We start from the raw sequence: 113,226 nt of genomic DNA on the forward strand, positions 1-113,226 counted from the left end.
CGCTATATCCTCGATCATCCGGAAACGGTCGCGGGCAAAAGTGTGCTCGATTTCGCCAGCGGCTCCGGCCTGGTAGCGATTGCCGCCCGGCTCGCCGGCGCCGCCGAGGTGCTGGCCGCGGATATCGATCCCTGGGCCGCGAGCGCCATAGCGCTGAATGCTGCGGAGAACGGGGTGGCGATGCGCTCGACCGCCGCCGACCAGATCGGCAAGGCTGTCGAGGCGGATGTCATTCTTGCCGGCGATGTCTTCTACGACCGCGATTTCGCGGCTGCCTTGATCCCCTGGTTGACGCGGCTTGCGAGCGAGGGAAAGCTGGTTCTGGTCGGCGATCCCGGCCGCAGCTACCTTCCGAAGGACAGGCTCAAGTCGCTGGCGGTCTATCAGGTGCCGGTCACCCGGGCGCTGGAAGACAGCGAGGTGAAGGAAACGACCGTCTGGCGGTTTGGGTAGTTGGTGCGGAGCTTGTGCTGCCGATTTGCTTTATCGCCGGGTGATCAGGCCAATCCCTCCTCGGCGAACGCCTGGATCACGGAGGGGCGCACCTTCATATGCGCGAAGCAGTTGCGCAGGCGAGCCGGCAGTTCGACGCCGCTCCTGGGCGCAACCATCAGAACCCAGAACAAATAGCAGTCGGCAATCGTCATCTCGTCGCTGATCAGGAATTTCCTGTCGCCCATCTGGTCGGCAAGGATGGTGAAGGCTTTCGCAAGCTTTTCGCGGGCACGCACCTTCTCCGGTTCCGGGAAGTCCTTGAAGAAGGGGACATAGTTCGCATGGATTTCGGACGACATGAAGGCGAGTGCCTCCAGCGTCCGCCACCGGGCAATGCCGCCCTCCGGCAGAAGCTTGCCGCTCCGTTCGGCAATATAGTTCAGGATGACCTGGTTTTCCGTCAGGATCGTTCCGTCATCGAGCTCAAGGGTCGGGATGTAGCCCTTCGGGTTGATCGACAAGAAATCTCGGCCGTCCTCGGTCTTCTTTTCACGGTTTATGCTGAGGAGCTTGTAGGCAGTTCCGGTCTCGATGAGGGCGATATGATCGGCCAGGCTGCAGGCCGCAGGGTAGTAGAAAAGGTTCATGGTGGTCTCCTTGCGATAGGCCTGCCTCAGCAATGATTTAGCGAGGAAGGTCTACAATGTTGACCACCGCCATTTATGGGACCAAATAATACCCGTCAAAAGCATATTTTTAGGAGCTGGTCAGATGGATGTGACCACCAAGCCGGCAGGAGCCGACTGCAAAGCTGTCAGCGAGATTCTAAGCCGGGTGGGTGACAAATGGACGATCCAGGTCGTCGTTGCATTGATGTCGGGTTCACGACGTTTCAACGGGATCAAGCGGTATGTCAGCGGTATTTCACAGCAGATGCTGACGCGGACACTCAAGACGCTCGAGCGCGACGGTATGGTCGAACGTACCGTTCACCACAGCACTCCGCCGCAGGTCGAATACACTTTGACGCCGCTCGGGCACTCGCTGGCGGAGACCGCGCATCAGCTTGCCCATTGGGCGGCAGCCCATCAGCTGGAAATCGAAGGCAATCGCCTTCAATATGACGTCCGTACATCGTGAAACGATTTGTGGTGGCTCATGCTGCGATGACGCCGCTGAACTCGTCTCAGCCCCTCAGTTTCCGCCACGGATGACGCAGACGCCGGCTTCGTAGGAGCAGGCGTTTCCGAAGCCCCGCAGACCGCTGTCGACATCGATGATCTTGGCCTTGGGCGCGAGCACCACGCGGCCTTGCTGCGCCCACCAGTAGTCTTCCGAAAAATAGCGCGCAAAATGGACGCCGAAGTCGGGGATCGGGGGAGCCTGCAGCGGTCCGCTGAAAATGCCGAGCCGGCGGACGAAGGATGCCGTGCCGGTATAGAAGACGCGGAAGCTTTCCACGTCCGACGCGCGGTCCTCCCGCTCCGTCCAGCGATTGCTTGCCAGGCGGTAGACGCTGCCGTCGGGATCGCTCCGGCCGTCGCGGGCGTTCGTGGCGGATGCGAGCGACGCAAAAAGGGCCGCGGCGACCAGGACAGGCTTGATGCGATTCGCGATCATGGCGAAACTCCGGAGGATATGATTAACGAAACGTTATCATAAATCGGCTCCTCCCGTCCCGACGGCAACGAAATCTTTCGAAATCCTGGTTAATGTGACAGCCGGGTTTGCACCGCGCCAGCCCCGAGAAAGCCACAATCGATTAAATTGGAAATCCGTTTGAATTGTTCTTGTCGTCCGACATTCGTACGATTAAACCACGCCAATGATGCAATGCACATTTCTTCGGCATCGCGTGCATTGCCGGGCACCCGCTCTTGATACCGCATACGACGCCGCGAGGTTCTGATGGCGAATGTGACAAATAACCGGCCCCTGTCGCCGCATCTTCAAATCTACAAATTTATTCCCACCATGGCGATGTCGATCGTTCACCGCATTACCGGTGCGGCGCTCTACTTCGGCACGCTGCTGGTCGCCGCCTGGCTGATCGCGGCCGCGTCCGGCGAGGAATATTTCAACCAGGTCAACTGGCTGTTCGGCTCGATCATCGGCCAGATCGTCCTGTTCGGTTATACCTGGGCCCTTCTTCACCATCTGCTCGGCGGTCTGCGCCACATCATGTGGGATATCGGCTACGGGTTTGAGAAGGAATTCTCGACCATGCTCGCCAAGGCCAATCTCGTGGCATCCATCGCGCTGACCGTTCTGGTCTGGGCGATCGTGCTCATCGTTCGCTGAGAGGATCGATCATGGATATGCGCACTCCTCTCGGAAAAGTTCGCGGCCTCGGCTCGGCCAAGAGCGGCACGGAGCATTTCTGGCGTGTTCGGACCACGTCGCTCGCCCTCGTCCCGCTTCTCCTCTTCTATGTCGTCTTCCTGATCGCCTATGGCGGCAGGCCTTATGCCGAAGTGGTCGGCGCGCTCGCCAATCCCTTCGTCGCGACGATCAACGGGCTGACCGTCATCGCCAGCATCATCCACATGCGTCTCGGCATGGAAGAGATCATCCAGGACTATATCCATTCCGAAATCACGAAGATCGTTCTTCTGATCCTCAACGCCTTCTTTTCCCTCGCGGTGGGCGGCCTCTGTCTTTTCGCCGTCCTGAAAATCGCATTTGCAGGATAACCCCGTCATGGCATCCGTCACACCCATCGCCCAGAACGGCAAGGCCTATACCTATGTCGACCATTCCTATGACGTGATCGTCGTCGGCGCCGGCGGTGCTGGCCTGCGCGCCACGCTCGGCATGGCCGAACAGGGTTTCAAGACCGCCTGCATCACCAAGGTCTTCCCGACCCGCTCGCACACCGTGGCCGCCCAGGGCGGCATCGCCGCCTCGCTGCAGAACATGACGCCGGATAGCTGGCAGTGGCACCTTTACGACACCGTCAAGGGTTCCGACTGGCTCGGCGACGTCGATGCCATGCAGTACATGGTCATGGAAGCGCCGAAGGCCGTCTACGAACTCGAGCATTACGGCGTGCCTTTCTCCCGTAACGAAGAAGGCAAGATCTACCAGCGCCCGTTCGGCGGCCACATGCAGAACTTTGGCGCCGGCCCTCCGGTGCAGCGCACCTGCGCCGCGGCGGACCGTACCGGCCACGCCATCCTGCACACGCTTTACGGCCAGTCGCTGAAGAACAACGCGGAATTCTTCATCGAATATTTCGCGCTCGACCTGATCATGTCGGATGACGGCCGCTGCACCGGCGTCGTCGCCTGGAACCTCGACGACGGCACCATCCATCGCTTCGCTGCCAAGATGGTGGTGCTGGCGACCGGCGGTTACGGCCGCGCCTATTTCTCGGCGACATCAGCCCATACCTGCACCGGCGACGGCGGCGGCATGGTGGCTCGCGCCGGCCTGCCTCTGCAGGACATGGAATTCGTGCAGTTCCACCCGACCGGCATCTATGGCTCCGGCTGTCTGATCACCGAAGGCGCACGCGGCGAAGGCGGTTACCTCGTCAATTCCGAGGGCGAGCGCTTCATGGAGCGTTACGCGCCGTCGGCGAAGGACCTCGCTTCCCGCGACGTCGTCTCGCGCTGCATGACGCTGGAAATCCGCGAAGGCCGCGGCGTCGGCAAGAACAAGGACCACATCTTCCTGCATCTCGACCATCTCGATCCGGCCGTTCTGCACGAACGTCTGCCGGGCATTTCCGAGAGCGCCAAGATTTTCGCAGGCGTGGATGTGACCCGCGAGCCGATCCCGGTTCTTCCGACCGTCCACTACAACATGGGCGGCATCCCGACCAATTTCTGGGGTGAAGTGCTCAACGCCGACAGCAACAATCCGGAGCGCCTGCTGCCGGGCCTGATGGCCGTCGGCGAAGCGGGCTGCGCCTCGGTTCACGGCGCCAACCGCCTCGGCTCCAACTCGCTGATCGACCTCGTGGTCTTCGGCCGCGCTGCGGCGATCCGCGCCGGCGAGGTGATCAACAAGGCCGAGCCGATCCCGGCGCTCAACATCGCCGCCTGCGACAAGATCATGGAGCGTTTCGACCGCCTGCGGAACGCCAATGGCGGCACGCCGACCGCGGTGCTGCGCGACAAGATGCAGCGCACCATGCAGGACGACGCCGCCGTGTTCCGCACGCAGGAATCGCTGGAATCGGGCTGCAAGCGCATGTCGGCGATCTGGGGCGAGCTGAAGGACATCAAGGTCACCGACCGTTCGATGATCTGGAATTCGGACCTGGTCGAGACGCTGGAACTCGAAAACCTGATGGCGAACGCGATCGCCACGGTGGTCGGCGCGGAAGCCCGCAAGGAAAGCCGCGGCTCCCACGCCCGCGAGGACTACACATCCGGCCCGTTCGGCGGCCGCGACGACGAGAACTGGCGCAAGCACACGCTCGCCTGGGTCAGCGACAACGGCGACGTCAAGCTCGACTATCGCCCGGTTCACACCGAGCTCATCGCCGAAGGCATCGATCCACACAAGATCGAGCCGAAAGCGCGAGTGTACTAGAATGAAAAAAACGGTCTTTCTGTCGGTCGTCGCGATTACTCTAACGGTGGCGTCTTCTGCCCTGACGGCCGATCGCTACAAGTTGCGCGCTCCGGGTAGCACCACGGCGGCCAGTTTCAACGATGTTGGAGTTTGGAATTCGGCCAAGGCGGCCAAAGCCGCGCATAGTTCCCTGGCTGTTGGCAATCAGTTCATGTCCAAGGACCTCGCTTGCATAGTCGATCCGGGCACTCGGGCGGAAGTACTGGAGCGATCTGGAGCAGTGGCTTTCGTCCGCGCGAGCAACGCTCTGTTCGGTGGTTGCAAGGGTTATGTGAAGACAGAATTCCTGTCGGCAAACTAGGATCTTACCATGGTTGAACTCGCTCTTCCCAAGAACTCTCAGATGACCGAAGGCAAGACCTGGCCGAAGCCGGCCGGCGCCAAGAACGTCCGGGAATTCCGCATCTACCGCTGGAACCCGGATGACGGCCAGAACCCGCGCATCGACACCTATTACATCGATGTCGACGATTGCGGCCCGATGGTTCTCGACGGTCTGCTCTACATCAAGAACAATATCGATCCGACGCTGACGCTGCGCCGCTCCTGTCGCGAGGGCATCTGCGGCTCCTGCGCCATGAACATCGACGGCACCAACACGCTCGCCTGCACCAAGGGCATGGACGACGTGAAGGGCACCGTGAAGGTCTATCCGCTGCCGCATATGCCTGTGGTCAAGGACCTGGTTCCGGACCTCACCAACTTCTACGCCCAGCACCGCTCGATCGAGCCCTGGCTGAAGACGGTTTCGCCGCCGCCGGCCAAGGAATGGAAGCAGAGCCACGAAGACCGCCAGAAGCTCGACGGCCTCTACGAGTGCATCCTGTGCGCCTGCTGCTCGACCTCCTGTCCGAGCTACTGGTGGAACGGCGACCGTTATCTCGGCCCGGCCACCCTGCTGCAGGCCTATCGCTGGCTGATCGATAGCCGCGACGAAGCCAAGGGCGAGCGCCTCGACAATCTTGAGGATCCGTTCCGGCTCTATCGCTGCCACACGATCATGAACTGCGCCCAGACCTGCCCCAAGGGCCTGAACCCGGCCAAGGCGATCGCCGAAATCAAGAAGATGATGGTCGAGCGTCGCGTCTGAGGCGTTCTCGACATTTGATGCCTCATCCGGTCCCCGCGTCGGCGGGACCGGATGCATTGCAGCATTCTTCTTGATCAGCCATGCCGAATTGTTCCAATACGACTTGATTAACCAAGGTGGTTTACGATAATTCGGTCTCAATTCAGTGGCATCGGTGGCGGGTCAAGCTGAAAGCAGGAGTTAGATGATGCAGTTCAGATACGTGGCGACGGGACTTGTTCTTGCCTTGGCACTGGCCGGTTGCCAGCGCACATCCTATAGCCCTTATAGCGATCTGCCCGCCCAACCCTCTCAGCCAGCGCCGCTTCAGGCGCAGCCCGTGCCGTCCGTTCAGGGCGGGCAGCTGCCGCCGCCTCCCGGCACTGCCGGTTCCTCCCAGTTCCCGAGCGCGCCCGGCGCAAATCCTGCCATGGCGTCGGCCAATGCAGCACCGCCTGCGACTGCGCTCGACATCAAGAAGGAAGCGATGGTCGGCAATTGGCGTGTGTCCAATTCCGGTTCGTCCTGCGACATGTTCCTGACACTCACCAATCTCGGCGGCGGTTCGCGCGGCGGTACCCGCGGCTGTGCCGGCGAACTGACGGCGATGGGTTCCTGGGACGTGTCGGGCAAGATGGTTCAGTTCAAGAACCGGGCCGGCGACGTGATCGGACGCGTCTACAAGAGCGCCGAGAACCGCTTCGACGGTACGATGAACTCCGGCCAGCCGGTCAGCCTCAGCCGCTAAGCGGTTCCCCGCAGTATCGAGGGCGTCCGGTTGGAACCCATTCCCGAATACACGACGAGCGTCGGCGAGGAGCTGAAGGCTTTGACTGTGTCGGGTGTGCTGACCGCTGACGCAGCCCAGCTGGCGGTTGCCGCCAAGCTCGACCATCTGCTGACCTGCCTTCGCGAGACGGGACCTGCGAAGAAGAAGAGTGCGCTCGGCTGGCTTTTCGCCAAGGGCGGCGGGCGGCCGCGCGAAATCCGCGGGCTTTACGTGCATGGCAGCGTCGGGCGCGGCAAGACCATGCTGATGGACATGTTCTTCAAGAAGGCGCCGACGACAAAGAAGCGCCGGGCGCATTTCCACGAGTTCATGGCGGATGTGCATAATCGCATTCACGACCATCGCCAGAAGCTGAAGCGCGGCGAGACCAAGCAGGCCGATCCGGTGCCGCCGGTCGCTGCCGCTCTCTTTGCGGAAGCCGAGCTTCTCTGCTTCGACGAATTCTCGGTCACCGACATCACCGATGCGATGATCCTGGCGCGGCTGTTCACGGAGCTGTTCGGGCTCGGCTGCGTGCTGGTCGCGACCTCCAACGTGGCCCCCGGCGATCTCTACAGGGACGGGCTGAACCGCGGGCTGTTCCTGCCGTTCATCGCGCTTCTCAACCGCTACGTGGACGTGGTCACCCTCGACTCGCCCAACGACTACCGCATGCAGAAGCAAGCAAGCCTGCCGGTCTACGTGACGCCGCTTGATGCGCGCGCCGACGCCGCGATGGAATCCGCCTGGCACCAGGTGACTGAAGGCAAGAAGGCGGCGCCTGCCGAGATCCCCATGAAGGGCCGCAGCATCCACGTGCCCTCCGCCGTCGGACGGGCGGCGCGCTTCGATTTCAAGGACATCTGCGGCAAGCCGCTTGGGGCGTCGGACTATCTGGCGCTCGCCGATCGCTTCGACGCGATCTTCGTCGAGCGCGTTCCGCAACTCGGGCCGGAGAAGCGCAATGAAACCAAGCGGCTGATCAACCTCGTCGATGCGCTCTACGACCACGCGGTCCGGCTCTATATTTCCGCCGCGACCGCGCCGGAACATATCCTCCTGGAGCGAAAAGGCACAGAAGGCTTCGAGTTCGACCGCACCGTCTCGCGTCTTTTTGAGATGCGCAGCCCGGGCTATCTTGCACTGCACCAGGAAAAGCGCCGCCGACTTTAACGGTTTGGTGACAGAAACTCTTACGTTTACGTAAGAGTTTTAACATCTAACCGATTGAAAAAGTTGGGCCGGAAATAATCGATTGCCATTTCGGGCGGATGGCGGTATGCGGTCTGGCACGTTGGTAGGCGAGCCGTAGTCTGCCATGGATTCGGATCTCGAAAGGAAGCTTTTCGATGGCGCGCAAGAAGATCGCACTTATTGGTTCTGGCATGATCGGTGGAACGCTGGCACATCTCGCCAGCCTGAAGGAATTGGGCGACATCGTCCTCTTCGACATCGCTGACGGCATCCCGCAGGGCAAGGGCCTCGATATCGCCCAGTCCGGCCCGGTCGAGGGCTTCAATGCCAAGCTTTCCGGCGCCAGCGACTATGCGGCTATCGAAGGCGCCGATGTCTGCATCGTCACCGCCGGCGTCGCCCGCAAGCCGGGCATGAGCCGCGACGACCTGCTCGGCATCAACTTGAAGGTCATGGAACAGGTCGGCGCCGGCATCAAGAAATATGCCCCGAACGCCTTCGTGATCTGCATCACCAACCCGCTCGACGCGATGGTCTGGGCTCTTCAGAAGTTCTCGGGCCTGCCGAAGAACATGGTCGTCGGCATGGCCGGCGTGCTCGACAGCGCCCGCTTCCGCCTCTTCCTTTCCGAAGAATTCAACGTTTCCGTCCAGGACGTCACCGCCTTCGTTCTCGGCGGTCATGGCGACACGATGGTGCCGCTCGCCCGTTACTCGACCGTCGGCGGCGTGCCGCTCACCGACCTCGTCAAGATGGGCTGGGTCACCAAGGAACGTCTCGAAGAAATCATCCAGCGCACCCGTGACGGCGGCGCCGAAATCGTCGGCCTGCTGAAGACCGGTTCGGCCTATTACGCGCCGGCCGCCTCGGCGATCGAAATGGCCGAATCCTTCCTCAAGGACAAGAAGCGCGTTCTGCCGGCTGCCGCCTATCTCTCCGGCCAGTACGGCGTGAAGGACATGTATGTCGGCGTTCCGACGATCATCGGCGCCGGTGGTGTCGAGCGCATCATCGAGGTCGAGTTCAACAAGGACGAAGAAGCTGCCTTCCAGAAGTCCGTCGGCGCCGTTGCCGGCCTCTGCGAAGCCTGCATCAACATCGCCCCGGCTCTCAAGTAATTGACGCGCTGAAGTCATCGAAACAGGGACAAACCCATGAACATTCATGAATATCAGGCCAAGGCTCTGCTGAAGGGCTATGGCGCGCCGGTTGCGGAAGGTGTTGCGATCCTCAAGGCTGACGAGGCCGAGGCTGCTGCGAAGTCGCTGCCGGGTCCGCTTTACGTCGTCAAGAGCCAGATCCATGCGGGCGGCCGCGGCAAGGGCAAGTTCAAGGAACTCGGCCCCGACGCCAAGGGCGGCGTTCGCCTGGCCTTCTCGATCGAGGAAGCCAAGGCGCATGCCAAGGAAATGCTCGGCAACACGCTGGTGACCGCGCAGACCGGCGAAGCAGGCAAGCAGGTCAACCGCCTCTATATCGAAGACGGCGCCGACATTGCCCGCGAACTCTATTGCTCGCTGCTGGTGGACCGCTCGGTCGGCCGCGTCGCATTCGTGGTTTCGACCGAAGGCGGCATGGACATCGAAGCCGTTGCCCACGACACGCCTGAAAAGATCCAGACGATCGCCATCGACCCGGAAGCCGGCGTGACGGCTGCGGATATCGCCGCGATCTCCAAGGCTCTGGAACTCGACGGCGCTGCCGGCGAAGATGCCAAGTCGCTCTTCCCGCTGCTCTACAAGGCCTTCAACGAGAAGGACATGGCCCTTCTCGAGATCAATCCGCTGATCGTCATGAAGAACGGCCACCTGCGCGTTCTCGACGCGAAGATGTCGTTCGACGGCAACGCGCTCTTCCGCCACGACGACGTCAAGGCGCTGCGCGACGAGACCGAAGAAGACGCCAAGGAAATCGAAGCCTCCAAGTGGGACCTCGCCTATGTCGCGCTCGACGGCAATATCGGCTGCATGGTCAACGGTGCCGGTCTCGCCATGGCGACGATGGACATCATCAAGCTCTACGGCAAGGAGCCTGCCAACTTCTGCGACGTCGGCGGCGGCGCCGGCAAGGAGAAGGTGGCTGCGGCCTTCAAGATCATCACCGCGGACCCGAAGGTCGAGGGCATCCTCGTCAACATCTTCGGCGGCATCATGCGCTGCGACGTCATCGCCGAAGGCGTTGTCGCTGCGGTTCAGGAAGTCGGCTTGAAGGTTCCGCTGGTGGTGCGCCTCGAAGGCACCAATGTCGAACTCGGCAAGAAAATCCTCAACGAGTCCGGTCTCGCGATCACTGCGGCTGACGATCTTGACGACGCGGCGAAGAAGATCGTCGCGGCGATCGAAGCCTAACCTGGAAGGACCGGAATCAATGTCTATTCTCGTTAACAAAGACACGAAGGTCATCGTCCAGGGCCTGACCGGGAAGACCGGCACCTTCCACACGGAACAGGCGCTCGGCTACTACGGCACCAAGATGGTGGGCGGCGTTCATCCCAAGAAGGGTGGCGAATCGTGGTCGTCCGGCGTCGACGGTACGGCGCTGCCGATCTTCACCTCGGTTGCTGAAGCCAGAGAACGGACCGGCGCCGACGCGACCGTGATCTACGTTCCGCCGGCAGGCGCCGCGGACGCGATCATCGAAGCGATCGAAGCCGAAGTTCCCTTCATCACCTGCATCACCGAAGGCATCCCGGTCATGGACATGGTCCGCGTCAAGGCTCGCCTCGACCGCTCCAAGTCGCGACTGCTCGGCCCCAACTGCCCGGGCATCCTGACCCCGGAAGAATGCAAGATCGGCATCATGCCGGGCTCGATCTTCCGCAAGGGCTCGGTCGGCATCGTTTCCCGCTCGGGCACGCTGACCTATGAAGCCGTGTTCCAGACCTCGAACGAAGGCCTCGGCCAGACCACCGCTGTCGGCATCGGCGGCGACCCGGTCAAGGGCACAGAGTTCATTGACGTGCTGGAAATGTTCCTCGCTGACGAAGCCACGACCTCGATCATCATGATCGGCGAAATCGGCGGTTCGGCGGAAGAAGACGCGGCGCAGTTCCTGAAGGACGAAGCCAAGAAGGGCCGCAGCAAGCCGATGGCCGGCTTCATCGCGGGCCGCACCGCTCCGAAGGGCCGCACGATGGGCCATGCCGGTGCAGTGGTTTCCGGCGGCAAGGGCGACGCAGAATCGAAGATCGCGGCAATGGAATCGGCAGGCATCAAGGTGTCGCCGTCCCCGGCCCGTCTCGGCAAGACCTTGGTTGAAGTCCTCAAGGGCTGACGCCACATAAAGGACACTCGCCGCCTAGATAGATAGGTGGCGATTGATCCGACAAGCTTCGGACAGGCGAAGCGCCACATTGTTTCGCCTGTCCATGTTTTGCGTGTCTCAATTTCTGGAGACGCGTGACCGCCAAGCGCGGTTCGGTACCAAGACGAAGACCAAGAAAATGCGGAGGCCGGAGATATATTTCGGTTCCGATTACGTCAGGAGGCGGGCGCGGCGCCCGCAGATAACCATGGCACGGCAAGAAGCCAACGAGCAGTTCCTCATCACCTCTTTCCTCGACGGACAGAACGCGGCCTATATCGAGCAGCTTCATGCTCGTTACGAGGACGACCCGACATCCGTCGCGCCGGAATGGCAGGCCTTCTTCAAGGCACTCGCCGACAATCCGGACGATGTGAAGGCGGCGGCGAAGGGTGCCTCCTGGCAGCGCAAGAACTGGCCGATCACGGCCAACGGTGAGCTGGTCTCGGCGCTCGACGGCAACTGGCCGATCGTCGAAAAGGCGATCGAAACCAAGGTGAAGGCAAAGGCGGAAGCGACTGCCGCCGCGACCGGCAAGCCGGTCAACGAAACCGATGTGCTGCAGGCGACGCGGGATTCCGTGCGCGCTATCATGATGATCCGCGCCTATCGCATGCGGGGTCACCTGCATGCCAAGCTCGATCCGCTCGGCATTGCCAGCGCGGTCGAGGATTATAACGAGCTTTCGCCGACGGCTTACGGCTTCACGGAAGCGGACTACGACCGCAAGATCTTCATCGACAACGTGCTCGGCCTCGAATACGCGACGCTCCGCGAGATGATCGAGATCCTCGAGCGCACCTATTGCTCGACGCTCGGCGTCGAATTCATGCATATCTCCAATCCGGAAGAGAAATCCTGGATCCAGGAGCGCATCGAGGGTCCCGGCAAGGGCGTCGAATTCACCGCCAACGGCAAGAAGGCGATCCTTCAGAAGCTGGTGGAAGCGGAAGGTTACGAACAGTTCCTGGACGTACGCTTCAAGGGCACCAAGCGCTTCGGCCTTGACGGCGGCGAATCGCTGATCCCGGCGCTCGAACAGATCATCAAGCGCGGCGGCCAGGACGGTCTGGAAGAAGTCATCGTCGGCATGGCCCACCGCGGCCGCCTGAACGTTCTGACCAACGTCATGGGCAAGCCGCACCGCGCAGTGTTCCACGAGTTCAAGGGCGGTTCGTTCAAGCCCGACGAAGTCGAAGGCTCGGGCGACGTGAAGTACCATCTCGGCGCTTCTTCTGACCGCGAATTCGACGGCAACACCGTGCACCTGTCGCTTACGGCCAACCCTTCGCATCTGGAAATCGTCAACCCGGTCGTCATGGGCAAGGCGCGCGCCAAGCAGGACATGCGTGCCAAGGTCTGGGAAGGCGACATCATCCCCCTCAAGGAGCGTTCCAAGGTTCTGCCGCTGCTGTTGCACGGCGATGCGGCCTTCGCCGGCCAGGGCGTTGTGGCTGAAATCCTCGGCCTTTCGGGCCTGCGCGGTCATCGCGTCGCCGGCACGATGCACGTCATCATCAACAACCAGATCGGTTTCACCACCAATCCGGCCTTCTCGCGTTCGTCGCCCTACCCGTCCGACGTCGCCAAGATGATCGAGGCGCCGATCTTCCACGTCAACGGCGACGATCCGGAAGCGGTCGTCTATGCCGCCAAGATCGCGACCGAATACCGGATGAAGTTCCACAAGCCGGTGGTCATCGACATGTTCTGCTACCGCCGCTTCGGCCATAACGAAGGCGACGAGCCGGCGTTCACGCAGCCGAAGATGTACAAGGTCATCCGCGCCCACAAGACGGTCGCGCAGATCTATGCCGACCGCCTGATCGCCGAAGGTCTCCTCACCGACGGCGAGTTCGAGAAGATGAAGGCCGACTGGCGCGCCAATCTCGAAACCGAGTTCGAGGCCGGCCAGAGCTACAAGCCGAACAAGGCCGACTGGCTGGACGGCCAGTGGTCGGGCCTGCGTTCGGCCGACAACGCCGACGAACAGCGCCGCGGTAAGACCGCGATGCCGATGAAGGAACTGCGCGAGATCGGCCGCAAGCTGTCGACTATTCCGGAAGGCTTCAACGCGCACCGCACCATCAAGCGGTTCATGGAAAATCGCGCTCAGATGGTTGAGACCGGCGAAGGCATCGACTGGGCCATGGCGGAAGCCCTGGCATTCGGTTCGCTCGCCGTCGAAGGCACCAAGATCCGCCTGTCGGGCCAGGATTGCGAACGCGGCACGTTCTCGCAGCGCCACTCGGTTCTCTACGATCAGGATACCGAAGAGCGCTACATTCCGCTCGCCAACCTGGCGCCGACCCAGGCCCGTTACGAAGTCATTAACTCGATGCTTTCGGAAGAGGCGGTCCTCGGCTTCGAATACGGCTATTCGCTTGCCCGCCCGAATGCGCTGACCCTCTGGGAAGCCCAGTTCGGCGACTTTGCCAACGGTGCGCAGGTCGTGTTCGACCAGTTCATCTCGTCGGGCGAACGCAAGTGGCTGCGCATGTCCGGCCTCGTCTGCCTGCTGCCGCACGGTTATGAAGGACAGGGTCCGGAACACTCCTCGGCACGCTTGGAGCGCTGGCTGCAGATGTGCGCCGAAGACAACATGCAGGTGGCCAACGTCACGACGCCGGCCAACTATTTCCACATCCTGCGCCGGCAGACGAAGCGCGACTTCCGCAAGCCGCTGATCCTGATGACGCCGAAGTCCCTGCTGCGCCACAAGCGGGCTACCTCGACGCTTGCCGAAATGGCCGGCGAATCCTCGTTCCATCGCCTGCTCTGGGACGATGCGGAGGTCATCAAGGACGGCCCGATCAAGCTGCAGAAGGATGCCAAGATCCGTCGCGTCGTGCTCTGCACCGGCAAGGTCTATTACGACCTTCTCGAGGAGCGCGAAAAGCGCGGCATCGACGACATCTACCTGCTGCGCATCGAACAGCTTTATCCGTTCCCGGCCAAGGCCCTGATCAACGAGCTCTCCCGCTTCCGCAACGCGGAAATGGTCTGGTGCCAGGAAGAGCCGAAGAACATGGGTGCGTGGTCGTTCATCGACCCGTATCTGGAATGGGTTCTGGCGCATATCGATGCGAAGTATCAGCGCGTTCGTTACACGGGCCGGCCGGCAGCGGCTTCGCCTGCGACGGGCCAGATGTCGAAGCATCTCGCACAGCTGGAAGCCTTCCTCGAAGACGCGCTCGGCGGCTGATTCCCAGCCGCTTCTCCACTTTTCACAGACACAACCTGACAAACACGGAAACAGATCATGGCCACCGAAATCCGCGTCCCCACTCTGGGAGAATCCGTCAGCGAGGCAACCGTCGGCACCTGGTTCAAGAAGGTCGGCGATACGGTCAAGGCCGACGAGCCGCTCCTCGAGCTCGAAACGGACAAGGTGACCGTTGAGGTTCCGTCGCCGGCTGCAGGCGTTCTCACCGAAATCGTCGCCGCCAACGGCGAGACCGTCGGCCTCGGCGCCCTGCTCGGCCAGATCGATGCGGCTGCTGCCGGCACCGCGACCGCCGCTCCGGCTGCAAAGCCCGCCGAAGCCGCACCGGCCAAGGCTGCCGAGCCGGCTGCTCCGGCTCCGGTCGCTGCCGCCGCCACCGCCTCTGCTGCCGCCACCTCGATGCCGCCGGCTCCGGCTGCCGCAAAGATCGCTGCCGACAACAACATCTCGACGGCCGATATCGATGGTTCGGGCAAGCGTGGCCAGGTTCTGAAGGGCGACGTGATCGCCGCCGTCGCCAAGGGCATTTCCGCTCCGGCCCAGGCGCCTGCTGCTCCGGCGGCACCGCGTCCGGTTTCCTCGGCCGACGACGCATCCCGCGAAGAGCGCGTGAAGATGACGCGCCTGCGCCAGACGATCGCCCGCCGCCTCAAGGACGCGCAGAACACCGCCGCCATGCTGACCACCTATAACGAGGTGGACATGAAGGCGGTGATGGACCTGCGCAACCGCTACAAGGACGTGTTCGAGAAGAAGCATGGCGTCAAGCTCGGCTTCATGGGCTTCTTCACCAAGGCCGTGACCCACGCGCTGAAGGAACTGCCGGCCGTCAACGCCGAGATCGACGGCACCGACATCATCTACAAGCAGTATTGCCATGTCGGCGTCGCCGTCGGCACCGACAAGGGCCTGGTGGTTCCGGTCGTGCGCAATGCCGACCAGATGTCGATCGCCGAAATCGAGAAGGATATCGGCCGCCTCGGCAAGCTCGCCCGCGACGGCCAGCTCTCCATGGCAGACATGCAGGGCGGCACGTTCACCATCTCCAACGGCGGCGTCTACGGTTCGCTGATGTCCTCGCCGATCCTCAACGCTCCGCAGTCCGGCATTCTCGGCATGCACAAGATCCAGGACCGCCCGGTCGTCGTCGGCGGCCAGATCGTCATCCGCCCGATGATGTATCTCGCGCTCTCCTACGACCACCGCATGGTGGACGGCAAGGAAGCCGTGACCTTCCTCGTGCGCGTCAAGGAAAGCCTCGAGGATCCGGAACGCCTGGTTCTCGATCTCTAAGACGGGAATGGACCCATGGAAACGCTCGGGGTTACCGCAACGCCATACATGACGCTGCTGGCCTTGAGCGTTGTCCTTCTGGTGTTCCACATTCTGCTGCAGGGTACGCTTTCCACCCGCGAACTTGGTAGTGAATGGAACGCCGGCCCGCGGGACCAGGGACTGGCGCCGAGGGGCCGGTTCGCGGGGCGTGCCGAACGCTCCTCGAAGAATTTCCAGGAGACCTATCCGGCGTTCGTCGGCCTGCTGCTCGGCGTTGCCTTTGCGGGTGATGACGCATCCGGCTGGGGGCTGATTGGCGGCTGGATCTGGCTGGTCTCCCGGGTCGTCTATATCCCGCTCTACATGGGCGGCGTGCCCTATATCCGGTCCCTCGTCTGGACGGTGAGCCTGATCGGGCTTCTGGCCATGACCATCGCGCTCTTCCGGTGACGCCATGATCGCATCCTTGAAAACATGGCTTCCGATACTGTGCCTGGTGCCGGGCGTGGCAGCGGCTGCCGAGCGGTGCGCGATAGAGAAGGCGGTGTTCGTCGAGGCGACTGCCGGAACCGTGCTTGCGTTCAAGTCGGTCGGTTCGGACGCTGCGGTGGTCAGCCATCTCTTCACCATCACCGGGGGCAAGCTGAAACTCGACGGCAACGTCATGTATGACGACGAGTCCAAGCGTCCCGGCGGCATGGTGACGAACAACTGCCCGCAGGGCGATGCGACGGGCGCGGAACTCCGGGCCTGCACCGTCTGGACCGGCGTGCCCTATGCCCTTGATGTGGCGACTGGCCATATCGACATATTGGGCGCGGCCGATGCCCAGGCGCCGGACGCGATCCTGATGCCGGGCTTCGGCCCGGCGGTCCGCCATTCGACGCTATGGGGCAAGAGCGGCCTGAAACAGGTCCCCTGGGACCTGTACGAGTTCAAGGAATGCAAGGCATGAGCGAAAACCCTGTTCTCCTGGTGACCGGCGGAAGCCGCGGCATCGGTGCGGCGGTCTCGCTCATGGCCGCCAGCCGTGGCTGGCGCGTAGCGGTGAACTACGCCTCCAATCAGGAGGCTGCAGAAAAGGTGGTTTCGGAAATCGAGGCAGCCGGCGGCGAGGCGATCGCGGTCCAGGCGGATGTCGGCAATGCGGCCGAGATCGTCGCGATGTTTCAGGCGGTCGACCGACATTTCGGGCGGCTGGACGGGCTGGTCAACAATGCCGGGATCGTCGACATGCCGCAGCGCATCGACGAGATGAGCGCGGAACGCATCGAGCGGATGATGCGGATCAATGTCACCGGTTCGATCCTCTGTGCCGGGGAAGCGGTGCGCCGCATGTCGACGAGACATGGCGGCAAGGGTGGCGCAATCGTCAATATCTCGTCGATGGCCGCCAAGCTTGGTTCTCCGGGGCAATATGTCGATTACGCTGCTTCGAAGGCGGCGATCGATACGCTGACCATCGGCCTGGCGCGCGAAGTCGCGATGGAAGGCGTGCGCGTCAACGCGATCCGCCCGGGTATTATCGACACGGATATCCACGCGTCCGGCGGCCTGCCGGACCGGGCGCGCGATATGGCGCCCAGCGTTCCCATGCAACGGCCGGGCAGGGCGGAAGAGGTGGCGGGTGCCGTCCTCTATTTTCTGTCGCCAGCGGCTTCCTACGTAACCGGCGCCATACTCGACGTGAGCGGCGGGCGCTAAGAGATGAAGAGAAGGAAAAAGTACTATGGCATATGATCTCGTCGTCATCGGAAGCGGCCCCGGCGGTTACGTCTGCGCGGTGAAGGCTGCCCAGCTCGGCCTCAAGGTCGCGGTCGTGGAAAAGCGTGCCACCTATGGCGGGACCTGCCTCAACATCGGCTGCATCCCTTCCAAGGCGCTGCTGCACGCTTCCGAAATGTTCGCCCACGCCGCCCATGGCATGGATGCGCTCGGCGTCGAGGTCTCGGCTCCGAAACTCAATCTTGAAAAGATGATGGCCCACAAGGACGCGACCGTTAAGTCGAACGTCGACGGCGTCTCCTTTCTCTTCAAGAAGAACAAGATCGACGGCTTGATCGGCACCGGCAAGATCGTCTCGGCCGGCAAGGTCTCCGTGACCGGCGACGACGGCAAGGTGCAGGAACTGGAAACCAAGAACATCGTCATCGCCACCGGCTCCGACGTTGCCGGCATTCCGGGCGTCAATGTCGAGATCGACGAGAAGGTGATCATCTCGTCGACCGGCGGCATCGCGCTCGAAAAGGTGCCGGCGCACCTGATCGTGGTCGGCGGCGGCGTCATCGGCATGGAGCTCGGTTCGGTCTGGTCGCGCCTCGGTGCCAAGGTGACCGTCGTCGAATATCTCGACAAGCTGCTCGGCGGCATGGACGGCGACGTTTCCAAGCAGTTCCAGCGCATGATGGCGAAGCAGGGCATGGACATCCGTACGGATGCCAAGGTCACCGGTGTCGAAAAGACCGCCAATGGCGCCAAGGTCACCTATGAGCCGGTCAAGGGCGGCGACGCCCAGACGCTCGAAGCCGACGTCGTGCTGATCGCCACCGGCCGCAAGCCCTACACGGCGGGTCTCGGTCTGGAAGAAGCGGGCGTCAAGCTCGACAACCGCGGCCGCGTCGAGATCGACGGCCACTTCAAGACCAATGTCGAAGGCATCTACGCGATCGGCGACGTCGTTCGCGGCCCGATGCTCGCCCACAAGGCGGAAGACGAAGGCGTTGCGATCGCCGAGATCATCGCCGGCCAGCATGGCCATGTGAACTACGACGTCATCCCCGGCGTCGTCTACACCCAGCCGGAAGTGGCCTCCGTCGGCAAGACTGAGGAAGAGCTGAAGGCTGCGGGCATCGCCTACAAGGTCGGCAAGTTCCCGTTCACCGCCAACGGCCGCGCCCGCGCGATGCTGGCGACGGACGGCTTCGTGAAGATCCTCGCCGACAAGGATACCGACCGGGTTCTCGGCGGCCATATCGTCGGTTTCGGCGCCGGCGAAATGATCCACGAGATCGCCGTGCTGATGGAATTCGGCGGTTCGTCGGAAGACCTCGGCCGCACCTGCCATGCCCACCCGACCATGTCGGAAGCGGTCAAGGAAGCCGCGCTCGCGACCTTCTTCAAGCCGATCCATATGTGAGCGCGTCCAGCGCTTCCATGCCGGTACGATCAGAAAGGGTGGGACATTGTCCTGCCCTTTTCACTGTCTGCGCTCCCTATCCCTCGAAGCGACCCGTGGCGTCGCGGTCGCGCTCGTATCGTCTCGCGAGCGGAAACGGCGGCAACCAGGACTCGCGGCGGATGATCCAGCTTTCGTAGGTCGGCGTCAGCTGGTCTGGTGCATCCAGGGATCCGAGGTTGACTTCGATCTCGTCCGCCGTGCGTGCGAAAACCGAGGAACCACAGCGGGGACAGAAAAACCGCCCGGCGTACTCGCGTGTCTCACCATCGACCGTCACCGCATCCTGCGGAAATATCGCGGAAGCGTGGAAAAGCGCTCCATGGTGCTTGCGGCAGTCGAGACAGTGACAGAGGCCGACCCGGTACGGCAGTCCCGACGCCACAAATCGCACGTTGCCGCACAGGCAACCGCCGGTAAATCGATCCATGTTGCATCTCCTCCAAGGTCAAACGGCCGGAATTTTTACACCGATCAGCGCCTTCGGCGCAATTGTCCCCAGCGGACGATAGTGGTCATCGCTACCAGCCGAACACATGGTTTGGAATTACGATTGGTCAATTCCAGGATTAAATCTTGGACAGGCTTGCCGCTTTCGCTTGAGCCTCCGGGAAACGGCCATAGACTGGATTCCATTGTTCCAACGTTCTGAAAAGGCCGAGAAATGGCTCTCTCGTTCACCTTGCCGCAGCGTATCCTGCATTGGCTGATGGCGGCGCTGATCCTCTTCAACCTGCTTTTCACCGATGCGATGGAGACTGCCGCGCGGCTGATGTTCCGCGGCCAGACGCTGACGCCGGAACAGGTGAGTGCGGCCAACATCCACGCCTATGTCGGTATCAGCGTGCTGGTTCTCGGCCTGATCCGGCTCTGTCTGCGGCTGGTGCAAGGCGTGCCGCCGGAGCCGAGGCAAGAGCCGCCGTTTCTGCGGGTGGTGGCGAAGATCAGCCACTGGGCTTTTTACGCGCTTTTTGTCGCCATGCCGCTCGCCGGCATCAGCGCCTGGTTCTTCGCCAACGCGACAGCCGGCTTCGCCCATGCGGGACCGCTGAAACTTTTGATGTGGGCGTTGATCGTCGCCCATATCGGCGGCGCTCTGGTGCATCAGTTCTACTGGAAGACCGATGTGCTGAAGCGGATGACGAGTGGTCGATGAAGGATGGGCGGCGTCAATTGACCGCCGTCACCTTGAAGCCCTTCTTCCGGAAGAGCTCGACAAGGCCTTCCTCGCCCGGCAGGTGAAGGGCGCCAACAGCCATGAAGGCACCGCCCTGATCGAGGATCGGAGCTGCCCGATCGGCCATGACATGGTTGCGCTTGCTGACCACCAGGTTTTCGAAGTCGCCATAACCGGCCTCGTCCTCGGTTCCGTCGGGTGCCACGGCTTTCAGCATCGGCATGGCAAGGCCGATCTCACCGGAAAGATAGACTTCCGTCAGCGTCTCAAAGACATCGTCGACGCGCTTGCCGAGCTTGATGGTTTCGATCAGCGACTTGAGGTGCAGATCGATCGGGATGGCATTCAGCGCCGCCGCCTGCTCTTCGAGCGTTTCCAGGCCCTTGACGGGCTTGCCCTCGGCGGTTGCCTGTTCGGCGATCTTCTTGTCGAGGAAGGCGACGTTCTGGGCCTTGCGGGCAAGCTCGCAGGCCGGCACGGAAACGAGCGCCATCAGCATCCAGGGCCGCATGCGCGAGACGGCCGAGAGCGGCACTCCGCGGGCCTTCAGGCCGGTTTCGAGCAGCACCACATCGTCCTTCGGCAAGAGCGAATCGATCGTGCTGCCGTCCGTCAGCATCATCAGTTCCGGTTTGGCGAGCATCTTGGCCATCGCCTTCTTCTCGTCGATGACCTCGTCGGATTCGATGATGATGGTCTTCGCCTTGGAATGGGCTTCGGCGGCGCCGAGCGGCATTTTCAGAACCCGCGGATCGGACACATGCATGGTGCCGAGCAGATAGGATGGTGCCAGCCCGCCCTTCTCGATCTTCCAGAAAATGCCCTTGCCGTTCGGCACTTTGGCGGCTTCAGTGACGATCTGGTCGTAGAGCGCCGACTTTTCGGCCTTCATCTCTTCGAGAAGGTTCCGGCCGTCGCAGGCGGGCGTTTCCGCCCGTGCCGGGGACAGCGAGCCGAGGACGAGAAGGAGAGAGGCAAGCGCCACGACGTGGGCAGCCGCGATCAGCCACAGCACGAAACCTTGGGCGCGCTTGATCAAAGCGCCGGTGGGGGAGGCAAAGGCGGGAGTCATCATGTCATCCGTCTGAAAGTTGCCGGCATGTTAGCGATGGCGGCTGCACAAGCGCTTAACGCAGTTGGTTAAAACTTCGTTCAGGCAGATTTAGGGGCTAAGCACGGGGGTGGGCGCGGTCGTAAACTTCCAGCAGCCTTGAGGAATCGACGCCGGTATAGACCTGGGTCGTCGAAAGGCTGGCATGGCCGAGCAGTTCCTGGATGGTGCGCAGGTCGCCGCCGCCGGCGAGCAGATGGGTGGCGAAGGAATGCCGCAGCGCATGCGGGGTTGCCGTCTCCGGCAGCCCGAAGGCGCTTCTTAGTTTCTGCATTTCTCGCTGGATGATCGCCGGCTGCAGCGGCCCGCCGCGGGCGCCGCGAAACAGCGGCTTTTCGGCTTCCAGATGGTAGGGGCAAAGTTTCCTGTAGGTGGCGACGGCATCGAACACGGCCTGCAGCAGCGGTACGAGGCGGGTCTTGCCGCCCTTGCCGGTGATCCGCAGGGTTGTCGCGCCCGGCGTCAGATCCGTTGGTCTGAGACCCAGGGCCTCGGAGATGCGCAGGCCGCAGCCGTAGAGCAGCGCCAGCACGGCGGCATCCCGCGCGGCGATCCACGGCTCTTCCTGCAGCTGGGCACCTGTCGTGACGAGGTTGAGCGCCTGACGGTCGGTCAGCGGTTTCGGCAGGGACTTCGGCTGCTTCGGCGCCCGGATGGCGCCGGCGGCTGCAGCGTTCACCAAGCCCTTTCGCTCGAGATAACGAAGAAATGAACGGAGCCCCGCAAGATGCCGGCCGAGCGACCTTGCTCCGGAACCGTCTCGGCGGCGGGCAGCCAGGAAAGCACGCAGGTCGGCCGGGCGCAGGGTGTGGATATCGGAAATTTTCGCCGGACCTGCCAGATGTCGGGTCAGAAACGTCAAAAACTGCCGCGTATCGCGTTCATAGGCATCGAGCGTGTTGTCCGAAAGCCGGCGTTCGTTTGCCAGGCTCTCCAGCCATTCGCGACGTTTTTCCATAAGATCGGGTGCGGCGATAATCAGCAGCTCATTCACTGTCGGCCCCGTTGAATTTGGATTGGTTGCGCCCCAGATTGCTCTGGACGGCGTTACAAAATCCCTAAGACTGCCTTAGTCGTGGGTAACGATGTCATCGTTCGATCATACGGGGCTGCCATACCAAGCAGGTCCTGCCTGCGGGAGTTTCTATGGCGCGCCGTGATTCTACGACCACTTTTGGACAGTTCGCGGAAACAATCGCCCTCGTTTCACAAGGCAGACCCGGTCACATCGTCGACACATTGATTGCCGAGCGCGGCCAGCGGATCGTCCAGAATCCGCTCTGGCCGGTGATGCGGCCATTTCTCTACACGCTGCTGCGTTATGGACGGGCGATCAGGTTCGCCAACGACATCTCGACGCTCAGCGGCTTCCAGTGCTTCGAATACATGAGCGACCTCCTGAAGCTGGACGTGACGGTCGCCAATGCCGAGCGCATTCCCGAAAAGGGCGGCTTCATTCTCGTCAGCAACCATCCGACCGGGATCGCCGACGGGGTTGCCGTGTTCGACCTCCTGAAGTCGCGCCGTCCGGACATGATGGTGTTCGCCAACCGTGACGCGGTGCGCGTCAATCCCTGTTTTTCCGAGATGATCATCCCCGTCGAATGGCGGGAGGAATACAAGACCAAGCTGAAGGCGCGCGAGACGCTGGTTCTGACCAACAAGACCATCGAGGACGGCAAGGTCATGGTGCTGTTTCCCTCGGGGCGCATCGCCTACTGGGCGGAGGGCAAGCTCAACGAACGGCCGTGGAAAACTTCCGCCGTCAGTCTCGCCCGCAAGTACAATCTGCCGATCCTGCCGATCCACATGCGGGCGCGCAATTCCGGCCTGTTCTACTGGTTCGCCAAATGGTCGACGGAACTGCGCGACATGACGGTGTTCTACGAGCTCCTGAACAAGAAGGGCGACCATTTCGATTTCACCGTCGGCCAGATGATCCCGCCGAGCGCGCTGGATGGCGATATGACGGAGGTCACCAAGGCACTGGAACAGCACACGGTGTTCGAACTTGCCGCGGATGGCGATGCGACGTTCAAGGCCGTGGAGAAATCACAGACAGCTTCGGCGGCGTGAAAGAGATGCGTCCCGTGGATATAGCCCCCTTCGGTATGGGTGTGGTGATTGCTCCGCTCGGGGACCCGCTGGCCGGGGGCGTCATGCTGCTCGCCGAGGCCGCCAAGCAGGAAGGTTATAGTCACATCCTGCGCATCGCCGAGGAATGGTCTTCCGGAATCAATCGCTTCGAGCGACGCGGCGAAAGCCTGCTCGGCGCCCATGATCAGGGACAGTTGATCGCCGTCGGTGGGATGACGCTCGAGCCAACGCGGCCCGACTGGCTGCGGATGCGTCGCTTTTATGTATCGCGGCAATACCGAGGTAGGGGCATCGGCAGGCGCCTTGCCGAACACCTGCTCGAACACGCCCGCTCTTGCACATCGGTCGTCACGGTCCATGCCGGCAGCGACGATGCCATCAGTTTCTGGCAGGCCATGGGCTTTCAGCCGCTGACGGGCGAGAGTTATACGCATACTTTGCGCCTGACCTGAGCAGCATTTTTTTCATCCCGTTGTTCGGCTAGGAATGGAAAATGCTGCTTCGCTCGATGTTTGCCGCCAATTATCGCTCGCTGCGCTCGATCCGCATGGATCTGGCCGGTGTTAACCTGTTCATCGGCGAGAACGGTGTCGGAAAGTCCAACCTTTACCGCGCCCTGCAGCTGGTGCAGGCGGCGGTTCGCGGCAATCTGGCCTATGAGATCGCGGCCGAAGGCGGGATGGCCTCGGCGCTCTGGTCCGGCCAGCGCCGGCAGGAGAAGAATTTCCGCATCAAGCTCGAGGTCGAGGTTCTTGATGAAGAGCGGGCGGTGACGTTCCGCTACCGCGTCGAGGCGGGGCTTCGTCCGCCTATCGATGCGGCGGGCTTTGCCTTCGAGCCGCAGGTGAAGGAGGAGGAGCTTGTCGTTGAAACCGGTTCGCGGCCCGTGACAATGATAAAACGCACCGGGCCTGGGATCATGGTGCGCGGGACAAGCGGTCGCATGGAGGAGTATCCCGAAAAGGCGATGACCTCGGAAACGGCAATCGCGCTGCTCGGCGATGCCGGCCACTACCCGGAAGCCGGGGCTTTTCGACGATTGATCGATGGCTGGCGGTTCTTCCATGGTTTTCGAACGGATCGGGATTCCACCCTGCGGCAGCCCTGCCTTGCCGTTACCTCGCCGCTGCTGGATCAGGACGGCGGTAACATGGCGGCGGTGTTCGCGACGCTCGTCCACACCCGCGGGGATACGGTGGAGCTCGACCGGGCCGTTGCTGCGGCCCTTGGCGGGGCGAAACTGCATGTGCCTGAGCCCGGCGAATATGCGGAATTCGGCCTGACCTTCCCGGATTTTCCCAAACGGGTGTTTCAGCCGCGTGAGCTTTCCGATGGGCAGATCCGCTTCCTGGGGCTCGCTGCGGCGCTGTTGTCCTATCGCCAGCCGCCGCTGATCGCGCTCAACGAGCCGGAGGCGAGCCTGCATCCGGATATGCTGGCGCCGCTGGCAGACATGATCGCCCAGGCCGCTCGCCACAGCCAGATCTGGATCGTTACCCATTCGGAACCGCTTGCTTCCGCTGTCGAGGAGCGTTGCGGCACGCGGCCGCGGCGGGTGATACGAAAGGAGGGCGCGACCTGGATCCAGGGCATGCGGCTGACCGGCGCCATCGATGACGAAGATGACTAATCCTGTTTAGGGTTCACTTTTGTTCCGCGTTTGGGCATGGTCCCGCCCATGGGCATAGATTCGTCCGATCTCTTCGGTTCACTGTTTGAAGCGCCGTCATTGGCAAGGGTGGTGCCGGTCCTGGTGCCGCTGCCGGTGCCGGGCGCGTATAGCTATGCCGTGCCGGAAGGGGTGCATGTGGAACCCGGTTCGGTGGTCCAGGTGCCGGTCGGTCCGCGGCAGCTGATCGGCGTCGTCTGGGACGGGGACAACGACGACAAGCTCGATCCCAAGAAGCTGAGGCCGATCAAGCTGGTCTTCGATTGCCCGCCGCTTTCCAAGGAGATGCGCGATTTCGTCGACTGGGTGGCGAGCTATACGCTGTCGCCGCCGGGCCTCGTGGCGCGCATGGCGATCCGCGCGCCGGCAGCGCTCGATCCCGAGCCGATGGTCGAGGGATTGCGGTATCTCGGCGGCCAGCCGGAGCGGCTGACGCCGGCGCGCGCCCGGGTGCTCGATCTCGCCGGCGAGGAGGAAATCCCGTGGACGCGCAGCGGGCTGGCGCATGCCGCCGGCGTCTCGATGAGCGTTGTCGACGGGCTGACGGCGCAAGGGATTTTCGAGACAGTCTTCCTGCCTCCGCCGCCGGTCGTCGCCCGGCCCGATCCGGATTATATCAGCCCGCGCATCGAGGGGCCGCAGAACCAGGCGTCAGTGGACATCCTGGAATCGATCCGGGCCGGCGGGTTCTCCGCCTCGCTGATCGACGGCGTCACCGGTTCGGGCAAGACGGAAGTCTATTTCGAGGCGATCGCCGAAACCCTGAGGCGCGGAAAGCAGGTGCTGATCCTGCTACCCGAAATCGCGCTGACCTCGAGCTTCCTCGAGCGCTTTCAGGAGCGGTTCGGCGCCAAGCCCGGCGAATGGCATTCGGATCTAGCCCCCCGCATGCGCGAAAAGGTCTGGCGCGGCGTGGTGACCGGCGAGGTGAAGGTGGTCGCCGGCGCGCGCTCGGCGCTGTTCCTGCCCTTCGAAGACCTCGGCCTGATCATCGTCGACGAAGAGCACGACCCGGCTTACAAGCAGGAAGACCGGGTCTTCTACAATGCCCGCGACATGGCGGTTGTGCGGGCCCGGATCGGCGATTTCCCGATCGTGCTCGTTTCCGCGACCCCCTCGGTGGAGAGCCAGGTCAACGGCTTGGCTGGCCGCTACAACACCGTGCACCTGCCGACCCGTTTCGGCGATGCGGCGATGCCGGACCTGCACCTGATCGACATGCGGCGCCACCCGCCGGAGCGCGGCGGCTTCCTGTCGCCGGTGCTTTTGCGCGCCATGAAGAAAACCCTTGAACGGAAGGAGCAGTCGCTGCTGTTCCTCAACCGGCGTGGGTATGCGCCGCTGACGCTCTGCCGCGTCTGCGGCCACCGGTTCCAATGCCCGCAATGTTCGAGCTGGCTGGTGGAGCACCGGTTCAAGAGCCAGATCCAGTGCCATCAATGCGGCTATTCGGAGCGCACCCCGGAAGCGTGTCCCGAATGCGGCACGTTCGACCACCTCGTCGCCTGCGGGCCGGGGGTGGAGCGGATCGCCGAAGAGGTCGAAAAACATTTTCCGGAGGCGCGGACGATCGTGATGTCGTCGGACCTGCTCGGCGGCGTCAAGCGCATGCGGCTGGAGCTTGAGGCGATCGCCAAGGGCGAGGCGGATATCGTCATCGGCACGCAGTTGGTCGCCAAGGGCCATAACTTTCCGCTGATGACGCTGGTCGGCATCGTCGATTCCGACCTCGGGCTTTCGAATGGCGATCCGCGCGCCGCCGAGCGCACCTTCCAGCTTCTGAGCCAGGTCACCGGCCGCGCCGGACGAACCGGCCTCAAGAGTCACGGCCTGCTGCAGACCTTCCAGCCGCAACATCCGGTGATGCAGGCGATCGTCTCCGGTGATGCCGGCGCTTTCTACGAGCGGGAGATCGCCGAGCGCGAAAAGGCGATCCTTCCGCCATTCGGCCGGCTGGCCTCGCTGATCGTCTCCGCCGATACCCGGGCGGACGCGGAAACCCATGCACGAGGCCTCAGGGCCGCCGCGCCGAAAGTCACCGGCATTTCTGTGCTGGGTCCCGCGGAAGCGCCGCTGGCTCTGGTACGCGGCAGGCATCGCTTCCGGCTGCTGGTACATGGACGGCGTAATTCCGACATGCAGGCGTTTCTGCGGGCGATGATGGAGAACGGCCCGAAACAGCGCGGCTCGGTGCAGATCCAGCTCGACATCGACCCGCAGAGCTTTCTTTGATCGCCGTTCTTTGCGACTTGTTTACCGCTTGCGTTAGAATCTTGCGATTCGAACGATGCGAGGCGACATGGAACTCTATTTTCCCACTGAACTCGGCGAGCAGGTGGCTTTCGTCTGTGCGGCGGCAACGGCTGCGCTCGGTCTCCTCGTCTTCCTGTTTCCCGCCGTCGTCCTGCGCCTGACCGCATTCCAGATCGGCGAGGTGCGGCCGGAAGGATATGCCGCGGTCCGCTCCGCCGGTGCCCATCATCTCGGCTTCGGTCTGGCGGCGATCATGCTGGCCCAGGACTGGATCTACATGACGCTCAGCATCGCGCTCGGATTTGCCGCTCTGGGCCGGCTGCTGTCCTGTGCCCTCGACCGAGGCTTCACTCCCAGAAACATGGCATTTTCCCTACTTCAGGTTGTGCTTGCCGGCGGGCCGCTCGCCTATGTCTTCGGCTATATCTGACGCATAATTCGAAGATTGCAGGCGGTTGCCTGCCGAAAATCCTTCCGCTTCCGGTATAAAATCGCTCTCAGCCCTTGCGTGTCCGGCTTTTTCCGTTATCAGGCGTGTTGCGAGTCCTTACAGCCTATGCTAGACGGACCGCGAAAGTCGGAAAGGGTAGGGCGCAAGCTCTGCAGGTTCTGAGAAAAAATCAAACGATTTCAAGCTCTTGCTTCACCTCTCCCGTAGGGTCTGGCGCTTGGATGGCAATACAGGGAAACTGTGCCCGTGGCTGACACGTCCCAGCTTATTTCCGGTGTAGCGGAGCGTTATGCTTCCTCGCTTTTCGAACTGTCCGTCGAGGCTGGTTCGATCGACAAGGTCGGTGCCGATCTTGATCGTTTTCAGGCGCTGCTGGATGAGAGTGAAGACCTGCGACGCCTGGTCGCAAGCCCGGTATTTTCCGCCGAAGATCAGCAGAAGGCCGTGCTCGCCGTTGCCGAGCGAGCTGGCATTTCCGGTCTCGTCGCCAATTTCCTGAAGGTGGTCGCCGGCAATCGTCGTCTTTTCGCGATGCCCGGCATGATCCGCGCCTTCCGCCAGATCGCCGCAGAGCATCGCGGTGAAATCACTGCCGAGGTCACCTCGGCGCATGCGCTTTCCCAGGCGCAGGAAAACGAACTCAAGTCGGCGCTGAAGGGCGTAACCGGCAAGGACGTGACAATCGCCGTGACCATCGACCCGTCGATCCTCGGCGGCCTGATCGTCAAGGTCGGTTCTCGTCAGATCGATACTTCCCTTCGCACCAAACTTTCCACCCTTAAGCTTGCACTGAAAGAGGTTGGCTGATGGATATCCGCGCCGCGGAAATTTCCGCAATTCTGAAAGACCAGATCAAGAACTTCGGCCAGGAGGCTGAGGTTTCCGAAGTCGGACAGGTTCTGTCCGTCGGCGACGGCATTGCCCGCGTCTACGGTCTGGACAACGTCCAGGCCGGTGAGATGGTCGAATTCCCGGGCGGCATCCGTGGTATGGCGCTGAACCTCGAAGCCGACAATGTCGGCGTCGTCATCTTCGGTTCCGACCGTGCGATCAAGGAAGGCGACACCGTCAAGCGGACCGGCGCCATCGTCGACGTTCCGGTTGGTCCGGAACTGCTCGGCCGCGTCGTCGACGCGCTCGGCAACCCGATCGACGGCAAGGGCCCGATCAATGCGACCCGCCGTTCGCGCGTCGACGTCAAGGCTCCGGGCATCATTCCGCGCAAGTCGGTTCATGAGCCGATGTCGACCGGCCTCAAGGCCATCGATGCGCTCATCCCGGTCGGCCGCGGCCAGCGCGAGCTGGTCATCGGCGACCGCCAGACCGGCAAGACCGCGATCATTCTCGACACGATCCTCAACCAGAAGGCCATTCACGACAACGGCCCGGAGTCGGAAAAGCTGTTCTGCGTCTACGTCGCTATCGGCCAGAAGCGTTCGACAGTTGCCCAGTTCGTGAAGGTTCTCGAAGAGCGCGGCGCCCTGCCGTACTCGATCATCGTTGCTGCGACCGCTTCCGATCCGGCTCCGATGCAGTATCTCGCACCGTTCGCCGGTTGCGCCATGGGCGAATACTTCCGCGATAACGGCATGCATGCCCTGATCGGTTACGACGACCTTTCCAAGCAGGCCGTCGCCTACCGCCAGATGTCGCTTCTGCTGCGCCGCCCGCCGGGCCGCGAAGCCTATCCGGGCGACGTTTTCTACCTGCATTCCCGTCTTCTGGAGCGCGCTGCAAAGCTCTCCGACGAGCGCGGCAATGGTTCGCTGACGGCTCTGCCGGTCATCGAAACCCAGGGCAACGACGTTTCGGCCTTCATTCCGACCAACGTGATCTCGATCACCGACGGCCAGATCTTCCTTGAAACCGACCTGTTCTACCAGGGTATCCGCCCGGCCGTTAACGTCGGTCTGTCGGTTTCCCGCGTCGGCTCGGCCGCGCAGGTCAAGGCGATGAAGCAGGTTGCCGGCTCGATCAAGGGCGAACTCGCCCAGTATCGCGAAATGGCCGCCTTCGCCCAGTTCGGCTCCGACCTCGACGCCTCGACGCAGCGCCTTTTGAACCGTGGTGCACGCCTGACGGAACTCCTGAAGCAGCCGCAGTTCGCGCCGCTGAAGACGGAAGAGCAGGTTGCTGTGATCTTCGCCGGCGTCAACGGCTACCTCGACAGAATAGCGGTTGCCCAGGTCGGCAAGTTCGAGCAGGGCTTCCTGTCGTACCTCCGCTCCGAAGGCAAGGCTATCCTCGATGCGATCCGCACCGACAAGCAGCTTTCCGACGACACCCGCGCGAAGCTCAAGGCCGCTCTCGACAGCTACGCCAAGTCTTTCGCCTGAGAACGGATCAATCTCGAGGACCGATAACGGATGCCTTCACTTAAGGATCTGAAAAACCGGATCGCCTCCGTCAAGGCGACGCAGAAGATCACCAAGGCGATGAAAATGGTCGCCGCGGCGAAGCTGCGCCGTGCTCAGGAGGCGGCCGAGGCCGCCCGTCCTTACGCGGAACGCATGACCAAGGTGCTGGCAGGGCTTTCGGCCGCCAATGCCGGGAACGCCGAAGCGCCGCTCCTGCTTTCGGGCACGGGCAAGGATCAGGTTCATCTCTTGATCGTCGCGACCGGCGAACGCGGTCTGGCCGGGGGCTTCAATTCCTCGATCATCCGTCTCGCCCGCGATCACGCGCTGAAGCTGCTTGCCCAGGGCAAGACGGTGAAGATCCTCACCGTCGGCCGCAAGGGCAACGACATCCTGCGCCGCACGTTCCGCGAAAACATCGTCGACTACGTGACGTTCCGCGAAGTCAAGCAACTTGGTTTCGCCCAGGCGGACGAGGTGGCACACAAGGTGCTCGCGCTCTACAATGCCGGCGAATTCGACATCGCGACGCTGTTCTACGCACGCTTCCAGTCGGTGATCTCGCAGGTGGCGACCGCCTCGCAGATCATCCCGGCCAAGTTCGATGCGACGCAGGCTGCGGATGCCTCCTCGGCGCTCTACGAATACGAGCCGAGCGAAGAGGAAATCCTCGAAGACCTGCTGCCGAAGAACGTCGCTGTGCAGATCTTCCGGGCGCTGCTCGAAAACAACGCTTCCTTCTATGGCGCGCAGATGTCCGCAATGGACAACGCGACGCGCAATGCCGGTGACATGATCAACAAGCTGACGCTCTCCTACAACCGTCAGCGTCAGGCGCAGATCACCAAGGAACTCATCGAAATCATTTCGGGCGCGGAAGCGCTCTGAGGTAAAGAAAGAGGGTAAGAATCATGGCTACCGCAACGGGCACGTCCCTCGGCAAGGTGACCCAGGTTATCGGCGCTGTCGTCGACGTCGCTTTCGACGGCGAACTGCCGGCGATTTTGAACGCGCTTGAAACCGACAACAACGGCAACCGCCTCGTTCTCGAAGTCGCGCAGCACCTCGGCGAAAGCGCCGTCCGCACCATCGCGATGGACTCGACCGAAGGTCTGGTTCGTGGTCAGCGGGTCACCGATACCGGCGCTCCGATCACCGTTCCGGTCGGTCCGGAAACGCTCGGCCGCATCATGAACGTCATCGGCGAGCCGGTCGACGAAGCAGGTCCGCTCGTCACCTCCGGCAAGCGCGCCATCCACCAGGAAGCACCAGCCTATGTCGAGCAGTCGACAGAAGGCCAGATCCTGGTCACCGGCATCAAGGTCGTCGACCTTCTCGCGCCTTACGCAAAGGGCGGCAAGATCGGCCTCTTCGGCGGTGCAGGCGTCGGCAAGACGGTTCTGATCATGGAACTCATCAACAACGTCGCGAAGGCACACGGCGGTTATTCCGTGTTCGCAGGCGTCGGTGAGCGTACCCGCGAAGGTAACGACCTTTACCACGAAATGATCGAATCGGGCGTCAACAAGCATGGCGGCGGCGAAGGCTCCAAGGCCGCGCTCGTCTACGGCCAGATGAACGAACCGCCGGGCGCCCGCGCTCGCGTCGCTCTGACCGGTCTCACCATCGCTGAAGACTTCCGCGACAAGGGCCAGGACGTTCTGTTCTTCGTCGACAACATCTTCCGCTTTACCCAGGCAGGTTCGGAAGTGTCGGCTCTGCTCGGCCGTATTCCTTCGGCCGTGGGCTATCAGCCGACGCTCGCCACCGACATGGGCCAGATGCAGGAACGCATCACCACCACGACCAAGGGCTCGATCACCTCGGTTCAGGCCATCTACGTTCCCGCCGACGACTTGACCGACCCGGCACCGGCTACCTCGTTCGCCCACTTGGACGCAACGACGGTTCTGTCGCGTTCGATCGCCGAAAAGGGCATCTACCCGGCCGTCGACCCGCTCGACTCCACCTCGCGCATGCTCGACCCGCTGGTCGTCGGCGAAGAGCACTATGATATCGCCCGCAAGGTGCAGACGACCCTGCAGCGCTACAAGTCTCTCCAGGACATCATCGCCATCCTCGGCATGGACGAACTGTCCGAAGAGGACAAGATGACCGTCCAGCGCGCCCGCAAGATCGAGCGCTTCCTGTCCCAGCCGTTCTTCGTCGCAGAAGTCTTCACCGGTTCGCCGGGTAAGCTGGTTGCACTCGAAGACACGATCAAGGGCTTCAAGGGCCTCGTCAACGGCGACTACGACCATCTTCCGGAAGCTGCCTTCTACATGGTCGGCTCGATCGAAGAAGCCGTCGAAAAGGCCAAGAAGCTGGCCGAAGCCGCCTGATCCTGAACGAGATGGCGCGCGGGAACTTATCCAGCGCGCCTTTCCCGCATAAAACACGCGGGCTTTTCGGCAAGGAATTGCCTCGATGCCCTGGTGATTTAGTTTTTCGCAATCCCGGACGCAAAACCGCTCTGCACTTTTGCTGGAATTGCTTTGAGGAAGTGGACCTTCATGGCCGAGGCTTTCAACTTTGAACTGGTTTCGCCCGAGCGCCTGCTCGTCTCGGAAAAGGTCACCGAAGTGGTGATCCCGGCGACGCTTGGCGAAATGACGGTGCTTGCCAATCACGCGCCGACGATGACGACCATCAAGCCGGGTGTGGTTTCGGTGAAGCTTGCCTCGGGCCAGGTCACCAAATACGTGGTTTTCGGTGGCTTCGCCGACATCCTGCCGACCGGCTGCACGCTGCTTGCCGAATCTGCGGTTCCGGCGAGCGAGCTGACCCACGCGACGCTGCAGAAGCGGATCGAGACGACGCAGGCCGAGATCAACCATGCGCAGAACGACGAGCACAAGACCAAGCTCGAGCAGTTCCTGGCGGAATTGACCCATCTCAACGGCGTCGTCAATCCGGCCTGACACTTCAAAATTCTCTGCGAAAAGATCGAGGCGGTCCGAAAGGCCGCCTTTTTCTTTGGGCGATGGTCGGCTCACCGTCGCGGCTATCGTCGTGACCGGATGCCGGCTTGTATGTGCCGCGCCATCTTGTTAGCCCTTGTCGGCGGAGGAACGCGATGATCGACAAGCTGGAATTTTTCATTGCCCTGGCGCGAGAAGGCCACTTCGGCCGGGCGGCGGAGGAATGCGGCATCTCGCAGCCATCGCTTTCGGCCGCCATCCGCCAGCTCGAGGAGAGCCTCGGCGTGCAACTGGTGGTGCGCGGCTCGCGCTACCAGGGCCTGACGCCGGAGGGCCAGCGGGTGCTGGAATGGGCAAAACGCATCGTCGGCGATGCGCGCACCATGCGCGAGGAAATGCGCGCCGCTCGCAAGGGTCTTGTCGGCCATATCCGGCTGGCGTCGATCCCGACGGCGCTGGCGATGATCCCCAGGCTGACGGAACCCTTCCAGGCGAAGCATCCGGAAGTCACCTTTTCCGTTGTTTCCCGCAATTCGCTGCAGGTGCTTTCGCAGCTCGACAATTTCGAAATCGACGCCGGCATCACCTATCTCGACAACGAGCCGCTGGGGCGGGTGACGAGCGTGCCGCTGTATGCGGAGCGCTACAATCTGGTGACCGCCGAAGGGGCGCCCTATGCGGATCGGGAAAGCGTCACATGGAAGGAGATGGCCGATCTTAGGCTCTGCCTATTGACGCCGGACATGCAGAATCGCCGAATCATCAACCAGCACCTCGCGGAAGCGGGGGTGACGGTGAAGCCGATGCTCGAATCGAACTCCATGGTGGTGCTTCTCTCGCATGTGGGGACAGGGCGCTGGGCGAGCATCATGCCGCGCAACGTGGCGCGTTCATTCGGCTTTACAAAGGAAATCAGGACGATCCCGATCGTTGATCCGGAAGCCACACATATCGTCGGGCTTGTTGCGACACACCGCGAGCCGTTTACGCCGCTGGTGTCGGCCCTGCTGCACGAGGCTCGCAGCCTCACTCCCGCTGCCATGGCTTGATAGCTTTTTTCTATCGCGTAACCGATCTCCTTTATTGACGGTTGCGGCACCGGTTGCGACATTCCATTCCCAGTAGGCGAAGTACGATTGTCGGACAACTTCGTCGGCTTTCTGATCCCAATACGGCCGTAGCGGCGTCGATGCCCCGAAAACGGAAACGGATCAGCTGGGAGGCTACAGACTATGAATATGCGAATTTCCGCCGGTGAGCTCACCGAGCGGTCGCTTCAGATCATCAGGGATCTGAAGCATCTGGAAGGCCCGATGCTGCCGATCCTGCATGCGATCCAGGCGGAGTTCGGTTATGTGCCGGAAGAGGTGAAGCCGGTCATCGCCAGCGAACTCAACCTGTCGCGCGCCGAAGTGCATGGCGTCGTCACCTTCTATCACGAATTCCGCGACCACCCGGCCGGCCGGCATGTGCTAAAACTCTGTCGCGCCGAAGCCTGCCAGTCGATGGGCAGCGACCGCATTGCGGATCGCGCCCGGCAGCTTCTCGGGATCGACTTCCACCAGACGACGCTCGATGGTTCGGTGACGCTGGAAGCCGTGTACTGTCTCGGGCTCTGTGCCTGCGCGCCTGCCGCGATGGTTGACGGCGAAGTCTACGGCCGCGTCGACGAACACTGTCTTTCCGAAATCGTTGCGGGGCTAAGCCGATGACGGTGACGATCTACGTGCCGCGCGATGCCGCAGCGCTCGCTCTCGGAGCCGAAAAGGTGGCAAACGCGATTACCCAGGAGATCGCAGCCCGCGGCCTCGATGCGAAAGTCGTGCGCAACGGCTCGCGCGGCATGTTCTGGCTGGAGCCATTGGTCGAGGTGAGTACCGAACACGGGCGTATCGCCTATGGGCCGGTCAAGGCCGGCGACGTGAAGGGATTGTTCGATGCCGGCTTTGTAGACGGTGGACAGCATGCTTTGCATCTCGGGCCGACCGAGGACATTCCATTCCTGCGCCAGCAGACGCGGCTGACCTTCTCCCGTTGCGGCGTCACCGATCCGCTGTCGCTCGACGACTATCGCCACCATCAGGGTCTGAAGGGTCTTGAGAACGCGATCGCCATGAGCCGGGCCGAGATCGTCGCTCAGGTCACCGACAGTGGTCTTCGCGGCCGCGGCGGCGCCGGCTTCCCGACCGGCATCAAGTGGAAGACGGTGATGGATGCGGCGGGGCCGCAGAAATACATCGTCTGCAATGCGGATGAGGGCGACAGCGCCACCTTCGCAGACCGGATGATCATGGAGGGCGATCCCTTCGTGCTGATCGAAGGCATGATCATTGCCGGCATCGCGACGGGCGCCACCAAGGGTTATGTCTATACCCGCTCGGAATATCCGCACGCCATCGCGACGATGAGGGAAGCCGTCGAGATCGCCCGCGCCGCCGGCATCCTCGGGCCGTCGGTGTTGGGCTCGGCGCATGCCTTCGACATGGAGATTCGCTCCGGCGCCGGCGCCTATGTCTGCGGCGAGGAGACCTCGCTGCTGAATTCGCTCGAAGGCAAGCGCGGCATCGTGCGCGCCAAGCCGCCGCTGCCGGCGCTGCAGGGTTTTCTCGGCCGCCCGACGGTCGTCAACAACGTCATCTCGCTTGCATCCGTGCCTGTGATCATGGATCGCGGCGCCGAGTTCTACAAAAACTTCGGCATGGGCCGGTCGCGGGGGACGATCCCGATCCAGATCGCCGGCAATGTCAAATACGGCGGGCTGTACGAGACGGCCTTCGGCCTGTCGCTCGGCGTGATCGTCGACGAAATCGGCGGCGGCACGGCAACCGGCCGGCCGGTGAAGGCGGTTCAGGTGGGCGGGCCGCTCGGCGCCTATTTCCCGCGCGCGCTGTTCGATACGCCGTTCGACTACGAAGCCTTCGCGGCCCGGGACGGTCTGATCGGCCATGCTGGCATCACCGTGTTCGACGATAGCGCCGACATGCTGAAGCAGGCGCGGTTCGCGATGGAATTCTGCGCCATCGAGAGCTGCGGCAAGTGCACGCCGTGCCGCATCGGCTCGACGCGCGGCGTCGAAACGGCCGACAAGATCTTGGCTGGGATCGAGCCGGAAAAGAACAAGGCGCTGCTCGCCGACCTCTGCAACACGATGAAGTTCGGCTCCCTCTGTGCGCTCGGCGGGTTCACGCCCTATCCGGTGATGAGCGCGATGAACCACTTTCCGGAGGACTTCTCTCCGGCACCCCTTATCGAAGCGGCGGAGTAACATCATGTCCCTCGTTCATGAACTCGACTACGGCACGCTGGCCTCGCGCTCCGAAGCCCAGGTGACACTCACCATCGACGGTCGCGCGATCACCGTGCCGGAAGGCACCTCGATCATGCGCGCCTCGATGGAGGCCGGCATCAAGGTTCCGAAACTCTGCGCCACCGACATGGTCGACGCCTTCGGCTCCTGCCGCCTGTGTCTCGTGGAGATCGAAGGTCGCAATGGAACGCCTGCCTCGTGCACCACGCCGGTCATGCCGGGCATGGTCGTGCACACGCAGACCGGCCGGCTGAAGGACATCCGCCGCGGCGTTATGGAGCTCTATATTTCCGACCACCCGCTCGACTGTCTCACCTGCGCCGCCAACGGGGACTGCGAATTGCAGGACATGGCCGGCGCGGTCGGCCTTCGCGATGTGCGTTACGGCTACGAGGGCGACAATCACGTCAAGGCTCGCAATGACGGTGCGATCAACGCCAAGTGGATGCCGAAGGACGAGTCGAACCCCTATTTCACCTACGACCCGTCGAAATGCATCGTCTGCTCGCGCTGCGTCCGTGCCTGCGAAGAAGTGCAGGGCACGTTCGCGCTGACGATCGAGGGCCGCGGGTTCGAAAGCCGCGTTTCGCCCGGTGCCCATGAACTTTTCCTCGATTCCGAATGCGTTTCCTGCGGCGCCTGCGTGCAGGCCTGCCCGACGGCGACGCTCACCGAAAAGTCGGTGATCGCGATCGGCCAGCCGGAACATTCGGAAGTCACCACCTGCGCCTATTGCGGCGTCGGCTGCTCCTTCAAGGCGGAAATGCGCGGCGAAGAGCTTGTCCGCATGGTGCCATGGAAGGATGGTCAGGCGAACCGTGGCCATTCCTGCGTCAAGGGCCGCTTTGCCTATGGTTATGCGACCCACAAGGACCGCATCCTCAACCCGATGATCCGGGAGAATATCTCCGATCCGTGGCGGGAGGTGACCTGGGAAGAAGCCTTTTCGTACGTTGCTTCCGAGTTCCGCCGCATCCAGTATCAGTACGGCCGGGAATCGATCGGCGGCATCACCTCGTCGCGCTGCACCAATGAAGAAACATTCCTGGTCCAGAAGCTGATCCGCGCCGGTTTCGGCAACAACAATGTCGATACCTGCGCCCGCGTCTGCCACTCGCCGACCGGTTACGGCCTCGGCCAGGCCTTCGGCACCTCGGCCGGCACCCAGAATTTCGACTCGGTCGAGCATACGGATGTTGTCATCGTCATCGGCGCCAACCCGACCGACGGCCATCCGGTGTTCGGTTCGCGCTTGAAGAAGCGCTTGCGCCAGGGTGCAAAACTGATCGTCATCGATCCGCGCCGTATCGATCTGGTGCGCACGCCGCATGTGGAGGCCGATTATCACCTGCCGCTGCAGCCAGGCACCAACGTGGCCGTGCTGACGGCGCTCGCCCATGTCATCGTCACCGAAGGCCTGTTCGACGAAAAGTTCATCCGCGAGCGCTGCGACTGGTCCGAATTCGAGGACTGGGCCGGTTTCGTTTCGGAAAACGCACACAGCCCCGAGGCGACCGAGAAATATACCGGCGTGCCGGCGGATCTCGTGCGCGGTGCTGCCCGGCTTTACGCCAAGGGTGGCAACGGGGCGATCTATTACGGTCTCGGCGTCACCGAGCACAGCCAGGGTTCGACCACGGTCATGGCGATCGCCAACCTTGCGATGGTGACCGGCAATCTCGGTCGTCCGGGCGTTGGCGTGAACCCGCTGCGCGGTCAGAACAATGTCCAGGGCGCCTGCGACATGGGTTCGTTCCCGCACGAACTGCCGGGCTATCGCCATATCTCGGACGATGCGACCCGCGACACGTTCGAAAAACTGTGGGGTGTGACGCTCAACAACGAACCGGGCCTGCGCATCCCGAACATGCTGGATGCGGCCGTCGAGGGCACGTTCAAGGGCATCTACATCCAGGGCGAGGATATTCTCCAGTCCGACCCGGACACCAAGCATGTTTCTGCCGGCCTCGCTGCGATGGAATGCGTCGTCGTCCACGATCTCTTCCTGAACGAAACTGCCAATTACGCGCATGTCTTCCTGCCGGGTTCGACTTTCCTCGAAAAGGACGGCACGTTCACCAATGCCGAGCGCCGCATCAACCGCGTCCGCAAGGTGATGAGCCCGAAGAACGGTTATGCCGACTGGGAAGTCACCCAGAAGCTCGCCCAGGCGATGGGGCTTGCCTGGAACTATGCGCATCCATCTCAGATCATGGATGAGATCGCCGTGTCGACGCCGAGCTTCGCTCTGGTTTCCTACGACTATCTCGACAAGATGGGTTCGGTTCAGTGGCCTTGCAACGAGGCGCATCCGGTGGGCTCGCCGATCATGCATGTCGACGGTTTCGTGCGCGGCAAGGGCAAGTTCATCCGCACCGAATATGTCGCGACCGACGAACGCACCGGCCCGCGGTTCCCGCTATTGCTCACCACCGGCCGCATCCTTTCCCAATACAATGTCGGTGCCCAGACGCGGCGTACCGAGAACGTCACATGGCATGCGGAAGACCGGCTGGAAATCCATCCGCACGATGCCGAACAGCGCGGCATCAAGGAAGGCGACTGGATCAAGCTCGCCAGCCGTTCGGGCGATACGACGCTGCGCGCGCTGATCACCGATCGCGTCGCGCCGGGCGTGGTCTATACGACCTTCCACCACCCGAACACGCAGGCGAACGTCATCACCACCGACTTCTCCGACTGGGCGACCAACTGCCCGGAATACAAGGTGACGGCGGTGCAGGTATCGCCCTCCAACGGCCCGACCGAGTGGCAGAGCGACTATGACGAACTGTCGCGACGGTCTCGGCGGATTGCGGGGAAGCTGGAGGCGGCTGAGTGATGCAATTGCCTGGCGTGCTTCGCGTTACCCCCCTCTGCCTGCCGGCATCTCCCCCACAAGGGGGGAGATCGGCAAGACGCGCCGCCGGTATTCTTCAGCATTGGAAATACGTTTGCTCACTCGATTACGTTGATGGTGGGCTGGGCATCGCCACATCCGATCTCCCCCCTTGTGGGGGAGATGCCCGGCAGGGCAGAGGGGGGTGTTCCTGCCCCGACGTCCGATGACCTTATTCAACACCACCGCCACAGCCCCCGAGATCGCCCGCCGCAACGGCGTGGTCCGCGCCGGCTCGCGGGTGGTGCCGGAGGAGGTGCCGATCGCCTTTTCCTATGGCGGTTCCACTCATGCGGTGATGATGGGCACGCCCGCCGATCTCGAGGATTTCGCGGTCGGCTTCAGCCTGACCGAAGGCATCATAACCTCGATGGTGGAGATCGAGAGTATCGCCGTCGTCGAGGAGGGTGCCGGTCTCGATGTGCAGGTGACGCTTGCCGAGGATAAGGAAGATGCGTTGCGCGCCCGCCGGCGGCATATGGCGGGGCCGGTCGGCTGCGGGCTTTGCGGAATCGAGTCGATCGAGCAGGCCATGCGCCCGGTGCCGGATGTTTCCGCGGTGACGATGGCTCTCAGCGCCAAAGAAGTGAGTGAAGCCGTCGCGGCGCTCAACAGTGCGCAGCCGCTGCATCGGCAAACTCATGCGGTTCACGGCGCCGGCTTCGTCGTGCCGGGCAGGGGGCTGGTTGCGGTCCGCGAGGATGTCGGCCGCCACAATGCGCTCGACAAGCTCGCCGGAGCGGTCATCGCCAAGGGCCTCAAGGGATCTGAGGGCGTCGTGGTCGTCACCAGCCGCATCTCGGTCGAGATGGTGCAGAAGACGGCGATCCTCGGAAGTTCAGTGCTGATCGCCATTTCCGCGCCGACAGCACTTGCCATCCGCACGGCGGAAGCGGCCGGCATGACCTTGATCGCGCTGACCCGCGGCGAGGATTTCGAAATCTTTACGCGTACCGATCGCATTACCACTGGAGTTGTCGCCGATGTCGCATGACCAAAGCCCCGAGCAACTCGTGCTCGACAAACTGGTCCGGATGGCCAACCAGATCGCCACCTTCTTCCTGTCGCAGCCGGAAAAGGTGCGCGCCGAGGGCGTCGCGACGCATATCAACAAGTTCTGGGAGCCCCGCATGCGCCGGCACCTTTTCGAGCATCTCGACAATGGCGGGGCGGGGCTGCTGCCGCTCGTCATCGAGGCTTCGACGCTGATCCGCCGGCCGGAGGCCAAGGTCGGATCGGGCGTTGGTGTGGGCGAGGATGCGAGGCAGGGGGCGCCGGGCGGCAAAGGTCCCGCCGAAGGAGAATCGTTGTCGGAACCGAGCGTTCCGGAGAGCGCCGCATGAATTCATCCATCCGGCAGTGAGGGGCTGGAGGAGGAATAGAGCCTAGCCATCATCCGAGGGAGGATATTTTAAATGGCAATTGCAGGAACGACGGACGAGGGCCTGACAGGCAATGTCGGGCTCCTCGACAGGGAACGTATTATCGCAAAACCAGGTTTCAATCGCTGGCTCGTGCCGCCGGCAGCTTTGGCCATTCATCTTTGCATCGGCATGGCTTACGGCTTCAGCGTCTTCTGGCTGCCGCTGTCCCGCGCCTTGGGTACCACGCAGGACCCGTCCTGCACCAGCCTCAACCTCATCTCGGCCCTGTTCACGACAAGCTGCAACTGGCGTGTCGCGGATCTCGGCTGGATCTATACGTTGTTTTTCGTACTGCTTGGTTGCTCGGCGGCGATCTGGGGCGGCTGGCTGGAACGGGTCGGCCCGCGCAAGGCCGGTTTCGTCTCGGCCTGCTGCTGGTGCGGCGGCATTATCGTCGCGGCGATCGGCGTCATGACCCATCAGCTGTGGCTGATGTGGATCGGCGCCGGCGTGATCGGTGGCGTCGGCCTCGGTCTCGGCTATATTTCGCCGGTCTCGACGCTGATCAAGTGGTTCCCCGACCGCCGCGGCATGGCGACGGGCATGGCCATCATGGGCTTCGGCGGCGGTGCGATGATCGGTGCCCCGCTCGCCAACCTCCTGATGAACTATTTCAAGACCGATGCTTCGGTCGGCGTGTGGCAGACCTTCATCTGCATGGCGGTGATCTATTTCGGCTTCATGATGGGCGGCGCCTTCGGTTACCGCATCCCGCCGGCCGGCTGGCGTCCGGAAGGCTGGACCCCTCCGGTCTCCAAGACGACGATGATCACCACCAAGCACGTCCATCTGCGCGATGCCCACAAGACCAAGCAGTTCTGGCTGATCTGGGCGGTGCTTTGCCTGAACGTTTCGGCTGGCATCGGGGTTATCGGCATGGCCTCGCCGATGCTGCAGGAAATCTTCGCCGGATCGCTGATCGGCCTGCCGAACCTGACCTTCTCGCAGCTTGATGCGGGTCAGAAGGGGCAGATCGCCACGATCGCCGCCGGTTTTGCGGGTCTCCTGTCGCTCTTCAATATCGGCGGGCGCTTCTTCTGGGCGTCGCTCTCCGACAAGATCGGCCGCAAGAACACCTATTATACGTTCTTTGTGCTCGGCATCGTGCTCTACGCACTCGCTCCGACGCTGGCCGACATGGGCAACAAGGCGCTCTTCGTGCTCGCCTTCGGCATCATCCTGTCCATGTATGGCGGTGGTTTTGCGACCATTCCTGCCTATCTCGCGGATATCTTCGGCACCCAGTTCGTCGGCGCCATTCACGGTCGTCTTCTGACGGCCTGGGCGACGGCCGGCATTCTCGGTCCCGTCGTGGTCAATTATATCCGCGAAGCCCAGCTCACCGCCGGCGTGCCGGCCGGGCCGGCGCTCTATACGGGCACGATGTACATCCTCGCCGGCATGCTGGTGCTGGGTCTGATCGCCAACGCGCTGGTGCGTCCGCTTGCCGACAAATGGTTCATGTCGGACCAGGAAGTCGCTTCGCTGCAGGCAAAGACCGCCGCCGCGAATGCTGGTCCGACGGGGTCCTTCGGCATCGGCACGGGCGGTCTCGACGCCAAGGCGGCGGTCGCCTGGGCCGTGGTCGGCATCCCGCTTCTCTGGGGCGTCTGGGTGACGTTGCGGAGCAGTCTGGTTCTGTTCGGCTGACATTCGTCGACAGGAATGACCAAGAAAGGGCGGCCTGTGCCGCCCTTTTTTCGTCTCGCACGAAAATGTGAGGATAAAAACGGAGGCGGCTCCGATTGACGTCTTGGGAATCCGGACTAGATTGCGTTGCGGAGCCCGAAGCCGCTTTCTCTTGCGGGACGCACGCGCCCGCGTGCCCGATCCGGCTCCGAACGACTGCTTATATCGCTTCATATCTTCAGTGCACACGGGAGCTCTCCATGCGCTACAATCAATTGGGCAATACCGGTCTTTTCGTCTCCGAACTCTGCCTCGGCACGATGACCTTCGGCGAGAACCAGACGGGCGCCGTCTGGAGTGCCGTCGCCGGTCTCGATCAGGACGCCGCCGACAAGATCGTCGAGCGCTCGCTGGCCGCGGGTGTCAATTTCATAGATACCGCCAATGTCTATTCCGAGGGTAGATCCGAGCGCATCCTCGGCCAGGCGATCAAGAATGTCGGCGTGCCGCGCAAGGACGTGGTCATCGCCACGAAATTTTATGGCCAGATGGGCGACAAGCCGAACGACCGCGGCGCCTCCCGCGGCCACATCATGGATTCCGTCGAGCAGAGCCTCGAACGACTGCAGATGGACCATATCGATCTCTACCAGATCCATGGCACCGACACGGTAACGCCGATCGACGAGACGTTGCGGGCGCTCGACGATCTCGTATCGCGCGGCCTGGTGCGTTACATCGGGCTCTCCAACTGGGCTGCCTGGCGGATGGCGAAAGCGCTCGGGATTTCCGAACGCAAGGGTTATGCCCGCTTCGAGACGGTGCAGGCCTATTATTCGATCGCCGGCCGCGATCTGGAGCGCGATATCGTGCCGCTGATGCAGGAAGAGAAGCTCGGGCTGATGGTCTGGTCGCCGCTCGCCGGCGGGCTGCTTTCCGGCAAATACGGTCCGGGCGCTCCGGGCAACGGGGAAGGCCGCCGCGCCAGCTTCGATTTCCCGCCGGTCGACAAGGATCGCGCCTGGGCCTGCGTCGCGGCCATGCGCGAGGTCGGCGCCAGGCACGGTGCGAGCGTCGCGGAAGTGGCGCTGGCTTATATCCTGGCCAAACCGTTCGTGACGAGCGTCATCATCGGCGCCAAGCGGCTGGAGCAACTCGAGGAAAATCTGAAGGCCGTGAAGCTGAAGCTGGACACCGAGGACATGACAAAACTCGACGAGGTCAGCGCGCTTGCTCCGGAATATCCGGGCTGGATGCTGGCCCGCCAGGGTGCCGGGCGCCGTCCGGCTCCGTTCGAGCCAAAGGAATAGTCATGAAAAAAGCCCGCGGCGGTTCAACGCTGCGGGCTTCATAATCGAATAGCGGCTTAGTGGTCTTTCCAGCCAGCCGCCTTGGCCTTGAGGTCGGATGCGCAGGCCTTTCTTGGCCTCCGCTATCGCAAATCAGGCAGCCAGCTCGTCGGCTTCGGTGCCCTTGAACATCTTGGCGAGGTTCAGGAAGCAGATCATGCCGTTCTCGTTGGCGATGATGCCTTCGGAGAACGACTTGTCGAAGGAGGCGGAGATTTCCGGAACCGGCTGAACCTGGCTCGAGGGAATCGTCAGGATGTCCGAGACGCGGTCGACGAGCATGCCGATGACCATGTTGTGGACTTCGGCGACGACGATGGCACTGCGCTCGTTGGCAACCGTGCTCTTCATGCCGAGCTTGTAGGCAAGGTCGATGATCGGGATTACCGAACCGCGAAGGTTCATGACGCCGATGACGTCAGCCGGGGCGTGCGGGATCGGCGTCGAAGGCGCCCATCCGCGGATTTCGCGGATCGTCGTTGTCTTGACGCAGAACTCCTGGTCATGGAGACGGAAGGCGATGATTTCCAGCGTTTCGCCGCTGTAGCTTGTGGAGTTGATCGTCGTAGCCATCAGAATTCTTCCCAACTATCCGTTGCCTGAGCGGCAGCGGCGGCACCCGTTGTGGTCCGCGCGACCGTTGCCATGAGTTTGCGTGCCGGCGATGCAACGGGTCGTGCATCAGGTCGCGCTATTGCAATCTTATGCGAAGAATGTTGCGCAAATCTAAATCGTGACAGGAGATCGCGCAGTGTTTCGGCTTCGCGTGCCAGGTTGTGGCTGGCGGCGCTTGTTTCCTCGACCATCGCAGCATTCTGCTGCGTGTTCTGGTCCATCGAGTTCACGGCCTTGCTGATCTCCTTGATGCCCGTGGACTGTTCGCGGGCGGCCTCGACGATCGCTGCGACATTGCCGTTGATCTCGTCTACCTGGGACATGATCTCATCGAGCGCCTTGCCGGTTTCGCCGACGAGCGCGACGCCACGCTTGACCTGTTCGGAGGAGGTCGAGATCAGCGTCTTGATCTCCTTGGCCGCACTGGCGGAACGTTGCGCCAGTTCGCGGACTTCCTGGGCAACGACCGCAAAGCCCTTGCCCGCTTCGCCGGCGCGTGCCGCCTCGACACCCGCATTCAGCGCCAGCAGGTTCGTCTGGAAGGCGATCTCGTCGATCACGCCGATGATGTTGGAGATTTCCCTGGACGACGTCTCGATCTGGCCCATCGCGTTTACCGCGTTGCGGACCACGGCACCGGAATGTTCGGCGCTCTTTTTCGCATGCGAGACCAGGCCGCCGGCTTCTTCCGCGCGCTTGGCGCTGTCGATGACGGTGCGGCTGATTTCTTCAAGCGCCGCCGCGGTCTCCTCGACTGCCGCTGCCTGCTGCTCGGTGCGTTTGGCAAGGCTGTCGGAAGCCTGGCGGATCTCGTTGGAGCCTCCCGCAATCCCCTCGGCGTTCTCGCCGACGGTGCGCATGGCCCCGGCCAGCTTTCCGATGGCTTCGTTGAAATCGACGCGGATCTGTTCGAGTGTCGAAATGAAGGGCACTTCGATCCGGAACGTCAGGTCGCCGTTCGAAAGAGACGTCAGGCCATCGGCGATGTCATCGACGGCGCGGACACGTTCGGTGATGTCGGTTGCAAACTTGACCACCTTGAAGACCCGGCCGTCGGCGTCGAAGATCGGATTGTAGGAGGCCTGGATCCAGACTGCCTTGCCGCCCTTGCCGATGCGCTTGAACTCGGCGGCAATCGCTTCGCCGCCGGCGAGCTTCTTCCAGAATTGCGGGTATTCGGCGCTGTCACGGAACGACGGCTCGCAGAACATGCTGTGATGTTTTCCGGTGATTTCCGAAAGCTGATAGCCGAGGCAGGCGAGGAAGTTTTCGTTGGCGGTCAGGACGTCGCCACCGGGCGTGAACTCGATGATGGCCTGGGTGCGCGAGATGGCGTTGATCTTGCCTTCGTCATCGGCGGATTTGAGCTTCGCGGCAGTGATGTCGGTTGCGAACTTGACCACCTTGTAAGGCTTGCCGCCTGAAGTCACCGGATTGTAGGAGGCCTGGATCCAGATCTCGCGGCCACCCTTGCCAATGCGCTTGTAGGCCGCAGCATCAAATTTGCCGCTGCCGAGGTTCGCCCAGAAATCCCTGTAAGCCTGCGATTTCACGTAATCCGGGTCGCAAAACATGCTGTGATGCTTGCCGACGATTTCGGAAAGTGTGTAGCCAAGCGTCTTGCAGAAGTTCTCGTTGGCCGTGAGAACCTTTCCGGATAAATCAAACTCGATAATGGCCTGCGACTTGCTGAGTGCAGCAAGTACTGCTTTCGCGTCAGCGCCTGGAAGTGAAAGTATGGACATCTGGCTTGCGTGCCCCCGTCTGTAGGTTCCCGAACTGGCTCAATTTGCCAACAGCCTAACGAGATAACCATCTCGCCGCCGGGACACTGAGTCTTGCTAAAAATAGCATTGAGGAATTAACGGAAGGTCAATAGTTCTGTTCTCGCAAAATTGTGGAAAATACGTATCCACTTGTCTATTGTCAAATTTCTGAGCGATAAGTAGATCTTCGTTTATTTTCTATACTAAAAACTTATATTGAGATTTGTCGCGAGTAACTGACTGATTTATTTTAGATGTAGACTTGCCTCTGATTATGCAGAGCGGGTTGGCCGATCAAGAACGCGCCGGCCGAAAAGGCTTGCCGCCAGTTCCACCATGATCCGGGCGCTCTTGCCGCGATCGTCGAGGAACGGATTAAGCTCGACGAGATCGAGCGACGCGACGAGCCCGGTATCGTGGAGCATTTCCATGATCAGGTGCGCCTCGCGGAAGGTCGCGCCGCCGGGCACGGTGGTACCGACGCCCGGCGCTATGTCCGGGTCCAGGAAATCGACGTCGAGGCTCACATGCAGTAGACCGTTGGCGGCGTTCACCGCCGCGATCACCTGGCGCATGATGGCGGCGATCCCGTGCTCGTCGATGGCGCGCATGTCGAAGACGTTGACGCCGTGATCGGCGATGAGCTTCCGCTCGATCTCGTCGACGGAGCGGATGCCGATCTGGAAGACGTTTTTGGGATCGACCTTGGGTCGGGCGCTGTCGAGGATAGGTGCAAACTCCGCCTGGCCGGTAAAGAAGGCGACCGGCATGCCATGGATGTTGCCGGAGGGCGATGTCTCGGGCGTGTTGAAATCCGTATGGGCATCGAGCCAGAGAACGAAGAGCGGCCGGCCGATCTCGGCAGCGTAACGCGCCATGCCAGGCACGCTGCCCATGGAAAGGGCGTGGTCGCCGCCCATGATCACCGGAATGGTGCCGGCCTTGGCCATTTCATAGGTCCGGGTTTCGAGAGCGCGCGTGAACGCAGCGACGATCGGCAGGTTCTTCGCGTCGTTTCTCTCCGGCAGGTCAGATGCCGGTTCCGGGCGCAGGTCGCCATTGTCGACGACCCGGAAACCGAGGCCCTCCAGCGCCTTGACGATGCCGGCAAGCCTGAAGGCCGCCGGACCCATCGCGCAGCCGCCGCGACCGGAGCCCTCTTCCAGAGGAACGCCGATCAATGTGATGTCTTTGGAGGTCATGCTTTTTCTCCCGAGCAAGCAGGAATGAAACGAAATATGCGAGATCAGTATTCGCGCTCATAAAAGATGCCGGCTTTGCCACCTTCGGTGCCGGCGCCGGCCTTGAGCTTCACACCGCGGCCGACATCGAGGTTGATCGTCGCTTCCGCGCCGCTCTCGCCGCCCTGCTCGACCTGGATATAGGTGCGGTTGTTGATGTAGCGCCCGACCGACACGGTGGTCTGGCCGGTCGCATCGGTGTTGATGTCGAGATCGTCGACACCGAGATTGTTGCGCAGCGTTTCGAGCAGTGATGTGGAGCCCCCGCCTGCCAGCTGCCCGACGGCATCTGCCAGCTGGGCGATCTGCAGCGGCGACAGCCGCGACATCGACTGGCCGAAGATCAGCCGCGCCAGAACCTCGTCCTGGGGCAGGGCGGGCGAGGAGGAGAAGGCGATCGTCGGATCGTTGGCGACGCCGGTGACTTTCACCGTGATCGTCGTCGAGGCGGAGGTCGTGTTCGCCTCCATGTTGAGAACCGGGATCAGGCCGCCGCCGAAGGTTATGTCGCCATCGGTGAAATCCATCCGTTTGGCGAGGATCACGATACGGCCGCGGCGCATCTCGAAGCCGCCGGCGACGACCGGTGCGATCGCCGTGCCCGTCACGGTCAGCTCGCCGCCAAGTTCGGCGTCGATGCCTCGCCCGCGAACGAAGATGCCGTTCGGTGCGCTGATCTGAAGGTTCAGCGCGATCGGGTTCGAGGCGCCGCTGGCGCTCTTCGGCCGCATCTTTTCCATCTGGCGCAGCACGCCGGGCGGTGCGTTGCGGTGGCGGATATCGATGGCCGAAAGCGAGGTCGGCAGGCGGGCGGGCACGGTGATTGCCGCCTTGGTCAGTGTTACGCGACCTCCGAGGACGGGGCCTGAGGTCAGAGGGCCGGTGATGGTCAGGGCGCCGTCGGCGGTGGCGGCGAAAAGCGCGCCATCGGCATAGGCCGCCTGAGCCAGAGTGATCCTGAGGTCGGCCGGGAAGCCGGAGCCCGGCGTGATGCCGACCGAACCCTGGACCGAAACCGTGCCGCCGCCCGAGAGCTTGCCCGTGAGCCTGGAGATATTGGCGCTTTTGCCATCGAAGGCGACATTGGCGGCAAGATCCGTCAGGGCAAGGTTACGCCGGACATCCACCAGTCTTGCGCCGGACGAGGATGCCGTGCCGGTGATCGCCGGCGCCGCCGCCGTGCCGGCTATCGCGAGGTCGACATTGCCGGTGCCTTCCAGAACGAAGCCTTGCGCGGCCATCTGTCCGGCGAGGATCGAGAAGGGCAGTTTCCCGCTGAATTTCAGATTGAGCGGCTTTTCGCCTGCAAGCGAGATGGAGCCGCCGCCGGACAACGAGACGCCGCCGCCGCCCGAAAGGCGGGTGTCGAGGGTGACGGTGCCGTTCTGAAACGTGCCGCCGGCGGTGATGTTGAAAGCCGCGACCCCGGCGGACGTCGTCTGCGCAACGCCGGCATCGGCCCAGCGCAGATCATAACGGACAGCGGGGGCTTGCGGCGTTCCCGTCGCGGTAACCGTGCCGGAAATCGTGCCGCGGGCGCCGAGGCTCGGCGCAAACGCGTTGACCAGGCTGGCGGGCACGGCATTGGCGCGGGCGTTGATGTCGAGTGCGGGAATGCCGTCCTTCAGGATGACCTTGCCGGCAGCCGAGAGATCGAGGCCGCCGGAGCCCGTCAGGCGGGTCTTGTCTAACGTGACTGTTCCGTTGGCGAAGCTGCCGCTTGCTTGGACTCGAAACGGACTGATGCCAGCATCGCGCGACTGGCGAAGCTGTGCATCACTCCATTCTAAATCGTAACGTATGGCAGGGGCAGACGCGGCGCCGGTGGCGTTGATCGTGCCGGATATCATGCCGGCAGCGTTGATCGCGGGGACGAACGCGTTGATGAGATTGGCGGGCAGCGCCCTGATATTGGCGGTCAAGTCCAGCGCCGAGCCAGCCGTGCCGTTGACGGTTACGCTGCCGGACCCGGTTGCGATGGTGAGGTCGGCAAGACGCGCACCGCCATTGGCGACCGCGACGCGGGTCGGGGCAGCAAGCCGGACCGGGATGCTGCGCGGTGCCGCTGCGAAGCTCTCGATGCCGACCGAGATATCGGCGCCGGCCTGGATATCGCCGACCGCAGTGAGGGGGGCGTTGTCATACTGGGCGGCGAGATTGAAGTTGGTCCGGTTGCCGCCCTGGCTGACGCCGAGGTTGACGTCGTTGATGCCGACCGAGCCGGCGCCGATGCGCGTGGCGCGGACCGTGCCCTCGGCCGCAATCGCCTTGATGTCGGCAATGGCGAGATCGATATTCGGCTGGGCGATCTCGATCGTGCCGCGGCGAAGCGCCTTTCCGGAAGCCCGGATCACGGCGCCGGCCTTGCCGCCGGTATTGCTGAACATCACGGTTCCCTTCAGGTCGCCCTGGGCCTGCTGGGCCGCAAGTGCTGCAAGCAGCGAGACATCCGGGAAATCGAAGGTGAGCTGGCCTTCGGGCAGGAAGGCGGGAGAAAAGTTCAAGGCGCCGGTCAGCTTGTTCGGGCCGATCTGGGCGGTAATTGCCGGCGCGCTGGTGCGGCCCTGGACGGAGGCGACGTCGGCATTGACGCGGATCGGCTGGCCGTCGAGCGAACCCGTGCCGGTCAGCTTGCCCTTGGGTGCGTTCGGATCGGCGGTGCCTTCCAGGATGAAGCTCATGTCCTGGAGCTTGCGGCCGACCAGCCGCGCGTCGGCGGAATTGACCACCGCCCTGACGCCCATTGCGGTCAACGGGCCCTTGGCGGAGATGTCGAAACCGGCAGCGCCCTCGGCCTCCGGCAGCCAACGCTTCAGATCAGGGACGCGACCGGCGAGGCGCCCGGTGACAGTCCGATTGTCGAGCAGCATGTTTCCGTGCGCTTCGATGGCGTTCGAGCGCATCACGAAGTTCTCGAGGCTGATGCGACCGCCGTTCACCATGTTGACGTAGCCTTCGGCGGAAAGCTTGCCCTCGAACTTCGAAACCAGTCCCGGCGGCAGGACGGCGGGATTGGCGAAAACCCGGAAATTGCCGGTGACCGCCTGTTTCGACATGTCATAGGCGCCGGAAAGCGTACCGTTGACGTTGCCGCTGTCGAAGGTCGCCGCATCCAGGCCGATCGCCGGTGGTGCGAGCCTGAGCGGCGCATCCAAGGTCACCGGCCCGCGGATCACCCGGTCGAGATCGTCATTGGCGAAATCGGTGCGGGCGACGGTGAAACGGCTGCGGATGCTGCCCGAGCGGCTGATGAGGTTGAGGTCCTCGCTTTCGGCCTGCAGGCGGATCTGGCCGAAGCGCCCCTGCGGCAGTTCGGCGGCGCTGAGTGCCGCCGTCGCGTTGAAGCGCGCCGAGGTGGATGCTCCGCTCAGCGTGAAATTGATGCTTTCGAAGGAGAAACGGCTCTCCTGACCGCTGATCGGCCAGACGAAGTCGACCGGGCCCTTCACGCCGTTGAGGCTGGCGGTGAGGCTGTTGTCGCCCGTCGGGTCCCAGGCCCCCTTGGCGGCAATCTTCACGGCGCCGGAGGTGAGATCGCCGCGTTCGATATCCACCCGGCCGGAGGGCGCATAGATCGCAGCGATGTTGATATCGGTCGTGCCGCCGAACAGCGGACGAAAGGCGGGCGGCAGAAGCGTCGACAGCTGGCCGCCGCCGGTCACCTCCACCCTGTGCCTGCCGTTTTCGACCAGAACATGTTTGCCGTCGACCGCGATGACGGGCGTGCCGCCGACGCTGCCCTGCAACTTGCCGGCCCAGTCGGAAAGAGGTCCTTCGCCATCGAGCGCCAGTTCGACCGCCGGCGTGCCGGGCAGACGCAGAAGGCGGGCGAGCAGGCCGCCCTGCGGCTCGGACACGGCAGCCTTGAGGGTCAGGCGATTTTCGGACGGCGCGTAGACCACGTCGGCAGATGCCCTGGCGTCCGGCTCGTCCTTGCGGGTTGCCTGCAGGTCGAGCGAAATGTCGGGCCCGGTCGCGTCGATCGATCCCTTCACCGAAAGGGAGAAGTCCCGTCCCGAAAATGCCTGGGAGAGATTGATATCCGGCAGGTCGATCTGTGCCACGCGGATGCCGACCGGCAAGGGCGAGCCGGAGGAGCCCGTCGATGCCGTCTGTGTCGGGGCGGGCGCTTTCGGCGGCCGCGGCGCACGGATGAAATTGACGGTATCGGCCGAAATGTGCTCGGCGCGGAAGACCCCGGTCACCAGGGATGTCGGCGACCAGTCGATCTTGATTCCGCCGATCTGGGCATAGGGGCCTGCGTCGTCGGACAGCGTAAGGGCATCGATACGCAGGTCGCCGGTCAGAAGGCCTTCCGGGCGCGTGAAGGAAATGCTGCGGTCAGGCGTGGAAACGATGGCGGAAATGCGGTCCGCGGCGACGCGTCCGCCGACCGGGGTGAGGGCGACGAAAAGGAAGACGCCCAAGGCCATGACGAACAGGATCGCGACCACGCCAAGCGCAGCCTTCAAGACCCATTTCAACAGGCGTACCATCAGCATCATGCCTTAAACGCTACCCTTCACTGCCTTTCAGAATGCCTGTCCTATGCCCGCATAGATACCGTACTGGCTACCGCCGTCATAGCGCTGCAACGGAATTGCAACGTCCAATCTCAGCGGTCCAAAAGGCGTGGCATATCGCACGCCAATCCCTGCACCAGCACGTATATCAGAAAAATCGGGCACGATTCCGGTCGATACCGTACCAATGTCGACGAAAGGTACAATGCCTATGTTTTCTGACACTTTTACCCTCACTTCGAAAGATCCCAGCGTATAGGACCGCCCGCCCGTGGCTTCATCGGCGCTGTTATAGGGCGAGATTTCCCGATAGGCGTAACCGCGCACCGATCCGCCGCCGCCGGCGAAGAATCTGCGTGTCGCCGGGATTCTTTCAAGGTCGCTTCCGCCGACCAGCGTTCCGGCGGCCAGGCGGGCGGCGAGCACGATGTTGTCCTCCTGCCCGAGCCCGAGATAGCCCGAGATCGAGCCCTCGAACGACGAGAAGATCGTGCCGTCCATCAGCTCGTAACTCGGCTTGGCGGAGAGGGTCGCGTAATATCCCTTGGTCGGGTCGAGCTTGTTGTCCCGCGCATCGCGCTCGAAGCTGATCGGCAAGCTGAGCGTGAGGTACTGGTTGTTGCCGAACGCATCGTCGGCGTCGATATAGGCAATCTCGCCGCCGCCCTTGAGCTTGTCGGTCTCGTTCAGCTCGTAGGTGATGCCGGCCGAATAGATGATGGTCTGCGCCTCGTAGACATCAGGCGTTTCACTCTTGGCTTCCAGCCGGGATTCGAAGGTCGCTTCGGGCACGAAAGCGCCAGGCTTGGTGAAGATGATCCCGGCGGAATAATCGAAGGTGGTGACATCGGTGGTGGCGCCGATGCCGGACACCTTGCCTTCGATGCGAAGCGATTCGGCTTCTCCGAAGAGGTTGCGGTGGCCCCAGTATCCCTCGAGGCCGGCGCCGTCGATCGAGGAATATTCGGCGCCGAAGCCGAAATAGCGATGCTTGCCTTCCGACACCTCGATCGTCAGCGGCAACGAACCGTCCGGTGCCAGCTTGTCCGCCTCGTGGATCGTCACGCTCGAGAAGACCCCGAGTTCGCGCAGGCGGTCGTTCGCCTTCTTCAATTGTCCGGGCGAATATTGTCCATGTTTGTCGAGCCGCGAATAACGGCTGATGAAGGTGGCATCGACGGTGCGCGATCCCTTCACCGCGACAGCTCCGAACGGGGCAACAGGGCCGCCGATCGCACCGAGCACCACGTTGATCGTGTTGGTGCGGTGATCGGCCGTCACCTGCCGCTCCGTCAGCTTTGCGAGCGGGCGGCCCTCGTCTGTCAAATCGACGAGAAGCTGCTGGCTGGCCTTCAGGATCAGCCGCGAACCCGCCGCGCCGCCGGCGACGAGATCGTATCTTTCCGGATCGCGGCCGACGGCGTCCCCCTCGAAACGGACCGAGCCGAGTTTGAAAACCGGACCGGGATCGACGCGGACCGTGACCGGCACGGGTGCCGCGTGGTCGAATGCAGGGTTGGGCGGCAGGCGGTCGATATCGGTTCCGGCGACGGAGATATGCACGGTGCCGCCGTAACGGGCCTCTTCGTAGAGCACGGCGACGAGCCGGTCGCGGTCTTCGCGCGCCTTTATGATGACGCCGAGATCGCCGGAGACCGGCTGCTTTTCGTCGGTGATCAGGGAGGCTGCGGATTCGAGACGCTTCTTGAGGTCCTTGTCCGCATTGCCGGCTTCGAGCGTCGCGTCGTAACGGACGGGATCGATGACCTCGACCTTGTCTTCGTCGCCGCCGAACAGGGTAATGCCGAAGAGTTTGAAAGCGTAGGCGTTGCCGGAAAGCGGCGGGGAAACGAGAAGTGCAGCGGCGAGCATCGTGGCCGTGCCTGCCCCCCTCAACCTCCGCTTTTCTGTCCGCCCAGTGTTTTCGTTCCGCATACGCAAACTGCTGTGGATCCCCCGGCTGGAAGCCTTCATAGCATCCGACGAAGCGGACTATCTAACTGCAAAAGACGAAGCCGGGTACCCCTTCGTGATGATTTCATGAAAGAAAAAGCCCCGGAGTGTGCTCCGGGGCCACAGTTTTTCCCTGCAATCCACGCGTTTATCAGTAACGGCGCGGGCAGCTGTCGATATAGCGGCGGCCATAACGGTCGCGGTAGTAGCACTGTCCCGGCTGTTCGGCGACGGAGCCGATCAAGGCACCGGAAACGCCGCCGATCGCAGCACCCACGGCCGCGCCGCGGACGTTGCCGGTAGCCAGGCCGCCGATCACGGCGCCGGATGCTGCGCCGATGCCGGCGCCCTGTTCAGTTGCCGTGCAGCTCGCGAGCGAAGCGCCGACGATCAAAAGCACCAAGGCCTTCTTCATGAGATCCTCCTATTTGTTCTTCATCTTGCCCGGCTGTCTCGCAGACTCCGAACGTTTCCGCGGGTCAATTCAACAGCCATCAATGGGAACAATAGGTCGCGGCGAACAAGAGTCCATATGAACTCAATATTTTGCGCACCGATTTTTGTTTTGGTTTGCCGATAGTTACTCGGTATTCGACGGAAGCGAAGGGCGGCCGCTCGTCTGGCTGCCGACCAAAATATTGCCGTTTCCCTAGAAAGTAGCGGTTGATCCCTTAGGTAAAAAAGCAAATGATGATGGGCGTGTCCGGGAGGGATACGAGGAGGATCATATGACGAAAGTGACGCTGACCGTGAACGGCCGCGCTATGAGCGGCGAGTGCGAGGACCGCACCCTGCTCGTGCATTTCATCCGCGAAAAACTTGGTCTGACGGGAACGCATGTGGGCTGCGATACGACCCAGTGCGGCGCCTGCGTCGTTCATATGGACGGCCATTCGGTGAAGAGCTGTTCGATCCTGGCGGTGCAGGCATCCGGTTCGTCGATCACGACGATCGAGGGCCTCGCCGGCCAGGGCGAATTGCATCCGGTTCAAGCCGCATTCAAGGAGCATCATGGCCTGCAATGCGGCTTCTGTACGCCCGGCATGGTGATGACGGCAGTCGACCTGATCAACCGCGAAGGCGGGACGCTCACCGAAGAGACAGTCCGCGCCGGGCTCGAAGGCAATATCTGTCGGTGCACCGGCTACCACAACATCGTCAAGGCGATCCTTGCCGCCGATGCCGAAATGGCAACGGGGCGTCAGGCCGCTGAATAGGTGAGTAGTGAGTAGTCGTTAGTGAGCAGTGGTTCACGCGCCGCTTTGGTTTTGAACTCCTTACTACCGACTAATTCCTAATCACTACTCACTTAATCACCATCTCGGGAGGAGATGAACATGGGTGTTGAAGGAATCGGTGCACGCGTTACCCGCAAGGAAGACAAACGCTTCTTGACCGGCAAGGGCCGTTACACGGACGACATGACCGTACCGGGCATGAAATATGCCTGTTTCGTCCGCAGTCCCTATGCGCATGCGAAGATCAGCAATATTGATGCGACCGCGGCGAAGGCCATGCCCGGCGTCATCGACGTGCTCGACGGCAAGCAGCTTCAGGCGGACGGCATCGGCAATCTCATCTGCGGCTGGATGATCCATTCGAAGGACGGGTCGCCGATGAAGATGGGCGCCTGGCATCCTCTCGCGGTCGATACCGTGCGTTATGTGGGCGACGCGATCGCCATCGTTGTCGCCGACACCTCGGGCGAGGCCCGCGATGCTGCGGAAGCCGTGGTCATCGATTACGAACAGCTCCCGGTGGTGACCGAGGCCGTCGCAGCACTCGCCTCCGGCGCGCCGCAGATCCATCCGGAAGCGCCGGGCAACCTGATCTTCGACTGGCAGATCGGCGAACCCGATGCTGTCGACAAGGCGATTGCGGCGGCAGCGCATGTCACCGAAATCGAGATCCTCAACAACCGCCTGTCGCCGAACCCGATGGAGCCGCGCGCCACGCTCGGCATCTACGATACGGCGGAAGATCACTATACCTGCTACACGACCAGCCAGAACCCGCATGTGGCGCGGCTGGTGATGAGCGCATTCTATAATGTCGCGCCGGAAAACAAGCTGCGCGTCATCGCGCCTGATGTCGGCGGTGGCTTCGGCTCGAAAATCTATATCTACCCGGAAGAGATCATCTGTCTCTGGGCCTCGAAGAAGACCGGCGTGCCGGTGAAATGGACATCGGACCGCACGGAGGCCTTCCTCACCGACGCGCATGGCCGCGACCACGTCTCGAAGGTGAAGATGGCCTTCGACGCGAACAACCGGATCACGGCGCTGAAGGTCGATACGATCGCCAATCTCGGCGCCTATATGTCGCTGTTCTCCTCGGCCGTGCCGACCTATCTCTACGCGACACTGCTGTCCGGCCAGTATGCGATCCCGGCGATCCACGCCAATGTCCGCACCGTCTATACCAATACGGTGCCGGTCGACGCCTATCGCGGCGCCGGCCGACCGGAAGCGACCTATCTGCTGGAACGGACAATGGAGACGGCGGCCCGCGAACTCGGCGTCTCGCCGGCGGAACTGCGCCGGACGAACTTCATCCGCTCCTTCCCCTACCAGACGCCCGTCATCATGAACTACGACGCGGGCGACTACGAAGCTTCGCTGAATGCGGCGATGCAGGCCGCCGACTGGGCAGGTTTTGCCGCCCGGCGGTCGCAATCCGAAGCCAAAGGCAAGAAACGCGGCATCGGCATGAGCTGCTATATCGAGGCCTGCGGTATCGCGCCGTCGGCTGCGGTCGGTTCGCTTGGCGCCGGCGTCGGCCTCTGGGAATCCGCCGAAGTGCGGGTCAACGCGGTCGGGACGATCGAAGTGCTGACCGGCTCGCACAGCCATGGCCAGGGCCATGAAACGACCTTCGCGCAGCTTGTCGCCGGTCGTCTCGGCGTGCCGATCGAGAGTATCAGCATTGTCCATGGCGATACCGACAAGGTGCAGATGGGCATGGGCACCTACGGCTCGCGTTCCGGCGCGGTAGGCATGTCGGCGGTCGTCAAGGCGCTCGACAAGGTCGAGGCCAAGGCGAAGAAGATCGCCGCGCATCTGATGGAAGCCTCCGAGGAGGATATCGTCATCGAGAACGGCGAGCTGAAGGTCGCAGGCACCGACAAGTCGGTGCCGTGGTTCCAGGTGGCGCTTGCCTCCTACACCGCCCATAACCTGCCTTCGGGCATGGAGCCGGGCCTGAAGGAAACGGCCTTCTACGATCCCTCCAACTTCACCTTCCCGGCCGGCTGCTACATTGCCGAGGTGGAGATCGATCCGGATACCGGCGAGACGGACATCGTCCAGTTTGTCGCGGCGGACGATTTCGGCAACATCATCAACCCGATGATCGTCGAGGGCCAGGTGCATGGCGGCATCGCCCAGGGCATCGGCCAGGCGCTGCTCGAGAACGTGCAGTATGATGCGAACGGCCAGCTGCTGACGGCAAGTTACATGGACTATGCCATGCCGCGCGCCGACGACCTGCCTTCGTTTAAGCTGTCGCATCAGAACACGCCTTGCCCGAGCAATCCGCTCGGGATCAAGGGCTGCGGCGAGGCGGGCGCCATCGGTTCGCCGCCGGCGCTCATCAACGCCATCACCGATGCGATCGGCCATAACAAGCTCACCATGCCGGCGACCCCGATGAAGGTCTGGCAGGCATTGCACGCGGCTCACTGAGGAGAAAAGACATGTATGCTACCAGCTATCATCGTGCATCCTCGGTGGAAGATGCCGTCAAGCTCAAGTCCGCCAACGAGGAGGGCAAATACCTTTCCGGCGGCATGACCTTGATCGCGACCATGAAACAGCGGCTTGCCGCACCGAGCGATCTGATCGACCTTCGTCATATCCCGACGCTGCGCGGGATTTCGATCGACGGCCGCAAGGTGACGATCGGGGCTGCCACGCCGCATGCGGATGTGGCGGCTTCGCGGGAGCTTGCCGCCATCTGTCCGGCGATCTGCAAGCTCGCGGGACATATCGGCGACCCGCATGTGCGCCACATGGGCACGATCGGCGGTTCGATCGCCAATAACGACCCGGCGGCGGACTATCCCGCCGGCCTGCTCGGGCTCGGCGCGACCATCGTCACCGACCGGCGTTCGATCCCGGCGGACGATTTCTTCACCGGTCTTTTCGACACCGCGCTGGAGGAGGGCGAGATGGTGACGTCAGTCACCTTCGAGGCGCCGGAAAAGGCGGGCTATGCCAAGTTCAACAACCCGGCCTCGCGCTTTGCGATGACCGGCGTGTTCGTGGCCAAGACCACCGGCGGCGTGCGGGTGGCAGTGACCGGCGCCGGCTCGTCAGGCGTCTTCCGCCATCCCGGCTTCGAGCAGGCGCTGGCCTCCAACTGGTCGGCGGATGCGCTGGGCAGTGTCGCCGTCGATGCCTCCAACCTGATGTCGGACATGCATGCAAACGCGGAATACCGCGCCAATCTGGTCAAGGTCATGGCGAAAAGGGCGGTCATCTCCGCGGGCTGAGACGAATCGGGATCACCGGAAAAGGCCGGGAAGAGCGGCGAGGACCGCTCTTCTTTTCCTGCTGCTTGACTTGGATCAATTCTCACATTTTCGATATCGCTTACCTTTTTATTGGAATAATTCAAAAAAAGGGGGCCTTTTGCCGCAGGTTGGTTCTATTCGCTTTGTCCGGGGTTGACGAAAAGCGCGGCTGAAATCAAAACCAAGGCAGGTTCTGGAGTGTGAGCATGGACTTCGAGGCATTTTTCAAGAGCGAACTGGACGGCCTTCACGGCGAAGGCCGTTACCGGGTGTTCGCCGATCTCGAGAGACATCGCGGCAATTTTCCCCGCGCCACGCGCCATACTCCCGATGGTCCGAAGGAAGTGACCGTCTGGTGTTCCAACGATTATCTCGGCATGGGCCAGCACCCCGCCGTGATCGAGGCGATGAAAGAAGCCATCGATCACTGTGGCGCGGGTGCGGGAGGCACCCGGAATATTTCTGGCACGACGCACTACCACGTGGTTCTCGAGCAGGAACTCGCGGACCTGCACGGCAAGGAAGCGGCGCTGATCTTCAATTCCGGCTATATGTCGAACTGGGCAACGCTTGGCACGCTCGGCCAGAAGATTCCCGGCCTGATCATTTTCTCCGACGCGCTGAACCACGCCTCGATGATCGAGGGCATTCGTTATGCCAAGTGCGAACGGGTGATCTGGAAGCACAACGACCTCAACGACCTCGAGGCAAAGCTGGCGGCAGCCGATCCGAACGCGCCGAAGCTGATCGCCTTCGAAAGCATTTATTCGATGGATGGCGACATCTCACCGATCAAGGAAATCTGCGACCTCGCCGACAAATACGGCGCGATGACCTATCTCGACGAAGTGCATGCGGTCGGCATGTACGGCCCGCGCGGCGGCGGCATCGCCGAACGCGAAGGCCTGATGGACCGCCTGACGATCATCGAAGGCACGCTCGGCAAGTCCTTCGGCGTGATGGGAGGTTATATCGCCGCTTCGACGGCGCTCTGTGATTTCATCCGTTCCTTTGCCTCGGGCTTCATCTTCACGACGGCACTGCCGCCGACGCTGGCAGCCGGGGCGATCGCCTCGATCCGGCACCTGAAGGCAAGCCCTTTCGAGCGGGTCCGCCATCAGGACCGTGTCCGCAAGCTGCGCACGATGCTGGATCAACAGGGTATTCCGCACATGCACAACCCGAGCCATATCGTGCCGGTCATGGTCGGCGATGCGGCCAAGTGCAAATGGATCTCGGACATCCTGCTCGATACCTGCGGCGTCTATGTGCAGCCGATCAACTATCCGACCGTGCCGCGCAAGACCGAACGCCTGCGTATCACCCCGACGCCGCTGCATAGCGATGCGGACATCGAACACCTAGTCGGCTCGCTGCACCAGCTCTGGTCGCGCTGCGCGCTGGCGCGGCACGTGGCTTGACGACGGCTTGCCCCATCACCTGAAGAGGCGGCCTACCCCCTCACCAACAAAATCTACGACTTAGCTTCACTAAGATCGTGATTTTGTAACCTCTCCCGCAAGGGGAGAGGCAGGCTGCGGCGGCGCGGCACCCTTATCTCTCCCCCTGCGGGAGAGAAAGTGATTTCAACATCTTAGCGAAGCTAAGTGTTAGAAATCGCAAGTGAGGGGATGTTCGTGGGCAACCAAGCCCAATACCGCCCTAAGCAGCCATTTCCCTCTGAGCAATAATCTCTCCGGCACGACGCCTTGCCTCGGCATCCGCCGCGAAAACCTCATCCATCGTCGCTGCGGGCGGATGGCCCGCCATGTCGTCCATCACCTGTTCGGCGACATCCGCCATGTTGAGAAAACCGATGCGGCCGGCGCAGAAGGCGTGGAAGGCGATCTCTTCGGCAGCGTTCATCACCGCGCCCTGTACGCCACCGCGTTCCAGAGCCGTGCGCGCCAGTCTCAGCGCGGGGAAACGAACCTCGTCCGGTGCCTCGAAATCCAGCCTTGCGAGCCTGGCGAAATCCAGCCGCTCGACATCGAGCTCCGGACGGTTCGGGTAGGCGAGCGCATAACCGATCGCGGTGCGCATGTCCGGACAGCCGAGCTGCGCCAGCACCGACCCGTCCCTGTATCCGACCATCGAATGAATGACCGATTGCGGATGGACGATCACCTCGATCTGGTCCGGCCGCAGATCGAAGAGATGTTTCGCCTCGATCATCTCCAGCGCCTTGTTGAACATCGAGGCGCTGCCGATCGAGATTTTCAGGCCCATCGACCAATTGGGATGGGCGCGGGCGATATCAGCGGTAACGCCGGCCATCTGTTCGCGGCCCCAGGTGCGGAAAGGCCCACCCGAGGCGGTGAGCACGATGCGCTCGACCGCGTGATGCTGGTCGTCTTCCAGCGACTGGAAGATGGCGCTGTGTTCGCTGTCGACCGGGATCAACCGCCCGCCGCCCTCAGTGACCGCCCTGACGAACAGTTCGCCGGCGGAGACCAGACATTCCTTGTTGGCGAGCGCGATATCGGCGCCACGTTCGGCGGCGGCCAGCGTCGGGGCAAGCCCAGCGGTGCCGACGATTGCCGCCATGACCCAGTCGGACGGACGCGCCCCCGCCTCGATCAGCGCCTCGCGGCCGGCGGCGACCTCGATGCCGCTGCCAGCAAGCGCGTCCTTCAGTGCCGCATACTGGCGGTCATCGGCAGTGACGGCCAGTTTTGCACCACATGCCTTCGCCTGATCTGCCAGAAGCGCGATATTGCTGTTGCCGGTGATGGCGACGACCTCAAAGGCCTCGCGGCCGCCGAGCTGGTTCACCACATCCAACGTATTGACGCCGATCGAGCCGGTGGAACCGAGGATGCTGATGCGGCGCTTGCCGGTTTCGGCCATGCTGTCTTCCATTTCCTAAAGCTGCCGTTGGTCTACAAGCGAAAGCCACGGCTCACAAGAGCGGGCTTGAATTCGGCCCGGCTGCGACCAAGTGCAGCTTGCACGACGGGTACTCTTTGCGCGAAGTGGGGCGATGAGCGAACACCGTGAAATCCAGACGACTTGCGTGATCGCCGGCGCCGGCCCGGCGGGGCTGATGCTCGGTCTCCTGCTGGCGCGGGCCGGCGTCGATGTCACGGTCGTCGAAAAGCACGCCGATTTCCTGCGCGATTTTCGTGGCGACACGATCCATCCCTCGACGCTGGAGGTGATGCACGAACTCGGCCTGGTCGACGAATTCCTCAAATTGCCTCACACGCGAGCACCGAAGCTTTCGGCCGAAATGGGCGGCAAGACGATCACCATCGCGGATTTTTCGCGGCTGCCGGTCAGGAACCGCTTCATCGCCTTCATGCCGCAATGGGATTTTCTGAGTTTTCTTGCCGAGAAGGCGCAAAATTATCCGAACTTCCGGCTGATCATGCAGGCGCAGGTGGTGGACGTGCTGGAGGACCGAGGCGCAATTTCGGGCCTCATCCTGGAGACGCCGGAAGGAGAACTCACCATCCGCTCGACGCTTGTCGTCGGCGCCGATGGCCGCAATTCGGTCGTGCGGGAAAAGGCGGGGCTCGATGTCGAGAGTTTCGGCATGCCGAGCGAAGTCGTCTGGATGAAGCTGTCGAAACAGAAGGGTGATCCGAACGAGGTGATGGGCCATGCCGGACCGCGCCAGGGTTTCGTGCTGATCGACCGCGGCGACTATTGGCAATGCGGGTATGTGATCCGCCGCACCACGTTCGCCGACATCCGCGGGAAGGGCATCGAGCCTTTTCGGCAGATGGTGATCGACGTTTCACCGCTGCCGGCCGAGCGGATGCAGGAGGTCCGCAGTTTCGACGACACCAACCTGCTGACGGTGCGCATCGACCGGCTGAAGCAGTGGTGGCGGACGGGGTTGATCTGCATCGGCGACGCGGCGCATGCGATGTCGCCGATCGGCGGCGTCGGCGTCAATCTGGCGATCCAGGATGCGGTGGCGGCTGCCAATATCCTGGCCGCACCGCTGCGCGAGGGGGGCCTTGCCGATGCCGATCTCGCCGCCGTCGAAAAGCGCCGCGGGTTTCCGACCAGGGCGACGCAGAAGCTGCAGCTGATGATGAGGAGCAGCCGGCGCACCGATAAGGGAGACGACCGGAAGCGCAAGGGCCCGCCGGCCTTCATCCGGGGCATTGCCCGCTTTCCGCTGCTCGCCCATCTGGCCGGCCGGCTGATCGGGCTCGGTTTCCGCATGGAGCACGTGCGGGTAAAACAAGGCAACCTTTGACGGCCCGGCGTCGTTGATCGGCAAAACAATCGAGGCTTTGCCATGCTCATGCTCGGAAGAATGCTGACGATGGCGATGGCGCTGCTGGGCGGGGTCTTCTTTTCCCAGGCGCCGGAATTCGCCCAGCAATACCGTCAGCGGATCGGCGGCGCGCTCGACGAGCTCAAGATCATGATCTCGGAATTCGACGCCCAGGCCAACCACAACGGCCTCGACCGCCAGGAGGCGCTCAACATCTATTCCGCCTCGCCGCAGCCCTTCCTGCGCAATCAGGGCGAAGCGATGCGGCGGACCTTTTCGCGTTACGAGATGCTCGCCGAGCAACAGAAGGAGCTGACCCTGGCGCCGCCTTTCACCAAGCCGTTCGTGGTGATGCGCAATCCCGATTCGACGACGTTTGCAAATGCTTGGCGGGATTTCGTGCCCGCCGTGCCGGTGGATTTCGCAGGCCTCACCTGGGCGGCGGGCGGATTGTTCTGCGGCTGGCTGAGCGCGGCACTTCTCGGCGCCGCCCGCCGCGGCGCCTTTCGCTTGGTAAGGCGGCCGAAACGGATGGACCAGACGTCGACGATTGCCTGATAAACGAGGCTGGTGATCCCAGATGGATTCGAACCATCGGCCTCAGGATTAGGAATCCTGCGCTCTATCCTGCTGAGCTATGGGACCACGTTAGGAATTCCATACAAAAGGCGAGGCGTTTAGCCAAGCCTTTTCCTTTCCCTCATTCCGTCAACCGCTGTTCGGCGAGCCGAACCCAGTAGGAAATGCCGTAGGAAATCGCCTCGTCGTCGAAATCGTAATGCGGGTTGTGCAGCGCTGCCGTGTCGCCGTTGCCGATGAAGATGAAGGCGCCGGGGCGGCGTTTCAGCATGAAGGCGAAATCCTCGCCGGCCATGGTCGGATCGACATTGGTGTCGACGTTGGAGGCGCCGACCACTTCCGTCGCGACGCCGATCGCGTGGTCGGTCTCCAGGTCGTGGTTGAAGGTGACCGGACACTGGCGGTAATAATCGATCTCGGCCTCGGCGCCGTGGGCGCTGACGATGCCTTCGACGATCTGGCGGATGCGGTTTTCGGCAAGATCGCGGTTCTCCTCGCTGAGCGTCCGGACCGTGCCCCAGAGCGTCGCCTGGTCGGGGATGATGTTATAGGCGGTGCCGGCGTCGAAACGGGTCACCGAAATGACGACCGAGCGGACCGGGTCCGCGTTACGGGCGGCGATCGCCTGCAGGCTGCCGACCAGCTGCGAGCCGATGAAGATCGGGTCGATGGTCCTGTGCGGCTGGGCCGCGTGGCCGCCGCGGCCCTTGATGGTGATGGTAAAGCGGTCGGGGGCTGCCATGATGCCGCCCTTGCGGATGGCGAACTGGCCGAGCGGAATGCCGGGCATGTTGTGCATGCCGTAGACTTCCTCGATGCCGAAACGCTCCATCATGCCGTCGTCGACCATCGCCAGCGCACCGGCGCCGCCCTCTTCGGCGGGCTGGAAGATCAGCGCCACGGTACCGTTGAAATTGCGGGTTTCGGCGAGGTATTTCGCCGCACCCAGGAGCATCGACGTGTGCCCGTCATGGCCGCAGGCGTGCATCTTGCCGGGGACCTTCGAAGCCCAGGGTTTGCCGGTGATTTCGGTGAGCGGCAGCGCGTCCATATCGGCGCGCAGCCCGATCGTGCGGCCGCCCGGCCCCTTTCCGCGAATGATGCCGACGACGCCGGTACGGCCGATGCCCGGTACGACTTCGTCGACGCCGAATTCCTTCAGCTTCTGTTCCACAAAGGAGGCGGTGTTCTCGACCTCGTAAAGAATCTCGGGATTTTCATGAAGATATCGTCGCCACTCGCTGACTTCGCCCTGAAGTTCGGCGGCTCGGTTCAAAATCGGCATAATGTTCCCTGTTGCTGGCTGGTCACGCGGTTATGACAAGTCCTCCCGCCCGGAGTGTGCCTGTCATGATTGACGTAATCAATCTTCTTTGCCATTGCTTGGCCACATAGGCCGCATATGCGCCACACTCGTTAAAGCCGCAACAACGAGGGACACCCTTGCCGACTTCAAGCCTCCGATCCGTGTCCGCCACCCGGCTGATTTCTGCCGTTACGGCCATTGGGCTTTTCGTATCCGCAGGAAGCGCCGCGGCCAATCCCAAGATGGTGATCGACGCCCGGACCGGTAAGGTGATCGCCCATGAGGACGCGTTTCTGAAATGGTATCCGGCCTCGCTGACCAAGCTGATGACCGCATACGTCACCTTCAAGGCGTTGAAGTCCGGCAGGCTTACGCTCGATACGCCCATCGTGATGAGCAAGAAGGCGACCGATCAGCCGGCGAGCAAGATGTATTTCAAGCCGGGCTCCAAGCTCACCATGGACAGCGCCTTGAAAATCCTGCTCGTCAAGTCGGCCAACGACGTGGCGGTCGCGGTCGCCGAGACGGTCGGCGGTTCGCTCGACCAGTTCGTGGCGATGATGAACAGCCAGGCCCAGGCGCTCGGGATGACCTCGACGCGCTATATCAACCCCCATGGCCTGCCCGGCAAGGGCCAGTATTCGACAGCGCGCGATCTTGCGCTGCTGACGCTGCGCCTGAAGCAGGATTTTCCGGAATATCAGAGCTATTTTTCGCTCGAGGGCATCGATACCGGCGCCAAGCAATATCCGAACTTCAATACGCTGATCGGCCGTTTCGATGGCGCCGACGGAATGAAGACCGGTTTCATCTGCGCCTCCGGCTTCAATCAGGTCGGTTCGGCGACGCGCGACGGCCGCACGGTGATCTCCGTGGTGCTGGGGTCCGACAGCCTTGCCGGCCGCGCTGACGACACCGCCAACCTTCTGCAGCAGGGATTGACCTCGCCGTCGAGCCAGGGCGTGCCGCTGACATCGCTGCAGCCCTATGGAGACATGGCCGAGGTCAACGACGTCAGCGCCACGATCTGCAATCCGCAGGCGGCCAAGGTGCGCAGCGAAACCCGTGACGATGCCGGCCGGACGGTCCAGCATTCGCCCTATATCCATGAGATGGACCGCCCGCCCGTCTACAGCTTCGCCGGTCTTATTCCCGGCAGCGAACAGATCGCTTCAACCAAGGGCAAGAACGAGATCGCCAACGTGCCGATCCCGCAGCCGCGCCCGACATTCTGAACGAGAACAGGTCATGTCTTCTGCCCGCAGCCGGATTCCCGTCTCCATCCTCACCGGGTTTCTCGGCGCTGGAAAATCGACGCTGCTGAACCGTATCCTCAAGGATCCGGGCACCAGCGATACGGCCGTGATCATCAACGAGTTCGGCGAAGTCGGGATCGACAATTTTCTGGTCGAAGCTTCGGGCGACGCGTTGCTGGAGATCGCCAATGGCTGCCTCTGCTGCACGGTGCGCGGCGAGCTGGTGGATTCGCTCGCTTCGATCATGGACGGCATCCAGACGGGCCGGCTGAGGCCGATCCGCCGCGTCGTGATCGAAACGACGGGCCTTGCGGACCCGGCGCCGGTCATGCAGTCGGTGATGGGCAATCCGGTCATCGCGCAGAATTTCGAGCTCGACGGCGTCATCACCGTCGTCGATGCGGTGAACGGCGTGTCGACGCTGGACCGTCATCAGGAGGCCGTGAAGCAGGTGGCGGTGGCCGACCGGCTGATCATCTCAAAACTGTCGATGGCGGATCACTCCCAGCTGGCCGCGCTGAAAAGCCGGCTTGCGGCGCTCAACCCGCGGGCGCCGATTGTCGATGGCGACAGCGAAGCGGCCGGCACGGCGGCCATTCTGGTGAACGGCCTCTACGATCCGGCGACGAAGATCGCCGATGTCGATCGCTGGCTGCACGACGAGCTGGCGAACGATGCCGAGGCGCATCATAACCAGGATCACGGTCATGATCACCACGATGATCATCGTCACGGCCATGAACATAACCATGACCACCACGGGCATGGCCATCACCACCATCATCATGACGTGAACCGCCATGGCGACGACATTCGCTCCTTCTCGATCATCCACGACAAGCCGATCGATCCGATGGCGATCGAGATGTTCATCGACCTCCTGCGCTCAGCGCATGGCGAGAAACTGCTCCGGATGAAGGCGATCGTGGCGCTTTCCGACAATCCGGAACGGCCGCTGGTGCTGCATGGGGTACAGAGCGTCTTCCATCCGCCGCAGCGCCTGCCGAAGTGGCCCGACGGCTCGGACCGGCGCACGCGCATGGTGCTGATCACCCAAGGGCTTGAAGAAACCTTCGTCTCGGATCTTTTCGCGGCATTTACAGGCCAGCCCCGCGTCGACCGGCCGGACCGCGCTGCGCTGGAAGACAATCCGCTTGCCGTTCCCGGCCTGCGGATGTAGGCCCGCTCAACCCTTGCGGATCAGAAAACGGTGCCCCGTCTCGGTCTTTTCCGAGCGGACCAGTTGGTGGCCTTCCTGGTTGCAGAAATGCGGGATGTCGATGCCGGCCAGGGGATCGGTGGTTTCGATCACAAGCTCCGTGCCGCTCTCCATGCCTTTCAGCCGGCGGCGCGTCTTCAGGACGGGCAGCGGACACTTCAGGCCTCTCAGATCGTAGAGGCCTGCGGTCTCAAAGCTCATTCCTGGCTCCAGAACTTCCAGAACGGCTTCTTCTTTTCCTCGCTGATCGGCGGTGCCGCGTAGGCGAGCGGGTTCTGGGCCGGGATCGGAACCGTGGTCGTCGTGCCCTGCGCCGTTGTGACAGTGGGGACCGTACCGGTGCTCTGCGCGGCATTGCTCTGGGCGATCGGGCCGGCTCCCGGCAGGCGGTCCTGCTTCATGCGATCGGCGGCGGTGCCGGGACGAAACGTGACGGGCGCGGCGGAGGCAAGCATGGTATTGGCCGGCTTGTTCTGGGAGGCCATCCGCTTTTCCATCATATCGCGGAATTCGGACTGGCTCAGCAGCTTGCCGGCTTCCAGCGAGGTTCCGGTCGGCGCATAGGCGATGTCGCGGCCCTTGCGCTTGCCGGCAACCACGGCCTTGCGCTCGGCTTCGGTCGGCTCATACCAGACCTTGCCGTCGAAATTCTCGAGCGCCTTGGCGTAGGCGACCTGGTAGGTCTTTTCGTAGGAGGTCAGCGCAGCCGAGAGGGCCGGCGGCGTGGACATGGGCGGGCAGGCTGTGGCAGGCGCAAATGTGCCGTTGCTGTCGACCTGCTGGTTGAAGACATACTTCTTTTCGCAGACGTTGACTTCCGGCGGGCGCTTGGTGACTTCGAAATGATCGAAGCCGGTCTTCAGCATTTTCCAGAAATCATAATTCTGGCTGTCGCGGTGGCGCGCCATGTTCTCCGCGTTCATCCGGAAGGGGAGAGCCTGGAGCTGCACGGAGGTCTGGCCGCCCTTGAAGGCGTCGCGGGCGAAGGCGTAGATTTCCAGAACCTGCTCGTCGGTCATCGAATAACAGCCGGACGACGAGCAGGCGCCGTGGATCATCAGGTTCGATCCGCTGCGGCCGTTGGCGGCATCGTAGCGGTTCGGGAAGCCGGTATTGATGGCGAGGTAATATTTCGAATTCGGGTTCAGGTGCGCCGGCGTCAGGTTATAGAAGCCTTCCGGAGCCTGGCGGTCGCCTTCCTTGACTTTCGGGCCGAGCTTTCCGGACCAGGCGCAGATGTCGTAGCTCTTGATCACCTCGAAGCGGTTGTCGGCCCTTGCCTTCCATACTTCCAGCTTGCCCTCTTCCTTGAGGATGCGGACCATGATCGGCGAATTGCGCGGCATGTTCTTCTTCTGCATCTCGGTGAGAATGCTCGAAGGCAGGGGCTGCTCGACCTTGTTCTTGACGCTCTTCAGGTCGATGCTCGCGGAATCGAGCGTGTCGTTGCAGCCCGTCAGGGCGGTTGCCACGAGGAGAGCAAAAGCGATGTGTTTCAGGCGCATCGGTACGGACCACATAGACTTGGAACGACGAACGAATTCGGTACAGGACTTCTATGAATAAAGCGGTAATCTTTACATATTCTTAACCGCTTGCGCCGGCCTGTCCAGCAAAACCGCCCAGGCCCCAATGTTATCAGCAATATGGCCAAATTTGGCTATTGGCGTGACGGAGACCGGAAGATCAGAGATTGCGGCCGATATCGAGGAATTTCTGCCGGCGTGCAGCCCGCACTTCTTCGCCCGAGAGCCTTCCGAGATCTTCCAGGGCCGAAGCGATGATCTTGCCCGTCGCGCTGATGACGGTTTCGGGTTCGCGATGCGCGCCGCCGACCGGTTCGGGGATGATGTCGTCGATAATGCCGAGGCCCTTCAGGTCTTCGGCGGTGATCTTCATGTTGGTCGCCGCCTCGCGGGCGCGGGTCGAATCGCGCCACAGGATGGAGGCCGCGCCTTCGGGGGAGATGACCGAATAGATCGAATGCTCGAGCATGTAGACGCGGTTGCCGGTGGCGATCGCGATTGCTCCGCCGGAGCCGCCTTCGCCGATCACGACCGAAACCATCGGCACTTTCAGGCCCAGGCACATTTCGGTCGAGCGGGCGATGGCTTCCGCCTGGCCGCGTTCCTCGGCGCCGACGCCCGGATAGGCGCCTGCCGTATCGATGAGGGTGATGACGGGCAGGTGGAAACGATCGGCCATCTCCATGATCCGGATCGCCTTGCGATAGCCTTCCGGACGCGGGCTGCCGAAATTGTGCTTCAGGCGGGTCTTGGTGTCATGGCCCTTTTCCTGGCCGATGACGGCGACGGGCATGCCGTTGAAGCGGGCAAGGCCTGCCTGGATGGCGGCATCCTCGCCGAAATTGCGATCGCCGGCGAGCGGCGTGAAATCGGTGAACAGATGGGCGGAGTAATCGACGAAATGCGGACGCTGCGGATGGCGCGCGACCTGCGTTTTCTCCCAGGCGCCGAGCTTGGAATAGATTTCCCGGGTCGCTTCCCTGACGCGGGTCTCCAACCTGCCGATTTCCTCGGACGTATCGATGCTTTCGTCCTCGGAGGCGAGCTTTTTGAGCTCGTGGATCTTGCCCTCGAGGTCCGAGATGGGCTTTTCGAAATCGAGATAAGTCTGCATGAGAGCCGGTTTCCGGTTGTTTTATCTCAGGAACACACAGTTCCCATTTTCTGTTTGGGGCCTCTAATCCCGGTTTTTGGCCTGTTTTGCAAGAGGGTGGTGTGTTTGAACCAGCTCTCGCAGCCTTTCTTCCAGAACATGCGTGTAGATTTGAGTGGTGGAAATGTCCGAATGGCCGAGCAGTTCCTGCACAACGCGCAGGTCCGCGCCGTTCTGGAGGAGGTGGCTTGCGAAGGCATGGCGCATCACATGCGGAGAGATTGCGGCCGTGCGAAGTCCGGCGCGCGCCGCCAGGCCCTTGAGGTCGCGGGCAAACACCTGCCTTGGCAAATACCCCTCCTTGCCGGCGGACGGGAAGAGCCAGGGACTGTCGCCTGTCTTGGCGAGCGAGGCCTGCCGGGCCTGGCCATAGGGCCCGAGAGCCGCGATCGCCGACCTGGATAGCGGCACCAGCCGTTCCTTGTTGCCCTTGCCGCGGATGATCAGGAAACGTCCTTCCTGGTCGAGAACCTTGACCGGTAGCGACACGAGCTCGCTGACGCGCATGCCGGTTGCGTAGAGAAGTTCGAGCAGCGCCAGCATTCTGAGCCGCGCAAGCTGATCCGGTCCGGGTTCGGCGGCTTCCTTGGCAGCCAGGTCCAGGAGCCGCGTCACGTCGTCCTCGCTCATGATCTTCGGCAGCGAGCGGCCTTTTTTCGGTGCGTCGAGGATGGCGGTCGGATCGTCGCCGCGCAGGCCCTCGGCATAGAGGAACTTGTAGAACTGCCGCATGGCCGACAGTTTTCTCGCCTGAGACGAGGCAGCAAAACCCTGGGCGCCGAGATGGGCGAGATAGGCGGAGAGATTGGCGCTTTGCGCCGTCAGGGCCGAAACGTTGCCGGCGGCGAGGAAGGACTGCAGATCTTCGAGGTCGCGTTCGTAGGATGCGAGCGTGTTGCCGGCGGCACCCCGTTCGGCGCTCATCATCTCGAGAAAGGCTTCGATATGGGCTCGGGAAAGGTCGGCCATCTACCTGCCGTTAATGTTGCGGCGTTGCCGGGTTCAACCGTTCGGAAGGAATGCGCACGGTCACGTCGCGCTCGCGCGGATCCACCAGCATGACGAGAGCCACCATGCTTCCATAAACGATGCCTGCGATCGCCGCCAGCACGAAGAGGAAACGGAAAAGGGTGGGCATAAAGGACTCCCGGAGTTGCGCCGCAATATATCGATAAAGGTTTACATATCGGCAAGAACAAACAATCCCCCGCATTCTTTGAGGGTTGCGACGGCTTGACGCTGCCGATGCATTTGTCGATACCGTTTTTCGAAATGGACCTGACAATGATAGAAGTCGCAACTCCACTCAGCGAAAAGGCGCGCGCCGTCCTCGGCAAGCGCAACCTGATCTTCGTCGGGCTGATGGGGGCCGGCAAATCGGCGATCGGCCGGCTGGTGGCGCAGACCCTTTCCATTCCTTTCATCGATACGGATGCGGAGATCGAAAAGGTTTCGCGCATGACCATCAGCGAACTCTTCGCTGCCTACGGCGAGGTGGAGTTCAGGGCGCTGGAAACCCGCGTCATCGAACGCCTGCTCAGGGGCGGTCCCCGCGTGGTTTCGACCGGCGGCGGTGCCTTCATCAACGAGAACACCCGCCACCAGATCAAGATCGGCGGCATTTCCATCTGGCTGAAGGCGGATCTCGACGTTTTGTGGGAGCGGGTGAACAAACGCGACCACCGGCCGTTGCTGAAGACCGAGAACCCCAGGCAGACGCTCGAAAATCTGATGATCCAGCGTTATCCGATCTATGCCGAGGCCGATGTGACGGTACTGTCCGAAAACGTCCGCAAGGACGTGATGGTCAACGAGGTACTTTCCGCTGTGGCCAATCTGCCCGGCGAAAGTGAATTGCCCAGCGAAGGTGAATTGCAATGAACATGTCTTCCCGATCCGAGGGCCGTAACGCCGAGCGTCTGGTGCATGTGCCGCTCGGCGAACGGGCCTATGACATCCTGATCGGCCCCGGCCTGATCACGCGTGCCGGCGGCGAGATCACCGCGCGGCTGAAGGGCCGCAAGGCGGCTATCGTCACCGACGAGCACGTCGCGCCGCTTTATCTCGAAGCGCTGATGGACAGCCTGCAGACGGACGGGATCGAAGCCGTCTCGCTGACGCTGCCGCCCGGCGAGAAGACCAAGAGCTTCGAACATCTGGCGACCGTTACCGACATGGTGCTGTCAGCCCGTATCGAGCGCAACGACGCGGTGATCGCGCTCGGCGGCGGCGTGATCGGCGACCTTGCCGGCTTTGCTGCCGGCATCGTCAGGCGCGGCGTGCGTTTCGTGCAGATCCCGACCTCGCTTCTGGCGCAGGTCGATTCGTCGGTCGGCGGCAAGACCGGTATCAACACCCGGCATGGCAAGAACCTGCTTGGCGTCTTCCACCAGCCGGACCTCGTTCTCGCCGATACCGCGGCGCTCGATTCGCTCTCCGAGCGCGAATTCCGGGCCGGTTATGCGGAAGTGGCGAAATACGGACTGATCGACCAGCCGGATTTCTTCGCCTGGCTCGAAAAGAACTGGAAGGCCGTATTTGCGGGCGGCCCGGAGCGGATCGAGGCGATCGCGATCAGCTGCCAAGCGAAATCCGACGTGGTGGTCGAGGACGAGCGCGAGACCGGCCGCCGGGCGCTGCTCAATCTCGGCCATACGTTCGGTCACGCGCTGGAGGCGGCAACCGAATATGACAGCAGCCGCCTCGTGCATGGCGAAGGCGTCGCGGTCGGCATGGTTCTCGCGCATCAGTTCTCGGCGCGCATGAACCTTGCAAGCCCGGACGACGCGGCACGGGTCACGGCCCATCTGAAAGCCGTCGGCCTGCCGACGTCGATGAGCGATATTCCCGGAAAGCTGCCGCCGACGGAAAAGCTGCTGGACGCGATTGCGCAGGACAAGAAGGTACAGAGCGGCAAGCTCACCTTCATCCTGACCCACGGCATCGGCCAGTCCTTCGTCGCCAACGACGTTCCGTCGTCCGAGGTCTTGAGCTTCCTGGAGGAAAAGCGGCCGAAATGACGTCCAAACAGGGCCTCAAGTCGCGTGCTGTCAACGCGGTGATCCGCGGACTTCTTCGCGCGTTCGGCGCTTCCCTGTCCGAGCAGACGCTCGCCCTTTCCAGCCATGACGATCTGCATGCCGCTCTCGACCTCGTTCATCGTGAGGGGAATTTCGACAAGCAGGATCGCGACCGGCTGAGCGGCCTCTTCGAACTCGAGGAGCTCGAAGTCTCCGACGTGATGCGGCATCGCACGGTGATGCGGGCGGTCAATGCCGACGATCCGCCGGAAGTGGCGGTCCGCACCGTGCTCGAAAGCCCCTATACGCGCATGCCGCTCTGGCGCAATTCGACCGAGAACATCATCGGCGTCGTGCATGCCAAGGACCTGCTCCGGGCGCTCGCCGAGCCGAATGTCGAGCCCGAAAACCTCGACATCGTCAAGATCGCCCAGAAGCCCTGGTTCGTGCCGGACAGCACCAGCCTCAAGGACCAGCTCAGCGCCTTCCTGCGGCGCAAGGGGCATTTCGCCGTCGTCGTCGACGAATATGGCGAGGTGCAGGGCATCGTCACGCTGGAAGACATCCTCGAGGAAATCGTCGGCGACATTGCCGACGAGCACGATATCGAGATCCAGGGCGTGCGCCAGGAAGCGGACGGATCGATCGTCGTCGACGGTTCGGTGCCGATCCGCGACCTGAACCGCGCGCTCGACTGGAGCCTGCCGGATGCGGAAGCAACCACGATCGCCGGCCTCGTCATCCACGAGTCGAAGCTGATCCCGGAAGAACGGCAGGCGTTTACGTTCTATGGGAAGCGTTTCACGGTGATGAAGCGGGAGAAGAACCGCATCACGCGGCTGAGGATACGGCCTGCGGAAGATGTGACGCTGCCGGCGGAGTAGATTTTGTGGAACGAAAGCCCTTTAGTCTAGCGCTGAAATTCTCGGCTACCGGCGTATAGTTGCCATCTCTGTCATAGCCGCAAATGCTAAGCGCTTGGGTTGTTAAACATCGCCGGCAAATATGTCCCGCCGTTCTCCAGGTCTGTGGCGCGCTGTTGCAGCCAATATAGAAACTTGTGGATCGAGGTGGTGGTTTGATCACCATTGCCAGCACTAAACGAGTATTTTTCCGATTCTCCGCTTTCAATCAGATGTGTGATGTACTCAATCTTGTCGTCGAGGTCTTTGGCTGGGATTGTGGCGACGTTGGTCTCATTCATCGAATTGTTTTCGAGATTGTCGGCATAGAGTCCCGGGTTGGCCTGCCTTTGCGCGCTCAATTCCGCTGCAGCGCGCGCTGCATTTGCATGAATTGCGGCGACTTCCGCCTTCATCGCTTCTGTCGGCTGAAACCCAACGACAGGTGGCAAGCGTTTCACCTCAATACCAGCATATCTGGAAGGATCCCGTTTTTCTTGAAGCTCCCGCCTTGTCGGGAGGCGGGACTCAGCGAGCCTATTCTGGATTTGGCTGTCAAGATAACCTGCGGCGTCAATTTGGCGGGCAGCGTCTATCCTCTGCTCATCAGGCCATGAGTCGGGCGTGACCAGGAAAGCCTTTGCCTTGAACTCCTCTTCCGGGTCAGCAATGCCGGCGCGCAGCCTTGCCTTGAGGTCCTCTCGCGCATTGATCAGCTGCTCGTCAGCGACCAACTCCTCTTCGCTGTAGCGGATCGATCCGGCTTGTATGACGAGGGCTTCGATTTCTTTCGTCGGCGCGCCATTTGCAACGGCTGCTTGGACTCTTTTTGCGGCATCTTCACGCGCTTGAAATGTGCTTCCCGACTGAGCCCGTAGATTTCGGGAATAGTCCAGACCAGTTGCATGTGATGCTATCGACGAGACCAATTTATCCACTCCCGAAAGTTGACGATAACTCGGCGTTTGCTATCAACCGTGGCTTGTGCAAAGCTGAATTCTGCACGGAGAGAATTTCCAGGGCCTAGCGTCTCCCGCCAGTTATTGGGAAGTAGTGTCAGGTCGGCCAAAGCGATGTCTCACAAGGAATGATGCCCGTACCTTGGTCTCTCACCCCGCCATCCCTATCTAAGCCCAGCTACCAGCGCGTCGGTTCGCCCGGTGCCGAGGCTTCCACCGCCAGAGCGTGGAGGCCGGCGTCGAGTTCCGGCTTCAGCAGCGCATTCACCGTCCGATGCCGGTCGAGCCGGCTCATTCCGGAAAACTTTTTCGAAACGATGCGGACCCGCATATGGGTCTCGCCGGTTCCGGTGATGTCGGGCTGATGGCCGGCGTGCTGATGGCTTTCATCGATGACGACCAGCCGTTCCGGTTCGAGATTGTCGGTGAGCGTGATTTCGATCCGGGATTTGACGGACATTTCGGTCTCCGTTGCGACGCAAAAGGGGCATCCCACAAACCAGTAAGAAAGGACTTTGTCAATTCTTGCCGCGCCCTGTTCGTCGCCCCATAATGAGGGCCTTATGAAACTAGATTCCAAATATTTCGACCGCATCCGGACGCGCAAGAACAGGCAGCAGGAAGCTGTGCCTGAAGCGCCCACCTGCCAGTGGGACGGATGCGACAAGCCCGGCGTCCATCGCGCTCCCGTGGGCCGCAACGCGGAAGGCCAGTTCTTTCTGTTCTGCTTCGAACACGTCAGGGAATACAACAAGGGCTATAATTATTTCTCCGGCCTGTCGGACAGCGAGATCGCCCGCTACCAGAAAGAGGCGATCACCGGCCATCGGCCGACCTGGACCGTCGGCGTCAACAAGGCCGCCAAGGATGCGCCGCTTCATTCCACGGCGCGCTCAGGTGCTGCCGGCGCTACCGGCACCCAGCAGCGCTTCCGGGATCCGTTCGGCTTCGTGTCGAGTGCGCGGGCGGCCGGCCCCCGTTTCCAGACGCAGGGGCGCAAGCTGAAGACACTGGAAGCCAAAGCCTTCGATACGATGGAGTTGGCGGCCAATGCGTCGGCTGCGGAGATCAAGACCCGCTACAAGGAACTGGTCAAGAAACACCATCCGGATGCGAATGGCGGCGACCGCGGTTCGGAAGAACGTTTTCGTGCCGTCATTCAAGCATATCAGTTGTTGAAGCAGGCGGGTTTCTGCTAAGCCGTAAAAATTATGGCAGTGAGGATGACGGCCGGGCGGCGGCTCGCGCCTTGGAGAGACGATGAGTAAGATTGATCTAGATATTTCAAACCTTCCCGATACCACCGTTTCGGTCAGGGAAGTCTTCGGCATCGACAGCGATATCAGGGTTCCGGCATATAGCAGCGGCGACCCTTACGTTCCGGATCTCGACCCGGACTATCTTTTCGACCGCGACACGACGCTCGCCATTCTCGCAGGCTTTGCGCATAACCGACGTGTCATGGTGTCCGGCTTCCACGGCACCGGCAAGTCCACCCATATCGAGCAGGTCGCCGCACGCCTCAACTGGCCATGCGTGCGTATCAACCTTGATAGTCATGTCAGCCGTATCGATCTCGTCGGCAAGGACGCGATCGTGCTGAAGGACGGCAAGCAGGTCACCGAATTCAAGGACGGCATCCTGCCCTGGGCCTACCAGCACAATGTCGCGCTCGTCTTCGACGAATACGATGCCGGTCGCCCGGACGTGATGTTCGTCATCCAGCGCGTTCTCGAATCCTCCGGCCGCCTGACGCTGCTCGACCAGAGCCGCGTTATCCGTCCTCACCCGGCATTCCGCATCTTCGCGACCGCCAATACGGTGGGTCTCGGCGATACGACCGGCCTCTATCATGGCACGCAGCAGATCAACCAGGCGCAGATGGACCGCTGGTCGATCGTGACGACGCTGAACTATCTGCCGCACCAGAAGGAAGTCGATATCGTCGCCGCCAAGGTCAAGTCTTTCGGTCGTACGGCCGAGGGCCGCGAGACGGTGTCGAAGATGGTGCGCGTCGCGGATCTTACCCGTTCGGCCTTCATCAACGGCGATCTCTCGACCGTCATGAGCCCGCGTACCGTCATCACCTGGGCGGAAAACGCCGAGATATTCGGTGATATCGCGTTCGCCTTCCGCATCACCTTCCTCAACAAGTGCGACGAACTGGAACGCACGCTGGTCGCCGAACAGTACCAGCGCGCCTTCGGTGTCGAGCTGAAGGAAAGTGCCGCCAACATCGTTCTCGGAGCCTGAGCGGAGACGAGATCATGGCAGGTCGCGGAGACAATTCGAAAGCCAAATCCGGCGGTCCGGTTGATACCGAACCTTTGCGGCGGGCGATTACCGGCTGCGTGAGGTCGATTGCCGGTGACGCGGAAGTCGAGGTCACGTTCGCAAACGAACGTCCGGGCCTTGCCGGCGAGCGCATCCGCCTGCCGGAAATCTCCAAGCGGCCGACGGCACACGAGCTCGCGGTCACCCGCGGGCTCGGCGATTCCATGGCGCTGCGGATTGCCTGCCACGATACGAACGTGCATGCGAACATGTCGCCCCAGGGTGCTGACGCACGCGTGGTCTTCGATGCCGTCGAGCAGGCGCGCGTCGAATCGATCGGCGCATTGCGCATGGCCGGCATGGCATCGAACATCAGTTCAATGCATGCCGAAAAATACTCGAAGGCGAATTTTTCGGGCATCGAACGGCAGGAAGACGCACCGATCGGCGAAGCGGTCGCCATGCTGGTGCGCGAAAAGCTGACCGGCATCAAGCCGCCGCCGAGCGCGGGCAAGGTGCTGGATCTCTGGCGCCCGTTCATCGAGGACAAGGCGGCCGGCGACCTCGACAACCTCCGAAACGTGATCGAGGACCAGCAGGCGTTCGCCAAGCTGGTGCGGCACATGCTCACCTCCATGCAGATGGCGGAGGAGTTTGCCGACGAGGACGCCGAGCCGGAGGAGATGGAGAACCCGGACCAGGAAGACCAGCCGCGCAGCAACGAGACCGAGAACGACGAGGTCGAGGAAGAAGCCGGCTCCGACGCCGCACCTGCCGAGCAGAGCGACGCTTCCGACGAGGAAATGGACGACGGCGAGATGGACGGCGCGGAAATGTCCGACGACGACATGTCGGACGACAGCGACGAACATTCGGAAACACCCGGCGAAACCCGGCGGCCCAACAGCCCGTTCGACGACTTCAACGAGAAGGTCGACTACAAGATCTTCACCCAGGAATTCGACGAGGAAATCACGGCCGAAGAGCTTTGCGACGAAGCGGAACTCGACCGGCTGCGGGCTTTCCTCGACAAGCAGCTTGCCCATCTTCAGGGCGCCGTCGGCCGGCTTGCCAATCGCCTGCAGCGCCGCCTGATGGCCCAGCAGAACCGCTCCTGGGACTTCGATCTCGAAGAGGGATATCTCGATCCGGCCCGGCTGGTGCGCCTGATCATCGATCCGATGCAGCCGCTCTCCTTCAAGAAGGAGCGGGATACGCAGTTCCGCGATACGGTCGTGACGCTGGTCATCGACAATTCCGGCTCGATGCGCGGCCGGCCGATCACGGTCGCCGCCACCTGCGCCGATATCCTTGCCCGCACGCTGGAGCGCTGCGGCGTCAAGGTCGAGATCCTCGGCTTCACCACAAAAGCCTGGAAGGGTGGGCAGGCGCGCGAAAAGTGGCTGGCAAACGGCAAACCGCCGGCGCCCGGCCGCCTCAACGACCTGCGCCATATCGTCTACAAGTCAGCTGATGCGCCGTGGCGCCGTTCGCGCCGCAATCTCGGCCTGATGATGCGCGAAGGCCTGCTCAAGGAAAACATCGACGGCGAGGCGCTGATGTGGGCGCATAACCGCCTGATCGCCCGTCGCGAGCAGCGCAAGATCCTGATGATGATCTCGGATGGCGCGCCGGTCGACGATTCGACGCTGTCGGTCAATCCCGGCAATTATCTCGAGCGGCACCTGCGCGCCGTGATCGAACAGATCGAGACGCGCTCGCCGGTGGAGTTGCTGGCGATCGGCATCGGCCACGACGTGACGCGCTACTATCGCAAGGCCGTGACGATCGTCGATGCGGACGAGCTTGCCGGGGCGATGACCGAGCAGCTTGCCGAACTGTTTGCGGAAAACGGCAGGCAGCAGGGCCGCATGCGACGGGCCAGCTGAGGTCCGCCGCTTGAAACTTTCCCGCCTCGTCGTCTGCGCCGGCCTTTTCGGCGCCATCGCTTCCCCGGTGGCGCCTGCCACCGACAATGTCTCGGTCAGGGCTCGGGCTATCACCGAATTCAAGCGCGGTTCGGCGGAAACGCGCTTCGGTTCGCTCGAATTTCTCGGTGGGATCGAATTTTCGTCACCTGATAGTCGGCTTCAGTCGCTGTCGAGCATCCGCTTTCGCGCCGATGGCGAAAGGTTCGTGTCGGTGCTCGATACCGGTTCCTGGCTGACCGGCCGCGTTGAGCGGGATGCGAAGGGGCGTCTCGCCAACCTCACCGATCTCGCCATCAACCCGATCCTCATCCGTGGCGGCCGGGTCGGCTCGAAATACAATTCGGACGCCGAGGGGCTGGCGGTGCGGGACGGCCAGGCGATCGTCAGCTTCGAGCAGTTGCACCGCGTCGATGCCTATCCCGATCCGGGGTTCGAAACATCGGCGCCTCAGAAGAGCCTCGATCTGCCCATTCCCCGCCACGAATTCCGGATGAATGCGGGCATGGAGACGGTGGCGGTGTCACCTCAGGCAAGTCCGCTCAAGGGGGCGCCTGTTGCGGTCACCGAGCATAGCCTCGATGACCGGGGCAACCTTTTCGCCGCGATCCTGGAAGGGCCGCTCAAGGGCGTGTTCACGGTGGTGCGGCACGATCCGTTCGACGCGACCGACGGGGGCTTTCTGCCGAACGGTGATTTCCTGCTGCTGGAACGCCGCTTCAGCTTCATCGGCGGCCTCGGCATGCGCATTCGCCTGATCAAGGGCGACAGCATCCGTCCCGGCGCTGCGGTGGATGGGGACGTGCTTCTCGAAGCCGATATGGGCTATGCGATCGACAACATGGAAGGGCTCGACGTCATCACCGGGCCGGAGGGCAAGCCGCATCTGATCCTGATTTCGGATGACAACGGCAATCTGCTGCAGCGTAACGTGATGCTGGAATTCCGCCTGACGCAGTGATGCCAGGCGGAATGCTCCTTGAGCTCAGCGGGCCGGGGCGACCTGCGGCATCGGCTTCAGCACGTTCATCAGGGCGCCATAGGGCAGGAGAAGAACGACGCCGACCAGGATCTTGACCACGAGGTCGCCGAGCGCCCAGGAGATCCAGCGCGGGGCTTCTGCGGCAAACGCGCCGAGGAGCGGTGCGGACTGGATCGCGAAGTCTTCGTTCGGGCCGATGAAGACGAAGAGCGGGGCGAAGGCCAGCGAGAAGAACAGCAGCGTGTCGAGCGCCGAACCGAGCAGGGAGCCAGCGAGCGGCGCGCGCCACCAGGTCTGGCGGCGGAGCCGATTGAACACGGAGATGTCGAGAAGCTGGCCGACCAGATAGGCGGTGCCCGAGGCGATGGCGATGCGCGGGGCGGAGGCCAGGAACGACAGCGTCACGCCGACGACAAAGCCTGCGAGAACGACGCGTCGGGCGATCGAAGGCCCGAACTGCCGGTTGGCGAGATCGGTCACCAGGAAGGCAAAGGGATAGATAAAGGCGCCCCAGGTCAGAAGATCGCCGAGGGCGATGCCCCAGAACGTGCCGACGACCGGGAACTGGACCAGGAAGTTCGACGCGACCACGACGGCCGCCATCAGCAGGGCATAGATGAAAGTATAGCGTGAGCTCAGCATTTTTTTATCCTGGGTGATGCCACCAGTTGGAGTTCTATGAAGGCCAAGAGAAAAGGCCTGGCCGGTATTACCCGCTCAAGCCTTGTTCAAAGCCGGATGATTTGTCGTCAGGCCGATTAAGCCGCAGCAGCGACTTCGGCGGTCTTCTTGACGATCTGGCGGCGCAGCAGGCGGGCGCGCATCGACAGTTCGGTCTCGTCGGACTTCAACAGGAAGGCATCGAGGCCGCCACGATGTTCGACGGAGCGCAGAGCGTGTGCCGAGACGCGCAGGCGATAACGCTGGCCGAGTGCGTCGGAGATCAACGTAACCTGGCACAGGTTCGGCAGGAACCGACGGCGGGTCTTGTTGTTGGCGTGGCTTACGTTGTTGCCGGTCTGAACGCCCTTGCCGGTCAGTTCGCACACACGAGACATGGATACACCTTTGTTCTTCTGCAATCGGATGGTACTTCCGGACAATGCCGGTGCGCCGATCCAACTGGTCCTGAGTGGAAAGTTGCGGTTCTATAGTCAGTGGGGCTCGTCGCGTCAAGCCAAAACCTTGACCTAACCCCAAGAGAATCCGCCGCCAGTGCCGTGAAGCCGCTATTTTCTTGCCATGATGCACCGTCTATATGTCTGCGGGAAGACGCTTTTCGGCGTCCTCATCGGTCAGGGCAAAATCATGAACCTTCGCGGCAGCTTCGTCAGTGCCTTCGTGCTCGTCTTCGGGTTCACGGCCAATCCGCTCGGCTCGGCGGAAATCCGGCATGTCAGCGAATACAATATCTCGCTCGGGATACTGCCGATCGCCAAGGCGTCTTTTGCCAGCGAATTCAACAGCAGCGACTACAAGATCACCGGAACGTTCAGATCGGCGGGGATCGTCAACATCATCAGCCGCATCTCCGCCGAAACCAGCGTCAGCGGGCGCATGCAGGCCGACAAGCTGCAGGCCGATCGCTACAACCTCGTCTACAGCGCCGGAAAACGCACGCGCATCTACGATGTCGAATACCGCAACGGCAATGTCACCGGGACGACGGTCAAGCCCGAGCCGACCCGCAATCCGGAGACCTGGATTCCCGTGACCGAAAAGGACCTGCGTGCCGTCCTGGACCCTTTGAGCGGCCTCATCTTCCCGGGCGACGCCAAGGTCTGCCCCAGCCGGCTGCCGATCTATGACGGTGAGTCGCGCATGGACCTGGTGCTGACGCCGAAGGGCACCAGGCCGTTTTCGACCGACGGCTTCAAGGGCGAGGCGATCGTCTGTTCGATCAGCTACCTTCCGAGATCGGGCTTCAAGCGCGGGCGCAGCGATATCGAATACCTGCGCAAGACGCCGATGGAAATCTGGTTTGCCAAGGCGCAGTCGGTAAATGTATATGCTCCGGTCTATGCCGTCATCCCGACCAGGATGGGGCAGGTTTATGTGACGGCCGTCAAATATGGCGGCTGACTAAAGCGCCCGTCCGGGCGCCCAAGGGGGCAGGGGTGAAAATCCGGGGGACGTTGATCGGTTTTACGGCGATCCTGATGTGGTCGTTGCTGGCCCTGATGGCGGCTGCATCCGGAAAAGTGCCGCCTTTCCAGATGAGCGCGATGACGTTCGCGATCGGCAGCCTGCCTGGCATCGTGCTTTTTATTGTCAGGCCCGAGCGTATCGCGCTCCTGAAACAGCCGCCGAAGGTTTGGATCACCGGCATCGGCGGCCTGTTCGGTTATCATTTTCTGTATTTCACCGCGCTCCGGAATGCGCCGGCGGTCGAGGCCGGGCTGATCGCCTATCTCTGGCCGCTGTTCATCGTCGTCGGCTCGGCCCTGCTGCCGGGCGAGAAGCTGCGCTGGTATCACGTGGCTGGCGCTGTCGCCGGGCTCTGCGGCACGATCGCCATCGTTTCCCGCAACGGACTTGCCTTCGACGACGCTTATCTCATGGGTTATGGCGCCGCCTTTCTCTGCGCTTTCACCTGGTCAGGCTATTCGCTGCTGACGCGGCGCTTCGACCGGGTTTCGACCGATGTCGTCACCGGCTTCTGCCTCGGTACCTCGCTGCTGTCGCTGATCTGCCATCTGGCGCTCGAGACGACCGTCTGGCCAGCCGATGGCGGCGAGTGGGCGGCGGTCGTCGGGCTTGGCCTGCTGCCGGTCGGCGCGGCCTTCTATGCCTGGGACTACGGTGTCAAGAACGGCGATATCCAGATCATCGGCGCGGCCAGTTATGCGGCGCCGCTGCTGTCGACGCTGATCCTGGTCGCATCGGGTTTTGCCGAAGCGAATTGGAGCATCCTGCTTGCCTGCCTGCTGATCACCGGAGGGGCGGTGCTGGCGGCGCGGGATATGTTCCGGCCGAAGCCGATTGCGGAAGCCGTGGCCGAATAGGCGTTCCTTAAGGGTCGGGGACGTGGGGGGAAGAGATGTATCTGTTGTTGTGGGCGGTGCTTGCCGTCTCGATCGCGCTTGCGATCCATTATTTCCGCTGGCTGAAAAGGCCGGCGGGCCATCTTCGCGCGGTGCTGAAGACCTTACCGGTCTTGCTGCTTGTGCTCTATGCCGGTCTTTCCGGCGCCCCGGCGCTGTTGATCGCAGCGCTGGCGCTGGGTGCACTCGGAGACGCCTGCCTCGCCTACGAGGGAGAGCCAGCCTTCGTCGCGGGGCTCGCGGCCTTCCTGGCTTCGCATATTGCCTATGCGGCGCTGTTCTGGCCGTCGATAGAACCGAGCCTGCTTTTTACCTCCGCCTGGCGTTATACGGCGGCATGGATCTTCGTGGTGCTGACAGGCATGACGTTGTTCATGCTGTGGCGGCCTGCCGGACGGCTCGTCATCCCTGTCGCCGCCTACGGGATCGCGATCGTCGCCATGGCGCTTTCAGCGCTGGCGGTGAAGCCGATCCTGCCGGCGGCCGGTGCTGCGCTGTTCGTCATGTCCGACACTGCACTGGCGATCCAGAAATTCCTGGTCAAGCCGGATGCGCCTGTCATGGCGAGGTTGAGACCATTCGTGTGGGGCACTTACTTCGCGGCACAGCTGATCTTCACGTTGGCGATTGCCGGGCTTCCTTCGGCCTAGGATGACGGCTCCCAGCCGGGCGGCGCCATCTCGAAGCTCGAAAACTGAAAGCCGGGTGCGACCGTGCAGCCGACCAGCGTGAAGCGACCAAGCGGTTCCGCTGACTGCCAGGCGTCGGCCGGGACCACGGCCTGCGGTCGTTCTCCTGTGGCAAGGTCTGTTCCGAGCCTCACCTCTTCGACAGTTTCGCCGTTGGAAATCCGCAGCAGCAGCGCATCACCGGCATAGAAATGCCAGGTCTCGGCCGCGTCGCGAACCCGATGCCAGTGGGAGCGTTCGCCGGCTTCCAACAGGTAATAAATCGCCGTCGAATGGCCGCGCGTGCCGCCTTCGGCGTCCCGAAATGTCTCGACATACCAGCCGCCCTCCGGATGCCGCTGCATGCCGAGCGTGGTGATGATCTCCTCTGGCGTCATTCAGAAATTATCCTTGCGCTTGCGGATTTCGGCAAACACTTCCTCGTTGGATTTGCTCTCCATCAGGAGGTTGCGGCGGATGGCCGGGTCCGATGCGCGCAGGAAGGGATTGGTCTCCTTCTCCAGCCCGATCGTCGTCGGAATGGTGAACCGGCCGGCCGCGCGTTGCGCTTCGATCTCGCTCGCGCGCGCCTGCAGACGCCCGTTGTCCGGATCGACGCTCAGCGCGAACTTCGCATTCGAAAGCGTGTATTCGTGACCGAAATAGACGGCCGTCTCGTCAGGCAGAACGGCGAGCTTCTGCAGCGAATGCCACATGTCGGCCGCCGGGCGTTCGAACAGCCGGCCGCAGCCGAGCGCAAACAGCGTATCTGCCGCAAACAGGATCTTGTCGTCCGGGAAATGGTAGCAGATATGGCCGGCGGTGTGGCCCGGCGTCTCGAGGACGCAGACGAGATGATCGCCGAACTGGAATTCGTCACCATCCGCCATGGTCCTGTCGAGGCCGGGAATGGCAACCGCTTCGTTGAACGGGCCGATGATCTCCAGCCCGAACTTTTCCTTGAGCGCCAGGTTGGCTTCGACGTGGTCGCCGTGGTGATGGGTGGTGAAGATGTGGGTGATCTTCCAGCCGCGGCGGGCCGCCGCCTCGAGGATCGGCTTTTCCTCCGGCGCATCGATCGAGGCCGTCAGGCCGCTTTCCGGATCGTGCACGAGAACGCCGTAATTATCGCTGCGGCATGAAAAAACTTCGAGTTCCAGTGGTCTCATAACATAACCCCATTGCTGAAAGTGTTTTGCGTCAGAATGTAGAGACTGGTCCCTTGAAGTCCAACCACCGTCTGGTACCAAATTACGCATGCATACGGATATCGTCGATCTTCGCGAATTCTATCACTCGCCCCTCGGCCACCTTGCCGAGCAGTCGATTACGTTCGCGCTGTCGTCGCTCTGGGCGCGGCTGCCGGAGGAGCGGCTGGTGGGCCTTGGTTATGCCGTGCCCTATCTCGACCGTTTCCGCGCCGATACGGAACGCACCTTCGCCTTCATGCCGGCGGGGCAGGGGGCGGTGAACTGGCCGGTCAGCGAGCTTTCCTCGACCGCTCTCGTCTTCGACGAGGAGCTGCCGCTGCCGGACTCTTCCGTCGACCGTGTGCTGATGGTGCATTCGCTGGAATTTGCCGAAAACCCGCGGGAGACCCTGAAGGAGCTCTGGCGGGTGCTGGCTCCGGGCGGGCGGCTGGTCATCGTCGTGCCCAACCGGCGCGGTGTCTGGGCGCGCATGGAACACACGCCGTTCGGCTCCGGCCGGCCGTATTCGCGCGGGCAGCTCACCTCGCTGCTGCGCGAGACCAACTTTACGCCAGGCGCCAGCGCCGAGGCACTGTTCTTCCCGCCGTCGAAGATCCGCGCCGTGCTGAAGCTGCGCCAGGCCTTCGAGCGCATGGGCCGGCGCTTCTGGCCGGTCTTTTCCGGGGTGATCGTGGTGGAGGCCCAGAAGCGGCTCTACCAGGGCCTGCCGGTCGCCGCTCGCGCCTCCCGGCGCGTCTTCGTGCCGGTGCTGGCGCCGCGGGGCGTGCCGACGACGCGGACCCGGTGAAGAAGCGATAGTCCTGCCCTTCGCTTGGCTCAGGGCGTTCGTCATTCGAAACGATTCACGGGATCGTTTCGTCGGCTGCGCCGACCAATCCTCACCACTCGACAAAGCAGAAATTCGGCTTTAATCCCACTGGATCACACCCGCCGTCTAAGGCTTTCCAAAAAGGTTGATCCGATGAGCATCGTCACGAGTGAGCCCGTTCCGCGTCCCGGCATCCTGGATATCGCCGCCTATGTGCCCGGCAAGGAACATGCTCCGGGCGTAGCGCGCGTCTTCAAGCTTTCGTCCAACGAGACGCCGCTCGGCGCCAGCCCGAAGGCGATCGAAGCTTTCAAACAGGCGGCCGGCAATCTCGAACTTTATCCTGACGGTCAGGCGATGGCGCTGCGCGAGGCGATCGCCTCGGTGCACGGGCTCAATGTCGCAAACATCATGTGCGGCAACGGCTCGGACGAGCTGCTGGGCCTGCTTTGCCACGTCTATCTCGGCACCGGCGACGAAGCGATCATCACCGAGCATGGTTTCCTCGTCTACAAGATCCAGATCATGGGCGCCGGCGCCAAGGCGGTCGAGGTGAAGGAGAAGGATTGCACCGTTGATGTCGATGCGATCCTTGCCGCCGTCACCGGCAAGACGAAGATGGTGTTCATCGCCAATCCCGGCAATCCGACCGGCACCTATGTCCCGGTCGCCGATATCCGCCGCCTGCATGCCGGCCTGCCGAAGAGCGTCATCCTCGTGCTCGACGCGGCCTACGCGGAATATGTGCGCAAGAACGATTACGAAGCCGGCCTCGAGCTGGTGTCGTCCAACAGGAACGTCGTGATGACCCGCACCTTCTCCAAGGTCTACGGGCTTGCGGCGCTGCGCATCGGCTGGATGTACGGCCCGGCCGGCATTCTCGACGCGCTCAACCGTGTGCGCGGCCCGTTCAACATGAACGCCCCGGCGATTGCCGCGGGTGCCGCCGCCATCCGCGACCAGGCTTTTGTCGAAAAGGCCGTCGAGCACAACAATCTCTGGCAGGGCAAGCTCACCCATGCGCTGGAGGCGATCGGCCTCAAGGTGACGCCTTCGGTCGCCAATTTCGTGCTCATCCATTTCCCGGATGTCGACGGCAAGCGGGCGCCCGAAGCGGATGCGTTCCTCACCAGTCGCGGTTACATCCTTCGCGCCGTCCGCGGTTACGGTTTTCCGAACGCGCTGCGCATGACGATCGGCTCGGAGGAGGCCAATCGCGGCGTCATCGAGACGCTCGGCGAATTTATGGGCAAAAGCGCATGAGCACGCCGCTTTTCGACAGGATCGCGTTGATCGGCATCGGCCTGATCGGCTCCTCGATCGCACGGGACGTCAAGGAACTGGGCCTGGCCGGCGAGGTGGTGATTTCCACGCGCAGCGCTGAAACGCTCAAGCGTGCCGAAGAACTGGCACTCGGCACGCATTATGTTTCCTCAGCCGCGGACGCGGTGAAGGATGCCGACCTGGTCATCGTCTCGGTGCCGGTCGGCGCATCGGAGGCGGTCGCCAAGCAGATCGCCGGCAGCCTGAAGCCCGGCGCGATTGTTACGGATGTCGGCTCCACCAAGGCCTCCGTCATCGCGCAGATGGCGCCGCATATGCCGGAAGGCGTGCATTTCATCCCGGGCCATCCGCTGGCGGGCACAGAAAAATCCGGGCCGGACGCCGGTTTTGTCGGCCTGTTTCGGGAGCGCTGGTGCATCTTCACGCCGCTCCCGGAGACGGATACGGTCGCGCTCGAGAAGCTGAAATCCTTCTGGATGGCGCTCGGCTCGCGCATCGACGAAATGGACCCGCAGCACCATGACAAGGTGCTGGCGATCGTCTCCCACCTGCCGCACATCATCGCCTACAACATCGTCGGCACGGCGGACGATCTCGAGACGGTGACCGACGCGGAAGTGATCAAATATTCCGCCTCCGGTTTTCGCGATTTCACCCGCCTTGCTGCGTCAGATCCCACCATGTGGCGGGATGTCTGCCTGCACAACAAGGATGCGATCCTGGAAATGCTGGCGCGGTTTTCGGAAGACCTCGCCTATCTGCAGCGGGCGATCCGCTGGGGCGAGGGCGACAAGCTGTTCGAACTCTTCACCCGCACCCGCGCCATCCGTCGCTCGATCGTCCAGGCCGGCCAGGACGTCGACGCGCCGGATTTCGGCCGCCATTCACTCGACGCCAAGAAGTGATCGCGCTCAGATCGGCGGGATTTCGCCGATCTGGATGAAGCCGCCGGCGAACACCTTGCCGCGGTTGATGGTGAGGTCGAGCGACGCGCTCTTGCCGCGTCCGAGCGCGGACAGCATGTTGGCGGCGGTCTTCAGCGTCGGCGCGATCTGCGGAAACGCCTGGCTCAGGCTGTCGCGCCAGGCATCGATCTGTTCGATCCGGAGCTTCAGCTTGCCCGACAGATAACCCTGCTCGTCGAAGGAGAAGGGCCCGGAAACGGTGATCAGCTTGCCATCGCCGAGATCAGCCGAAATGCTGCGCATCTGGCCCTGAGTGCCATAGAGCGCGGTGCCGTTCGGATCGGATCCGTCGATCATGCCGGCGCGGCCGGTCAGGGTCAGGTCGAGATTGGCCGTGAACCGCGGCAGAAGCTGCGGCAGGTCCTTCATCACCACATCGGTGTTTTGCAGCGTCATGGCCGCATCGAGGTCGGTGCCGTTCTGGCGCAAATGGATTTCGGTGTGACCGGCGCTGATATTGAAAGCCTGGCCGGTGGCCGATGACAGGGTGTTCGTCCTGGCGTTCTCGATCACGGTGGAGGTGCGCTCCACCCCGCGAAACCGGGTGGTCAGGCTCGACTGGAAATTCTCCCAGGTGGTGGAGACCGAAAGTCCGTGGCCGGTGCGGAACTCGATCGGCGAATCGAGTTCCCAGACGATATGGCCGGGATTATAGACTTGGGCGGCGGACCGCAGGGATCCGAACATTGCGGAAATGCCGTTGGTGCGGTCGTCGACCGAGACCTTCGAGCAGAACAGGCCGATCCGGAACGGGTAGCCGCGATAGTCTGCGTTAGTGCATTCGGCCGAAATGCCGCGCCCTTCCTGGCTGCCGAGCAGGGCCAGCGTCCGCTCCTTCAGCATCGACGCCGCATAGAACCAGCCGGCGGTATAGAGTGCGATCACCAGCACCACTCCGCAGGCGAGTAGCCATAATTTGCCGCTGACGCCAGTTCGGCTTGACGCTGCCATGATGTTCTCCAATGGTGCTGAAAACTTGGGGCTGGATGCTTCAATTGGAATGGTGTGGCGCGGGATATGGACGAATTTTGGGTGTTTGGCTACGGGTCCCTGATGTGGAATCCGGGTTTTGCGTTCGAGGAAAGACTGCCCGCACGTGCCTTCGGCTTCCGCCGCTCCCTCTGCGTCTGGTCCTACGTGCATCGCGGCACTCCGGATCGCCCGGGCCTTGTCCTTGGTCTTGACCGTGGCGGCTCATGCCGCGGTGTCGCCTTCCGGGTGAGCGAGGAGAACCGGGCGGACGTGCTCGACTATCTGCGCCGGCGCGAACTGGTCACCAATGTCTATCTCGAGAAAATTTTGCCGGTGGCGCTCGGAGATGGGCGGCAGGCGAGGGCGGTCGGCTATATCGTCGATCGCCGTCATGTCCAATATGCCGGCGCGCTCGAGATCGAGCAGGCGGCGGAAATCGTCCGCGTCTCCGCCGGCCAGTCCGGGCCGAACGACACTTACGTGTTCAACACGCTCGAGCATCTCAAGGAAATGGGGATCCGAGATCACTGGCTGGAAGGCGTCGGCGCCGCGGTGGCGGCTGCCATCTGATTTACGCCGCAGTCTGGCCCTTCAGCTCCGCGAGCCGTTTGACCGCCGAGGGCGGCAGCGGCAGGTGCGGATTGGCGGCCACGGTCTCGACCAGCAGCTTGTCGCTTTCCCGTTCCAGCGTCTCGACCAGATGGGCGTAGAAGGCATCCGGATCCATGCCCGGTGCGATCGGCGGCAGGATGCGGACCTTGAAATGGCCGGGATATTTGATGAGCTTGCGGCGGCCCCAGAACAGGCCCCAATGGGCGACGACCGGCACGACGGGCACCTCGACGTCACGATAGATACGGGCGATGCCGTAGCGGTATTGCGGCTCGGCGCCCGGCGGGCGGCGCGTGCCTTCCGGGTAGATGATGAGCTGGCGGTTGTTGGCCATCTCCTCCTTCGTCCGGTTCATGACGTCGACCATCACCTTGCCGCGGGCGCCGCGGTTGACCGGGATCATCTTCTGCTTGGCGGCGTACCAGCCGAACAGCGGGATCCACATCAGTTCGCGCTTGAGGATATAGACCGGGTCCCGCTGCCAGGGCAGGAGTGCCACGGTATCCCAGGCGGATTGATGCTTGGGGGCGAAGATGCAGCCGCCCTCGGGCACGTTTTCCAGCCCCTCGATCTCGAAGGTGGCGCCGACGATCTTTGCCATCAGCCAGTTGCAGGAGGCGGCCCAGGCTTTGGGGATGCGGTAGGCAGCCTTGCGCGGCATCAGGAAATAGATCGGGCTCAGCACGATCATGCGGACGATCAGGTTTGTGTAGAAGGCGATGTTGAAAAGAACCGAACGCACCAGCAGCATGGAAGCTTCCTCTTGGACAGGCGTTGCCTACACGAGATCGCGCGGGGAAAAAAGCGCCGGCTCGTCATGCGGAGGGAAAAGTGTCAAGGCGCGGGCTTTGCCGCTGTCTTCGGCGGGTCCTCGTTGCGCAGTCCGCTGCCGCGCTCGATGCCGAACCAGTCGCGGAAGGTGGCGAGCACGACCTTGCCGTATTCGGAAAGCATGGTGCGCAACACATCCGGCTCGGCGAACCAGGCTTTCCGGGTGAGATCGGAACTGACCACCGGATAGGCAATGAACTCGGTCACCGGATCGGCACGGCGCAGTTCGTGCAGGCTGCGCAGCATGTGGTAATTGTTGGTGACGACCAGCACCGACCTGTATCCGTGGTCGTGGATCCAGCGGGTGATTTCGTTGGCGTTGCCGATCGTGTCGATAGCATCGTAGCCGATATCGACGCAGCAGGCGAAGAGGTCCGGCGAGGCCTGCGTGACTTTGCGGATCTGGGTCGGGCTGGTGGACGGATGCGCGCCCGAGATCAGCAGACGCTGGCCGGCTCCGTCCCGTAAAAGCCCGAGCGCCTGCTCGATGCGCAGGTAGCCACCGGTCAGGACGACGATCGCATCGGCCTTGACGCCGTCAGGCGTCTTCAGCGACGTCACAGCGTTCGCAAACCACAAAAACCCCCCGAAAAGCAGGGCCAATCCGAGCACGCAGACCATGATGATGCGGCGCGCGGCCCATCGCAGCCGGCTGTTGCGCGAAAACACTCCCCCGAGCCGCCGCCGCGGGTGGCGGTCCGCTCCATTTTCGGGTGTGGTCGGGGCCGGTGTCATGATTGTCCATAGCCGGAGATTCGTGGCGAGAACAGGGCCAACCTACAGAGGGAAGGCGACCGATTCAAGAAGCTGATAACCCGTCGGATCGCGCCGGATCGGAACGGATCAGGTCGATCTCGTCGATCGTGCGCATGACCGTGAACCGGGCCGTCAGCGTCGTCAGCAGTGCGATCACCACCATGGTCGCGAAGATGCCGAGATAACCGCCGACGCCGATGGTGAAGGAACCGAACAGCGCGCTTGCCTGGTCGCTCTCCGGCGTCGCCAGCGAATTGGCCTGCCACATGTTGGCAATGGCGAATATCGCGGCCGCAAGCGCGCCGCCGGCGGCCGAGCCCTTGATGCTGATCTTCAGGAAATGTTTCTGGAATTCGCCGGCTACGAAAGAGCTTTCGGCACCGACGAAATGCAGCACCTCGACGATATGTCGATTGCCGGACAGCGCCCCGCGGGTCGCGAAGATCACCGTCAGGATCATTGCCGTGAAAACCAGGACGAGGACGCCCATGCCGATCAGCACCGTCGTATGGGCCATGGACACCAGGCGGTCCACCCAGGTGCGGTGGTCGTCGAGGAAGGCCTGCGGGATTTCGGTCTTCAGGAGATCGCGCATCCCGGCGAAATCGGGCGGGTTCTGCTCGTCTATGGTGACGATGACGAGGCGCGGAACGGGCAGGTCGGCGAGGTTCAGCCCGGTGCCTAGCCACGGCTCCAGAAGCCTTGCGGTCGCGCTTTCGTCCATGATCGTACCTTCGCGGGTGCCGACGAAGGTGAGCGCCAGGTCGCGGGCCTTCTTCAATGCCGCGTTCATGTCGAGCCCGTCGTCGGGCTTGATCTGGATGGTGATCTCGCGGGAGATCTGGCTCTGCCAGCTCGATGCCGTGGCCCTCACCATGCTCACCGCGCCGAGCGTCAGGCAGGCAAGGAAGGCCATGATGGCAATCACCACCATCAGCGCATTGCCCTGGATGTTGGAGGGCGGCAGGATCGGCGCGGTCGGGCGCACCCGCATCTCGACGCGGCGCGGCTGCTTCTGGCCTGCTGGTTGAGTCTGCTGCTCGTTTTCGGGCCTCTGCGATTGGGCGCTCTTCGGCGCTTTCGGGCGGCTCAGCTCATTCATAGATGTCGAGCCGCCCTTCGGTGAGGATCATCCGCCTTGCATCCACCTGGTCCATCAGCGCCAGATCGTGGGTGGCGATGACGACGGCGGTGCCGAGCCGGTTGAGTTCCAGGAAGAGATTGAGGAGCCGGCGCGCCATCGGCGGGTCGACATTGCCGGTCGGTTCGTCGGCGAGCAGGATTTCCGGCTGGTCCATCAGGGCGCGGGCGATCGCGGCACGCTGCTTCTCACCGCCCGAGAGGACGGCGGGCAGCACGTTGATGCGCTCGCCGAGCCCGACCCATTTCAGAAGCTCGATCACGTCGTTGCGGTAGGAGCTTTCGTCCTTGCCGCGCACGCGCAGCGGCAGGGCGACGTTCTCGTATGTCGTCAAATGGTCGAGCAGGCGGAAATCCTGGAAGACGATGCCGACCCGGCGGCGCAGCATCGGCAGTTCGGCACGGGGGATCTGCGACAGGTCGCGGCCGAACATGTGGATGATGCCGCGGGTCGGATGCAGCGACATGAACAGCAGGCGCAGCAGGGTGGTCTTCCCAGCGCCCGATGGGCCCGTGAGGAACTGGAACGAGCGCTTGGGGATGTCGAAGGTCATATCCCGGAGGATTTCGGGACCCATCCCATAGCGCAGACCAACATTTTCGAAATGAATCAACGGATGACCCAGTCCTCGCTCTTTCGACTCTCTGGTGCCCGTCTATCTCTTAACGACCCGGGTAAACGAACGGTAAATCACGCGCGGAAAAGGGCTAATTTCAGGCCGTATTTGCGAAGCGTTAACCATTTCAATTTACGACTGAGCAGGATTCGATTCAATGCCCGCAATCCCGAACAAAGGGGAAAACGGGCCGAAGAGGGCCCCATGAGCACGTTTGGCAGCCATCAGGGCAAAACAGTCAACCGGATGGACATCCTGCCGCCGGAACCTTCCAGGCGCACGACCCGGGTAAATGCGCGGCGCGGCGAGGTGGTCGATGCCCAGTTCGTCCCGGTTCGCGAGACCTTCCGCAGGAACCAGACCCCGCGCTCGCACAACGACAACCGAACCAGGCGCGCGGATTCCGCAGTCGCCGCATCGTCGTTCGCTGAGCGGGTCCTCGCCCGCATAGAGCGTGGCCTGATGCGTCTTTCCGCCGACTTCTTCTCCGCGGTCGTTGCCATCGTCTTCGTTGCCGTTTTCAGCCTCGCGGGCGGCTTCACCTTCCTGTTTGCCGGGTCAGCGACGGCCGAGGCCGGACCGACGCTCGACATCACCCATGTGACGATGACGCCGCAGGATGCCAACGGCATGCGCGTGCTGCTGATCAACGGCATCGTCGAGAACCGTAGCGGCGGCAATCGTGCCATGCCGCAGATTCGCGCCGAGTTGATGTCGGGCCAGACGCTCATTACGACGACGCTGATCTCGCCGCCGGCCTCGTCAATCGAAGGCGGTCAGAGCCGTGGTTTTTCGGCACGCGTGCCCCACCCCGGTGGAAAACTGCCCGATCTGCGGCTTTCCTTCGCCGAGCGCGGCGCCTAGAGCTTTCTCTTTCCCGGCTGATTGTGGTATCGCGGTTTTTTACGGACACGCAGGAGAACCTCATGCCCGTCGTACGCGGCAAAATCATCGAGCCGCTTTATACCGCCGAACAGATCGCTGAGCGCAACCATGCGATCGCGGCGCAGATCGCCACCGGACCGACCAAGGATCTCTTGGTCATCGCCATTCTCAAGGGCTCGTTCATCTTCGCCGCCGACCTGTTGCGGGCGCTGCATGACGTGGGTCTGGCGCCGGAAGTCGAGTTCGTCACGTTGTCGAGCTACGGCGCCGGAACCGTTTCGCAAGGGGTGCGGATCGTCAAGGATATCGACAGCGACGTAAAGGATCGCGACGTTCTGTTGATCGATGACATCCTGGAATCCGGCCGGACGCTGAAATTCGCCAAGGAAATGCTCTATGAGCGTGGCGCCCGCAATGTTTCCGTCGCCGTGTTGCTCGACAAGCGCGTTAAGCGCCAGGAGGACCTGGAGGCGGATTACGTCGGTTTCGAATGCCCGGACTACTTCGTCGTCGGCTACGGCATGGATGTCGCCTACGCTTTCCGCGAGCTGCCTTTCGTCGGTGTCGTGACCGGAGACGCCTGACCGATTTGCCTGGCCCGGGCGAGACGAGGTGTTAACCATGTCGGCCCGCAATGGGCCGGCGTTTACTCCTCGACAAGAAAACTCTGTTGATTTGCTTCCCACATAAACAAAACACGGGAGCGATCACCGCAATGGCAAAAATCCTGATTACCGAAGACGAGGATTCGCTCCGCATGTTCGTTGCGCGGGCGCTTCGTCTCGATGGTCATGAGACCCATGAAGCGGGCGACGGCGCGGAAGGTCTCGAAAAGCTGAGCGAAGGGCCCTTCGATCTGCTGCTTTCCGACATCCGCATGCCAGTCATGGACGGCATTGAACTGGTGCACCAGGCGTCGGCCAGGTTCCCGGATCTCAAGATCCTGCTGATGACCGGTTATGCGGAGCAGCGGGAGCGAGCCGACGATCTCGCGGCCAAGGTGATCGACGTGGTGCAGAAGCCGTTCGCGCTGCCCGATATCCGCCGGGCCGTCGCCTCGGCGCTGGCGACCGGAAACTCCCGAGCCGCCTGATCGCTCAGCGAATATCCAGAAGCCGTTCCAGGTATTGCCGCTCCGCCTCGCCGGAGAGCGCATTGCCGAGCTTTTCGCGGATCGCTTCAAGGATTTCCCGGGCACGCTGGACGTCGATTTCGTCAGGCACCTTCACCTGATCGCCGAAATCCGGGCCTGACGTGGCGCGCGGCCGCCCGAGCGGATCGCGCCCGTTCTGGCCGCCCTGGGTCATGTTCTCGCCCGGGCCGCCGCGCTCCTGGCCTTCGCCCTGACCCTGGCCCTGCTGCTGCATGGCCTGCATCATCTGCTGCATCATGTTCTGGGCACCCTGACGAAGCGCATTGAGCGCATTGCCTTGGCCCTGAACCGCCTGGTCGCCCTGGCCTTCGCCGAGTGCCTTGCCGGCATTGCCCATCTCGCTCTGCGCCTTGCCGAAACCTTCGCCGGGCTGCATGCCGAGGCCCTTCAGCGCCTGCTGCAACTCTTCCAGCTTCTTGCCGAGGCCTTCCTGCTGGGCGCGGAGGTTCTTCAGCGCTTCCCGAAGCTGCTCCGCAGTCATCTGGTCGGTGTTCTGCTGCCCTTGCTGACCTTGTTGGCCCTGCTGACCTTGTTGTTGCTGGCCCTGCTGCTGTTGCCCTTGCTGGCTTTGATCGCCGGGCCGCTCGCTGGGATCGCCGCGCTGCATGCGGTCGCGCAGCGCCTGATCCAGCTTGAAGGTCTGGTCCATCAGCCGCTGCTGTTCCTGCATGATCTCGCCGAGCTTGTCGATCTGCTGGCGCATCTGGCCGTTCTGCTGCTGCTGGCCCTGCTGCCCGCGCTGGGGCCTGCCGGCCTGCAGGTTGTTCATCATCCGCTGCAGCTCGTTGAGCATCTGCTGGGCGGCATCGCGATTGCCGGACCGGGCGAGGTTCTCGATCTGGTCCATCATGTTCTGCAGGTCGCGCTGCCGGATGACGTTCTGGGACTGCATGTTGTTGGGCGCCTGCGGGGCGTTCTGCATCCGCTGCGCGAGTTCGTTCATGAACTGCTGCATGGCTTCGCGCAGTTCCTGCATCAGCCGGGCGATCTCCTGGTCGGACGCCTTGTTCTGCAACGCTTCGGCGAGATTGCGCTGGGCGTCGCGCAGGCGGCGCTCCGCCTGCGACAGGTCGCCATCCTCGATGCCGAGCGCGATCTCCCAAAGATATTCGGCGGTATCCTTCAGCTGCTCCTCGTTGCGGGCGAGTTTCATGCGTTCGAGCGCCGAGCGGATCAGCAGGAAATGGCTGAGATTAGGGATGGTTTCGTCGGGGCGGATCGCCAGCGCCTCGTTGAGTTCGATGGCGCGGGGCATCTGGCGGGTGTCGAGCGCGAAGACCTGGCGCTCTTCCGCGACGGCGGCGGCGAGCGGCTCCGAGAAGCCGCGCGACGGCAACACCATTTCATGGGCCGGGCTGCGGCCGGTCTGGCCGGCGCCGTCCTTGGCAACCAGGGTGATCCTGACGCGCTTGCCGGCGAGCGGATGCTCGATCAGGCTGCGGCTCGTCAGGGCCTTGACCTCGCGGCTGTTCTGCCGCGGCAGGTCGAGCCGGTAGTCCGGGGCCGGATAGAGCGGGGTCGCTCCCGGAGCCGGCTGATCGACCGGTTCGATCAGCGCATGGGCTTCGCGGATGCCGTAATCGTCCTTGCCGGTGAAGCCGATTTCGAGCGCACCGTTGACCGAACGCTTCGGCTGGCCATCGAAGGCGATTTCCGGCGGCCGGTCGGGGATGACGTCAAAAGCCCAGCTCTGGCCGTTGACGGTCAGGCTGCCGCTCTCGGCGACGTTAAGCGCATAGGTGCGGGGTGGCCGCTGCTGGTTGGGCTGCTGCGGTGCAGCCTGCTGAGCTGGTGGCTGCGGGGCGGTCTGCTGCCCCTGCTGGCCGGTGGCGCCCTGCTGCGGTTGCTGCGCCGCCGTTTCCGCCGCCTTCTTGGCTTCCTCGGTGATCAATGTCGACGGTTGCCCGCCGGCCTTCGGGGCGAAGACCACGGCCTCGCCGCCTTCACCGCCGGTGACGCGCACGGTCAGCGCCGAGTTCTGCGGGATCGAGACGGCAGCAGTGGTGGTGGTGACCTCGCGGCCGGTCAGGAAGACCGGCGCGCGGCCGGTATAGGACGGCGGCGTCAGCCAGGCGTCGATGCGCAGGTCCGGGTTGATGCTCGGCGCCGGCGGCGCGGGCCGGAAGGCATCGGCAGGAGAACCGCCGCCGTTCGAGAAGGAATAACCGAGCGCGACGACGAAGACGAGAGCGGGAATGGCACGCAGGGCAAACCGGTCGTGCCGGGCGATATCGGGCTGCGGCAGGCCCGCATCGAGCGCCGCGATGCGCTCGGCCATGCGGATCTGGTGTTCCTTCCAGAGCGCACGTGAGAAGGGCGTCTCGAAAGCCGGATGGTCGTCCTGGACGCCGACCGGCTGGTGGGGCAGGTTGTTGCGGACTTCGAGAAGCCGATCAGCGTCGGCCACCGCCGGCCAGCGCAGGCGGGTCAACGGCAGCAGCGCATACACGAAGGCAAAGGCAAAGCCGCCGACCAGGACCCATCGCAGCCAATCCGGAGCGATCCGGAAAATCCCGAACCAGGCAGCCGACAGGAAGAGTGCCGCTATAGCGAGGGGCGCGAGCAGCAGCGGCAAAATCCGTTCGAAAAACAACACGATCCGGGCGAAAGACCGTTTCAGTGCAACGCGACGCGCAAGCACAGGATGCAATTCGAAGGCACCTTTGCGGATGAAGCTCATGCGGTCCGACTCCAGTCGTGGCGGCGCAAATCAAGCTTCCAAGATAACGATGTTTGTGGCGAAGACGAGGGCAGGGGGCGATCCGCCCCCATATTTTCCAGGCTTTCCCGTAAAAGTGAACGGCGCGTTAAATGTTCAGTCCAGCCATGCGGGCACGGAATCGAGGCCGATGAGCTCCTCGTAACTGCCGCGTGGGCGCACCACGTGGAACTCCGATCCCTTCACCAGAACCTCCGGCACCAGCAGGCGGCTGTTGTAGGTGCTTGCCTGCACGGCGCCGTAGGCGCCGGCGGACGAGACTGCGATCAGGTCGCCGGGCCTGGGTTCGGCCATCTCGCGGTCCAGCGCCAGATAGTCGCCGGTTTCGCAGACCGGGCCGACGACGTCACCCTTGATGCGCGGCGCATCGGCGGCCGGCACGACGACCGGACGGATCTCGTGATAGGCGTCGTAGAGCGTAGGACGGATCAGGTCGTTCATCGCGCCGTCGACGACCACGAAGGACTTTTCGCCGCCGTCCTTCACGTAGATGACCTCGGTCACCAGAATGCCGGCATTGCCGACGATCAACCGGCCGGGCTCGGTAACGATCTTGCAGTTCAGTGACCGCAGCTGGCGCTTCACCGTTTCCGCATAGGCATCGGGCAGCGGCGGGGGATTGTTGTCCTGGCGGTAGGGAATGCCGAGGCCGCCGCCGATATCGACGTGATCGATGCGGTGGCCGTCGGTGCGCAACGTCTCGACCAGTTCGCGCAGCAGCCGGAAGGCATGCTCGAATGGCTGCAGTTCGGTGATCTGGCTGCCGATATGCATGTCGATGCCCTTGACGTCGATGCCATCGAGCGTCGCGGCATGAGCGTAAACGGCGCGGGCACGCTCATAGGCGATGCCGAACTTGTTTTCCTTCTTGCCGGTGGAGATTTTGGCATGGGTGCCTGCATCGACATCCGGGTTGATGCGGAAGGAGACATGCGCTTTTCTGCCGGCTTTCCGGGCGCGCAGGTTGAGGACTTCCAGTTCCGGCTCGGACTCGACGTTGAAACAGTAGATGCCGGCCGATAGCGCCAGGTCCATTTCCTGCACCGTCTTGCCGACGCCCGAGAACATGATGCGGCTTGCCGGAATCCCGGCCGCCAGCGCCCGCCGAAGTTCTCCGCCGGAGACGACATCGACGCCGGCTCCGAGCCGGCCGAGCGTCTTCAGCACCGCCTGGTTGGAATTCGCCTTCATCGCGTAGCAGACCATTGCGTCCACATCGGAGAACGCCTTGGCGAAAACCTTGTAGTGACGTTCCAGGGTGGCTGTCGAATAGACGTAAAAGGGGGTCCCGACCGCCTTGGCGATTTCCGGGATTGGCACGTTCTCGGCGTGCAGCACGCCGTCGATGTAATGAAAATGATTCACGGTAAAACTCGGAAAATTACAGGAGCGGGTCGAGCAGGAAAGGCCGGTCGGCAACCGGCTCGGTTTTCTGTTCGCCCGGTTTGCCGCTCTTGCGGATGTTCTGCTGCTCCACCGGCGTGCTCGGGCGGTCGAGGCTGCCCTTGCGGCCGCAGCCGGCGACAACGATGCCGGCGAGGCTCAGCACAAAGGCGATGCGGGCGATTTTTACCAGGGACTTCGACATTCTATTCCTTCTCCGGCACGGCTGCGGAACTTTCATAGCGAAGTTCCGCGCCCTTGTGCAGTCACTATCCGGCATCACTTCTCGGCGTTCGTTGCGGCCGACATCAATTCCGGGCGCGCCACCAGGCGATCTGCTTCCTCACTTCCGCCGGCGCGGTGCCGCCGAAGCTGGTGCGGCTGGCGACCGAAGCGTCGACGGAGAGGACGTTGAAGACCTTGTCGGTGATATCAGGATTGATCGACTGCAATTCCTCGAGCGACAGTTCGGAAAGGTCGCAGCCCTTGCTTTCGGCAAGCGCCACCGCACGGCCGGTCACATGATGGGCGTCGCGGAAGGGAAGGCCGACTTCACGCACCAGCCAGTCGGCAAGGTCGGTCGCTGTCGAATAACCGGCACCGGCGGCGGCGCGCATCTTGTCGGCACGGATCGTCATGTCGCGCATCATGCCGGTCATGGCGGCGATCGCCAGTTCCAGGTTCTCGGCGCAATCGAAGACCTGTTCCTTGTCCTCCTGCATGTCCTTGGAATAGGCGAGCGGCAAGCCCTTCATGACGGTCAGCAGCGCCACCAGCGAACCGTTGATGCGGCCCGTCTTGGCGCGCACCAGTTCGGCGGCATCCGGGTTCTTCTTCTGCGGCATGATCGACGAGCCGGTCGAAAACGCATCCGACAGGCGCACGAAACCGAATTGCGGCGTCGACCAGATGACGATTTCTTCGGCGAGGCGCGACAGGTGCACGGCGCAGATCGCCGCGACCGACAGGAACTCCAGCGCGAAATCGCGGTCGGAAACGGTGTCGATCGAGTTGCGGGTCGGTTCGCGGAAGCCGAGCGCCTTGGCCGTCATGTGGCGGTCGATCGGGTAGGGCGTGCCGGCCAGCGCTGCGGCGCCGATCGGGCTTTCGTCGAGATGGTCGATCGCGTGACGGACGCGGGCGCGGTCACGGCCGAACATTTCCACATAGGCCATGCAGTGATGGCCGAAGGTGACCGGCTGGGCGGTCTGGAGATGGGTGAAACCGGGCATGACCGTATCGGCATGTTCCTCGGCGCGGTCGAGGAAGGTGGCGATCAGGCCGGTCAGCATCGCTTCCGTCTTGATGAGCTCTTCCTTCACCCAAAGGCGGAAATCGAGCGCCACCTGGTCGTTGCGGGAGCGGGCCGTGTGCAGGCGTCCGGCGGCGGGGCCGATCAGCACTGCCAGCCGCGCCTCGATGTTCATGTGGATGTCTTCGAGCTGCCTGGAAAATTCGAACTTGCCGGTTTCGATCTCTGACATGATCGTGTTCAGGCCAGACACGATCAGGTCTTTATCTTCGCCCGAAATAATGCCCTTTTCCGCCAGCATCGTCGCATGCGCTATTGAGCCGCGGATATCCTGGGCGAACAGCTTCTTGTCGAAACCGATCGAGGCATTTATCTCCTCCATGATCGCATCCGGCCCTGAAGCGAAGCGTCCGCCCCACATCTGGTTGGAGGATACTGCGTCCTTCGTGCCGTCAGCCATGATGCCTAGTCCTGGAGTAATTGATGACGACCAAAAGACCTTTCGGCCTTCCGTCCGCCAGATTGATCGTGATTGCCGCCGTTGCGGGAATACTTGCCGGTGCCGTGGCGGTATACGTGAGTAGTATGGGGTCTGGCAATGGCGAGAGCGGGCTTCTCGCCCAATCCTCCGGCGCCTGCGAAGGTGCCGTCCAGACAGTGAAGTCGGTCTCGCAATTCTCCAAGGGCCAGGTCGCCGCCATGGTTGCCGCCCGGCCGCCGAGGCCGCTCGATCTCGCCTTCAAGGGGCCCGACGGAAAGGACCTCAGGGCCGCCGATTTCGCCGGCAAGACGGTTCTCCTCAATCTCTGGGCCACATGGTGCGGCCCGTGCCGGGAAGAGATGCCGGCGTTGAACGCGCTGCAGAAGGGCATGGGCGGTCCGGACTTCGAGGTCGTGGCGGTGAATATCGATACCGGCAGCGACGAGAAGCCCAAGGCCTTTCTCGCCGAATACGGCATCGATGCGCTCGGTTATTACCGCGACAGCTCGATGGGCGTCTTCAATTCGCTGCAGAAGGAAGGCCTCGCCTTCGGCCTGCCGGTGACCTTGATCATGGATAAGAAAGGCTGCCTGATTTCGGCAATGAATGGCCCGGCAGCCTGGGACAGCCCGGATGCGAAGGCGCTGATCACGGCGGCGAAGGGGCCTTAGTCCGCAATTTTCAATTGAAGTAATTCACACTGCTACTTTATGCTGCGTTTGGTTGTGATGGCCAAAGCAGACGCGCGCCTGTCAGGCGCATCGGAGGAGATGGGCTCCTCCGACCCGGCGAAGGCCTCGCCATCCAATTGGAGAGTGAACTATGTGGCTCATGCCATTTAGCATCACGTTTATCTTACGGAAAACCCGCACGAGCTGGCAGGCAAGCGTGCGGGTCACATTCCAAAAATAAACCAGAGAGGCGGGCGAAAGCTCGCCTCTCACTCCGTCAATATAGTTTGAAATGCCTTTTCTGACAAGGCAAGGCCAAAATAGCGTCCGCTTACCGCGTCGGCACCGGCACTTCGCCGCGATAGTCATAGAACCCGCGGCCGGCTTTCCGGCCGAGCCAGCCGGCTTCGACATATTTCACCAGAAGCGGGCAGGGGCGGTATTTGCTGTCCGCCAAGCCGTCGTGCAGGACCTGCATGATCGACAGGCAGGTGTCGAGGCCGATGAAATCGGCGAGCTGCAGCGGGCCCATCGGATGATTGGCGCCAAGCTTCATGGCGGTGTCGATCGCCTCGACCGAGCCGACGCCTTCATAAAGCGTGTAGATCGCTTCGTTGATCATCGGCAGCAGGATGCGGTTGACGATGAAGGCCGGAAAATCCTCAGCGACGGTCGCTGTCTTTTCGAGCGCGGTGACATAGTCCTTGGCGGCCCGGAAGGTCGGCTCGTCGGTGGCGATGCCGCGGACCAGCTCGACAAGTTTCATGACCGGAACCGGGTTCATGAAATGTATACCCATGAAGCGCTCCGGACGGTCGGTGGCCGACGCCAGGCGGGTAATGGAAAGCGAAGAGGTGTTGGTGGCGAGCAGGGCGTCGGGTTTAAGGACTGGACAGACCTGCGCATAGATCTTGCGCTTGACGCTCTCGTCTTCCGTCGCAGCCTCGATCACCAGGTCCATCGGGGCGAGATCGTTGAGGTCGGAAGAACCGGCAATTAGCGAAAGAGCTGCCTTGCGCTCGTCGTCGCCGAGCTTGCCGTTGGAGACCTGGCGGGCGAGATTGCCGTTGATGGTGGCGAGCGCTGCTTCGATCCGGTCCTTGGACACGTCGTACATCTGCACCTTGTAACCGGCGAGAGCCGAAACATGTGCAATGCCGCAGCCCATCTGGCCTGCTCCGATGACGCCGATGCTTTTTATGACCAAACCCATGGTTTCGCTCCCTGGGCGTTTACGCTATCTCTAGCGTACGCCGATTTTATGAAAATGCCGGACTGCATGTATGCAGCCCGGCAGATTGTTATTCCGCTACATGTCGTTTTGCCAGCATTTTTCGCGCTTGCGAAATGAACCGGGCTCAAAGTGCCTTTTCAAGCTTCGGCAGGATTTCGAAGAGATCGCCGACGATGCCGTAGTCGGCGACCTGGAAGATCGGGGCTTCCTCATCCTTGTTGATGGCGACGATGACCTTTGAATCTTTCATGCCAGCGAGATGCTGGATGGCGCCCGAAATGCCGACGGCGATATAGAGCGCCGGAGCGACCACCTTGCCGGTCTGGCCGACCTGCCAGTCGTTCGGGGCGTAACCGGCGTCGACCGCGGCACGGCTTGCGCCGACGGCAGCGCCGAGCTTGTCGGCCACCGGAAGGATGACTTCCTGGAATTTTTCAGACGAACCAAGTGCCCGGCCGCCGGAAATGATGATCTTGGCAGAGGTCAGTTCCGGGCGTTCGGACGACGAGAGGGCATCCGAAACGAAGCTCGACAGGCCCGGGTTCGCCGCAGCCGAGACAGTTTCGACCGAGGCGGAACCGCCTTCGCCAGCCGCCTGGAAGGAGGCGGTGCGCACCGTGATCACCTTTTTGGCGTCGGTCGACTGGACCGTCTGGATGGCGTTGCCGGCGTAAATCGGACGCTTGAAGGTATCCGCCGAAACCACCTCGATGATTTCCGAGATCTGCATGACGTCGAGCAGCGCCGCGACGCGGGGCATGACGTTCTTGGCGGATGCCGTCGCAGCCGCGATGATCGTGTCGTAGGAGCCGGCCAGCGAAACGATCAGAGCCGAAAGCGGCTCGGCCAGGTTGTTGGCGAGACCCGCATCGTCGGCGAGCAGCACCTTCGAGACGCCAGCAAGCTTGGCGGCGTCGTCGGCCGCAGCCTTGGCGCCGGAGCCCGCGACCAGCACGTGCACGTCGCCGCCTATTTTAGAGGCGGCCGAGAGCGCCTTGGCGGTCTGGTCGTTGAGGCTCGAACCGTCGTGTTCTGCCAGAAGAAGAATGGCCATGATGATGTTCTCCCTTTCCTTACAGAACGCCGGCGGTCTTCAAGGCGCCAACCAGTTCCTCGACCGTCTTCACCTTGATGCCTGCCTTGCGGCCGCCCGGCTCCTCGGTCTTCAGGACCTTTAGGCGCGGCGCGGTGTCGACGCCGAAATCTGACGGAGCCTTCTTGTCGAGCGGCTTCTTTTTCGCCTTCATGATGTTCGGCAGCGAGGCGTAACGCGGCTCGTTCAGGCGAAGGTCGGTGGTGACGACGGCCGGAAGCTTGATTTCGATCGTCTGCAGGCCGCCGTCGACTTCGCGGGTCACTTTTGCGGAACCGTCCGCGAGCTCGATCTTCGAGGCAAAGGTCGCCTGGGCGGAGCCGAGCAGAGCTGCCAGCATCTGGCCGGTCTGATTCGAATCGTCATCGATCGCCTGCTTGCCGACGATGATCAGTCCCGGCTGTTCGGCATCGACGATACCCTTCAGGATCTTGGCCACGGCAAGCGGCTCGACCACGTCGTCGGTCTCGACCAGGATCGCCCGGTCGGCGCCCATGGCGAGCGCGGTGCGCAGTGTTTCTTCGGCCTTGGCCGGGCCGATCGACACGACCACCACTTCTTCCGCCTTGCCGGCTTCCTTCAGCCGCAAAGCCTCCTCGACGGAGATTTCGTCGAAGGGGTTCATCGACATCTTCACATTCGCAAGCTCGACACCCGTGCCGTCCGGCTTCACCCGGATCTTCACGTTGTAATCGACCACTCGCTTGACTGGCACCAGGATCTTCATGGGGTCCTTCCTTGACTATCTCCAGCCGCAAATTGCGACATTTGCTGCTTCCTCATTTGTCAGTTGGCGACATGGATACGCATTTTTCGCGCGATTACAACGCGGATTTGCCGCCGGGCATTGCCGTTTTCTCATAGTTCTATTCGGTTGCCGCGGCGATCCGTGGAACGTCCGGCTTAAGCTCGACTGCCTTCGGGGTCACGATGTTGCGGTCGAACAGCGGCACGCCCTTGCGGCGCATGAACAGCACGAGGATGGCGCCCGCGATGATGCCGCCCACATGTGCGCCCCAGGAGACCATGCCGTCGAGATCGAGCGCCAGCATCGCAAACTGCTGGACGATCCAGAGCGCCAGCGGAATGAAGGCAGGCAGTGGCAGCGGAATTCGGAAGAGCACCAGCACCCAGACCCGCACGCGAGGATGCAGCAGGAAATAGGCCGCAACCACGCCGGAGATCGCCCCGGATGCACCGATCAGCGGGCCTTCCGAGCTTGACGCCACGAAACCATGGAGAGCGGCGCCCGCCGCTGCGCAGATGAGATAGAAGGCGAGGAACTTCACATGCCCCAGCGCGTCCTCGACATTGTCGCCGAACACCCAGAGGAACAGCATGTTCGAGGCGAGATGCCAGAAGTCGATATGCAGGAAGGCATAGGTGACGAAGGTCAGGTCGTCGGGCACGATCACCAGCGACGGATCGAGCGTCGCGTAGTTGAAGATTACCGCCGGAATGAAGCCGAGCCCGAGCGAGGCGTGTTCGGCCACTTCAGGCGCGGAAAAATTGGTGAACAGCCATATCAGCACGTTGATGGCGATCATGCTGATCGTGACATATTGCACGCGGATGTATTTGAGTTCGACGGCGTCGTGCAGCGGGATGAACATGCTGTGGCTCCTCCGCCGTTGCGGTTATCGGTTCTTGCCCGGGATCCAGAGTATATCGGCTTTGCCGCCGTCATTGGCAAAACGCGCCGCCACGAACAGAAAGTCGGAAAGCCGGTTGATATATTTCAGCGTCGGGGCGCCGACGGTCTCGCTTCGGGAAAGCTCAACCATCAGCCGCTCGGCGCGGCGCGACACGGTGCGGGCAAGATGAAGATGAGCGGCGGCGGCAGAGCCGCCCGGCAGCACGAAGGAGGTCAGCGGATCGAGATGGGCGTTCAGCGCGTCGATCTCCGCTTCCAGCCGCGTCGCCTGGGCTTCGACGATGCGGAGCGGCTCGTAGTCGAGCTTCTCGCCGGTATCCGGCGCGGCAAGATCGGCGCCGAGATCGAAAAGGTCGTTCTGGATGCGGAAGAGCATGGCATCGAGCTCGGCCATGCCGGACATATACAGGCGCGCCAGCCCGATCGTCGAATTGGTCTCGTCGACCGTGCCATAGGCTTCGACGCGCAGGTCGTGCTTGTCGCGGCGCGGACCCGAAACCAGGGCCGTGGTGCCGTTATCGCCGGTGCGCGTGTAGATCTTGTTGAGCTTTACCATCCGCCGTCATCAGAATCAGGTCGGGCGACCGCCGCCCGTAATCCAGAGAGTGAGCATGATGAGGACGATTGCAACCGCCTGCAAGAGAATACGCAATTGCATCAGCTTATTGGATTTGTTGGCGTCGGTGCCCTTCAGCATGTTGAACAGCCCGCGGATCAGGACGAGCGCGACGAGGCCCATGACGATCAGGGCAAGCACGGTTGTGAAAGTAGACATTGTCGGATTGCTGCCTTTCAATCCAGCCGGCGCATCAGGTTATAAAAGAGCGCGGCCGGGAGTATTCTTTTCAGGAAAGCGCCCTGCTTGGCGGGCTTCGTTACCAGATAATGTGGCTTCGGACGAGGTGCGGTCAAGGCATGCGTCAAGACGTCATAGACCGCCTCAGGTCCCAGTTTATGGCGGCTGGCCTGCCCACCTCCCTCGAGGCGCCTCAGTTGCCGACGATACTGCTCCGCATGGACCGAACCTTCGAGGTCGACATGCTCGCGGATCTTGGCAAGAGCATTGGCCGTGAAGCGCGAGGTGATCGGGCCGGGTTCGATGAGGCTCACCCCGATGCCGCTGCCTTCGAGTTCCATGCGCATGGTGATCGTCAGGCCTTCAAGTGCGTATTTCGAAGCCGTGTAGGCGCCGCGGTAACGATAGGGCAACAGCCCCAATATCGACGAGCAGTTGACGATGCGGCCCTGGCCCCTTGCGCGCATGACCGGGATCACCCGCCGCGTCAGCTCGTGCCACCCGAAGAAATTGGTCTCGAACTGCTCGCGCAGCACGTCGGTCCCCAGGTCCTCCACTGCACCCGCCTGGCCGTAGGCGCCGTTGTTGAACAGTGCATCGAGCCGTCCGCCGGTGCGATCCAGCACGGTTTCCACCAAGGCTGCGATCGTGTCGGGCCTAGTATAGTCCATCAGCAGGGTTTCGATGCCATCTGCTTCGAGCGGGGTAAGATCTGCCTGCCTGCGCACCGTCGCGAACACCCGCCAGCCGTCCGCCTTTAGAGCCCGGGCGCAATGGGCGCCGATGCCGGAGGAACAGCCGGTAACGATGATCGTTCTATTTTCGGCCATTGAGTAAGGCTCCCTGTACAATCGACAGAGTTCCTCCCATATTTCCCGCCACGTCACAACGGAGTTGCCCTTGCCCGAAGAAAACCGCCCCGTCCGGTGGTATCGCCTCGCCTTCAAGGTTCTTTGGGACGCCTACTGGCACTTCTCGGATGACGATGGCTGGGCGATGGCGAGCCATGTCGCGCTTTCCGGCCTGCTGGCGCTGTTTCCGTTCCTGATCTTCGGCACGGCGCTCGCCGGTTTCTTAGGAGCCGGCGGTTTTTCGGAGACCGCGGTGCATCTCCTCTTCGACACCTGGCCGGCGAATATCGCCGCACCGATCGCTTCCGAGATCCGCCAGGTGCTGGAAATCCCGCGCGGCGGGCTGCTGACGATCTCGGTCCTGGCGGCTGCGTATTTCGCCTCCAACGGGGTCGAGGCGCTGAGGATTTCCCTCAACCGCGCCTACCGCGTGACGGAAACCCGGCCCTGGTACGTGACCCGTCTCGCCAGCCTCGGTTATGTGATCGTCGCCGTCGTCATCTTCGCGGTGATCAGCATCCTGCTCGTCGCGGTGCCTGTCGCGCTTCGCTTTGCCGAAACCCGCTTTCCCTGGCTGATCGGCGACCTGACGCGGGCCGCGAACTGGGGCTTTTATGGCACAGCCCTCTTGCTCATGATCGGCCTGCTGCTTTCGCACAAATGGCTGCCGGCCGGGCGGAGGCGGATCATCGACGTGCTGCCGGGCGTGACGCTGACGATCGTCATCTGGACCGCGTTCGGTCTCGGTTTCGCTTCCTACCTGTCGACTTTCGCCAACTATGCGGCGACCTATGCGGGGCTGGCGTCGATCATGATCGTGCTGGTCTTCCTCTACATGATCAGCGTGATCTTCATTCTCGGTGCCGAGTTCAACGCTGCCCTGATGAAATACCGGATCTATTCGGTCTTCTCCCGGTTCCGGCGGGAGCGCCGCAAGCGCGGCGAAGCGCTATCAAAAGCCAACCAGGCGACGGATGTCGGCAACGGAGAAACCCTGGCCGCGAAGCGCCGCGAGCCCGGTTGAGCCCTCGCTTTTCGAGAGCTTCCGACCATCCGCTCCCATGATCAGCCGGTGGTGGTGGTAGACCGGCTGGGGAAGGCCGAGCAGTTCCTGCAACAGCCTGTGCACCGCCGTCGCTTCGAAAAGGTCGAGCCCGCGCACCACATGGCTGATCCCTTGCGCGGCATCATCCACCGTCACCGACAGATGGTAGCTTGACGGTGCATCCGAGCGGGAGAGGATCACGTCGCCCCAGGCCGACGGATCGGCGATGATCTCGCCGCGTTCTCCGTCGCCGGTCTCGATCCAGCTCAGCGGTGCCTCGATCAGGCCAAGTGCCTTTCCCATGTCGAGACGAAAGGCGTGCCGGACCCCATCGGCGATCAGCCTCCGCCGCTCGGTCTCGCTGCGATGGCGGTCATCGTCGGGATAGAGCGGGGACCCGTCCGGATCGCACGGCCAGCTCTTCCCATCCGCCTCGCAGGCCGCGACCCTGGCTTTCACCTCGCCGCGGGTCAGGAAGGCCGGATAGACGAGATCCATCTCGGTCAACCGATCAAGTGCCGCGTGGTAGGCGTCGAATTGTTCGGATTGCCGCCGCACCGGCTCTTCCCATCCAAGCCCCAGCCAGGCGAGATCGCGATAGATCGCCTGCTCGAACTCCGGCGTGCAGCGCGCAAGGTCGATATCCTCGATGCGTAGCAGGAAACGACCGCCATTCGCGCTCGCCGTGTCGTGGTTGAGGAATGCCGACAGGGCGTGGCCGAGATGCAGAAACCCGTTCGGGCTTGGCGCGAAACGATAGACCGGTTTATCAGAAGGCGGAGCGGGCATGATTTCTTCTGCCATGCTTTTTGAAAAACGGCCATGGGGAGGCAACCGGTGGGGAGACAGGCGGTGGCGATCATCCGCGATCATTCCGACATCCAGGCAGGGCTCGAGGCGCTGGTGGCGCTCGATCCGCGGCTTGCCGATGTCGTCGAGGCTTCCGGCCCGGTCCCGCTCAGGCTGAACGAGCCGGGCTTTTCCGGCCTTGCGTCGATCGTCGTCTCCCAGATGGTATCGAGGGCGAGTGCCGAGGCGATCTGGCGGAGGATAACGGCCGCCGGCCCGGTGACCGCCGAAGGATATCGGGCGCTCGACACCGCCGTTATCGCCACGTTCGGCCTTTCGCGTGCAAAGGCGGCAACGCTTCTTCATTTGTCCACAGCAATTTCGGAAGGGCATTTCGATCTCGCATCCGTCTGCGCGCTCGAAACGGGTGAAGCGATCCGCAAGATGACGGCACTTCCCGGCATCGGTCCGTGGACGGCGGAAGTCTACCTGATGTTTTGCGGCGGACATGCCGATATTTTTCCGACGGGCGACGTGGCGCTGCAGGCCGCGGTCGGCCATGCGCTCGGCCTCGAAACACGGCCGTCGGCTAAAAATCTGGGGGTGATGGCTGAAACCTGGGCGCCGTGGCGATCCGTCGCGGCCCGGCTTTTCTGGGCTTATTATGCGGCGAAAATGCGCCGCGACGTCACACCTCTCGGCTGAAGCCGGGAACAAGTATCCCACTGCATTTATTGGGCTTCACATTCCTGTAACAACGGACCTAATATAGAAAGTACGGATGCCGAATCGGGTAGGAGCGTCATTTGACGATTGCAGTCTCCCCGCAGGCCCTGCCGGCGCTCGTCCTGAACGCCGACTACCGGCCGCTGAGTTATTATCCCTTGTCGCTTTGGTCCTGGCAGGACGCGATCAAGGCAGTTTTTCTTGACCGTGTGAACATCATCGCGGAATACGATCATTCGGTCTGCTCGCCGAGCTTCTCGATGAAGCTGCCGAGCGTCGTCAGCCTCAAGACCTATGTCCAGCCGACCCGCAACCCCGCGTTCACCCGGTTCAACGTCTTCCTGCGCGACCGGTTCGAGTGCCAGTATTGCGGGGAGCACGACGACCTGACCTTCGACCACGTCATTCCCCGCGCTCATGGCGGCGAGACCACCTGGGAAAATGTCGTCGCCGCCTGTTCGCCCTGCAATTTGAGGAAAGGCAGCAAGCTGCCCAAGCAGGCCGCCATGTTTCCGCACCAGAAACCCTATCAGCCGACGGTGCAGGACTTGCACAATAACGGCCGGCTGTTCCCGCCGAACTATCTGCACGAAAGCTGGATGGACTATCTCTACTGGGATACGGAACTGCAGCCGTAAGACGGATGGGCGCAGCAGGGATCTGGAATTTGGAAGGCCGCTTCACGCGGCCTTTTTTGCGCCGAGGAATGCGATGGCGGCGAGGATCACGCTCGCAATCACGTTCCAGCCGGCAAACGAGAGGCCAGCCACGCGAAGGGCTGCCTCGGTGCAGGACGGGCCGTGGACCGTGTTCAGATCGGAAAGCAGGCTGCCGGCATTGGTGGTGACGCCAGCCCCGCCGCCGCAGCTTGCCGGACCCTCCCACAAAGCCCATTCGACGCCCGCGTGATAGACGCCCATGCCGGCGCCGACCAGCATCATCACGCCGATGACGACGAGCAGCGCCCGGGTGACCGAGGCGGGCAGGCCGATTGCCGAGACGACGATCGCCAGGATGCCGACCGGAATGCCGTAATAATAGGGATCGCGCTGCAGGAGGCAGAGCGCGCAGGGGATGTAGCCGCCGATATACTGAAATGCCAGCGCCCCGCCGACGGTCACCGCCATGCCGAGCGTCACGACCACGGTGTAGCCGATGCCGGCGCGGGAACGGGGTGTGGAAGCTGTCAGCGCCATGCGCTTCTCCTGAATGGTTTCGACCGGCCGGGACGCCATGGCCTCCCATAGAGCAGATGCGCCGGCGCCGTAAGACAAATTATCTTGAACTCGACACCCGATCGCCGCGGGAGGCGCGTTACCAGTCTCCGCCTTGCGGAAAACACGGTGTCGCCTTCGGATGATTTGCGTCGACCGCAAATTGGCGATTGATGCGGGCAACATCCTGAGCTAAGAACCACCATCGGACGGAGGCGAGTCATCGCCTTACAGGTTAGCACCCGTAGCTCAGCTGGATAGAGTGTTGGATTCCGATTCCAAAGGTCACAGGTTCGAATCCTGTCGGGTGCGCCATTTCTCCGGCGAGAATTCCAAGAAATCCAAGTAGCCCCGCATCATGCGCTCCGTGATATGGAATACGATCGTCCCGACTCGAATGGGGCGAGATCGTTTGGGCCAACTTAGTCGATCACCGTCGTGAAAAGTTCGAGTACCAATTCCATTCCCAGGTTCGGCCTGCATCAGCGGAAAACGCCCGGCTATAAATCGGGGCTTTGGGGTCGCGCTTGTCCCAATGGAATTTCACGAGAACATCTTTGCCGGCGACAACCTCACGGCCAAAGAATTCACCTTTGTCGCCGTCGAACGAGCCAACCTTTCCGCCGTCGAGTTTCACTGCGTTGCTGTCAGCCCAGTAGATCGTCCACAGGCGCGTCTGCGGATCGAATAATCGCACGGTGAGGCCTTCGAATGGCTTTCCGTCAAATTCCGTACGGAAAATGTCGAAATTGCCCAACCCCAGCAATACGGGGCGGAGTTCCTGGGTCGCGTCAAATTCCTCCCATTCGTCGCTGCCGGCCAGATGTTTCTTCAATGTACGATTTCTGATGTTCCACTTACCTATCAAATAGTCGAAATCATTTTTCGACGAAGTCTCGCTCGCCGTTATCGCGAGTTGCCCATCTGACGTAATAGAGAACGCACGCATGCATACGCCTCTTTCGGATGGCTTTGCGCGCCAGCACTCGGACATGAATGTCGGGCCGATGACTATTGCGCGGGGTCGCATTTCGGATCGCGCCGCCACTTCGACCGGACCCGAGGCAGGTCTCGTCGTCCGCGCCGACTTTGTCACCCCTAGCCCGCAAACGCGCACGCCGAAGGCCGGTTCCGCTCGACCGATTAAAAAGCGAACAGGCCAACCGTCCCGGATGCCCAGAAACTACGCCGTGCAAAGCCTCGGCTGTCGTGGGCCCGGCAAGGGCTTCGCGCCGTTCGTGCCTTGGCGGTAGAGACCTAAGGGTGCGGAGGATGGTCGAAACACTCGATCAGCATTTCGATGAGGACCCTTACCTTCCTGGCGGGATGCTGCGCTGGCGGGCGGACAACATATATACCTGCCGCAGGGACTGGATAGCGTGTCATAACCGGAACCAGCGCGCCGGAGGCTAGATATTCACCGATCAGGCCATCGGGGAGGTATGCGATCCCCAGCCCTGCCAAGGCGGCGGCGACCAGAGCTGTGCCGTTGTCTGCCTTGAAGCGCCCTTGCGGGCGGACCGTGATGGTTTTGTCGCCGTCCATGAGTTGCCAGGCCTCCGTGCCCTGCATGAGGGCCTGATGGGTGAGCAGTTGTTCCGGCGTCTCAGGCGACCCGTGCGCTTTGATATAGTCCGGACTCGCAACGACCTTCCCATAGATCGGTCCGACGCGTCTGGCGATCAGGCTGGAGTCCTGAAGATAGCCAAGCCGTATCGCGCAATCATAACCCTCTGCGATGAGATCGACGACGTGATCGCTGTAGCACGTGTGGATTTGGAGCTGCGGGTGGCGTCGCGCCATTTCCGCCAGCACGGGGGCGAAGTGCGTGGGGCCGAAAGAAAGCGGCGCGGCGACCCGCAAGCGCCCGCGAAGGTCACCCGCGGGTAGGATCGTTTCCCTGGCCACCTCGATTTCGGCGGAAACCCTGGCTGCGTGGTCCCGGAAGGTTGCGCCTGCCTCTGTCAGAGAAGCCCCGCGTGTGGATCGGGCCAGGAGTTGGACACCAAGCTCTGCTTCAAGCCGCACAAGCCGTCGGCTGACCATCGATTTGGAGACGCCAAGCCGCAGCGCGGCCGAGGTGACGCCTCCCGCATCAGCAACTTCGACGAATGTCCGGAGATCTTCGATATCCACTCAGCGTTCCTCATTCTGCGACACAGCTTAGCACAGGTGAGGGCTACCGCATCACAAACAGGAATGACAAGTTTCGTCCCGCGGCAGCGCCTCGGAGGACGCATGTCTTTTGCGCAAACGCGCTTCAATAAACCGCCAACATAGGATGAAACCATGACCTTTCGTAACGGCCTTGACTCACTTCTCCGCCCCGAAGATTCCGTCCTCGTCCTGATCGATCATCAGCCTTATCAGCTGACCAACCTCAATAGCCATGATCCTCAGGCAGTCGTCAACAATGTGACCGCGCTGGCAAAGCTGGCAAAAGCTTTCAATGTTCCGACGATCCTCACCAGCGTGATAGCGGATCGTGGTGGCAGGCTCTTCAAGCAAATCACTGACGTCTTCCCGGGGCAGGAAGTGATCGATCGGACCTGGGTGAATACCTGGGAGGACAAGAAGGTGGTTGACCTGGTCAAGGCGACCGGCCGCAAGCAATTGATCATCGCAGGTCTGTGGACCGAAGTTTGCGTAGCGATGCCTGCAATTCAGGCAGCCGGCGAAGGCTGGGACGTGACCGTCATTACCGACGCATCGGGCGGAAGTTCAACCGAGTCTCACCAGGTCGCCATCC

The 113,226-nt window shown here is 62.4% G+C and carries 110 protein-coding genes, 2 tRNA genes and 1 pseudogene (1 of these 113 only partly in view); 68 read left to right on the forward strand and 45 right to left on the reverse strand.

Features of this window, described 5'->3' with window-relative positions; genetic code table 11:
- Positions 1-453: methyltransferase (locus C5J24_RS27790; protein ID WP_105422607.1), on the forward strand; the 453-nt coding region annotated here is incomplete at its 5' end.
- A gap of 44 nt (positions 454-497) precedes the next feature.
- Here the strand turns inward: C5J24_RS27790 and C5J24_RS27795 are convergent.
- Positions 498-1,082, reverse strand: a complete 585-nt coding sequence (locus tag C5J24_RS27795) for a glutathione binding-like protein (RefSeq protein ID WP_105422609.1) — start codon at positions 1,080-1,082, stop codon at positions 498-500.
- A gap of 124 nt (positions 1,083-1,206) precedes the next feature.
- Between C5J24_RS27795 and C5J24_RS27800 the strand changes: the two genes are divergently transcribed.
- Positions 1,207-1,575, forward strand: a complete 369-nt coding sequence (locus tag C5J24_RS27800; protein ID WP_105422611.1) for a helix-turn-helix domain-containing protein — start codon at positions 1,207-1,209, stop codon at positions 1,573-1,575.
- A gap of 54 nt (positions 1,576-1,629) precedes the next feature.
- Here the strand turns inward: C5J24_RS27800 and C5J24_RS27805 are convergent, their stop codons facing one another.
- Entirely contained in the window at positions 1,630-2,055 is a 426-nt protein-coding gene (locus tag C5J24_RS27805; protein ID WP_105422613.1) for a hypothetical protein, read from the reverse strand.
- Between the two features lie 288 nt (positions 2,056-2,343).
- Here C5J24_RS27805 and sdhC point away from each other — a divergent pair, with 288 nt between their 5' ends.
- The 16 genes from sdhC (at position 2,344) to lpdA (ending at position 18,991) form a co-directional block, all read left to right on the forward strand.
- Positions 2,344-2,736, forward strand: coding sequence for a succinate dehydrogenase, cytochrome b556 subunit (gene sdhC / locus C5J24_RS27810; protein WP_046637443.1), 393 nt, complete (start codon positions 2,344-2,346; stop codon positions 2,734-2,736).
- An 11-nt stretch (positions 2,737-2,747) separates the two neighbouring features.
- Positions 2,748-3,128, forward strand: a complete 381-nt coding sequence (gene sdhD / locus C5J24_RS27815; protein ID WP_105404581.1) for a succinate dehydrogenase, hydrophobic membrane anchor protein — start codon at positions 2,748-2,750, stop codon at positions 3,126-3,128.
- Between the two features lie 7 nt (positions 3,129-3,135).
- The gene (gene sdhA / locus C5J24_RS27820; protein ID WP_105422615.1) at positions 3,136-4,977 is read left to right on the forward strand and encodes a succinate dehydrogenase flavoprotein subunit; all 1,842 of its coding nucleotides are present in this window, start codon (positions 3,136-3,138) and stop codon (positions 4,975-4,977) included.
- A 1-nt stretch (position 4,978) separates the two neighbouring features.
- Positions 4,979-5,320, forward strand: coding sequence for a succinate dehydrogenase (locus tag C5J24_RS27825; protein ID WP_105422617.1), 342 nt, complete (start codon positions 4,979-4,981; stop codon positions 5,318-5,320).
- Positions 5,321-5,329: 9 nt separating this feature from the next.
- Positions 5,330-6,109 (forward strand): succinate dehydrogenase iron-sulfur subunit, encoded by a 780-nt coding sequence (locus C5J24_RS27830; protein ID WP_007757759.1) that lies wholly within the window; start codon positions 5,330-5,332, stop codon positions 6,107-6,109.
- 187 nt (positions 6,110-6,296) lie between these two features.
- Entirely contained in the window at positions 6,297-6,836 is a 540-nt protein-coding gene (locus C5J24_RS27835) for a protease inhibitor Inh/omp19 family protein (RefSeq protein ID WP_046637470.1), read from the forward strand.
- Between the two features lie 30 nt (positions 6,837-6,866).
- Entirely contained in the window at positions 6,867-8,030 is a 1,164-nt protein-coding gene (gene zapE, locus C5J24_RS27840; RefSeq protein ID WP_105422619.1) for a cell division protein ZapE, read from the forward strand.
- 176 nt (positions 8,031-8,206) lie between these two features.
- On the forward strand, positions 8,207-9,169 hold the full coding sequence (mdh, locus tag C5J24_RS27845) for a malate dehydrogenase (RefSeq protein ID WP_007757753.1): 963 nt from the start codon (positions 8,207-8,209) through the stop codon (positions 9,167-9,169).
- A 36-nt stretch (positions 9,170-9,205) separates the two neighbouring features.
- Complete coding sequence (gene sucC, locus C5J24_RS27850) at positions 9,206-10,399, forward strand: ADP-forming succinate--CoA ligase subunit beta (RefSeq protein WP_046665079.1); 1,194 nt, start codon at positions 9,206-9,208, stop codon at positions 10,397-10,399.
- 19 nt (positions 10,400-10,418) lie between these two features.
- Positions 10,419-11,324, forward strand: a complete 906-nt coding sequence (gene sucD, locus C5J24_RS27855) for a succinate--CoA ligase subunit alpha (protein WP_046665078.1) — start codon at positions 10,419-10,421, stop codon at positions 11,322-11,324.
- A gap of 238 nt (positions 11,325-11,562) precedes the next feature.
- Positions 11,563-14,559, forward strand: a complete 2,997-nt coding sequence (locus tag C5J24_RS27860; protein WP_105422795.1) for a 2-oxoglutarate dehydrogenase E1 component — start codon at positions 11,563-11,565, stop codon at positions 14,557-14,559.
- A gap of 57 nt (positions 14,560-14,616) precedes the next feature.
- Complete coding sequence (gene odhB / locus C5J24_RS27865; protein ID WP_105422621.1) at positions 14,617-15,873, forward strand: 2-oxoglutarate dehydrogenase complex dihydrolipoyllysine-residue succinyltransferase; 1,257 nt, start codon at positions 14,617-14,619, stop codon at positions 15,871-15,873.
- A 15-nt stretch (positions 15,874-15,888) separates the two neighbouring features.
- Positions 15,889-16,305, forward strand: coding sequence for an MAPEG family protein (locus C5J24_RS27870; protein ID WP_105422623.1), 417 nt, complete (start codon positions 15,889-15,891; stop codon positions 16,303-16,305).
- Between the two features lie 16 nt (positions 16,306-16,321).
- Entirely contained in the window at positions 16,322-16,810 is a 489-nt protein-coding gene (locus C5J24_RS27875; RefSeq protein ID WP_245446818.1) for a hypothetical protein, read from the forward strand.
- The gene (locus tag C5J24_RS27880) at positions 16,807-17,559 is read left to right on the forward strand and encodes an SDR family oxidoreductase (RefSeq protein ID WP_105422627.1); all 753 of its coding nucleotides are present in this window, start codon (positions 16,807-16,809) and stop codon (positions 17,557-17,559) included. Before C5J24_RS27875 ends, C5J24_RS27880 begins: the two co-directional genes overlap by 4 nt.
- Before the next feature lie 25 nt (positions 17,560-17,584).
- A complete protein-coding gene (gene lpdA / locus C5J24_RS27885; RefSeq protein WP_105422629.1) occupies positions 17,585-18,991 on the forward strand; it encodes a dihydrolipoyl dehydrogenase in 1,407 nt (468 codons plus the stop codon).
- Positions 18,992-19,067: 76 nt separating this feature from the next.
- Here the strand turns inward: lpdA and C5J24_RS27890 are convergent, their stop codons facing one another.
- Entirely contained in the window at positions 19,068-19,460 is a 393-nt protein-coding gene (locus C5J24_RS27890; RefSeq protein ID WP_105422631.1) for a GFA family protein, read from the reverse strand.
- Positions 19,461-19,694: 234 nt separating this feature from the next.
- Between C5J24_RS27890 and C5J24_RS27895 the strand changes: the two genes are divergently transcribed.
- Positions 19,695-20,186, forward strand: coding sequence for a cytochrome b (locus tag C5J24_RS27895; protein WP_105422633.1), 492 nt, complete (start codon positions 19,695-19,697; stop codon positions 20,184-20,186).
- Positions 20,187-20,199: 13 nt separating this feature from the next.
- On the opposite strand, the gene C5J24_RS27900 is transcribed toward C5J24_RS27895, so the two are convergent.
- Complete coding sequence (locus C5J24_RS27900; RefSeq protein WP_105422635.1) at positions 20,200-21,279, reverse strand: TraB/GumN family protein; 1,080 nt, start codon at positions 21,277-21,279, stop codon at positions 20,200-20,202.
- 97 nt (positions 21,280-21,376) lie between these two features.
- Positions 21,377-22,312, reverse strand: a complete 936-nt coding sequence (locus C5J24_RS27905) for a tyrosine recombinase XerC (RefSeq protein WP_105422637.1) — start codon at positions 22,310-22,312, stop codon at positions 21,377-21,379.
- A gap of 152 nt (positions 22,313-22,464) precedes the next feature.
- Between C5J24_RS27905 and C5J24_RS27910 the strand changes: the two genes are divergently transcribed.
- From C5J24_RS27910 to C5J24_RS28000, 18 genes are all read left to right on the forward strand, one after another.
- Positions 22,465-23,394 carry a GNAT family N-acetyltransferase gene (locus tag C5J24_RS27910; RefSeq protein ID WP_105422639.1) on the forward strand — a complete coding sequence of 310 codons (930 nt, stop codon included), beginning with the start codon at positions 22,465-22,467 and terminating at the stop codon, positions 23,392-23,394.
- Between the two features lie 14 nt (positions 23,395-23,408).
- Entirely contained in the window at positions 23,409-23,867 is a 459-nt protein-coding gene (locus C5J24_RS27915) for a GNAT family N-acetyltransferase (protein ID WP_245446820.1), read from the forward strand.
- A gap of 41 nt (positions 23,868-23,908) precedes the next feature.
- Complete coding sequence (locus tag C5J24_RS27920) at positions 23,909-25,045, forward strand: AAA family ATPase (RefSeq protein ID WP_105422643.1); 1,137 nt, start codon at positions 23,909-23,911, stop codon at positions 25,043-25,045.
- Positions 25,046-25,093: 48 nt separating this feature from the next.
- Entirely contained in the window at positions 25,094-27,316 is a 2,223-nt protein-coding gene (locus C5J24_RS27925) for a primosomal protein N' (RefSeq protein ID WP_105422645.1), read from the forward strand.
- Positions 27,317-27,383: 67 nt separating this feature from the next.
- Positions 27,384-27,767, forward strand: a complete 384-nt coding sequence (locus tag C5J24_RS27930; RefSeq protein WP_105422647.1) for a DUF4345 domain-containing protein — start codon at positions 27,384-27,386, stop codon at positions 27,765-27,767.
- Positions 27,768-28,028: 261 nt separating this feature from the next.
- Positions 28,029-28,595, forward strand: coding sequence for a F0F1 ATP synthase subunit delta (locus C5J24_RS27935; protein ID WP_105422649.1), 567 nt, complete (start codon positions 28,029-28,031; stop codon positions 28,593-28,595).
- Entirely contained in the window at positions 28,595-30,124 is a 1,530-nt protein-coding gene (gene atpA / locus C5J24_RS27940; RefSeq protein ID WP_105422651.1) for a F0F1 ATP synthase subunit alpha, read from the forward strand. The genes C5J24_RS27935 and atpA overlap by 1 nt, the downstream gene beginning before the upstream one ends.
- Before the next feature lie 30 nt (positions 30,125-30,154).
- The gene (locus C5J24_RS27945; protein ID WP_105422653.1) at positions 30,155-31,033 is read left to right on the forward strand and encodes a F0F1 ATP synthase subunit gamma; all 879 of its coding nucleotides are present in this window, start codon (positions 30,155-30,157) and stop codon (positions 31,031-31,033) included.
- A gap of 23 nt (positions 31,034-31,056) precedes the next feature.
- Positions 31,057-32,487 (forward strand): F0F1 ATP synthase subunit beta, encoded by a 1,431-nt coding sequence (atpD, locus tag C5J24_RS27950; protein ID WP_105422655.1) that lies wholly within the window; start codon positions 31,057-31,059, stop codon positions 32,485-32,487.
- A gap of 171 nt (positions 32,488-32,658) precedes the next feature.
- On the forward strand, positions 32,659-33,066 hold the full coding sequence (locus tag C5J24_RS27955) for a F0F1 ATP synthase subunit epsilon (protein WP_038590760.1): 408 nt from the start codon (positions 32,659-32,661) through the stop codon (positions 33,064-33,066).
- Positions 33,067-33,221: 155 nt separating this feature from the next.
- The gene (locus C5J24_RS27960) at positions 33,222-34,115 is read left to right on the forward strand and encodes a LysR family transcriptional regulator (RefSeq protein WP_105404600.1); all 894 of its coding nucleotides are present in this window, start codon (positions 33,222-33,224) and stop codon (positions 34,113-34,115) included.
- Positions 34,116-34,298: 183 nt separating this feature from the next.
- Positions 34,299-34,778, forward strand: coding sequence for a formate dehydrogenase subunit gamma (locus tag C5J24_RS27965; protein ID WP_105422656.1), 480 nt, complete (start codon positions 34,299-34,301; stop codon positions 34,776-34,778).
- Positions 34,775-36,331, forward strand: coding sequence for an NADH-quinone oxidoreductase subunit NuoF (locus C5J24_RS27970; RefSeq protein ID WP_105422658.1), 1,557 nt, complete (start codon positions 34,775-34,777; stop codon positions 36,329-36,331). Before C5J24_RS27965 ends, C5J24_RS27970 begins: the two co-directional genes overlap by 4 nt.
- A 4-nt stretch (positions 36,332-36,335) precedes the next feature.
- Positions 36,336-39,215: a formate dehydrogenase subunit alpha gene (gene fdhF, locus C5J24_RS27975; protein WP_105422660.1), complete on the forward strand. Its 2,880-nt coding sequence runs from the start codon at positions 36,336-36,338 to the stop codon at positions 39,213-39,215.
- Between the two features lie 223 nt (positions 39,216-39,438).
- Positions 39,439-40,266 carry a formate dehydrogenase accessory sulfurtransferase FdhD gene (gene fdhD, locus C5J24_RS27985; RefSeq protein WP_105422662.1) on the forward strand — a complete coding sequence of 276 codons (828 nt, stop codon included), beginning with the start codon at positions 39,439-39,441 and terminating at the stop codon, positions 40,264-40,266.
- On the forward strand, positions 40,256-40,615 hold the full coding sequence (locus C5J24_RS27990; RefSeq protein WP_105422664.1) for a formate dehydrogenase subunit delta: 360 nt from the start codon (positions 40,256-40,258) through the stop codon (positions 40,613-40,615). Before fdhD ends, C5J24_RS27990 begins: the two co-directional genes overlap by 11 nt.
- 72 nt (positions 40,616-40,687) lie before the next feature.
- Positions 40,688-42,346, forward strand: a complete 1,659-nt coding sequence (locus C5J24_RS27995; protein WP_105422666.1) for an OFA family MFS transporter — start codon at positions 40,688-40,690, stop codon at positions 42,344-42,346.
- A 239-nt stretch (positions 42,347-42,585) separates the two neighbouring features.
- Entirely contained in the window at positions 42,586-43,635 is a 1,050-nt protein-coding gene (locus tag C5J24_RS28000) for an aldo/keto reductase (protein WP_105422668.1), read from the forward strand.
- Between the two features lie 132 nt (positions 43,636-43,767).
- Here the strand turns inward: C5J24_RS28000 and C5J24_RS28005 are convergent, their stop codons facing one another.
- From C5J24_RS28005 to C5J24_RS28030, 6 genes are all read right to left on the reverse strand, one after another.
- On the reverse strand, positions 43,768-44,247 hold the full coding sequence (locus C5J24_RS28005) for a chemotaxis protein CheW (RefSeq protein WP_105404608.1): 480 nt from the start codon (positions 44,245-44,247) through the stop codon (positions 43,768-43,770).
- On the reverse strand, positions 44,247-46,034 hold the full coding sequence (locus C5J24_RS28010; protein ID WP_105404609.1) for a methyl-accepting chemotaxis protein: 1,788 nt from the start codon (positions 46,032-46,034) through the stop codon (positions 44,247-44,249). Before C5J24_RS28010 ends, C5J24_RS28005 begins: the two co-directional genes overlap by 1 nt.
- A 293-nt stretch (positions 46,035-46,327) precedes the next feature.
- Positions 46,328-47,257 carry an arginase gene (rocF, locus tag C5J24_RS28015; RefSeq protein ID WP_105422670.1) on the reverse strand — a complete coding sequence of 310 codons (930 nt, stop codon included), beginning with the start codon at positions 47,255-47,257 and terminating at the stop codon, positions 46,328-46,330.
- A gap of 44 nt (positions 47,258-47,301) precedes the next feature.
- Entirely contained in the window at positions 47,302-51,801 is a 4,500-nt protein-coding gene (locus C5J24_RS28020) for a translocation/assembly module TamB domain-containing protein (protein WP_105422672.1), read from the reverse strand.
- Positions 51,802-51,828: 27 nt separating this feature from the next.
- Positions 51,829-53,754, reverse strand: a complete 1,926-nt coding sequence (locus tag C5J24_RS28025; RefSeq protein WP_371674845.1) for an autotransporter assembly complex family protein — start codon at positions 53,752-53,754, stop codon at positions 51,829-51,831.
- Between the two features lie 169 nt (positions 53,755-53,923).
- Positions 53,924-54,187, reverse strand: a complete 264-nt coding sequence (locus C5J24_RS28030) for a YMGG-like glycine zipper-containing protein (protein WP_046633911.1) — start codon at positions 54,185-54,187, stop codon at positions 53,924-53,926.
- A 313-nt stretch (positions 54,188-54,500) separates the two neighbouring features.
- Here C5J24_RS28030 and C5J24_RS28035 point away from each other — a divergent pair, with 313 nt between their 5' ends.
- The 4 genes from C5J24_RS28035 to hemA all read left to right on the forward strand — a co-directional run bounded on the left by C5J24_RS28035 (position 54,501) and on the right by hemA (position 59,706).
- The gene (locus C5J24_RS28035) at positions 54,501-54,989 is read left to right on the forward strand and encodes a (2Fe-2S)-binding protein (RefSeq protein ID WP_105404613.1); all 489 of its coding nucleotides are present in this window, start codon (positions 54,501-54,503) and stop codon (positions 54,987-54,989) included.
- A gap of 120 nt (positions 54,990-55,109) precedes the next feature.
- On the forward strand, positions 55,110-57,455 hold the full coding sequence (locus tag C5J24_RS28040; protein ID WP_105422676.1) for a xanthine dehydrogenase family protein molybdopterin-binding subunit: 2,346 nt from the start codon (positions 55,110-55,112) through the stop codon (positions 57,453-57,455).
- Between the two features lie 11 nt (positions 57,456-57,466).
- Positions 57,467-58,264 carry a xanthine dehydrogenase family protein subunit M gene (locus tag C5J24_RS28045; protein ID WP_105422678.1) on the forward strand — a complete coding sequence of 266 codons (798 nt, stop codon included), beginning with the start codon at positions 57,467-57,469 and terminating at the stop codon, positions 58,262-58,264.
- A 227-nt stretch (positions 58,265-58,491) separates the two neighbouring features.
- Positions 58,492-59,706, forward strand: a complete 1,215-nt coding sequence (gene hemA, locus C5J24_RS28050; protein WP_046637191.1) for a 5-aminolevulinate synthase — start codon at positions 58,492-58,494, stop codon at positions 59,704-59,706.
- Between the two features lie 241 nt (positions 59,707-59,947).
- Here hemA and dxr read toward each other — a convergent pair whose 3' ends face one another.
- Complete coding sequence (gene dxr, locus C5J24_RS28055) at positions 59,948-61,135, reverse strand: 1-deoxy-D-xylulose-5-phosphate reductoisomerase (RefSeq protein ID WP_105422680.1); 1,188 nt, start codon at positions 61,133-61,135, stop codon at positions 59,948-59,950.
- A gap of 133 nt (positions 61,136-61,268) precedes the next feature.
- Here dxr and C5J24_RS28060 point away from each other — a divergent pair, with 133 nt between their 5' ends.
- Together C5J24_RS28060 and C5J24_RS28065 are read left to right on the forward strand one after the other, a co-directional pair.
- Entirely contained in the window at positions 61,269-62,498 is a 1,230-nt protein-coding gene (locus C5J24_RS28060) for an FAD-dependent oxidoreductase (protein WP_105422682.1), read from the forward strand.
- A 42-nt stretch (positions 62,499-62,540) separates the two neighbouring features.
- Positions 62,541-63,077 carry a DUF2937 family protein gene (locus C5J24_RS28065; RefSeq protein WP_105422684.1) on the forward strand — a complete coding sequence of 179 codons (537 nt, stop codon included), beginning with the start codon at positions 62,541-62,543 and terminating at the stop codon, positions 63,075-63,077.
- A 10-nt stretch (positions 63,078-63,087) separates the two neighbouring features.
- Here the strand turns inward: C5J24_RS28065 and C5J24_RS28070 are convergent.
- Together C5J24_RS28070 and C5J24_RS28075 are read right to left on the reverse strand one after the other, a co-directional pair.
- A tRNA-Arg gene (locus C5J24_RS28070) sits at positions 63,088-63,164 on the reverse strand.
- 55 nt (positions 63,165-63,219) lie between these two features.
- Positions 63,220-64,383, reverse strand: a complete 1,164-nt coding sequence (locus C5J24_RS28075; protein WP_046665041.1) for a M20 aminoacylase family protein — start codon at positions 64,381-64,383, stop codon at positions 63,220-63,222.
- Positions 64,384-64,541: 158 nt separating this feature from the next.
- Between C5J24_RS28075 and C5J24_RS28080 the strand changes: the two genes are divergently transcribed.
- Both C5J24_RS28080 and C5J24_RS28085 read left to right on the forward strand, forming a co-directional pair.
- The gene (locus C5J24_RS28080) at positions 64,542-65,639 is read left to right on the forward strand and encodes a D-alanyl-D-alanine carboxypeptidase family protein (RefSeq protein ID WP_105422686.1); all 1,098 of its coding nucleotides are present in this window, start codon (positions 64,542-64,544) and stop codon (positions 65,637-65,639) included.
- 13 nt (positions 65,640-65,652) lie between these two features.
- Positions 65,653-66,840, forward strand: coding sequence for a GTP-binding protein (locus tag C5J24_RS28085; RefSeq protein WP_105422688.1), 1,188 nt, complete (start codon positions 65,653-65,655; stop codon positions 66,838-66,840).
- Positions 66,841-66,846: 6 nt separating this feature from the next.
- On the opposite strand, the gene C5J24_RS28090 is transcribed toward C5J24_RS28085, so the two are convergent.
- The 5 genes from C5J24_RS28090 to C5J24_RS28110 form a co-directional block, all read right to left on the reverse strand.
- Entirely contained in the window at positions 66,847-67,080 is a 234-nt protein-coding gene (locus C5J24_RS28090; protein WP_105422690.1) for a sulfurtransferase TusA family protein, read from the reverse strand.
- Positions 67,077-68,384: a murein L,D-transpeptidase family protein gene (locus C5J24_RS28095; RefSeq protein ID WP_105422797.1), complete on the reverse strand. Its 1,308-nt coding sequence runs from the start codon at positions 68,382-68,384 to the stop codon at positions 67,077-67,079. Before C5J24_RS28095 ends, C5J24_RS28090 begins: the two co-directional genes overlap by 4 nt.
- A 181-nt stretch (positions 68,385-68,565) precedes the next feature.
- Complete coding sequence (locus C5J24_RS28100) at positions 68,566-69,519, reverse strand: acetyl-CoA carboxylase carboxyltransferase subunit alpha (protein WP_105422692.1); 954 nt, start codon at positions 69,517-69,519, stop codon at positions 68,566-68,568.
- Positions 69,520-69,582: 63 nt separating this feature from the next.
- Positions 69,583-70,527, reverse strand: a complete 945-nt coding sequence (gene xerD, locus C5J24_RS28105; RefSeq protein WP_105422694.1) for a site-specific tyrosine recombinase XerD — start codon at positions 70,525-70,527, stop codon at positions 69,583-69,585.
- A 10-nt stretch (positions 70,528-70,537) separates the two neighbouring features.
- Positions 70,538-70,696, reverse strand: coding sequence for a hypothetical protein (locus C5J24_RS28110; protein WP_105422696.1), 159 nt, complete (start codon positions 70,694-70,696; stop codon positions 70,538-70,540).
- Positions 70,697-70,830: 134 nt separating this feature from the next.
- On the opposite strand from C5J24_RS28110, the gene C5J24_RS28115 reads away from it, so the two are divergent.
- From C5J24_RS28115 to C5J24_RS28125, 3 genes and pseudogenes are all read left to right on the forward strand, one after another.
- Positions 70,831-71,439, forward strand: coding sequence for a shikimate kinase (locus C5J24_RS28115; RefSeq protein WP_105422799.1), 609 nt, complete (start codon positions 70,831-70,833; stop codon positions 71,437-71,439).
- Entirely contained in the window at positions 71,436-72,578 is a 1,143-nt protein-coding gene (gene aroB, locus C5J24_RS28120) for a 3-dehydroquinate synthase (RefSeq protein WP_205836982.1), read from the forward strand. Before C5J24_RS28115 ends, aroB begins: the two co-directional genes overlap by 4 nt.
- Positions 72,579-72,589: 11 nt before the next feature.
- Positions 72,590-73,462: pseudogene (locus C5J24_RS28125) on the forward strand (HlyC/CorC family transporter); the annotation flags it as partial.
- Between the two features lie 86 nt (positions 73,463-73,548).
- On the opposite strand, the gene C5J24_RS28130 reads toward C5J24_RS28125, so the two are convergent.
- Together C5J24_RS28130 and C5J24_RS28135 are read right to left on the reverse strand one after the other, a co-directional pair.
- Positions 73,549-74,409, reverse strand: coding sequence for a hypothetical protein (locus C5J24_RS28130; RefSeq protein WP_172724170.1), 861 nt, complete (start codon positions 74,407-74,409; stop codon positions 73,549-73,551).
- Between the two features lie 208 nt (positions 74,410-74,617).
- Positions 74,618-74,899, reverse strand: coding sequence for a BolA family transcriptional regulator (locus C5J24_RS28135; RefSeq protein ID WP_007753730.1), 282 nt, complete (start codon positions 74,897-74,899; stop codon positions 74,618-74,620).
- 103 nt (positions 74,900-75,002) lie between these two features.
- Here C5J24_RS28135 and C5J24_RS28140 point away from each other — a divergent pair, with 103 nt between their 5' ends.
- The 4 genes from C5J24_RS28140 (at position 75,003) to C5J24_RS28155 (ending at position 79,602) form a co-directional block, all read left to right on the forward strand.
- Complete coding sequence (locus C5J24_RS28140) at positions 75,003-75,638, forward strand: J domain-containing protein (RefSeq protein ID WP_105405319.1); 636 nt, start codon at positions 75,003-75,005, stop codon at positions 75,636-75,638.
- Between the two features lie 61 nt (positions 75,639-75,699).
- The gene (gene cobS, locus C5J24_RS28145) at positions 75,700-76,692 is read left to right on the forward strand and encodes a cobaltochelatase subunit CobS (protein ID WP_038546380.1); all 993 of its coding nucleotides are present in this window, start codon (positions 75,700-75,702) and stop codon (positions 76,690-76,692) included.
- 14 nt (positions 76,693-76,706) lie between these two features.
- Entirely contained in the window at positions 76,707-78,602 is a 1,896-nt protein-coding gene (cobT, locus tag C5J24_RS28150) for a cobaltochelatase subunit CobT (protein ID WP_105422700.1), read from the forward strand.
- Positions 78,603-78,612: 10 nt separating this feature from the next.
- A complete protein-coding gene (locus C5J24_RS28155; protein WP_105422702.1) occupies positions 78,613-79,602 on the forward strand; it encodes an esterase-like activity of phytase family protein in 990 nt (329 codons plus the stop codon).
- 24 nt (positions 79,603-79,626) lie between these two features.
- On the opposite strand, the gene C5J24_RS28160 is transcribed toward C5J24_RS28155, so the two are convergent.
- Positions 79,627-80,265, reverse strand: a complete 639-nt coding sequence (locus C5J24_RS28160; RefSeq protein ID WP_105422704.1) for a queuosine precursor transporter — start codon at positions 80,263-80,265, stop codon at positions 79,627-79,629.
- Between the two features lie 116 nt (positions 80,266-80,381).
- A complete protein-coding gene (gene rpmB / locus C5J24_RS28165; RefSeq protein WP_037081685.1) occupies positions 80,382-80,681 on the reverse strand; it encodes a 50S ribosomal protein L28 in 300 nt (99 codons plus the stop codon).
- 250 nt (positions 80,682-80,931) lie between these two features.
- Here rpmB and C5J24_RS28170 point away from each other — a divergent pair, with 250 nt between their 5' ends.
- From C5J24_RS28170 to C5J24_RS28180, 3 genes are read left to right on the forward strand one after another with little or no spacing between them, the layout of a single operon-like run.
- Positions 80,932-81,705, forward strand: a complete 774-nt coding sequence (locus C5J24_RS28170) for a DUF3108 domain-containing protein (RefSeq protein WP_105422803.1) — start codon at positions 80,932-80,934, stop codon at positions 81,703-81,705.
- 35 nt (positions 81,706-81,740) lie between these two features.
- Entirely contained in the window at positions 81,741-82,628 is an 888-nt protein-coding gene (locus C5J24_RS28175) for a DMT family transporter (RefSeq protein WP_105422706.1), read from the forward strand.
- 35 nt (positions 82,629-82,663) lie between these two features.
- Positions 82,664-83,317, forward strand: coding sequence for a lysoplasmalogenase family protein (locus C5J24_RS28180; RefSeq protein WP_105422708.1), 654 nt, complete (start codon positions 82,664-82,666; stop codon positions 83,315-83,317).
- Here C5J24_RS28180 and C5J24_RS28185 read toward each other — a convergent pair.
- Both C5J24_RS28185 and gloB read right to left on the reverse strand, forming a co-directional pair.
- Positions 83,314-83,733, reverse strand: coding sequence for a cupin domain-containing protein (locus C5J24_RS28185; RefSeq protein WP_105422710.1), 420 nt, complete (start codon positions 83,731-83,733; stop codon positions 83,314-83,316). The two genes, C5J24_RS28180 and C5J24_RS28185, sit on opposite strands and share 4 nt — an antisense overlap.
- A complete protein-coding gene (gene gloB, locus C5J24_RS28190) occupies positions 83,734-84,504 on the reverse strand; it encodes a hydroxyacylglutathione hydrolase (protein WP_105422712.1) in 771 nt (256 codons plus the stop codon). It lies immediately after the preceding gene.
- Between the two features lie 88 nt (positions 84,505-84,592).
- Here gloB and C5J24_RS28195 point away from each other — a divergent pair, with 88 nt between their 5' ends.
- From C5J24_RS28195 to C5J24_RS28205, 3 genes are all read left to right on the forward strand, one after another.
- Complete coding sequence (locus C5J24_RS28195) at positions 84,593-85,333, forward strand: class I SAM-dependent methyltransferase (RefSeq protein ID WP_105422714.1); 741 nt, start codon at positions 84,593-84,595, stop codon at positions 85,331-85,333.
- 174 nt (positions 85,334-85,507) lie between these two features.
- A complete protein-coding gene (gene hisC / locus C5J24_RS28200) occupies positions 85,508-86,617 on the forward strand; it encodes a histidinol-phosphate transaminase (RefSeq protein ID WP_105422716.1) in 1,110 nt (369 codons plus the stop codon).
- Complete coding sequence (locus tag C5J24_RS28205) at positions 86,614-87,543, forward strand: prephenate/arogenate dehydrogenase family protein (protein WP_105422718.1); 930 nt, start codon at positions 86,614-86,616, stop codon at positions 87,541-87,543. Before hisC ends, C5J24_RS28205 begins: the two co-directional genes overlap by 4 nt.
- Before the next feature lie 6 nt (positions 87,544-87,549).
- Here the strand turns inward: C5J24_RS28205 and C5J24_RS28210 are convergent, their stop codons facing one another.
- Positions 87,550-88,554 carry a DUF2125 domain-containing protein gene (locus C5J24_RS28210; RefSeq protein WP_105422720.1) on the reverse strand — a complete coding sequence of 335 codons (1,005 nt, stop codon included), beginning with the start codon at positions 88,552-88,554 and terminating at the stop codon, positions 87,550-87,552.
- A 54-nt stretch (positions 88,555-88,608) separates the two neighbouring features.
- Between C5J24_RS28210 and C5J24_RS28215 the strand changes: the two genes are divergently transcribed.
- Complete coding sequence (locus tag C5J24_RS28215; RefSeq protein ID WP_105422723.1) at positions 88,609-89,145, forward strand: gamma-glutamylcyclotransferase; 537 nt, start codon at positions 88,609-88,611, stop codon at positions 89,143-89,145.
- A gap of 1 nt (position 89,146) precedes the next feature.
- On the opposite strand, the gene C5J24_RS28220 is transcribed toward C5J24_RS28215, so the two are convergent.
- The 4 genes from C5J24_RS28220 to ftsE all read right to left on the reverse strand — a co-directional run bounded on the left by C5J24_RS28220 (position 89,147) and on the right by ftsE (position 92,528).
- Positions 89,147-89,938: a 1-acyl-sn-glycerol-3-phosphate acyltransferase gene (locus C5J24_RS28220; RefSeq protein ID WP_105422725.1), complete on the reverse strand. Its 792-nt coding sequence runs from the start codon at positions 89,936-89,938 to the stop codon at positions 89,147-89,149.
- Between the two features lie 83 nt (positions 89,939-90,021).
- Positions 90,022-90,753, reverse strand: a complete 732-nt coding sequence (locus tag C5J24_RS28225; protein ID WP_105422727.1) for a YdcF family protein — start codon at positions 90,751-90,753, stop codon at positions 90,022-90,024.
- A gap of 64 nt (positions 90,754-90,817) precedes the next feature.
- Complete coding sequence (locus C5J24_RS28230; protein WP_172724171.1) at positions 90,818-91,768, reverse strand: ABC transporter permease; 951 nt, start codon at positions 91,766-91,768, stop codon at positions 90,818-90,820.
- Between the two features lie 100 nt (positions 91,769-91,868).
- The gene (gene ftsE / locus C5J24_RS28235) at positions 91,869-92,528 is read right to left on the reverse strand and encodes a cell division ATP-binding protein FtsE (RefSeq protein WP_046605317.1); all 660 of its coding nucleotides are present in this window, start codon (positions 92,526-92,528) and stop codon (positions 91,869-91,871) included.
- A gap of 207 nt (positions 92,529-92,735) precedes the next feature.
- Between ftsE and C5J24_RS28240 the strand changes: the two genes are divergently transcribed.
- The 3 genes from C5J24_RS28240 to C5J24_RS28250 all read left to right on the forward strand — a co-directional run bounded on the left by C5J24_RS28240 (position 92,736) and on the right by C5J24_RS28250 (position 94,509).
- A complete protein-coding gene (locus tag C5J24_RS28240) occupies positions 92,736-93,395 on the forward strand; it encodes a hypothetical protein (protein WP_105422731.1) in 660 nt (219 codons plus the stop codon).
- 62 nt (positions 93,396-93,457) lie between these two features.
- Entirely contained in the window at positions 93,458-94,000 is a 543-nt protein-coding gene (gene hpt, locus C5J24_RS28245; protein WP_038546323.1) for a hypoxanthine phosphoribosyltransferase, read from the forward strand.
- Between the two features lie 131 nt (positions 94,001-94,131).
- Positions 94,132-94,509 carry a response regulator gene (locus C5J24_RS28250; protein ID WP_037081707.1) on the forward strand — a complete coding sequence of 126 codons (378 nt, stop codon included), beginning with the start codon at positions 94,132-94,134 and terminating at the stop codon, positions 94,507-94,509.
- A gap of 4 nt (positions 94,510-94,513) precedes the next feature.
- On the opposite strand, the gene C5J24_RS28255 is transcribed toward C5J24_RS28250, so the two are convergent.
- From C5J24_RS28255 to argH, 4 genes are all read right to left on the reverse strand, one after another.
- A complete protein-coding gene (locus tag C5J24_RS28255) occupies positions 94,514-97,249 on the reverse strand; it encodes a TIGR02302 family protein (RefSeq protein ID WP_105422733.1) in 2,736 nt (911 codons plus the stop codon).
- A 135-nt stretch (positions 97,250-97,384) separates the two neighbouring features.
- Positions 97,385-98,653 carry a diaminopimelate decarboxylase gene (gene lysA / locus C5J24_RS28260; RefSeq protein ID WP_105422735.1) on the reverse strand — a complete coding sequence of 423 codons (1,269 nt, stop codon included), beginning with the start codon at positions 98,651-98,653 and terminating at the stop codon, positions 97,385-97,387.
- A gap of 16 nt (positions 98,654-98,669) precedes the next feature.
- Complete coding sequence (locus C5J24_RS28265; RefSeq protein WP_105422737.1) at positions 98,670-98,876, reverse strand: lipoprotein; 207 nt, start codon at positions 98,874-98,876, stop codon at positions 98,670-98,672.
- Positions 98,877-98,979: 103 nt separating this feature from the next.
- A complete protein-coding gene (gene argH / locus C5J24_RS28270) occupies positions 98,980-100,383 on the reverse strand; it encodes an argininosuccinate lyase (RefSeq protein ID WP_105422739.1) in 1,404 nt (467 codons plus the stop codon).
- Positions 100,384-100,406: 23 nt separating this feature from the next.
- Between argH and C5J24_RS28275 the strand changes: the two genes are divergently transcribed.
- Positions 100,407-101,075: a TlpA disulfide reductase family protein gene (locus C5J24_RS28275; RefSeq protein ID WP_105422741.1), complete on the forward strand. Its 669-nt coding sequence runs from the start codon at positions 100,407-100,409 to the stop codon at positions 101,073-101,075.
- A 331-nt stretch (positions 101,076-101,406) separates the two neighbouring features.
- Here the strand turns inward: C5J24_RS28275 and C5J24_RS28280 are convergent, their stop codons facing one another.
- The 7 genes from C5J24_RS28280 to C5J24_RS28310 all read right to left on the reverse strand — a co-directional run bounded on the left by C5J24_RS28280 (position 101,407) and on the right by C5J24_RS28310 (position 106,682).
- Positions 101,407-102,288: a 3-hydroxybutyryl-CoA dehydrogenase gene (locus C5J24_RS28280; RefSeq protein ID WP_105405298.1), complete on the reverse strand. Its 882-nt coding sequence runs from the start codon at positions 102,286-102,288 to the stop codon at positions 101,407-101,409.
- Positions 102,289-102,433: 145 nt separating this feature from the next.
- Positions 102,434-103,363: an electron transfer flavoprotein subunit alpha/FixB family protein gene (locus tag C5J24_RS28285; RefSeq protein ID WP_105422743.1), complete on the reverse strand. Its 930-nt coding sequence runs from the start codon at positions 103,361-103,363 to the stop codon at positions 102,434-102,436.
- 19 nt (positions 103,364-103,382) lie between these two features.
- Positions 103,383-104,129, reverse strand: a complete 747-nt coding sequence (locus C5J24_RS28290; protein ID WP_105422745.1) for an electron transfer flavoprotein subunit beta/FixA family protein — start codon at positions 104,127-104,129, stop codon at positions 103,383-103,385.
- 139 nt (positions 104,130-104,268) lie between these two features.
- Complete coding sequence (locus tag C5J24_RS28295) at positions 104,269-105,015, reverse strand: rhomboid family intramembrane serine protease (protein ID WP_105422747.1); 747 nt, start codon at positions 105,013-105,015, stop codon at positions 104,269-104,271.
- Positions 105,016-105,039: 24 nt separating this feature from the next.
- On the reverse strand, positions 105,040-105,612 hold the full coding sequence (locus tag C5J24_RS28300) for a cob(I)yrinic acid a,c-diamide adenosyltransferase (RefSeq protein WP_105422749.1): 573 nt from the start codon (positions 105,610-105,612) through the stop codon (positions 105,040-105,042).
- A 15-nt stretch (positions 105,613-105,627) separates the two neighbouring features.
- Entirely contained in the window at positions 105,628-105,831 is a 204-nt protein-coding gene (locus C5J24_RS28305; RefSeq protein WP_037081726.1) for a twin transmembrane helix small protein, read from the reverse strand.
- Between the two features lie 17 nt (positions 105,832-105,848).
- A complete protein-coding gene (locus C5J24_RS28310) occupies positions 105,849-106,682 on the reverse strand; it encodes an SDR family oxidoreductase (protein ID WP_105422751.1) in 834 nt (277 codons plus the stop codon).
- A 70-nt stretch (positions 106,683-106,752) separates the two neighbouring features.
- On the opposite strand from C5J24_RS28310, the gene C5J24_RS28315 reads away from it, so the two are divergent.
- Positions 106,753-107,727, forward strand: a complete 975-nt coding sequence (locus C5J24_RS28315; RefSeq protein ID WP_105422753.1) for a YihY/virulence factor BrkB family protein — start codon at positions 106,753-106,755, stop codon at positions 107,725-107,727.
- Here C5J24_RS28315 and gluQRS read toward each other — a convergent pair.
- Positions 107,656-108,552, reverse strand: a complete 897-nt coding sequence (gene gluQRS, locus C5J24_RS28320) for a tRNA glutamyl-Q(34) synthetase GluQRS (protein WP_205836983.1) — start codon at positions 108,550-108,552, stop codon at positions 107,656-107,658. The two genes, C5J24_RS28315 and gluQRS, sit on opposite strands and share 72 nt — an antisense overlap.
- 48 nt (positions 108,553-108,600) lie before the next feature.
- Between gluQRS and C5J24_RS28325 the strand changes: the two genes are divergently transcribed.
- The gene (locus C5J24_RS28325) at positions 108,601-109,242 is read left to right on the forward strand and encodes a DNA-3-methyladenine glycosylase (RefSeq protein WP_105422755.1); all 642 of its coding nucleotides are present in this window, start codon (positions 108,601-108,603) and stop codon (positions 109,240-109,242) included.
- Positions 109,243-109,343: 101 nt separating this feature from the next.
- On the forward strand, positions 109,344-109,901 hold the full coding sequence (locus C5J24_RS28330; RefSeq protein ID WP_007767848.1) for an HNH endonuclease: 558 nt from the start codon (positions 109,344-109,346) through the stop codon (positions 109,899-109,901).
- 42 nt (positions 109,902-109,943) lie between these two features.
- On the opposite strand, the gene C5J24_RS28335 is transcribed toward C5J24_RS28330, so the two are convergent.
- Positions 109,944-110,459 carry a disulfide bond formation protein B gene (locus tag C5J24_RS28335; protein WP_105422808.1) on the reverse strand — a complete coding sequence of 172 codons (516 nt, stop codon included), beginning with the start codon at positions 110,457-110,459 and terminating at the stop codon, positions 109,944-109,946.
- A 256-nt stretch (positions 110,460-110,715) separates the two neighbouring features.
- Between C5J24_RS28335 and C5J24_RS28340 the strand changes: the two genes are divergently transcribed.
- Positions 110,716-110,792, forward strand: a tRNA-Arg gene (locus C5J24_RS28340).
- Positions 110,793-110,907: 115 nt separating this feature from the next.
- Here C5J24_RS28340 and C5J24_RS28345 read toward each other — a convergent pair.
- Both C5J24_RS28345 and C5J24_RS28350 read right to left on the reverse strand, forming a co-directional pair.
- Entirely contained in the window at positions 110,908-111,426 is a 519-nt protein-coding gene (locus C5J24_RS28345; RefSeq protein ID WP_245446822.1) for a hypothetical protein, read from the reverse strand.
- Positions 111,427-111,734: 308 nt separating this feature from the next.
- On the reverse strand, positions 111,735-112,613 hold the full coding sequence (locus C5J24_RS28350) for a LysR family transcriptional regulator (protein WP_105422759.1): 879 nt from the start codon (positions 112,611-112,613) through the stop codon (positions 111,735-111,737).
- 153 nt (positions 112,614-112,766) lie between these two features.
- Here C5J24_RS28350 and C5J24_RS28355 point away from each other — a divergent pair, with 153 nt between their 5' ends.
- Positions 112,767-113,226, forward strand: partial view of a hydrolase gene (locus C5J24_RS28355; protein ID WP_105422761.1) — the 5' portion only. It continues 194 nt past the right edge of the window; 460 of the gene's 654 nt are visible here — the first part of the coding sequence; it begins with the start codon at positions 112,767-112,769; its stop codon lies off the right edge, out of view.

Source organism: Neorhizobium sp. T25_27 (genome assembly GCF_002968565.1).
Lineage (GTDB): Bacteria > Pseudomonadota > Alphaproteobacteria > Rhizobiales > Rhizobiaceae > Neorhizobium > Neorhizobium tomejilense.

Excerpts from the sequence above, each read along its gene's own strand:
- fdhF (WP_105422660.1), top strand. The coding sequence starts at position 36,336 with ATGTCCCTCGTTCATGAACTCGACTACGGCACGCTGGCCTCGCGCTCC.
- sdhC (WP_046637443.1), top strand. The coding sequence starts at position 2,344 with ATGGCGAATGTGACAAATAACCGGCCCCTGTCGCCGCATCTTCAAATC.
- C5J24_RS28160 (WP_105422704.1), bottom strand. The coding sequence starts at position 80,265 with ATGCTGAGCTCACGCTATACTTTCATCTATGCCCTGCTGATGGCGGCC.
- C5J24_RS28300 (WP_105422749.1), bottom strand. The coding sequence starts at position 105,612 with ATGGTAAAGCTCAACAAGATCTACACGCGCACCGGCGATAACGGCACC.
- fdhD (WP_105422662.1), top strand. The coding sequence starts at position 39,439 with ATGACCTTATTCAACACCACCGCCACAGCCCCCGAGATCGCCCGCCGC.
- C5J24_RS27830 (WP_007757759.1), top strand. The coding sequence starts at position 5,330 with ATGGTTGAACTCGCTCTTCCCAAGAACTCTCAGATGACCGAAGGCAAG.
- C5J24_RS28095 (WP_105422797.1), bottom strand. The coding sequence starts at position 68,384 with ATGCGCCTGAAACACATCGCTTTTGCTCTCCTCGTGGCAACCGCCCTG.
- C5J24_RS27910 (WP_105422639.1), top strand. The coding sequence starts at position 22,465 with ATGGCGCGCCGTGATTCTACGACCACTTTTGGACAGTTCGCGGAAACA.
- C5J24_RS27805 (WP_105422613.1), bottom strand. The coding sequence starts at position 2,055 with ATGATCGCGAATCGCATCAAGCCTGTCCTGGTCGCCGCGGCCCTTTTT.
- dxr (WP_105422680.1), bottom strand. The coding sequence starts at position 61,135 with ATGGCCGAAACCGGCAAGCGCCGCATCAGCATCCTCGGTTCCACCGGC.
- C5J24_RS28185 (WP_105422710.1), bottom strand. The coding sequence starts at position 83,733 with ATGACGCCAGAGGAGATCATCACCACGCTCGGCATGCAGCGGCATCCG.
- C5J24_RS28265 (WP_105422737.1), bottom strand. The coding sequence starts at position 98,876 with ATGTCGAAGTCCCTGGTAAAAATCGCCCGCATCGCCTTTGTGCTGAGC.
- C5J24_RS28255 (WP_105422733.1), bottom strand. The coding sequence starts at position 97,249 with ATGAGCTTCATCCGCAAAGGTGCCTTCGAATTGCATCCTGTGCTTGCG.
- C5J24_RS27870 (WP_105422623.1), top strand. The coding sequence starts at position 15,889 with ATGGAAACGCTCGGGGTTACCGCAACGCCATACATGACGCTGCTGGCC.
- C5J24_RS27920 (WP_105422643.1), top strand. The coding sequence starts at position 23,909 with ATGCTGCTTCGCTCGATGTTTGCCGCCAATTATCGCTCGCTGCGCTCG.
- C5J24_RS28250 (WP_037081707.1), top strand. The coding sequence starts at position 94,132 with ATGGCAAAAATCCTGATTACCGAAGACGAGGATTCGCTCCGCATGTTC.
- C5J24_RS27925 (WP_105422645.1), top strand. The coding sequence starts at position 25,094 with ATGGGCATAGATTCGTCCGATCTCTTCGGTTCACTGTTTGAAGCGCCG.
- gluQRS (WP_205836983.1), bottom strand. The coding sequence starts at position 108,552 with ATGGCAGAAGAAATCATGCCCGCTCCGCCTTCTGATAAACCGGTCTAT.
- C5J24_RS27825 (WP_105422617.1), top strand. The coding sequence starts at position 4,979 with ATGAAAAAAACGGTCTTTCTGTCGGTCGTCGCGATTACTCTAACGGTG.
- aroB (WP_205836982.1), top strand. The coding sequence starts at position 71,436 with ATGAACATGTCTTCCCGATCCGAGGGCCGTAACGCCGAGCGTCTGGTG.
- C5J24_RS28075 (WP_046665041.1), bottom strand. The coding sequence starts at position 64,383 with ATGCCGATTTTGAACCGAGCCGCCGAACTTCAGGGCGAAGTCAGCGAG.
- C5J24_RS28000 (WP_105422668.1), top strand. The coding sequence starts at position 42,586 with ATGCGCTACAATCAATTGGGCAATACCGGTCTTTTCGTCTCCGAACTC.
- rocF (WP_105422670.1), bottom strand. The coding sequence starts at position 47,257 with ATGACCTCCAAAGACATCACATTGATCGGCGTTCCTCTGGAAGAGGGC.
- rpmB (WP_037081685.1), bottom strand. The coding sequence starts at position 80,681 with ATGTCTCGTGTGTGCGAACTGACCGGCAAGGGCGTTCAGACCGGCAAC.
- argH (WP_105422739.1), bottom strand. The coding sequence starts at position 100,383 with ATGGCTGACGGCACGAAGGACGCAGTATCCTCCAACCAGATGTGGGGC.
- C5J24_RS28040 (WP_105422676.1), top strand. The coding sequence starts at position 55,110 with ATGGGTGTTGAAGGAATCGGTGCACGCGTTACCCGCAAGGAAGACAAA.
- mdh (WP_007757753.1), top strand. The coding sequence starts at position 8,207 with ATGGCGCGCAAGAAGATCGCACTTATTGGTTCTGGCATGATCGGTGGA.
- C5J24_RS27890 (WP_105422631.1), bottom strand. The coding sequence starts at position 19,460 with ATGGATCGATTTACCGGCGGTTGCCTGTGCGGCAACGTGCGATTTGTG.
- C5J24_RS28060 (WP_105422682.1), top strand. The coding sequence starts at position 61,269 with ATGAGCGAACACCGTGAAATCCAGACGACTTGCGTGATCGCCGGCGCC.
- C5J24_RS27995 (WP_105422666.1), top strand. The coding sequence starts at position 40,688 with ATGGCAATTGCAGGAACGACGGACGAGGGCCTGACAGGCAATGTCGGG.
- xerD (WP_105422694.1), bottom strand. The coding sequence starts at position 70,527 with ATGGCCGACCTTTCCCGAGCCCATATCGAAGCCTTTCTCGAGATGATG.
- sucC (WP_046665079.1), top strand. The coding sequence starts at position 9,206 with ATGAACATTCATGAATATCAGGCCAAGGCTCTGCTGAAGGGCTATGGC.
- sdhD (WP_105404581.1), top strand. The coding sequence starts at position 2,748 with ATGGATATGCGCACTCCTCTCGGAAAAGTTCGCGGCCTCGGCTCGGCC.
- C5J24_RS27960 (WP_105404600.1), top strand. The coding sequence starts at position 33,222 with ATGATCGACAAGCTGGAATTTTTCATTGCCCTGGCGCGAGAAGGCCAC.
- C5J24_RS28345 (WP_245446822.1), bottom strand. The coding sequence starts at position 111,426 with ATGCGTGCGTTCTCTATTACGTCAGATGGGCAACTCGCGATAACGGCG.
- C5J24_RS27800 (WP_105422611.1), top strand. The coding sequence starts at position 1,207 with ATGGATGTGACCACCAAGCCGGCAGGAGCCGACTGCAAAGCTGTCAGC.
- hpt (WP_038546323.1), top strand. The coding sequence starts at position 93,458 with ATGCCCGTCGTACGCGGCAAAATCATCGAGCCGCTTTATACCGCCGAA.
- odhB (WP_105422621.1), top strand. The coding sequence starts at position 14,617 with ATGGCCACCGAAATCCGCGTCCCCACTCTGGGAGAATCCGTCAGCGAG.
- C5J24_RS28285 (WP_105422743.1), bottom strand. The coding sequence starts at position 103,363 with ATGGCCATTCTTCTTCTGGCAGAACACGACGGTTCGAGCCTCAACGAC.
- C5J24_RS28290 (WP_105422745.1), bottom strand. The coding sequence starts at position 104,129 with ATGAAGATCCTGGTGCCAGTCAAGCGAGTGGTCGATTACAACGTGAAG.
- C5J24_RS28295 (WP_105422747.1), bottom strand. The coding sequence starts at position 105,015 with ATGTTCATCCCGCTGCACGACGCCGTCGAACTCAAATACATCCGCGTG.
- gloB (WP_105422712.1), bottom strand. The coding sequence starts at position 84,504 with ATGAGACCACTGGAACTCGAAGTTTTTTCATGCCGCAGCGATAATTAC.
- C5J24_RS27860 (WP_105422795.1), top strand. The coding sequence starts at position 11,563 with ATGGCACGGCAAGAAGCCAACGAGCAGTTCCTCATCACCTCTTTCCTC.
- lpdA (WP_105422629.1), top strand. The coding sequence starts at position 17,585 with ATGGCATATGATCTCGTCGTCATCGGAAGCGGCCCCGGCGGTTACGTC.
- C5J24_RS28085 (WP_105422688.1), top strand. The coding sequence starts at position 65,653 with ATGTCTTCTGCCCGCAGCCGGATTCCCGTCTCCATCCTCACCGGGTTT.
- C5J24_RS27900 (WP_105422635.1), bottom strand. The coding sequence starts at position 21,279 with ATGACTCCCGCCTTTGCCTCCCCCACCGGCGCTTTGATCAAGCGCGCC.
- C5J24_RS28195 (WP_105422714.1), top strand. The coding sequence starts at position 84,593 with ATGCATACGGATATCGTCGATCTTCGCGAATTCTATCACTCGCCCCTC.
- C5J24_RS28010 (WP_105404609.1), bottom strand. The coding sequence starts at position 46,034 with ATGTCCATACTTTCACTTCCAGGCGCTGACGCGAAAGCAGTACTTGCT.
- C5J24_RS28275 (WP_105422741.1), top strand. The coding sequence starts at position 100,407 with ATGACGACCAAAAGACCTTTCGGCCTTCCGTCCGCCAGATTGATCGTG.
- C5J24_RS27795 (WP_105422609.1), bottom strand. The coding sequence starts at position 1,082 with ATGAACCTTTTCTACTACCCTGCGGCCTGCAGCCTGGCCGATCATATC.
- C5J24_RS27895 (WP_105422633.1), top strand. The coding sequence starts at position 19,695 with ATGGCTCTCTCGTTCACCTTGCCGCAGCGTATCCTGCATTGGCTGATG.
- C5J24_RS27835 (WP_046637470.1), top strand. The coding sequence starts at position 6,297 with ATGCAGTTCAGATACGTGGCGACGGGACTTGTTCTTGCCTTGGCACTG.
- C5J24_RS28020 (WP_105422672.1), bottom strand. The coding sequence starts at position 51,801 with ATGATGCTGATGGTACGCCTGTTGAAATGGGTCTTGAAGGCTGCGCTT.
- C5J24_RS28100 (WP_105422692.1), bottom strand. The coding sequence starts at position 69,519 with ATGCAGACTTATCTCGATTTCGAAAAGCCCATCTCGGACCTCGAGGGC.
- C5J24_RS28005 (WP_105404608.1), bottom strand. The coding sequence starts at position 44,247 with ATGGCTACGACGATCAACTCCACAAGCTACAGCGGCGAAACGCTGGAA.
- C5J24_RS27970 (WP_105422658.1), top strand. The coding sequence starts at position 34,775 with ATGACGGTGACGATCTACGTGCCGCGCGATGCCGCAGCGCTCGCTCTC.
- C5J24_RS28115 (WP_105422799.1), top strand. The coding sequence starts at position 70,831 with ATGGACCTGACAATGATAGAAGTCGCAACTCCACTCAGCGAAAAGGCG.
- C5J24_RS28280 (WP_105405298.1), bottom strand. The coding sequence starts at position 102,288 with ATGGGTTTGGTCATAAAAAGCATCGGCGTCATCGGAGCAGGCCAGATG.
- C5J24_RS28045 (WP_105422678.1), top strand. The coding sequence starts at position 57,467 with ATGTATGCTACCAGCTATCATCGTGCATCCTCGGTGGAAGATGCCGTC.
- C5J24_RS28210 (WP_105422720.1), bottom strand. The coding sequence starts at position 88,554 with ATGGCAGCGTCAAGCCGAACTGGCGTCAGCGGCAAATTATGGCTACTC.
- C5J24_RS28035 (WP_105404613.1), top strand. The coding sequence starts at position 54,501 with ATGACGAAAGTGACGCTGACCGTGAACGGCCGCGCTATGAGCGGCGAG.
- cobT (WP_105422700.1), top strand. The coding sequence starts at position 76,707 with ATGGCAGGTCGCGGAGACAATTCGAAAGCCAAATCCGGCGGTCCGGTT.
- C5J24_RS27955 (WP_038590760.1), top strand. The coding sequence starts at position 32,659 with ATGGCCGAGGCTTTCAACTTTGAACTGGTTTCGCCCGAGCGCCTGCTC.
- C5J24_RS28220 (WP_105422725.1), bottom strand. The coding sequence starts at position 89,938 with ATGCTGCTGGTGCGTTCGGTTCTTTTCAACATCGCCTTCTACACAAAC.
- C5J24_RS28230 (WP_172724171.1), bottom strand. The coding sequence starts at position 91,768 with ATGCGGGTGCGCCCGACCGCGCCGATCCTGCCGCCCTCCAACATCCAG.
- atpA (WP_105422651.1), top strand. The coding sequence starts at position 28,595 with ATGGATATCCGCGCCGCGGAAATTTCCGCAATTCTGAAAGACCAGATC.
- C5J24_RS28180 (WP_105422708.1), top strand. The coding sequence starts at position 82,664 with ATGTATCTGTTGTTGTGGGCGGTGCTTGCCGTCTCGATCGCGCTTGCG.
- C5J24_RS27945 (WP_105422653.1), top strand. The coding sequence starts at position 30,155 with ATGCCTTCACTTAAGGATCTGAAAAACCGGATCGCCTCCGTCAAGGCG.
- C5J24_RS28205 (WP_105422718.1), top strand. The coding sequence starts at position 86,614 with ATGAGCACGCCGCTTTTCGACAGGATCGCGTTGATCGGCATCGGCCTG.
- hisC (WP_105422716.1), top strand. The coding sequence starts at position 85,508 with ATGAGCATCGTCACGAGTGAGCCCGTTCCGCGTCCCGGCATCCTGGAT.
- cobS (WP_038546380.1), top strand. The coding sequence starts at position 75,700 with ATGAGTAAGATTGATCTAGATATTTCAAACCTTCCCGATACCACCGTT.
- C5J24_RS28135 (WP_007753730.1), bottom strand. The coding sequence starts at position 74,899 with ATGTCCGTCAAATCCCGGATCGAAATCACGCTCACCGACAATCTCGAA.
- C5J24_RS27965 (WP_105422656.1), top strand. The coding sequence starts at position 34,299 with ATGAATATGCGAATTTCCGCCGGTGAGCTCACCGAGCGGTCGCTTCAG.
- C5J24_RS28310 (WP_105422751.1), bottom strand. The coding sequence starts at position 106,682 with ATGGCCGAAAATAGAACGATCATCGTTACCGGCTGTTCCTCCGGCATC.
- hemA (WP_046637191.1), top strand. The coding sequence starts at position 58,492 with ATGGACTTCGAGGCATTTTTCAAGAGCGAACTGGACGGCCTTCACGGC.
- C5J24_RS27930 (WP_105422647.1), top strand. The coding sequence starts at position 27,384 with ATGGAACTCTATTTTCCCACTGAACTCGGCGAGCAGGTGGCTTTCGTC.
- C5J24_RS28030 (WP_046633911.1), bottom strand. The coding sequence starts at position 54,187 with ATGAAGAAGGCCTTGGTGCTTTTGATCGTCGGCGCTTCGCTCGCGAGC.
- sdhA (WP_105422615.1), top strand. The coding sequence starts at position 3,136 with ATGGCATCCGTCACACCCATCGCCCAGAACGGCAAGGCCTATACCTAT.
- C5J24_RS28090 (WP_105422690.1), bottom strand. The coding sequence starts at position 67,080 with ATGAGCTTTGAGACCGCAGGCCTCTACGATCTGAGAGGCCTGAAGTGT.
- sucD (WP_046665078.1), top strand. The coding sequence starts at position 10,419 with ATGTCTATTCTCGTTAACAAAGACACGAAGGTCATCGTCCAGGGCCTG.
- C5J24_RS27990 (WP_105422664.1), top strand. The coding sequence starts at position 40,256 with ATGTCGCATGACCAAAGCCCCGAGCAACTCGTGCTCGACAAACTGGTC.
- C5J24_RS28065 (WP_105422684.1), top strand. The coding sequence starts at position 62,541 with ATGCTCATGCTCGGAAGAATGCTGACGATGGCGATGGCGCTGCTGGGC.
- C5J24_RS28025 (WP_371674845.1), bottom strand. The coding sequence starts at position 53,754 with ATGCGGAACGAAAACACTGGGCGGACAGAAAAGCGGAGGTTGAGGGGG.
- C5J24_RS28110 (WP_105422696.1), bottom strand. The coding sequence starts at position 70,696 with ATGCCCACCCTTTTCCGTTTCCTCTTCGTGCTGGCGGCGATCGCAGGC.
- C5J24_RS28335 (WP_105422808.1), bottom strand. The coding sequence starts at position 110,459 with ATGGCGCTGACAGCTTCCACACCCCGTTCCCGCGCCGGCATCGGCTAC.
- C5J24_RS28225 (WP_105422727.1), bottom strand. The coding sequence starts at position 90,753 with ATGACACCGGCCCCGACCACACCCGAAAATGGAGCGGACCGCCACCCG.
- C5J24_RS28240 (WP_105422731.1), top strand. The coding sequence starts at position 92,736 with ATGAGCACGTTTGGCAGCCATCAGGGCAAAACAGTCAACCGGATGGAC.
- C5J24_RS27880 (WP_105422627.1), top strand. The coding sequence starts at position 16,807 with ATGAGCGAAAACCCTGTTCTCCTGGTGACCGGCGGAAGCCGCGGCATC.
- C5J24_RS28140 (WP_105405319.1), top strand. The coding sequence starts at position 75,003 with ATGAAACTAGATTCCAAATATTTCGACCGCATCCGGACGCGCAAGAAC.
- atpD (WP_105422655.1), top strand. The coding sequence starts at position 31,057 with ATGGCTACCGCAACGGGCACGTCCCTCGGCAAGGTGACCCAGGTTATC.
- C5J24_RS28170 (WP_105422803.1), top strand. The coding sequence starts at position 80,932 with ATGAACCTTCGCGGCAGCTTCGTCAGTGCCTTCGTGCTCGTCTTCGGG.
- C5J24_RS28305 (WP_037081726.1), bottom strand. The coding sequence starts at position 105,831 with ATGTCTACTTTCACAACCGTGCTTGCCCTGATCGTCATGGGCCTCGTC.